We start from the raw sequence: 113,509 nt of genomic DNA, 5'->3' as shown, positions 1-113,509 counted from the left end.
GGGTGCCCTGGCTGGTGGCCCTGGTGCTGGTGGTGCTCGCGCTGGTGACGCTCCGGTGGCTGCTGCTGAGCCTCGGCTGGGGCCGGTTCGGGACGCGGTCCGGTACGGGCACGGCGATGCTCTGCGTGGGCCTCAAGGACGTGGAAGGGCTGTCGCGGGCGGCGGTGCGGGTGCTCGGCGAGCTGGAAGGCGCGGCCCGGCTGCGGATCTCGCTCTCCTGCCCGCCGGGGGCGGACGTGGGCGCGGTGGTGGGCAAGCTGGACCGGGAGATCGTCGGCCGCATCCGGCGTGAGGTCCGCGACGACGAGCTGGGCGCGGTGGTCCGCATCCACGTCCGTCGCTAGACCTCACGCTGCCTGGGATCCGGCCGGCTCCGAAGCGTCTCAGCACTCGATGACGTTCACGGCGAGGCCGCCGCGCGAGGTCTCCTTGTACTTGTCGAGCATGTCCCTGCCGGTGTCGCGCATGGTCTTGATGGCCTTGTCGAGCGACACGTGGTGGCGGCCGTCGCCGCGCAGCGCGATGCGGGCCGCGGTGATGGCCTTGATGGAGGCGACCGCGTTCCGCTCGATGCACGGGATCTGCACCAGGCCGCCGATCGGGTCGCAGGTCAGGCCCAGGTTGTGCTCGATGCCGATCTCGGCGGCGTTCTCCACCTGCTCGGGGGTGCCGCCGAGGACCTCGGTGAGCCCCGCCGAGGCCATCGAGCAGGCCGAGCCGACCTCGCCCTGACAGCCGACCTCGGCGCCGGAGATGGACGCGTTCTCCTTGAACAGCACGCCGATCGCCGCCGCCGTCAGCAGGAAGCGGATCACGCCGTCGTCGTCGGCGTTCGGGGTGAAGCGGGAGTAGTACGTGAGCACGGCGGGGATGATGCCGGCCGCGCCGTTGGTGGGGGCGGTGACGATGCGGCCCCCGGCGGCGTTCTCCTCGTTGACGGCCAGGGCGAACAGCGACACCCAGTCCATCGCCTGCAGGGGATCCTTCTCGGCGGACTCGGCCTGCAGGCGGCGGTGCAGCTGGTGGGCGCGGCGCTTGACCTTGAGCCCGCCGGGCAGCACGCCTTCCTTGGCGATGCCCCGCCGCACGCACTCCGTCATGACCCGCCAGAGGTCGAGCACGCGGGCGCGGATCGCGTCCTCGCCGAGGCCGAACGCCTTCTCGTTCTCCAGCATCAGCCCGGAGATCGACAGGCCGGTGGCCGAGCAGTGCTTGAGCAGCTCCTCGCCGGTGGTGAACGGGTAGGGCAGGACCGTGTCGTCCGGCTTGATGCGGCCGGCGCCGGTGGCGGTCTCGTCGACCACGAAGCCGCCGCCGACGGAGAAGTACACCTTCTCGCGCAGGCTCCCGCCCGCCTCGTCGTAGGCGGTGAAGCGCATGCCGTTCGGGTGCTCCGGCAGCGAGATCTTCCGCTCGAACACCAGGTCCTCGCCGATCACGAACGGGATCTCCCGCTCGCCGAACAGCCGGACCGTGCCGGACTCGCGCATCGCGGCCAGCCGCTCGTCCACGGTGTCGACGTCCACCAGCTCGGGCTTCTCGCCCGACAGGCCCAGCAGGACGGCCTTGTCGCTGCCGTGGCCCTTGCCGGTCAGGCCGAGGGAGCCGTACAGGATGGCCTCGACGCGCGCCGTACGGCCGAGCAGCCCGTCCTGGTGCAGGCCGCGCGCGAACCGGTGGGCGGCGGCCATCGGGCCGCCGGTGTGGGAGCTGGACGGGCCGATCCCGATCTTGAAGAGGTCGAAGACGCTGATCGCCATTGATGGCGCCTTTCACGCGCGGGGCCGGGGCCCGGTGCCGGGCCCCGGCGGGTGGGTCAGGACTCGCCCGAGGTGAGGGCGGCGTACTCCTCGGCGGAGAGCAGGTCGGCGGCGTCGCCGTCGGCGCGCACCTTGAACATCCAGCCCTCGCCGTACGGGTCGCTGTTGGCCAGCGACGGGTCGTCCACCAGGGTCTGGTTGACCTCGACCACCTCGCCGCCGACAGGCGTGTAGATCTCGCTCACGGACTTGGTGGACTCGACCTCGCCGATCGAGTCCCCGGCTTCCACGGTCGAGCCGACCTCCGGGAGCTGCACGTAGACCACGTCACCGAGGGCCTCGGCGGCGAAGGCCGTGATGCCGATCGTGGCGACCAGGCCGTCCTCCAGGCCGGAGATCCACTCGTGCTCCTTGGTGTAGCTCAGGTCGTCAGGGATGTTGCTCACTTGTTCCTCCTGTAGAAGGGCAGCTCGACCACGTCCACGGGTTCTTGCCTGCCCCTGATGTCGACGGCCAGACCTTCGCCGGCGTCGATGCCGGCGTCGACGTAGGCCAGCGCGATGGGCTTGCCCAGCGTCTGCGAGGGCGCGCCGCTGGTGACCTCGCCGACGACGGCACCGTCCTTGGTCACCGGGTATCCGTGGCGGGGCACCCGGCGGCCGCGCGCGACCAGCCCGGTCAGGCGGCGCCGCGGCGGGGTGTCCTTGACCGCCTCCAGCGCCGACCTGCCCACGAAGTCGCCCGGCTTGTCGAATTTCACCACCCTGTCCATCCCCGCGTCGAACGGGGTCAGCTCCGCGCTCAGCTCGTTGCCGTACAACGGCATGCCCGCTTCCAGGCGGAGCGTGTCACGGCTGGACAGCCCGGCCGGCTTCAGCCCGTACGGTTCGCCGGCGGCGGTCAGCGCGTGCCACAGCGGCACCGCGTCCTGGACGGCCACGAACAGCTCGAAGCCGTCCTCGCCGGTGTAGCCGGTGCGGGCGATGAGCGCCTCCCGCCCGTCGACCCTGCCGGGCAGGCCGGTGTAGTACTTGAGCCCGGCCAGGTCGGCGTCGGTGAGGGTGGCGAGGATCTCCTGGGAGCGCGGGCCCTGGACGGCGATGAGGGCGTACTCGTCGGAGCGGTCCTCGACCCGCGCGTCGTAAGCCTTGGCGCGGGTCATCAGCTCGTCCGCGACCTTGCCCGCGTTCGAGGCGTTGGCCACGACCATGAACTCCTCGTCGCCGAGCCGGTAGACGATGAGGTCGTCCAGCACCCCGCCGCGCTCGTCGACGATCATCGTGTAGCGCGCCCGCCCGGTCGCCAGCGCCGACAGGTGTCCCACCAGGGCGTAGTCCAGGGCGTCCGCCGCCTGCGGGCCGGTGAGGAAGATCTCCCCCATGTGCGACAGGTCGAAGAGCCCGGCCGCCTGGCGGACCGCGTTGTGCTCCGCGGACTCGCTGCCGTAGCGCAGCGGCATGAGCCAGCCGGCGAAGTCGGTCAGGGTGGCGCCGAGAGACTCGTGCACGTCTCTCAGCGGCGTCGGTCGTGACATGTCGCACCTCAGGACAGGATCGGATGCCGGGATCCTCCCCCTCTGTCGTCGGTGCCTGAGAGCTTCACCCGGCTTTTTTCCGGACTTTCACCTTCGGCGAGGTCGCGCGGACCTGCTTTCCAGAGGACACCTCGGCCGTACGGTCCTTTGCCTTGAGAGGTTCGCGGGGAGGGCTTGCTCCTTCAGGGGCCCCGACCGGCTGTCAGGGCGCTCTCCCGCACGGCTTCGACGGTGATGTGGCAAGCCTAATGGCCTTCGGGGTGAATTGTCGCGTCCGCGAACTCCGCGGCGTGCGCGACCAGAGCGTTCGCGACTAGGGCTTCGAAGAGGGCACAGTCGTCGGCGGCCTCCGGGTGCCACTGGACGGCGACGGCGAACGGGTGGGAGTCGAGTTCCACGGCCTCGATCGTGCCGTCCCCGGAGGTGGCCGTCACTGTCAGGCCCGTGCCCAGGCGGTCGACGGCCTGGTGGTGGTAGTGGGGCACGGTGACCGGGGCGCCGCCGAGGATCTTGGCGAGCTTGCTGCCGGCGGCGGGGCGCACGGGGAGGGGGCCGAACCGGCCGGGGGCGGGGGAGTGGCCGGTGTGGCCGACGACGTCAGGGAGGTGCTGGTGGAGGGTGCCGCCCAGGGCGATGTTGAGGACCTGGAGACCCCGGCAGACGCCCAGGAAGGGGGTCCGGGCTTCGAGGGCCGCGGTCATCAGGGCGAACTCGGCGGTGTCACGAAATTTCCGGATGTAGTCGGTGTGGGGGTGGGGTGACGCGCCGTACCGGTCCGGGTCGATGTCCCCGCCGCCCGCCAGGATCAGCCCGTCCAGCCGGGTCACCAGCGCCGCCGGATCGCCCGCCGGCGGGATGAGCACCGGCTGCCCGCCCGCCCGCGTCACCTGCTCCACGTACATGTACGGCAGCAGCGCCACGGGCAGGTCCCACACCGTGAACCGGGCGGGTTCGACGTAGGTGCTGACACCGATGACGGGCCGGCTCACAGCGGCGTCACGTACGCGCCGGAGATCCCCCCGTCGACCAGGAACTGCGACGCCGTGATGAACGACGCGTCGTCGCTGGCCAGGAAGGCGGCCGCGGCCGCGATCTCCGACGCCTCGGCGAAGCGGCCGAGCGGCACGTGCACCAGCCGCCGCTGCGCCCGCTCGGGGTCCTTGGCGAACAGCTCCTGGAGCAGCGGCGTGTTGACCGGCCCCGGGCACAGCGCGTTGACCCGGATGCCCTCGCGGGCGAACTGCACCCCCAGCTCGCGCGACATGGCCAGCACCCCGCCCTTGGAAGCGGTGTAGGAGATCTGCGAGGTCGCCGACCCCATGACGGCCACGAACGAGGCGGTGTTGATGATCGAACCCTTGCCCTGGCGGCGCATGTAGCCGATGGCGTGCCTGCAGCACAGGTATACGCTGGTCAGGTTGACCTCCTGGACCCGGCGCCAGGCGTCGATGCCGGTCTCCAGGATGGAGTCGTCGTCGGGCGGCGAGATGCCCGCGTTGTTGAACGCGACGTCCACGCTCCCGTAGGTCTCGAACGCGGTCTCGTACATCCGCGCCACGTCGTCCTCGCTGGTCACGTCGGCCTTGACGAACAGGCCGCCGACCTCGGTGGCGGCCTTGGCGCCCGCCTCCTCGTCGATGTCGACGCAGACGACCTTGGCGCCCTCCTCGGCGAACCGGTGCGCGGTGGCCAGGCCGATGCCGCTGCCCGCTCCGGTGATGACGGCCACGCGGTCCAGCAAACGCTGCATAGGGCTACTCCGTTGAGATGAAGACGTTCTTGGTCTCGGTGAAGGCGGCGAGCGCGTCGGGGCCCAGCTCGCGGCCGAGCCCCGACTCCTTGAAGCCGCCGAACGGGGTCCAGTAGCGGACCGAGGAGTTGGAGTTGACCGAGAGCGCGCCGGACTCGACCGCGCGGGCCACCCGCAGCGCCCGGCCGATGTCGCGGGTCCAGATGGAGCCGGACAGGCCGTAACGGGTGTCGTTGGCGATGCGGACCGCGTCGGCCTCACCGGCGAACGGCACCACGGACACGACAGGCCCGAAGATCTCCTCGGTGAACGCCCGGTCGGTGACGTTCGAGGTCAGCACCGTCGGCGGGAACCAGTAGCCGCGGCCCTGCGGGCACGAACCTTGCAGGTACGGGTCGGCGACGAAGCCGCGGACCCGCTCCAGGTGCTCGGGGCTGATCAGCGGGCCCATCTCGGTGGCGGGGTCGAGCGGGTCGCCGACGCGCAGCCCGCGCACCGCCTCCGACAACCGCTCCAGGAACTCGTCGTACACGCTCTCCTGCACCAGCACGCGCGAGCGGGCGCAGCAGTCTTGACCGCTGTTGTCGAAGACCGCGTACGGGGCGGCGGCGGCGGCCTTGGCGACGTCGGCGTCGGCGAAGACGATGTTGGCCGACTTGCCGCCGAGCTCCAGCGTGAGCCGCTTGACGTGGGCGGCGGCCTTGGCCGCGATCTCCTTGCCCACCTCGGTCGAGCCGGTGAACACGATCTTGGCGACGCCGGGGTGCTCGACCAGCCGGGCGCCCGCGACCTCCCCTGCCCCGGGCAGGACCTGGAGCACCCCCTCGGGCAGGCCCGCCGCCAGGGCCAGCTCGGCCAGCCGCAGCGCGGTCAGCGGGGTCTGCTCGGCGGGCTTGACGATGACCGTGTTGCCCGCCGCGAGGGCAGGCGCGACGCCCCACGACATGATCAGCATCGGGAAGTTCCACGGCACGATCACGCCCACCACGCCCAGCGGCTCCTGGAACGTGACGTCCACGCCGCCGGGCACCGGGATCTGCCTGCCGTGGTTGCGCTCGGGAGCGCCGGAGTAGTAGTGGAGCACGTCGCGGACGGCGGCCGCCTCCCAGCGGGCGTTGCCGACGGGGTGGCCGGCGTTGGCCACCTCAAGCATCGCCAGCTCCTCGGCGTGCGCGTCGACCAGGTCGGCGAAGCCGCGCAGCAGCCGCGCCCGGTCGCCCGGGGCCACCTCGCGCCACTCCCGGTAGGCCTTCGCGGCCCTGGCCACGGCCTCGTCGACCGCGGCGGCCCCGGCCATCTCGACCTCGGCCACGACCTGCTCCGTCGCCGGATTGATGATCTTCACAGGCGCTCGAATCCCCGGAACATCTCCCAGTCGGTCACCGCCGCGTCGAAGGCGGCCAGCTCGACCCGCGCGTTGTTGGCGTAGTGGGCCACCACGTCCTCCCCGAACTCCTCCCCGGCCAGTTTGGAACCCTCGAACAGGGCCAGCGCGTCGCGCAGGGTGTGCGGCACGGTCTCGGCGCCGGAGGTGTAGGCGTTGCCCTCGAACGCCTCCTCCAGCTCCAGCTCCCCGTCGATGCCGTGCAGGCCGGCCGCGACCAGCGCGGCCACCGCGAGGTACGGGTTCACGTCGCCGCCCGGCACCCGGTTCTCCACCCGCAGCGAGGGGCCGTGGCCGACCAGGCGCAGCGCGCAGGTGCGGTTGTCGACGCCCCACTTGACGGCCGTGGGCGCGAAGCTGCCGGGCACGAACCGCTTGTAGGAGTTGATGTTGGGCGCGTACATGAGGGTGAGCTCGCGCAGGCAGGCGAGCTGGCCGGCGATGAACCGCTGACCCAGCGGCGAGAGCCCGTGCGGCCCGTCGCCCGCCATCACCAGCTCGCCGTCCGCCCCGCGCAGCGAGATGTGGATGTGGCAGGAGTTGCCCTCGCGGTCGTTCGGCTTGGCCATGAAGGTGATCGACTTGCCCTCCTGGGCGGCGATCTCCTTGGCGCCGTTCTTGTAGACGGCGTGGTTGTCGCAGGTGACCAGCGCCTCGGCGTAGCGGAAGGTGATCTCGTGCTGGCCCGGGTTGCACTCGCCCTTGGCGGACTCCACGTACAGGCCCGCGCCCTCCATGTCGCGCCGGATGCGGCGCAGCAGCGGCTCGACGCGGGCGGTGCCGAGCAGCGAGTAGTCGACGTTGTAGAGGTTGGCGGGGGTCAGGTCGCGGTAGGCGCGGTTCCAGGCTCCCTCGTACGAGTCCTCGTAGACGACGAACTCCAGCTCGGTGCCGACGCAGGCGCGCAGGCCGCGCTCCTGGAGGCGGGCGAGCTGGCGGCGGAGGATCTGGCGCGGCGAGGCGGTCACCTCGCCGCCGTCCTCCCAGGTGAGGTCGGCCATGACCAGGGCGGTGCCCTCCTGCCAGGGCACCCGCCGCAGCGTCGACAGGTCGGGCCGCATCACGAAGTCCCCGTACCCGCGATCCCAGGACGACATCGCGTATCCGCCGACCGTGTTCATGTCGACGTCGACGGCGAGCAGGTAGTTGCACCCCTCGGAGCCGTGGTGCAGCACCTCGTCGAGGAAGTAGCGCGCGGACAGGCGCTTGCCCTGGAGGCGGCCCTGCATGTCGGCGATGGCCAGCAGCACCGTGTCGACCAGGCCCGCCGCGACCTCCTGCCGTAGCTCGTCGACGGTGAGGAAGCCATGACTGGACCGCTCGCTCACGTGCTGGCTCCGATCTCGCAGGAGGCGGTTTCCCGTTGATTGGGCTAGTCTCAGACCATTGATGTGTATGGCGGGATCGCTTGTCAAGACCTGAGGACACGTTGGACGAGTCGGCGCGTTTGATGACGGTGCTGCGCCCCGTGAGAGCCGGAAACGCCTTCGAGGAGACCGTCGAACGGCTCCTGCAGGCGATCAAGCTGGGCGTGGTGGCGCCGGGAGACAAGCTCCCGCCCGAGCGCGAGCTGGCCGTCCAGCTCGGCATCAGCAGGGTGACGCTGCGCGAGGCCATCCGCGCCCTGCAGGACGCGGGCTACCTCGACGTGCGGCGCGGCCGTTACGGCGGCGCGTTCGTCACCTACGTGCCGCCCCGGCCGGGGCCGGCCGACCTGCGCAAGGCGGTCGCCGACATGGGCACCGACGACCTGGCGGACGCGCTCACCTTCCGCCTGGCCGTCGAGTGCGGCGCCGCCCAGGCGCTGGCCGGGATGGAGCTGACCGGCGGGCAGCGCGACACGCTCAGGCGCAGGCTGGCCGACCTGGACGGCGCCTCGCTGGAGGACTACCGCCGCCTCGACACCGCCTTCCACCTGTCGATCGCCGAGCTGACCGGGTCCGCCCTGCTCGCGTCCGCCTGCGCCGACGCCCGCCTGCGGGTGAGCGACCTGCTCAACGCCATCCCCATGCTCCAGGTCAACCTCGACCACGCGGCCGCGCAGCACCGGGCGATCGTGGCGGCCATCCTGGCGGGCGACCCCGAGGGGGCCGGCCGCGCCATGAGCGAACACCTGGAAGGCACGGCCGCCCTGCTGCGCGGATTCCTCTCCTGACCGCACCACTGCCCACAGGCTCGTAGAGTCGGTTCACGGTCATGGAGAAATGGTTTCACGGAAGCATCATCGCGACGGGACGGCTGCCGCTGTTCTGTTTCTTCGTCGCGCTCATCGTGGCGTTCATCGCCACCCGCATCAACGTACGGCTGATCAGGGCCAAGGTCGGCTGGTTCCGCAACGTCAACGTGGGCGAGATGCACATCCACCACGTGGTGTTCGGGGTCGTGCTCATGCTGGTCGGCGGGGTGGCCGGGATGGTCGTCTCCGGCGCGTCGCAGGTGGGGCACGCGGTCGCGGCGTCGGTGTTCGGGATCGGGTCGGCCCTGGTGCTCGACGAGTTCGCGCTGATCCTCCACCTGCACGACGTCTACTGGGAGGAGGAGGGGCGCACCTCGGTGGACGCGGTGTTCATCGCCGTGGCGGTCACCGGGCTGCTGCTCATCGGGCTGCGGCCGCTCAGCTGGGACTTCGGCCCGCCGCTGGTCGACCCGGCGGCGCTGATCCTGGGCAACCTGGTGCTGGCCGTGATCACCCTGCTCAAGGGGAAGATCTGGACCGGCATGGCAGGGCTGTTCCTCCCCTTCCTGCTGCTGGTGGGCGCGGTGCGGCTGGCCCGGCCGGGGTCGCCGTGGGCCCACTGGTTCTTCGTCGGGCGCTCGCCGCGCAAGATGGCCAAGGCCATCCACCGGGAGGAACGCTGGCGCCGGCCGGCGATCCGGGCCAAGATCGCCTTCCAGGAGTTCCTCTCGGGCCGCCACGACCTGCCTTCCACCCGCCGTCTGCGCCGCCATACTTGAGCCATGGCGCTTCCCTCCAGGTCTGACGGGCTGCTGGCCCAGATCCCCGACTCGCTCACGGACCTGCGCGGACCCGTGGACGGCAAGGTGGCGCTGCCGCCCCACCTGTCATGGTCGGGCCCCCGCGAGTACGACCTGGCCGATCTGCGCCTGAGGCTGTCGATGTACCGCATGGTGATCACGGGCGGCGGGCGCGTGGACGCGGAGAGATACCTCAACGCGCGCCACCTGACCGCCGACTGGCCGCTGCTCAGGAAAGGGCTCGGCCCGGGCCACCGCCGGGCCTGGGAGCACAAGCTGGCCCTCGGCATGCTCCCGTGATCCGCTTCCCGCCGTTCCAGGAACGGGTGCTGGGAATGGTTCTGCCGGCATGCGAGCGCTTCCATCTGCTGCTCGCGGGCGGGCACGCGATGCGGGCGCACGGATTCATGGACCGGCCGAGCACCGACCTGGACTTCGCCACCAGCGCGGACACGCCGCTGCCGGAGGTGGCGGAGGGGATCGCCCAAGCGCTCAGCGCCGCCGGTCTGGAGGTGTCCGTGCTGGAGGTGACACCCCGGTACGGGCGACTGCTCCTCAAGGATCCCTCGACGGAGGAGCACTGTGAGGTGGACCTCCTCAGGGAGGCGCTCCAGCAGCAGCCCAGCGTGTGCGGCGAACTGCGGGTCGTCGCGCTCGACGACGCCGTGGGCCTGAAGATGCGGGCACTGTACGAACGCAGCCTGGCCCGGGATGTCATCGACATCGCCGCCGTGGCCCACCTCTACTCCTTCAGAGATCTGGAGCGTTTGGGCGGCCTGCACGCGGAGGACTTCTCACTTCCCGAGCTCGTCATGCGGCTGGAGTTCGTGGAGTTCATCGCCGACGAGGAGTTCGCGGCCTACGGGGTGACCGCGGACCGGGTGCGAGACATCCGGAGGCTGACCTCGGCGTGGGCGGACGACATCAAGATGCGGCGGGCCGACGACGGTGATGCCGAGTACGACGTCTCCGATCTGCCCGGGGTCGACTGAGGCATCGGGTGGTCACAGCGTCACGGCTGAGCGGAGGGCCAGTCCGGCGCCGAGGAGCACCACCATCACGGCCGTGCCCAGCGGGGCCGCGCCCGACAGGCGGGCGGCGAGCCGGCGGCCCGCCGACGCCCGCGCCTCCAGCCGGTCGACCAGCTTGACCAGCAGCAGGCCGGTGACGGTCAGGGTGGCGGCCATGCCGACCCCGTAGGCGGTCACCAGCGCCACCCCGAACCAGGTCCGGCCCAGCGCGACCGCGCCCAGCAGCACGACCAGCGCCGACGGGCTCGGCACCAGCCCACCGGCCACCCCCAGCCCCACCAGCCCACTCCTCCGATGCCCGTGGCCGTGTCCATGGCCGTGTCCATGGCCGTGTCCATGGCCGTGTCCATGGCCGTGTCCATGGCCGTGTCCATGGCCGTGCCCATGGCCGTGCCCGTGCCCGACGGCCTGGGCGTTCCGGGAGCGGCGGGCGGTGTGGATCAGGCGGAGGCCGATGGCGGCGATCAGCACGCCGCCGGCCACCCCCAGCCAGGCCAGCACCGACTCGCCGGCCAGGGCCGTGAAGACGCTCAGCGCGAGCCCCACCGCCAGCACCCCCACGGTGTGGGTGGCCGTCACCGTGGCGCCCACGACGAGCGCGTCCCTGGGCCGTCCGCGGCGCCCCGCCAGGTAGGCGGCCATGACGGTCTTCCCGTGCCCGGGGATCAGCGCGTGCCCGGCCCCCAGCACCACCGCCAGGCCCAGCGCCAGCAGCCCGAGCGGCACGGTCAGCGAGTCGGCGCCGACGAGCCCGGTGAACGTCCGGTCCAGCGCGTCGAGCGCCTCACCGACGGGTCCGCCGACGGAGAGGCCGGGGGTCCCGGACGTGGGGGTCCCGGTCCCGGCGCCGAGCCGTGAGACGGTGAACGAGGCCGTCCGCTGGTCCAGCGGTGACGTCAGCAGGTCGTCCGGGTACCTGCGCAGTTCCCCGCTCACGCTGGACTCGGGCACGGTGGCGTCGGCGAGCCGGACCCCTGCGCCGGTCGCGGTGATCTCACGCCAGCCGATCCGGTCCTGCTCGAAGCCGTCGGTGAACGTCACCGCGCCGGACACCGCGGTCTCCGCCACCAGGTCGCAGGTCAGGCGGCTGGTCCTGAGCCCGCCCTGGCCCGGCGTGTACGCGTGCCCGGCCCGTACCACCCGCCAAGGGACGGCCGCGCCGCCCACCGTCAGCCGCTGGGCGGCGGCGAGCGCGGCGCAGCGGCGGGAGGCGTAGGTGGCGTCCACCTCCGTCCTGGCCTGCAGCGTGGGCAGCTCCGCCAGGTCCACCACGGCCAGGTTCTCCACCTGCCCGCCGGAGACGGTCAGCCCGTTGTAGTGGTTGACCGTGAAGTTCCCCAGCGGATGCGCGGCGGCGGCCCGCGCCGGCACGCTCAGGAACACCGGCACCAGCCCGAGCAGCAAGACCCCCAACCGCCACCAGATCCTGCGCGAGGCGGCGTGACGGGCGTCTTCCGGGAGGTCGGCCCGTTCTGTGGGGTGGGTCCGGTTCGGTGTGCGGGCGGCGTTACGGACCTGGTCGGGAGTGGCGGCCGATTTCGTGGGGTGGGAGGGGGCTTCGGTGAGGGGGGTGAGCTCGGGGTCGGTCATGAGAACCTCGCCAGGGTGGCCAGCTCCGGGTCGAAGCGGGGGTCGAGGGGGACGTCGCGGCCGAGGGATCTTTCGATCTCGGCGCGGTGGTAGCGGAGGACGGGATGCCGCCAGCCGGTCGAGGTGGCCTGTTTCGCGTACCGCAGAGCCTCGCGCGGCCGGTCGGCCTTGAACAGCGCCCAGCCGAGCGCGTCGGCGGCGATCAGGCCGGGGTTGCGGGCGTACTCGGCACGGGCGTGCCGCACCGCCTCGTCGGGGTCGCCGTGGTCGGCCTCGAACTCGGCCCACGTCAGGTCGTCGCGGACGCCCGTCCTGGCGAGCAGGTCGCGCTGGGCGTCCAGCAGCGTCCAGTCGGCGGGCAGGCCCGCCTTGAGCCGCACCTCGCCCTGCTCGATCAGATACTGGGGCAGCGGCAGCCGCCGGACCACGCCCTCGTACCGGGTGAGCGCCTCGTCCAGCCGGCCGCCGAGCGCGGCGGCCCTGGCCCGGCCGGCGAGGGCGGGCGTGTAGCCGGGGTCGGTCTCCAGCGCCCTGGCGTACCACCGGTCGGCCGTCTCGAAGTCGTGGGCGTGCAGGGCCAGCTCGCCGAGCTGGTGGCGGGCGTAGGCGAGATCGGCGGGGACGCGCGCGTCCTCGTGGGCGTACTGGAGGTAGCGGCGCGCGCCGTCGAGGTCTCCGCGCAGCTCGGCCGCGTACGAGGCGCGCGCGAAGGACGCGACGCCGGGCCGCAGGTCCAGCATCCGCTCGACCGCCTCCCGCGCGCCGCGCAGGTCGCCGAGCTGGACGCGGGCGTCGGCGAGCACCCCGTACGCGGCCGCGCTGTAGGCGTTGGCGTCGAGCGCCCGCTCGGCCAGCCGCTCGGCCTCGGCGAACTCGTGGCGGCCGGCGGCGAGCGTGGCCCGGCCGGTCAGGACGGCGTCGTCGCGCGGGCTGAGCCGGGCGGCGGTGTCGAGCGCGCCTGCCGCCTTGGTGTAGTACGACGGGTCGCCGCTGATCCTGGCCTGGTCGACGTACTGGACGCCGAGCTGGGCCCAGCCTCGGTGGTCGTCCGGCAGCCGCTTGAGCCGGTCCTGCAGGGTTTCCCGCCCGGCCGCGGGCGCCGGCGCGCCGGCCGGTGCGGCGGCGACGCCGAAGACGGTGAAGAGCAGCGCGCCGGTCAGGACGAGACCTGCCAGCAGGAGTAGTGAACGCATCGAAGGGCTCCGGAGTCGTGGGAGGGAACCGGCCGGCCGCCGGAGCGGCCGACCGGTCCTGGGGCGGCGGGGCGGGAGAGGGCCCGCCACCGGGAGAAGGTCGGCCGGGCGGGGGTCAGCGCTGGTTGACCGAGGCGTTGCTGGGGAGCGGGATGTACGGGAACGTGCCGCCGAACGGCTTGTCGTTCATGTCCACCTTGTCGGTCAGGGCGGGGATGAGCTTGCCGGACTGCGCGGCGCCCGCGACGGCCTGCAGTTCGATGTCCACCACGTCGTCGGCGAGCCGGCGGCCGTTGGGGAAGCCCTGCAGGTCACCGCCGAGCACGCCCAGCCTGTTCGGGTCCTTGCTGGGCGGGATCGACATGTTGAGCCTGAGCATCTCGGCCGGGCGGAGCTTGCCCGCGTCCTTGTTCAGCGACTGCGCGTTCAGGTCGGCCGCGATCGGCCCGTTGCCCTTGGCGATCCCGGTCAGGAAGATCTGGACGAGATCCTTGCGCGGAGTGGCGGGCGCCTTGATGCCGTAGATGGACGCGAGCAGCCTGGCCACCTCGGGGTCGGTGACCCGCTTGACCAGGGCGGCCACGTCGGCGTCCTTGGCGGGCGGCAGCGCGTTGAAGGCGTCCTTCAGCCCGGCGGGGGACACCACCTCGTTGACCAGCGGGTTGCCCAGGCGGGAGACCTGGACGAACTTGCCGCCGTTGTGCTTGTCGGTGGTGGACCAGACGCCGACGACCGGGTTGCGCTTGGGGTCGCCCTTGAGCGCGAGGTCCTCCTTCGGCACCTGCAGGCCGAGCGTGTTGACGTTGTAGCCCTTGAGCGTGTCCCGGCCCACCTCGGACAGGTCGCCCCCGTACAGCAGGTCGAAGACGCACAGGTCGAGGAAGAACGCCTCGTCCGACTGGCCCGCGAGGGTCTTGCCGCCGCCCTTCAGGCTGGTGATCGCCTGGGAGCGCAGGGTGCCGTAGTTCGGCATGGACGCGGGGCCGACGTTGCTCGGCGCGACGATGCCGTTGGAGACGAGCGTGCTGCTGCCGTTCTCGGTGATGCGCCTGAGCGTGTAGCGCTGGCGGAAGAGCAGGTTCTGGTCGTCGAGCGAGGTGACCGGTCCGTTGTTGTAGAGGAAGGTGGCGTTGCCGCGCCGGTCCTCGTTGCGGAAGGTCCACTGGTAGGTGATGTCGGGCTTGGCGTCGCCGTCGTTGTCGATCTTGATGTTGTAGCGCGACCTGGTGTCGAACGGGTAGAAGTTCGGCCCGCCCTGCGGCTCCTGGAACGGGATCCAGTTCGACAGCAGGGTCACGGTGTCGGGCTTGTCCGGGCTGACGAACGCGTACACGTCGGTGTTGTCGTTGAGCGGGTCGCCGATGACGGCGGGCGCCTCGCGGTGCGAGGAGGCCGTGCCGGAGTCCGTACGGAACATCGCGAGCGAGGAGGCCGTCAGGGCCACCGCGACGCCGAGTCCGATGAGGGCGCGCCGGTCGATCCGGTGCTCCATGGTCGGTCCTTTCGGAAAGGTGCTGATCGATGACGAGGTTCCGGCCGGGTTCCTCGCGCCCTATTCGCGTGACGGGGGCGGGCGGATGTCGCTCTCATCCTCAAGGAGGAGTCGTCAACCGAAGTTGACATACCAAAGGAGTCAATTTAGGTTGACGGGTGCGGAACGCGCGCGCCCGTTCGTTGAGAGGTCGAACGGCCCCTGGAAGGAGATTCGGTGATCAAGGACTTACTGGCCTACTTGCGCCCGCACCGGTGGATCCTGGTGGCGGGCGGGGCGCTGGGCCTGATCGGCTCGGCGGCGGGCCTCGCCATGCCGCTGCTCGCCAAGTACGTGGTGGACGCGTTCGGCGAGAACGGGTCGATGGCCGGGCCGCTCATCGGCCTCACCGTCGCCGTCCTGGTCGGCGCCGTGGTGTCGGCCGCCGGCTCCTACCTGATGGAGCGCACCGGTGAGAGCGTCGTGCTGGGCGCCCGCCGCCGCCTGGTCGACCGCATCCTGCGGCTGCGGGTGGCCGACGTCGACCGGCTCAAGCCCGGCGACCTGCTCTCCCGCGTCACCGGCGACACGACGCTGCTGCGCGCTGTGCTCACCAACGGCGTCGTCGACTCCGTCAGCGCCGTGTTCATGCTGGTCGGCGCCATCGTCCTGATGGCCGCCATGGACGGCACGCTGCTGCTGGTCACGCTGCTCGTGGTGGTCGTGATCGGCGGGCTGACCGGCCTGGTGATGCCGCGCATCATGCGGGCGCAGAAGGACGCCCAGGAGGCCGTGGGCGAGATGGGCGCGGTGCTCGACCGGGCGCTGCAGGCCTACCGCACGGTCAAGGCCAGCGGCGCCGAGGAACGCGAGATCGCCGTCGTGGGCGGCGCCGCGGAGCGGGCCCGCGACCGGGGCCTCCAGGTGGCCGGGTGGACCTCGCTGGCCGGGGTGTCGACCTGGATGGCCGTGCAGGTCGCCTTCCTCGGCGTGCTCGGCGTCGGCGGGGCCAGGGTCGCCTCCGGCGCGCTGGAGGTCTCCTCGCTGATCGCCTTCCTGCTCTACCTGTTCTACCTGGTGGCGCCGATCGGCCAGCTCGTCGAGGGCGCGGTCCAGCTCCAGCAGGGCCTGGCCGCGATGAAGCGCATCAAGGAGGTCGAGGACCTGCCCGGCGAGCCCGTCGGCGTGCCGGCCGGCACCGGCGACCGCCCGCTCGGCGTGCGCTTCGACGGCGTGGTCTTCCGGTACGGCGACGACCGGCCGATCGTGCACGACGGGGTCAGCTTCGAGGTGCCGCCCGGCGGCCTCACCGCGCTCGTCGGCCCGTCGGGCGCGGGCAAGTCCACCGTCTTCGCCCTGCTCGAACGCTTCTACGAGCACCAGGGCGGGGTCATCTCGCTGGACGGCAGGGACATCCGCGACTGGTCGCTCGGCGAGCTGCGGGCCGCGCTCGGCTATGTCGAGCAGGACGCGCCCGTGCTGGCCGGCACGCTCAAGGAGAACCTGCTGTTCGCCGCCCCTGACGCCACCGAGGACGAGCTGCGCCGCGCGATCGTCCGCACCCGCCTGGACGACCTGGTGGCCAGGCTGCCCGACGGCCTCGACACCGCGGTCGGGCACCGGGGCGTGCTGCTGTCGGGCGGCGAGCGGCAACGCGTCGCCATCGCCAGGGCGCTGCTGCGCAAGCCCAGGCTGCTGCTGCTCGACGAGGCCACCTCGCAGCTCGACGCGGTCAACGAGCTGCGGCTGCGCGAGGTCATCGCCGAGGTTGCCGCCGAGACGACCGTGCTGGTCATCGCCCACCGGCTGTCGACGGTGACCAACGCCGACCGGATCGTCCTCATGGAGAGCGGCGGCGTGCGGGCCATCGGCACCCATGACGAGCTGGTGGGGGCCGACGAGCTCTACCGCGAGCTGGCGGCCACCCAGTTCCTCGTGAGCTAGCGCGTTGTACTCTTCGGGTGACGTTGATGAATGTGTTCATTCAGGAGGTCGCCATGAGCCGCACCGTGCGCGCGCCGCGAGGCACCACGCTCACCGCCAAGGGGTGGCCGCAGGAGGCCGCGCTCCGCATGCTCCGCAACAACCTGGACCCGGAGGTGGCCGAGCATCCCGAGCAGCTCGTCGTCTACGGCGGCTCGGGCCGCGCGGCCCGTGACTGGGCCTCCTACGACGCGCTGGTCAGGACGCTCACCACGCTGGAGGGCGACGAGACGCTGCTGGTGCAGTCGGGGCGGCCCGTCGGCGTCTTCCGCACCCACGAATGGGCGCCCAGGGTGCTGATCGCGAACTCCAACCTGGTGCCCGGCTGGGCCACCTGGGAGGAGTTCCGGCGGCTCGAAGCCGCCGGGCTCACCATGTACGGGCAGATGACCGCGGGCTCCTGGATCTACATCGGCACCCAGGGCATCCTGCAGGGCACGTACGAGACGTTCGCGGCGGTGGCGGCCAAGCGGTTCGGCGGTTCGCTGGCCGGCACCGTCACGCTCACCGCCGGGCTCGGCGGCATGGGCGGCGCGCAGCCGCTCGCCGTCACCATGAACGGCGGCGTGGCCATCTGCCTCGACTGCGACCCCCGCTCCGTCACCCGCCGCATCGAGCACCGCTACCTCGACGTGCGGGCGGAGTCGCTGGACGAGGCGCTGCGGCTGGCGTACGAGGCGCGCGACGCGCGGCGGCCGCTGTCGATCGGCGTGGTGGCCAACGCCGCCGAGGCCGTGCCCGCGCTGCTCGCCCGCGGCGCCGAGATCGACATCGTCACCGACCAGACCTCCGCCCACGACCCGCTCATGTACCTGCCGCTCGGCGTCGCCTTCGACGACATGGCCGCCGAACGCGACAAGGACCCGGCGGGCTTCACCGAGCGCGCCCGCCAGTCCATGGCCGCGCACGTCGAGGCCATGGTCGGCTTCCAGGACGCGGGGGCCGAGGTGTTCGACTACGGCAACTCCATCAGGGGCGAGGCGCAGCTGGCCGGATACGCGCGGGCCTTCGACTTCCCCGGGTTCGTGCCCGCGTACATCAGGCCGTTGTTCTGCGAGGGCAAGGGGCCGTTCAGGTGGGCGGCGCTCAGCGGCGACCCCGCCGACATCGCCGCCACCGACCAGGCGATCCTGGAGCTGTTCCCCGACAACGAGCCGCTCGCCCGCTGGATCCGCCAGGCCGGCGAGAAGGTCCACTTCCAGGGCCTGCCCGCGCGGATCTGCTGGCTGGGCTACGGCGAGCGCAACGTGGCGGGGGAGCGGTTCAACGACATGGTCGCCTCCGGAGAGCTGCGGGCGCCCGTCGTGATCGGCCGCGACCACCTCGACAGCGGCTCCGTCGCCTCCCCCTACCGCGAGACCGAGGCGATGGCCGACGGCTCCGACGCGATCGCCGACTGGCCGCTGCTCAACGCCATGCTCAACACGGCCTCTGGGGCGGCCTGGGTGTCCATCCACCACGGCGGCGGCGTCGGCATCGGCCGCTCCATCCACGCCGGCCAGGTGACGGTCGCCGACGGCACCGCGCTGGCCGGGGAGAAGCTCGACCGGGTGCTCACCAACGACCCGGGCACCGGCGTCATGCGCCACGTCGACGCGGGCTACGAGGAGGCGGCCGCGGTGGCGGCCGCGCGCGGGGTCCGCGTCCCGATGCGTGAGTCCTGAGTGATCCATGTGGGATGAGAATGCCGTGCGCACGGTGTTGGAGCAGGAGTGACTGGCGCATATCACAGCGGGCTGGACCGGCTTCTCGACGGCCACAGGCTCTCGCCGGTGCAGAGGAGGATCGCTCACTACCTGTCGGAGCACCTGGAGGAGGCCATCTTCCTGTCGAGCGTGGAACTGGCCGAGCGGGCGGGGGTGAGCCAGCCGTCCGTGACCAGGTTCGCCATGGTGCTCGGCTTCGCCGGATACCCGGAGCTGCGGCAGGCGCTGCGTCCCCTGGTGCTGGGCGGGCCGCCGGAGGGCGAGCAGGAGAGCCTGATCAAAGGAGCCATCGACCGCGAGATCAGGAACCTGACCGCGGTCCGCGACCGGCTGCCGTCGCTGCCGCTGAAGGAGCTGGGCGCGTTCCTGGCCGCCGCCGAGCCGCTCCCCGTGCTGGGGCTGCGGGTGTCGGCCGGGCTCGCGACCACGTTCGCGTACTACACCCGCCGCATCCACCCCGACGTGCGGCTGCTCACGCACGGCGGGTCGGAGCTCATCGACGGCCTGCACTCCGCCCGCCGTGCCGGCGCGGAGTGGCTGGTCGCCGTGGTGCTCCCGCGCTATCCGGTCGAGGTGATGAACGCGCTGGAGTACGCGGGCAAGCTCGGCTACAGGGTGGCCGCGATCTGCGACCGGCCCGGCTTCCCCGCCGAGGTGGTGCTCGACGCGCCGGTGGGCGACCGGCTGGTGTTCGACTCCCACGCGGCGCCGCTGGCCCTGGCCATGGCCCTGGTGGAGGCCATGGCCGACGCGGCGCCCCTGCGCACCCAGGCGCGGCTGGAGGAGTACGAGCGGATGACGGACGAGACCGGCACGTTCCTCGGCGAACTTCCTTAGCGGGCGGTCAGGAAGTCGTGGTGGGGCTCGTGCGGCACGCCCGCGGGTGTCGACCGCCGGAGCCAGGAAGACGGCGGAGACGACGAAGACGAGCACGACGAGCATGGCGGTGCGCAACCCCCAATGATCGCCGAGGAAGCCGAGGCCGGGCGGGCCGACCAGGAAGGCGATGTAGCCGAGGGTGGCCACCAGGCTGACGCGGCGCTGGCGCGCATGACCACGGTGCGGCCGAAGCGGCGCCGCCGCCCATGCCCACGCCGAACGCGAACAGGCCCGCCATGACCACCGGTACGGACGACAGAAACAGACCGACGCCGATGACGGCCAGGCTTGTGACGATCACCGTCCCGACGCCCATGACGGGCCTGGTGCCGAAGCGCGAGACGAGCCGCCCGGAACACAGGATCCCGATCATGGAGCCGAGCGACAGGCCGAACAGGATCACGCCCATCTGGGCGGTGGACGCCCCGGGTCGTTGATCGGCTGTAGGCGGCGGTTCCTACCCGGTGATCTTCCTTAGGGACCGCACGGACCAGGTCACGGTGAGCGCCGCCAGGCCCAGCATGATGGCGAACGCGAGCGGAATCGACACGTCGGTCAGGTTGCCCGCGAACAGCGCCCGCCCGGCCTCGACCGGGTGGTAGAAGGGCGTGAACCAGGCGACCCGCTCCAGCCAGTCGGGCCCGAGCGCCATCGGCAGCAGCGCACCCGACAGCAGCATCAGCGGCAGCGCGAAGAACTGCATGATCTGCCCCATCGCGTTCTCGTCGCCGAGGCTGAGCGCCAGCCCGTACGCCACGCCCGAGGAGAACAGCCCCGTGACGGCCAGCAGGAGCAGCGTGAGCACCAGCCCGGCCGGGCCGATCCGCAGCCCCATGAGCAGCGCGATGAGGATGACCATGAACGACTGCACCACCAGCACGGCCACATCCCGCAGCATGCGGCCGAGCACGATCGAGGGCCGCCAGGTCGGGGTGACCGCGATGCGTTCCAGCACGCCGCTGCGCATCTCGTAGATGGTCCCGTACGCGACGCCCATGGTGCCGAACAGGGCGGTGATGACGAGCATCCCGGGCGCGAACATGGTCAGCGCCTGACCGAGGTCGCCGCCGTACGCCATGCCGGCGAAGAGCGGCGCGAACAGCAGCAGGTACATGACCGGCTGCATGATGCCGAACAGCGGCCAGATCGGGTTGCGGAAGGTGTTGCGCAGCTCGTGGCCCAGGAAGAGGCCGGTGTCCCTGATCATGCTTCGGCTCCCGTGTCACGAAGGGATCGGCCCGTCTTGGCCAGGAAGACGTCGTCGAGCGTGGCCCTGTCGAGCGAGATGGACGTGAGGGCGAGCCGCTGCTCCTGCAGCTCGCTCAGCAGCTTGGGCAGCGTGTGCTCGCCGTCGTCGACGTAGACGCGCAGCACCTGGTCGTCCACCCTGGCCTCCCTGGCGAGCGGGCCGAGCACGGCGGCGGCCCGCTCCGGCTCGTCGAGGCGGAGCGTCACCACGTCGCCGGAGACCTCGCGCTTGAGCTCGGCGGGGGTGCCCTCGGCGACGACCACGCCGTGGTCGACGATCGCCAGGCGGTCGCAGAGCGCGTCGGCCTCCTCCAGATAGTGGGTGCTGAGCAGGACGCTGGTGCCCTGCTCGCGCAGCTCCCTGATGCGGTCCCACAGGTTGGCCCGGTTCTGCGGGTCGAGGCCGGTGGTCGGCTCGTCGAGGAACAGCAGCGGGGGCGTGTGGACCAGCCCGAGCGCGATGGACACCCGGCGCTTCTGCCCGCCGGACAGGGTGCGGCCCGGCCGGTCGGCGATGTCGGCCAGGTCGAACCTCTTCAGCACCCGGTCGGTCGCCGCCGCGGCGTCCGCGACCCCGTACAGCCTGGCCGCGAACATCACCTGCCTGCGCGGCGAGTTCTGCTCCTCGACCCCGCCGGTCTGGCTGACGTAGCCGAGGGCGCGGCGGATCGCGGCGGGCTCCTTCAGCAGGTCGTGGCCGGCGATCGCGGCGGTGCCCGCGTCGGGCCTGATGAGGGTTGCGAGCATCCGGATCGTGGTCGTCTTGCCCGCGCCGTTGGGGCCGAGCACGCCGTAGACCTGGCCGGTCTCGACCTCCAGGTCGACGCCGCGTACGGCCTCGACGGTCCGCGCGCCCTTGCGGCCGCGCGAGGTGAAGGTCTTCTTCAACCCTTTCGCGTCAATGATCATGCTTCTCCTAAGGAAGCTCGTCGCTCTCGACCTTGTCCAGCGCCTGCCGGCACCAGTCGAGCTGCGCCCGCAGCATGGCCGTGTTGAGCCTGAGCGTCTCGTCGATGTGGCGGGGGGCGCCGAAGCGCTGTTTGGTGCCGTACGACCGGTCGGCGCCGGCGATCGTCAGCTCCAGGAGCTCGCTCCGGCTGCGGAGCGCGCTCATCAGGGTCTCCTTGTCGAGATGGTTCATGAACGTGAGCGCCACCTGGAACGGGTCGACGATCGGCATCAGCTCGTGCCAGACCGTCAGGAGCAGGCGGTGGAACTCGAACCGGCCGTCGTCGGTCATGGCGTAGACGGTGGCGCCGCCCTTGCCGGACTCGACGACCTCCAGCAGCCCTTCGTCGGCCATCTTGCCGAGCCCGTGGTAGATGGAGCCGAACTTCACGCTGGCCCAGCTGTCGGCGCCCCAGGTCTCCAGGTGGCGGCGGACCTGGTAGCCGTTGCGCGGGCCGTCGAGGAGGGTGCCGAGGATCAGAATGCGAGTTGTGGACACGGCTCAAGTTTGTACTCAAATTTGAATGACTGTCAACCGTGAAAAGCTGCTGTCCATGAGTGAACGACCCAGGGCCCTGATCACGGGCGCCTCCCGCGGCGTGGGCGCGGCCGTCGCGCGCGCTCTCGCCCCGACCCACGATGTCCTGCTCGGCGGGCGCGACACCGAGGCGCTGGACGAGGTCGCGGCCGGGTTGCCCGGCGCACGGGCGTGGCCGGTGGAGCTGACCCAGGTCACCGAGGCGGACGTGGCGGACGTCGACCGGCTCGACGTGCTCGTGCACAGCGCGGGCGTCACCCGGCTGGGCCGGATCGGCGAGCTGCCCGCCTCGGTGTGGCGCGACACCATGGAGCTCAACCTGTTCGCGGTGGCCGAGCTGACCCGGCTGCTGCTGCCCGCGCTGCGACGGGCCGGCGGCCACGTGGTGTGCGTCAACTCCGGGGCCGGCCAGCGGGCCAACCCGGGCTGGGGGGCGTACGCGGCCAGCAAGTTCGCGCTGCGGGCGTTCGCCGACGCGCTCCGGCAGGAGGAGCCGGAACTGCGGGTGACCACGGTCTACCCGGGCCGGATCGACACCGACATGCAGCGGAGCGTGCGCGAGCAGGAGGGCGGTGACTACCAGCCCGACCGTTACCTCGCCGCGGACACCGTGGCCCGTGCGGTGCTGGCGGCGGTCACCGCCGGGCCGGACGCGCACCTCACCGAGCTGACCATCCGGCCGAGCGCGGGCCCGGTCACCTGACCCTCCCTCCAGGCCCTTCCCCCGCTATCCACGGAGAACGGTGACCTGGCGGCCGGACGGCGTGGTCGCCTGCGCGAAACTCCCTCGCTCCTTCCACGCCGGGGCTTCGGGGCGCCTGTCGAAGATCACGAGCACGCCGGTGGTGAGGCTGAGCCGGTCGAGGTACCCGTCGAGCTGTACGAGACCGTCGGGCAGCGGGTCGTCCTTGCCGGCCCGCCAGACCTTCAGCTCCATGGCCTCGCGCTGCACCAGGCGTTCGCCGTCCGGGCCGGTGTAGGGCCAGCGGACGAGCACGTCCAGGCGCTTGGTGCCCGCGGCGTACTCCCGGTCGAGCTGGCCGCCGCCGTTGACCAGCCGGTGCAGGAAGGCCATGAGGATGATCTGGCAGGCGGCCTCGTGGTAGCCCTCCTGCCGGATGAGCACCTCGCCGTGCTCGCGCCAGAACACGACGAACTCCCGCAGCAGCCGCTGCAGGTCGAACCGGCCGTCCGGCAGCACGAAGCTACGCGGATCGGCCTTCACGAACCGCTCCGTACGGTCGCCCAGGACCCGTAGCAGAACCTCCCGATAGATCGGGTTGGCGATCTCCAGATCTTGGGTCCCCCGGATGAGGCCCAGATCGTGAACGTAGGAGACGTCGTCGTCGAAAGAGGTGTCCGTGCCGGGCCACGTTCCCGCCACGATCGGTTCGATCACCCGTTCCACCCGCGGTTCGTACAGCCGCGCGACGAGGGCGTCCAGATGGGTGGCACGCGCCCTTATCAACCGTTCCTTGGCGTCTTCCACGTGCCCGGCGGTGACGGTGCCGGTCACCCCCATCTCGAAGGTGATCTCGTGGGCCACGGCGTTGACCAGCCACGGCTGTCCTTGCGTCAGCTCGAATACCCGGTCCACCGCGTCCTTGGTGAACTCCTGTCCGGTCGCCTCGGTGTGCTGGTCGTACAGCTCGCCGATCTGGCCGGCGGTGAAGTCGCCCAGGCGCAGCGACTTGGTGACGATGTTGAACGGGCTGGTGGGATTGCACCGGCCCGGGTCTGCGCCCACGGCGGTCTTGTAGTCACGCACGTCGCGCAGCCCGCACAGGATCACAGAAGAGGGGAACGGGTGCCCGTCCGGGCGGGCGTTGTGACCGTCCCTGAGCTGGCAGAGGAAGCTGACCAGGCTGTTGCCCTGCAGCGCGTCGATCTCGTCGAAGAACAGCACCACCCGGCGCGGACTGCGGCGGCACCACTCGCTCAGGCCCGTACCGAATAGGGTGCCCGGCGTGGCCTCCGGCCAAGGGTCCGGCGGGAGCAGTTTCTTCGGCCAGCCCGACCGCTCGGCGGCCTCACGGATGGATTGCAGCAGGATCGACTCTCCCCAGCCGACGTCGTCACCGGCCACCTTGGCGCGCTCGCAGGAGAACGCCAGGGCCGCGATGTCGCCTTCGGCCGTCAACTCGGACGCCAGGGTGCGCAGACCCGTCGTCTTGCCGGTCTGCCGGGGCGCGTGGACCACGAAGTAGCGGTCCATGTCGATCAGCGCCCGCGCCTGGGGGAGCCGCGGAGTCGGCGGCACCATGTAGTGGAGCTGCGGGTCACACGGACCTGCGGTGTTGAAGGTTTTCGCTCTGGGTGGGCGCATGGCCACATACTGTCATCACTCCTGCGCTGCGTCCGGAGAAGGTTCAAGTGCGGCGGTCCGCCCGTTCAGCGCGATCGCCGAGGAAACGCGCCGTAGGCGAGCGAGGATGACGGATCGTGGTCGGCTTGCCGTGGTTCGTCGCCGCTGGCCGGGAGCCGACGACGGCTTCGCCGTTCTGATTCGTCTGATCCGGCTGGACGAACAGCCCGGGGTGGCGAGGCTGAATGGATCCATTCACTAGAGTGTGTTCATGCTCGACGCACTCGCGCACGTGGGGCGCGACCCCGCCACCGGCGGCTATGTCCGGGACGCCTGGTCCGACGCGGATCTCGAACTGCGCGGCTGGTTCGCCGGCGAGTCGGCGCGCAGGGGGCTGGATCTGAACGAGGACCGCAACGGCAACCTGTGGGCCTGGTGGGGCGACCCGTCCGGGGAGCCGGGCGTGGTCGCCGGGAGCCACCTCGACTCCGTCCGCCAGGGCGGGGCGTACGACGGGCCGCTCGGTGTGGTGTCCGCCTTCGCCGCGCTCGACCTGCTGCGCGAACGGGGGTTCCGGCCGGGGAGGCCGCTCGGGGTCGCCTGTTTCACCGACGAGGAGGGCGCCAGGTTCGGTGTGCCGTGCGTGGGGTCGCGGCTGCTCACCGGGGTGCTGGCGCCGGAGCGGGCGCTCGGGCTGACCGACGACCGCGGCGACACCCTGGCCGACGTGCTCATCAGGGCGGGACGCGACCCGCGCGGGCTCGGGCCCGACCCGGAGACGCTGGCCACCGTGGGGGCGTTCGTCGAGCTCCACGTCGAGCAGGGCAGGGCGCTGGCGGCGCTGGACCGGCCCGTCGGGGCGGGGCTCTCGATCTGGCCGCACGGGCGGTGGCGGTTCGACCTTCGCGGGCGGGCCGACCACGCGGGCACCACCCGGCTGACGGACCGGGACGACCCGATGCTCCTGCTGGCCCGCCTGGTGCTGTCCGCCCGCTCGGCCGCCGCCCGTCACGAGGCGCTGGCCACCGTCGGCAAGGTCCTGGTCACCCCCAACAACGCCAACGCCATCCCGGGCCACGTCGCCGCCTGGCTCGACGCCCGCGGGCCCACCGAGGAGAGCGTCCGCGCCCTCGTCCGAGACCTGTACGACCAGCTCACCGACGACACCCCAACCGGTACCAGCTCCGGGGGAAGAATCGAGGGTCCCTGGGGAGAGATTGCCGGAGAGGGAGAGATCCGTCCCGGACGGGGCGTGAACCCCTCAGGAAGCGGGGGTTTTTCCGAGGGGAGCGCGAGTTCTCGCGCGAACATGACTTTCCCCGAAGGGGGAGGGGGCCTTTCGGGAGGTGCCGACCCCTCAGGAAACGGGGGTTTTCGCGGGGGGAGCGCGAGTCCTCGCGCGAGCGCGAGTTTCCCTGGAGGGGGCGAAGTCTCTACCGGAGAGGGTGCGAACCTCTCTGGAGCGGGCGAAGTCTCTGCCGGAGGGGGCGCGAACCTCTCTGGAGGGGGTGAGGGGTCTCCCGGGCGGGGTGGGAGTTCTTCCGGTGGGCGTGTGGTGGAGGTGCGGGAGGAGTCGTGGACGCCGCTTGTGGAGTTCGAGCGGGGGTTGCGGGAGCGGGTCGCGAGGGCGGCGGGGGAGGTGCCGGTGCTGGCGACCGGGGCCGGGCATGATGCCGGGATCCTCGCCGCCGCGGGGGTGCCGGCGGCGATGCTGTTCGTACGGAACCCCACCGGCGTGTCCCACTCGCCGGAAGAGCATGCCGAGGAGGCAGACTGCCGGGCGGGTGTGATCGCGCTCGCCGACGTGCTGGAGGAGTTGTGCCGCTGAATCACCGGTGGTTCCCGGATGGTCCGGCTGATGACGTGGCGGAGGAGCTGTGTCGCTGATCTACTGGTGTGAGCAGGCGTGGCTGCCCGAAGGCGTGGTCGACGGCGTGCTGGTGGAGGTCGAGGGGGCGAGGATCGCCGGTGTCACCAGGGGCGAGCCCGGCGGGGCACGGCGCCTGGCGGGGCTGACGATTCCCGGGCTGGCCAACGCGCACTCCCACGCCTTCCACCGGGCGTTGCGCGCCGCCACGCAGAAGGGCCGGGGCGACTTCTGGACCTGGCGTGACCGTATGTACGAGGTCGCCGACCGGCTCGATCCCGATGCCTACCTGAGGCTGGCGCGGGCGGTGTACGCCGAGATGGCGCTGGCCGGGGTCACCTGCGTGGGCGAGTTCCACTACCTGCACCATGGCCCCGGCGGGACCCCGTACGAGGACCGCAACGCGATGGGGCACGCGCTGATCACGGCGGCCCGCGAGGCGGGGCTGCGCATCGCGCTGATCGACGCCTGCTACGTGTCCGGCGGTCCCGGCGTCGCGCTGGCGGGCACGCAGCTGCGGTTCGGCGACGGCGACGCCGGCGGGTGGGCGGCGCGGGCGGAGGAGCTGGCCGCCGCGTACGGGGGAGCGCCGGGCGTGCGGATCGGCGCGGCGATCCACTCGGTGCGCGCCGTGCCGCCCGAGCAGATGCCGGTGGTGGTGGAGTTCTCCCACCGGCACGCCGCGCCGCTGCACGCGCACGTCTCCGAGCAGCGGGCCGAGAACGCCGCGTGCGAGGCGGCGTACGCGGCCTCGCCCGCGCGGGTGCTGCACGAGCACGGGGCGCTGGGCCCGCGCTCGACGGCCGTGCACGCCACCCATCTGTCGGAGGCGGACATCGAGCTGCTCGGCAGCTCGCGCACCCATCTGTGCATGTGCCCGACGACCGAGCGGGAGCTGGCCGACGGGATCGGGCCGGCGCGCGAGGTGTTCGACCGCGGGTCGCCGATGACGCTCGGCTCCGACAGCCACGCGGTGATCGACCTGTTCGAGGAGGCGCGCGCCGTCGAGCTGAACGCGCGGCTCGCCACCGAGCGGCGCGGCCACTGGTCCGCCGCCGAGCTGCTGGGCGCCGCCACCGCCGCGGGCCACACCTCGCTCGGCTTCCCGGACGCGGGGCTGCTGGTGCCGGGCGCCTGGGCCGACCTGGTGACGGTACGGATGGACACGGTACGGACGGCGGGCGCGTCCGGGCTGGAGGCGGTGGCGTTCGCGGCGACGGCGGCCGACGTGCGCACGGTGATCTCGGGCGGCCGCCGGATCGTGGACGAGGGCAGGCACGTGCTCGGCGACGCGGGCGCGCTGCTGGCCGAGGCGATGGAGGAGTTGCGGTGACCACGACGCTGATCGACGGGATCGGGCTGCTCTACACGGGCGACCCGGAGCGTGAGGAGATCGAGGGCGCCGCCCTGGTGATCGAGGACGGCCTGGTCGCCTGGACGGGCGAGGCCGGGCAGGCCCCCGACGCCGACGCGCGGGTGGACGTCGCGGGCCGGGGCGTCGTGCCCGGGTTCGTCGACAGCCACGCGCACCTGGTGTTCGCGGGCGACCGGACGGCCGAGTTCCAGGCCCGGATGTCCGGCGAGAGGTACACCGGCGGCGGCATCCGCACCACGGTCGCCGCCACCCGCGCCGCGAGCGACGCCGAGCTGGCCGTCCGCGCCGCCGCGCTGGTGGCCGAGATGAACGCGCAGGGCACCACCACCGTGGAGATCAAGAGCGGCTACGGGCTGACCGTCGAGGACGAGCGCCGCTCGCTGGAGATCGCCACGACGCTCACCGACGAGACCACGTTCCTGGGCGCGCACGTGGTGCCCGCCGGCGCCGATCCCGACGCGTACGTGCGGCTCGTCACCGGCGACATGCTCCGGGCGTGCGCACCGTACGCGAGATGGGTGGACGTGTTCTGCGAGCGCGGCGCGTTCGACGGAGACCAGACCAGGGAGATCCTCACCGCCGGCATGAAGGCGGGGCTGCGCGCCAGGGTGCACGCCGGCCAGCTCGGCGAGGGCCCTGGGGTGCGGATCGCGTGCGAGCTGGGCGCCGCGTCGGCCGACCACTGCACCCACCTGACCAGCGCCGACGTGGACGCGCTCGCCTCGTCGGGCACGGTCGCGACGCTGCTGCCCGGGGCCGAGTTCTCCACCCGCTCCCCGTACCCCGACGCCAGGAGGCTGATCGACGCGGGGGTGAGCGTCGCGCTGGCCACCGACTGCAACCCGGGCTCCTCGTACACCTCGTCGATGCCGTTCTGTGTGGCGCTCGCCGTGCGGGAGATGCGGATGACGCCGCTGGAGGCGATCAGGGCGGCCACCGCGGGCGGGGCGCGCGCACTCGCCAGGACGGACGTAGGCTTGCTGCGGCCGGACAGCCGCGCCGACCTCGTCGTCCTCGACGCTCCCTCCTACGTCCACCTCGCCTACCGGCCCGGCGTTCCCCTCGTTCACCAGGTGTTCCGCGGCGGTCTCCTTCTTGAGTAGGACATCCAGAACCCTCCCGTGGTCGTAGTTCTTTTGGGAATCTTTGCTTCCGTTCGGACGTTGGCCGGGTATAGAACGCAGCTGCGGAACGAGGTGCCTGGGGATGGCAAGGCCTACGGGGAGTCGCGCGCAGGAGCAGCACGTCGCGGACCGAGATCTACTGGGGACCTACCTGGCTGAGATCGGCAGGGTCCCGCTGCTCACCGCGGAGGAAGAGGTGGAGCTCGCCAAACGGATCGAGGCGGGTCTTTTCGCCGAACAGCTGCTCGACAGTGGGGGGTCGGAGCCGCGGATCGGTGACACGGCGGACGAGGAGCTGGAGCGCCTGGCGGTCTCGGGCCAGCGGGCGAAGGACGAGTTCATCCAGGCCAACCTGCGCCTGGTGGTGGCCGTGGCCCGCAAGTACTCGGGGCGCGGGATGCCCCTCATCGACCTGGTCCAGGAGGGCAACCTCGGGCTGGTGCGGGCGGTCGAGAAGTTCGACTACAAGCGTGGATACAAGTTCTCCACCTACGCCACGTGGTGGATCAGGCAGTCGGTGGGGCGGGCCATCCACGAGCAGGCCAGGCCCGTGCGGCTGCCCACGCACGCGGGGGAGCAGATGACCCGGCTGATGCGGGTGCGCCGCGACATGCTGGCGGAGTTCGACGCCGAGCCGACCGACGAGGACCTCGCGCAGATTCTGGAGCTGCCCGTCGAGCGCGTACGGGAGCTGCGCCGTTGGGCGTCCGACCCGGTGTCGCTGCAGCTGGGCGTGGGCGACGAGGACGAGACCGAGCTGGGCGACATGATCGCCGACGAGACCTGGGCCGACCCCGAGCAGCAGGCGATCGACATCCTGGAGCGTGAGCGGCTCGACGAGTGGCTGACCGGGCTGGAGGGCGACACGCGCGACATGTTGCGCTGGCGTTACGGGCTGGTCGACGGGCGCGAGCACACGCTCACCGAGGTGGGCGAGCGTTACGGCATCGGGCGTGACCGCGCCCGACGGATCGAGCGCGACGCGCTGGCGCGGCTGCGCCGCATGGCCGACGCCGCCGCCTGACAAGGCTTCCACGAGGCCGGTTCCCCGACGGGGGCCGGCCTCGCCGCTTGTCCGGCCGCAGGAGGACCGTAGGCTCAGGGTCATGATCGTGAAGACAATCCGTCGTTATCCGGTGAAGTCGCTGCTGGGTGAGGACGTCCCCGGCGTACGGGTGACCGAGCGAGGGCTGGACGGCGACCGGGTCAGGGCCGTGCTCGACGTCGCGACGGGAAAGATCGCCAGCGCCAAGAACCCGCGGCTCTGGCGCGGCCTGCTGGCCCTGCACGGCAGCGCGGTCCCCGGGGACGAGGAGCTGTCGGAGCTGCTGGGCCGGGAGGTCCGCGTGGTGGACGTGCCGCCGGCCGGCGCGGAGCTGGAACGGTCGGTGCCTGAGGAGGTGCTGGGCAAGGGCGTCGAGGCCGACGTGGCGTTCACGGTCAGCCAGGTGGGCGGGATCGCCCCGCCGGGCACGTTCTTCGACTTCGCGCCCGTCCACCTGATGACCACGTCGACGCTGGCCGCGATCGGCGAGCTCAGCCCGCGAGGGACGGTGGAGGCCGTGCGCTACCGGCCCAACCTGGTGATCGGGACGGACGAGCCCGGGTTCGTGGAGAACGGCTGGGTGGGCCGCGAGCTGGAGATCGGCGACGAGCTGGTCCTCCAGATCGTCATCCCCACCCCGCGCTGCGCGGTGCCGACGCTGGCGCACGGCGAGTCGCCGCGCGATCCCGACGCGCTGCGCACGGTGGCCCGGCACAACCGCGTCGACATCCCCGGCCTGGGATCCGAGCCGTGCGCGGGCGTGTACGCGCGGGTGCTGCGCCCCGGCGCCATCGTGACCGGCGACCCGGTACGGCTGCGCCCGGCGGGCTGAGCGCGACACGCCGGGAAGCGACCGGAAAGTTCCCGAATACCGGTCGTGAGGTGACCGAAACTCTCCCGAAACACCCGTGTGGCGAGATTCACGAACGTGAAACACACCAGGTCGAGCCCCGAAACGGGGGCCGAACACGCTGGGGCGATCACGTCACACCAAAGGAGGGTCGCGTCGTGCAGATCGATACCGGCACCACGGCCTGGATGCTCACCGCCACCGCGCTCGTGCTCTTGATGACCCCCGGTCTCGCGCTGTTCTACGGCGGGATGACCAGGGCCAAGAGCGTCCTGAACATGATGATGATGTCGTTCGCCGCGATCATCGTCGTCACCGTACTCTGGCTGTTCTACGGTCACTCCCTCGCCTTCACCGAGAACCCCGTCTCGGCGATCAACAACTTCGTCGGCGGGTTCGACGCGCTCGGTCTGCAGAGCCTCGTCGACACGGCCACGGCTGACGACGGCTCCGGCATGCCGAGCCTCGTCTTCTCGGCCTTCCAGCTGACGTTCGCCATCATCACCGTCGCGCTGATCAGCGGCGCGATCGCGGACCGGGCGAAGTTCGGCGCCTGGGTGCTGTTCGCGGCGGTCTGGGCGACGATCGTCTACTTCCCGGTCGCCCACTGGGTCTGGGGCGGCGGCTGGCTCAACTCGATGGGCATCGAGGACTTCGCCGGCGGCACCGTCGTGCACATCAACGCCGGCGCCGCGGCTCTCGCCCTGGCACTGGTCATCGGCAAGCGGCAGGGCTGGCGCAAGGAGCCGATGCGGCCGCACAACCTCACGCTCGTGCTGCTCGGCGCGGCCATGCTGTGGTTCGGCTGGTTCGGCTTCAACGCCGGCTCCGAGCTCATCGTGGACGGCATCGCCGGTCTGGCCTTCATGAACACCCAGCTCGCCACCGCCATCGCGGCCGGCGCCTGGATCGTGGTGGAGAAGCTCCGCGACGGCCACGCGACCAGCCTCGGCGTCGCCTCCGGCGCGGTCAGCGGCCTGGTCGCCATCACCCCGGCCTGTGGATTCGTCGACCCCTGGGCTGCCGCGCTCATCGGCCTCGTCGCCGGCGCCGTCTGTGCCTTCGCGGTCGGCCTGAAGTACAAGCTCAACTACGACGACTCGCTCGACGTGGTCGGCGTGCACCTGGTCGGCGGCGTGATCGGCGCGGTCGCGCTGGGCTTCGTGGCCGCCTACCCGGCCACCGACGCGCAGGGCCTGGGCCTGTTCTACGGCGGCGGGCTCGGTCAGCTGGGCCTGCAGGTGCTCGGCCCGGTCGCGGTCGGTCTCTACTCGTTCGTGGTCACCTGGGTCATCGGCACGGTCATCCACAAGACGATGGGCTTCCGGATCCCGGTCGAGGACGAGGTCACCGGCATCGACGTCACCACCCACGCCGAGACCGGTTACGACCTCGGCACCGTGCACGCCTCGGGCGTGACCTCCCCCAACGGCCCCGTCACCCCGGCTCCCAAGAAGGTGGAAGCATGAGGCTCATCACAGCCGTCATCAAGCCGTTCAAGCTCGATGACGTGAAGGCCGCCCTGGAGCAGTTCGGCATCAAGGGCATGACCGTCAGCGAGGCGAGCGGCTACGGCCGCCAGCGCGGCCACACCGAGGTCTACCGCGGCGCCGAGTACCAGGTGGACCTGGTGCCCAAGGTCCGCGTGGAGGTCCTGACCGAGGAGGACGACGCCGAGGACGTCATCGACGTCATCGTCAAGGCGGCGCAGACCGGCAAGATCGGCGACGGCAAGGTGTGGTCGGTCCCCGTCGACACCGTGATCCGGGTGCGGACGGGCGAGCGCGGGCCGGAGGCCCTCTGACGACGGCGCCTGGGTGGAGCAGGGGGAACAGTGAGGGATGAGGCGCGCTCGTACGCCGCGGCCCGCAAGGAGCGGACCGCCGACACCGATCGCTGGCTCAAGGATCTCTTCCGCACGGCGAGCGACGGAGAGCACGTCTCCCTGGTCGCGGTCGGCAGCCTCGGGCGGGGCGAACTCGCCCCGGGCAGCGACCTGGACCTCGTCCTGCTCCACAACGGCCGATCGGACGTCGGCCGGATAGCCGACCGCATCTGGTACCCCGTCTGGGACTCCGCCATCGGCCTCGACCACTCCGTCCGGACCGTGGACGAGGCCGTGGCGGTGGCCCGCGAGGATCTCAAGGCCGTGCTGGGCCTCATCCAGGCCCGGCACGTGGCGGGTGACCCGGACCTGACGAGGAGGGCCAGGGAGGCGGTGCTCGCCGAGTGGCGGGCCGACTCCCGGCGCAGGCTGGGCGAGCTGCGCGACGCGGCCGACCAGCGGGCCCAGACCAGCGGAGAGCTGGCCTTCCTCCTCGAACCGGACCTCAAGGACGGCCGCGGCGGGCTCCGCGACGTCCAGGCGATGCAGGCCGTGGCAGCGGCCTGGGTGGCCTCCGCGCCCGGACCCCGGGCGCGTGAGGCCCACGAGTTCGTCCTCGACGTCAGGCACGCCCTCCACGTCGTCACCGCGCGCGGCACCGACAGGCTCGTGCTGCAGGAGCAGGACGCGGTCGCCGGACTCCTCGGCCTGCTCGACGCCGAGGCGGTCATGCGCAGGCTCGCCGAGGCGGGCCGGACGATCTCCCACGCGTTCGACGCGACCTGGCGCACGGTTGACAGGCTGCTGTCAGGGCCGGCCCCCCGTGGCCGCCGCCCGCTCGCCGACGGGGTGGTCGAGCACGGCGGCGAGGTGGTGCTCGCCAGGGGCGTCTCGCCCCGCAAGGACCCGGTGCTGGTGCTGCGCGCCGCCGCCGCGGCGGCCGAGTCCGGCCTGCCGCTGGCTCCCGCCTCCGTGTCCGTTCTCGCAGCTCAATCGGCGCCGATGCCGGTGCCGTGGCCGGAGGAGGCACGGGACGCGCTGGTGTCGATCCTCGGCGCGGGACGCGCGGCCGTGCCCGTGTGGGAGGAGCTGGACCAGGCGGGGATCATTGTCAAACTCCTCCCTGACTGGGAGCGGGTGCGGCACCGTCCGCAGCGCAACCCGATCCACCGCTTCACCGTCGACCGCCACCTGATCGAGGCGGCCGCGAACGCCGCCGGTCACACCCGTGAGGTCTCGCGCCCCGACCTGCTGCTGATCTCGGCGCTGCTGCACGACATCGGCAAGGGCTGGCCCGGCGACCACTCCTCGACCGGCGAGGTCGTGGTGCGCGACATCGGCGTCCGCATCGGCCTGCCGCCCCGGGACGTCGACGTCCTGGCCACGGTGGTCCGCCACCATCTGCTGCTGCCCGAGACCGCCACCCGGCGCGACCTGGACGATCCCGTCACGATCGAGAAGGTCGCCGCCACCGTGGGCTCCCGCGAGGTGCTGGAACTGCTGGCGGCGCTGGCCGTCGCCGACGGCAACGCCACCGGCCCGGCCGCGTGGAACGCCTGGAAGGCCGGCCTCGTCGCCGACCTCGTACGCAGGGTGCGCTCGGTGCTGTCCGGCTCGCCGCCGCCCAAGGCGCCCTCGCTCTCGCCCGAGCAGGCCGCGCTGGCCCGCCACGGCGGCGGTGCGGTGCGGGTCAACGGCGGCGCGGTGACGGTGGTCGCGCCCGACCGGGCCGGCCTGCTGTGGAGCGCCGCCGGGGTGCTGGCCGCGCACCGGCTCGTGGTGCGCTCCGCCTCGGCCGCCTCCGCCGGCGCCACCGCCGTGATCGAGTTCTCCGTCATCCCCGAGTACGGCTCGCCGCCGGATCCTGCGACCCTGGAAGCCGATCTCCGCCTGGTGCTTGCCGGGCGTCTTGACATCGAGCAAAGACTGGCCCGCCGTACGCGGTCGATGAGGCCGGCCCGGGTGCCGGTCGCGCCGCCCAAGGTGACGCTGGTGGACGACGCCTCCGCCACCGCCACCGTGGTCGAGGTCAGGGCACATGACAAGCCCGGACTTCTGTGGCGTATCGGCCGCGCCTTCGGCGACTGTGGTCTTGACGTGAGAGCCGCTCGCGTAGAGACTCTCGGCGCGGAGGCGGTGGACGTGTTCTACGTGGTCGACCGTGCTGGACGCCCCCTCAGCGACAGCACTCAACGCAACCAGGTCCGCGACGCCGTGCTTGCCGCACTGCGATAACCGACAGCACACGACACGCGGTCACATTTGTAACGATTGTGTCCGGTTTGTGCGTTACGTCAGATGCTGCGGATACCTTGTGGACGGCCTGATGACCGCATGGGATCGGGATGATTGAGGGGTAGCAGGAGCAGTGACTACGGGGAACTCCGACGGCGGCTTCGCCGCCAGGCGTGAACGCGCCAAGCGGGCACTGCCTCGGCTCGCGCTGCGCAACTGGCGAGTGAGATGGCGGTTGACCGCACTCGTCCTGGTTCCCACCATCGCCGGCGTCGTGCTCGGGGGAGCGCGCGTGGTGGAGTCCGTCCAGAGTGTCGCCGCCTTCGACCGCACGGCCGTCGCGGCCGAGCAGGCCGGGCGGATCCGCGATCTGGTGCAGGCCCTCGGGCTGGAGCGTGACACCGGCGGCTGGCACAACGCCGCCCGGACCCAGCGCAAGCGGCTGGAGAAGCCGTACGAGGAGCGCAAGGCGGAGGTCGACCGGCTCGTCAGGGCGGTGAAGGCGGACCTCGGCGCGATGGACGAGTCCTACGGCGACCGCGTCACCGACGTCGTCGCCCGCGCCCACATCGACCTGGACAACCTGCCCAGGACCAGGGCCGAGGGCCAGCGCGACACCACCCGGTACGACACGGTGCTCGACACCCTGCTCCGCCTGCACGACGAGCTGAGCCTGCTCAGCGAGGACCCCGAGATCGTCGGCCGGTTCCGCGCCCTGAGCGCCCTGACCAGGGCCAAGGAACAGGTCTCCCGCCAGCGCGTCCAGCTCCTGCGCGGCTACTACAACGCCGAGAGCGTGGACGCCAAGGAAGTCGAGCGGTTCATCGCGGCGAACGCCGCCCAGCGCAACCAGATCCAGGTCGTGACGCAGGAGGCCGGCGCCGTGACCGGCATGGAGCTGCAGCGCGCGCTGACCATCCCCGAGTACTACAACAGTGAGCTGACCAAGTCCCGGGCCGTCACGCTGGCCAGCGGCCGCGCGCCTGGCGTCCGGATCAGGGACAACCTGCTCGCCTCGACGAACCCCGACACGGCGCCGCCGGACCAGTGGTTCGAGGACAACGCCAAGGTCATCGCCGCGCTCGTCTCGGTCGAGAGCTCGCTGGGCGAGCAGGTGGCGCTGCGGTCGCAGGAGCTGCGCGACTCCGAGGTCCGCGACGCGATCATCGTCGGCACGCTGATCGTCGGGCTGCTCCTGATCGTGCTGCTGCTCACCGTCGCCATCGCCCGCTCGATGGTCACGCCGCTGCGCCGCCTGCGCACGGAAGCGCTGGAGATCGCCGGGTTCCGCTTGCCGGACGTGGTCCGCCAGCTGCGGGTCTCCGGCGAGACCACCGCCCCCGATGTACGCCCGATCGACGTCGCGGGCAACGACGAGATCGGCGAGGTGGCCCGCGCCTTCGACCAGGTGCACCGCCAGGCGGTGCGGCTGGCGGGCGAGGAGGCCGAGCTGCGCGGCAACATCAGCGCGATGTTCGTCAACCTCTCGCGCCGCACCCAGACGCTGGTCGAACGGCAGATCTCGCTGATCGACGGCCTGGAGAAGGGCGAGCAGGACGGCGGCCGGCTGGCCGACCTGTTCAAGCTCGACCACCTGGCCACCCGCATGCGCCGCAACTCCGAGAACCTGCTGGTCCTCGCCGGCCACGAGCCCACCCGCCGGCGGAGCCAGCCGGCCAAGCTGGTCGACGTGGTGCGCGCCGCGCTGTCGGAGGTCGAGGGGTACGAGCGCGTGCAGGTCAAGGTGCACCGCGCCACCTCGGTGCTCGGCAGCGTCGCCAACGACCTGGTCCACCTGGTGGCCGAGCTGGTGGAGAACGCGCTGCAGTTCTCGCCCAGCAACTCGCAGGTCACCGTCTCCAGCAGCCTCATCGAGGGCGGCGGGGCCCTGCTGTCGGTCACCGACAGCGGCATCAGCATGACCGAGGAGGAGCTGGCCGAGGCCAACCGCCGCCTGGCCGAGCCCCCGGTCGTGGACGTGTCGGTGTCCCGGCGCATGGGCCTGTTCGTGGTCGGCCGCCTGGCGCTGCGCCACGGCATCCGGGTGCAGCTGCGCAGGGGCGAGGGCATCGGGCTGATCGCCATGGTGCTCATCCCGCCGGCGCTCATCCAGGACGCCACCAGGCAGCCGCTGCCGCAGCGGCCCGCGTTCGGCGGGGGCAGCACGTCCGTGCCGCACCGGCCGCAGGTGCCCGCGCAGAACGGCTACCGCTCGCACGGGAGCCTCGACTCCTACGACTCCGGAGCGGGCCGGCCCGCGCTGGGGCCGTTCGGCGCCGACACCGACGCGCCGCGTCACTCCTACGACTCGGGGACGTTCCCGTCGTACCCGAGCGCGCCCCCCGGCCAGCAGGGGTTCGCGCCCGGCTCGTACCCGCCCGTCCAGCCGCCCGCCCAGGAGCGGCCCGGATCCTTCCCCTCGTTCCCGAGCCAGGAGCTGCCGCGCAGGCAGCCCGGACGCTCCGACTTCCCGAACCCGGACGTCCCGAGTCCGGAGGGTCCGCCGACGGCCCGCCACGCCGCGAACGACGTGCGCAGGCCCGAGCCGCCGCCCTCGACGGACGTCTCGCCGATCGAGGCCGAGCGGGAGGAGTACCTGCCGATCTTCGCCGCGGTGGAGTCGGCCTGGTTCCGCCGGCCGCCGGAGGAGCAGGCGCAGGAGGCAGGCGGGAGTGAGGACAGTTCCGCACAGCCCGTACCCTCTGGGGAGGAAGCGTGGCGGAACGCCGCCGACGCCGGTTGGCAGGCGGCGGCCGCCGCGAGCGACCCGAGCCTGGGCGGCGTCACCTCCGCGGGGCTCCCCAAGCGCAAGCCGAAGGCGAACCTCGTGCCGGGATCGGCCGGTCGCCCGGCGCCTCAGCAGGAGGCTCAGCCGCCCAGGCCGCCCCTGTCGGCCGAGCGGATGCGCAACAGGATGGCCAGCTTCCAGCAGGGAGTGCGGCGGGGTCGTGCGGAAGTACGCGAACAGGAGGAGCAAGAGTGAGCGAGCGTCCTGAGGAGGGCGAGTGACGACCCTCAGTCACGAGGCGCACCGGTTCGACTGGCTGATCACCGACTTCGTGCGGAACACGCCAGGGGTCGCGCACGCGGTCGTCGTATCCGCTGACGGGCTGTGCCTGGCCGCCTCCGAAGGCTTCCCGCCGGACCGGGCCGACCAGCTCGCCGCGGTGTCGGCCGGACTGCTGAGCCTCACCGTGGGAGCCTCGCGGGTGTTCGAAGGCGGGGCCGTCACGCAGACCGTGGTGGAGATGCAGCGCGGGCTGCTCATCGTCATGGCCATCAGCGACGGCTCGGTCCTGACCGTGCTGGCCGGACCGGACTGCGACATGGGGCTGGTGGCGTACCAGATGACGCTGCTCGTCGACCGCGCGGGCCAGGCGCTCACGCCGGCGCTCCGCGCCGAGCTGCAAGCGGCTAGGACGCGGTGATGTGAATGGACATGGAGGGACAGGGCCGTGTACGGGAGTGACGGGCACGGGGACGAAGAGCCCCTGTTCCGTCCTTACGCGGTGACCGGTGGCCGTTCAGAGCCGCGCTACCACCTGGCGATGGAGACGTTGATCTCGTCGATGTCCATACCGGACGACGAGATGGCCATGCTCACTCCTGAGCAGGATGCGATCATGCAACTCTGTCGCTCGTTCCGGTCGGTCGCCGAGATCTCGGCCCTGCTCCGGGTCCCGCTGGGCGTGGCCCGCGTGCTGGTGGCGGACATGTCCGATGAAGGGCTCGTCCGCCTCCACGCGCCACGCCTCGAACAGGGACAGCCAGACCTCAACATGCTCGAAAGGGTGCTCAGTGGACTTCGCAGGCTCTAGCCCCGGCCTCACCTCGACGAAGATCGTGGTCGCGGGCGGGTTCGGCGTCGGCAAGACGACGTTCGTGGGGGCGGTGTCCGAGATCCTCCCGCTGACCACCGAGGCGGTGATGACCGACGCCTCCGCCGGGATCGACGACCTCGCCATGACGCCGAACAAGCAGACCACGACCGTGGCCATGGACTTCGGCCGTGTGTCCCTGGACCGGGACCTCATCCTCTACCTGTTCGGCACGCCCGGACAGCACCGGTTCTGGTTCATGTGGGACGACCTGGTGCGCGGTGCGATCGGGGCCGTGGTGCTGCTCGACACGCGGCGGCTCGCCGACAGCTTCCCGGCCATCGACTACTTCGAAGAGGCCCAGCTGCCCTTCATCGTGGGCATCAACGGCTGGGACGGGCAGTTCCCGCACACCGACACCGAGGTGCGCGAGGCGCTGGCCCTCTCCCCGCACGTGCCCATCGTCCGTACGGACGCGCGCAACCGCGAGTCGGTCAAGTCGACGCTGATCTCGCTGGTGGAGCACGTGGTCAGGCTCCGAGCGGCGCCGGTTTAGGTCACGCGAATTACCGGAAATATGAGGCTTGTCCACACTACGCTGCATATCTCCGGAATTGATGGTGAGGGCGTGCATGGTGTGGATCGCCTTGGCGGGCGGCCTGGCCGTCATCGGTGTGATCGTCTGGTCCTTCGGACGCGACGCCTCCCGCGCTGAGGAGGCGCCTCCCGAGCGGCCCCCGCGGGGCTGGGCGGCCGGGCTGGGTGAGGACGCCCGCGTGGCCTTCTTGGAAGGGCTCCGGGCGTACCAGGACAAGGGGGGCCCGCATCACCTCCGCGAGGACCACGGCCTGCTGGCCGTCCATGACCCGCCGAGGCTCGTCTCCCTGCACCTGCTCGCGGACCGGTTCGCCGCGCGCGGCCCGGAGGGGTTGCACGACCCGGAGGAGACGGTGCGCGCGCTGGTGACCGCGTGCGTGACCACCGAGCAGCCGGGCGTCCTGCACCTGCGCCCCGGCTGGCTGGGCAGCGGCGAGGTCGACGGCATGGACCGGCGCGCCTTCGTCGAGGCCGTACGGGAGATCGTCTGTCCGGACGGCGCCGAGGGCGTCGCCGGTCGGTTCGCGGACGAGAGCGCCGGCAGCCTGGCGGTCACCCTCGCGGCCGAGGGCGGCGACGCGGGCAACACGCTGCTGCTCGACCTGGCCCGTGTCCTCGACCGCTACGAGAAGCTCCGTGCCGAGCGTCCCGGCATGCCCGCCCGCGCGCTGCTGCGTGACGTGCTGTTCCGCCTGCTGGCCGAGGACGGCCCAGGCCTGACCTGGACCGAACCACCGGCCGAGCGTCACCGCGCAGCCCTGCTCGCCGCCGGGCAACCACCCACGGAACGACGCCCGGCAAGCTGAGTCACGGACGCACGCCACCACCGTGGCGGATGTCGCAGGCAAGGCGGACGCTGAGCGCCCCGACTTCGGTGGAGCTGCCGGTCTCGGGGGTGCTGCCAGTGAGCCGGGCGCGTCGCGGGCTTGGCGGACGTGGGTGGGTCTGCAGGTCAGGAGTGGGTTTCGGGTGGTTGAGGGGTGCGGTTGTCGATGAGGGCTTGGATGCCGTCGAGGACGCGCTGGAGGCCGAACTCGAAGGCGTGGTCGGCGCTGTAGGCGGCGCCGAGGGTCTCGCCGGCGGCCTGGCCGACCCGTGCGGCGGTGGGGAAGCGTGACGGGTCGGCGATGCGGCTGAAGAACGGCGCGTGCGCGGCCCACCACTGCTCGTCGGACATGCCGGTCTGGCTCTCCGCCTGGGCGGCCTCCACCGCGCCCCGGGCCGTGCCGTGCACGAAGCCGGTGATCAGCGTGATCACCGAGTCCATCTCCACGTCGGTCAGCCCGATGCCGTCGACCGCGCGCAGCTCGTAGTCGTACTTGGCGGTCACGTTGGGGCCGAGCACCGGGCGGCTCGCGGCCACCTGCAGCAGCCAGGGATGGCGCAGGTAGAGCGCCCAGTTCTCGCGGGCGATCAGCTCCAGCCGGGCCCGCCAGCCGCCGGGCGCCTCCTGCGGCCTGGCCGTCTCGCCGTAGACGGTGTCGAGCATGACGTCGAGCAGCTCCGGCTTGCCCGGCACGTACGTGTAGAGCGACATCGTGCCCACGCCCAGCTTCTCCGCGACCCGGCGCATGGACAAGCCCTGGAGCCCGTCGGCGTCGGCCACCTCGATGGCGGCGCGCACGATCCGGTCGACGCTCAGGTCGGGCTTGCCCTTCCGGCTGACGCGCTCGCTGGTGCGCCAGAGCAGCGCGAGGCTGCGCGCCGGGTCTCCCTTGCCGCTGTACTCCACTGTCACCCTACGTACGGTACACCGTACGGTTGCACTCCTGGACCGGGAGCTGACGGCCGTCCTCAGGACGTGCCAGCGGCTGGGCCGCTGACCTGGTGGCGGTAGAACTCGACCGGTTCCGGCGGCAGCGGGGTGTTGCCCAGGATGAGGTCGGCGGCCTTCTCCGCGAGCATCATCACCGGGGCGTAGATGTTGCCGTTCGTCACGTACGGCATGACCGAGGCGTCGACCACGCGCAGCCCTCGCAGGCCGTGCACGCGCAGCGTCGCGGGGTCCACGACCGCCATCTCGTCCACGCCCATCTTGCAGGTGCACGACGGGTGCAGCGCCGTCTCGGCGTCGCGGGCCACCCACTCCAGGATCTGCTCGTCGGTCTCCACGGACGGGCCGGGGGAGAGCTCGCCGCCGTCCAGGTCCGCCCAGGCCGGCTGGGACAGGATGTCCCTGGCGTGCCTGATCGCCTCCACCCACTCGCGGCGGTCCTGCTCCGTCGACAGGTAGTTGAAGCGCAGGGCCGGCTTGACGCGCGGGTCGGCGGAGGTGATGCGGACCGAGCCGCGGGCGTCGGAGTACATCGGGCCGATGTGCACCTGGTAGCCGTGGCCGCCGGCCGGCGCGGAGCCGTCGTAGCGCACCGCGATCGGCAGGAAGTGGAACATCAGGTTCGGGTACGCGACCTCGTCGTTGGAGCGGATGAAGCCGCCCGCCTCGAAGTGGTTGGTGGCCCCCGGCCCGCCGCGCAGGAACAGCCACTGGGCGCCGATGACCGGCCTGCGCCACTTGGCCAGCGACGGCTGCTGCGACACCGGCTGCCTGCACGCGTGCTGGACGTACACCTCCAGGTGGTCCTGCAGGTTCTCGCCCACGCCCGGCAGATCGTGCACCATCTCGACGCCCAGCGGCTCCAGCAGCGGGGCGGGGCCGACGCCGGACAGCTGCAGCAGCTGCGGCGAGTTGACGGCGCCGCCGCAGACGATGACCTCGCCCGCGGTGATGCGCTCGCCGTCGCAGATGACCCCCACCGCGCGGTCGCCCTCGAAGACGATCCGCTCCACGAAGGCCCTGGTCCTGACGGTCAGGTTGCGGCGGCCGCGCACCGGGTGCAGGTAGGCGCGGGCCGCGCTGAGCCGGCGGCCCCGGTGCAGGTTGCGGTCGAAGGCGGCGAAGCCCTCCTGCCGGTAGCCGTTCACGTCGTCGGTGAGCGGGTGCCCGGCCTGCTGGACGGCCTCGAAGAAGGCCCGGAACAGGGGCCCGTCGGCGGGGCCGCGCTCCAGCTTGAGCGGGCCCTCGCCGCCGCGGAAGTCGGTGCCCGGGTCGGCCAGGCAGCTCTCCATCTTCTTGAAGTACGGCAGGCAGTGCGCGTAGTCCCAGCTCTCCATGCCGGGGTCGGACGCCCAGCGCTCGTAGTCGAGCGGGTTGCCGCGCTGGAAGATCATGCCGTTGATGCTGCTGGAGCCGCCGAGGACCTTGCCGCGCGCGTGGTAGACGCGCCGGCCGTTCATGTGCGGCTCGGGCTCCGACTCGTACTTCCAGTCGTAGAACCGGCTGCCGATGGGGAACATCAGCGCGGCGGGCATGTGGATGAACACGTCCCACCGCCAGTCGGCGCGGCCCGCCTCCAGCACCAGCACCGACACGGACGGATCGGCGCTCAGCCGGTTGGCCAGGGCGCAGCCGGCCGAGCCGCCGCCCACGATGACATAGTCGTAGCTCACCGGGGGATCCAGTCCTTCCACACGATCTCGTTCTCCTCGACCCAGCGCTTCGCGGCCTCGGCGGCCGACAGGTCCTCGTTGATCATGTCGCTGGCGACCTTGTTCTGGTCGTCGTTGGTCCACTGGAAATTGCGGACCAGCTCGTACGCCCTGCCGCCGTTCTCGGCGAACCGCTTGCTGACGATCTTGTCGAGCAGGTACGGCGGATAGTCGCACGCGACCCTGGCCGGGCGGGCGTCACAGCCGATGGCGTGCGCGGGAAGATTGATCTTCACCAGCTTGACCTTGGTGAAAAGCCATTGCGGCTCATAGAAGTAGAGCAGCAGCGGCGTCTTGTTCTTGGTCGCCGACTGGGCGGCCTTGATCAATGCGTCCTCGCTGCCCGAGTAGACGACCTTGTAATTCAGCCGGAGATTCTTGACCAGTGCCTCGTCATTGGTGACGAACGACGGGTCACCGTCGAGCACCTGGCCGAGTTCGCCGGATTTCGGGGTCTTGAAGAGGTGCGCGTAGTCGTTGAGGTTTCTCCAGTCGGTGATGTTCGGGTGTTCCTTGGCCATCCACTCGGGGACGTACCACCCGATCACCCCCTTGTTGCCGGTGAGACCTGCGGAAAGGGCGACCTTCTTCTTCTCGATGTACTCCTCTTTGAGGTCGTTGTGACCCCAGTTCTCGACGATGACGTCGACCTCGCCGGTCTCGAAGCCCTTCCAGGAGTCGGCTTCGGCCATTTCGCGCGTTTCCACCTTGTAGCCGAGCTGAGTTTTGAGCAGGTGGGACAGCACGGCGGCCTGGGCCTCGTACCCGACCCAGCCGTGGATGTCGATCTTGACCGTCTGGTTGGCGTCGGCCTGCGTGCTGGGCTCCTCGCCCGTACAGGCGGTCAGGAGCAGGGCCAGCGCGAGCGGGCCGGCGAGAATCTTGGTTCGCATGAGAGTCTCCGGCGACCGTGACCCCGCCGGGGCGGGGTCACGGGTCTTGAGGGATCGGAGGGGGTTACTTGGGGATCCAGGCCTGCCACTTGTCCGGGTTGGCCTCGATCCACGCCTTGGCGGCCTCCTCACCGGACATGCCGCCGTTGGTCATGTCGTCGGACACCTTGTTCTGGTCCTCGTTGGTCCACTGGAAGTTCTTGACCAGCTCGTACGCCTTGCCGCCGGTGTCGGCGAACTTCTTGCTGACGATCTTGTCGAGGTCCATCTCCGGGTAGTCGCAGGCGACCTTCTTCGGGTCGGCGTCGCAGCCCTCGGTGTACTCCGGCAGGTTCACGCGGACCAGCTCGGTCTGGCTGAACAGCCAGTGCGGGTCCCAGAAGTAGAACAGCAGCGGCTTCTTCTGCGCCTGCGCCTGCTGGGCGCTCTTGATCAGCGCGGCCTCGCTGCCACCGGTGACGATCTTGAAGTCCAGCTTGAGGTTCTTGATGAGCGCGGCCTCGTTGCTGACGTACGACGGGTCGCCGAACAGCAGCTGGCCCTTGCCGCCCGACTCGGACGTCTTGAACAGGTCGGCGTACTTGTTGAGGTTCTTCCAGTCGGTGATGTCGGGGTTCTCGTCGGCCATCCACTTGGGGATGTACCAGCCGATGACGCCCTTGTTGCCGGTCGAGCCCGCCTCGACGGCGACCTTCTTCTCCTCGATGTACTGCTTCTTGAGGTCCGGGTGGCCCCAGTTCTCGATGATGACGTCGACGTCGCCGGTCTCGAAGCCCTCCCAGGCGAGCTGCTCCTTGATCTCCGGCAGCTCCACGGTGTAGCCGAGCTCGTTCTTCAGCAGGTACGCCACCACGTTGGCGCTCGCCTCGTAGCCGACCCACGGGTTGATCGCGATCTTCACCGTGCCGGCCGGGGTGGCGGCGTCGGCCGAGCCCTCGGGGGAGGCGGCGGTGGTCGCCCCGCCGTCGACGGTGGCCCCGCCGCAACCGGCGGCCAGGCCCAGCGCTAAGAGGCCTGCGAACAGGCGAATTTTCATGTGAATTTCCTTTTGTGGGGCAGAGAACGCCTGTCGGCGCCCTGCGTGATGCGGTCCAGCATGACTCCGAGCAGGACGGTCGCGACACCTGCGACGAAGCCCATGCCGAAGTCGGGGCGCTGGGAGAACCCGAGCACGACGTCGTAACCGAGGGCGCCGGCGCCGACCAGCCCGCCGACGACCACCATGGCGAGCGTCAGCACGATCCCCTGGTTGGCGGCGAGCAGGATGGCCCGGCGGGCCATCGGCAGCTGCACCTTCCACAGGATCTGGGCGGAGGTGGAGCCGGTGGAGGCGGCGGCCTCGATCACGGAGGTGGGCACGTGCCTGATGCCGTCCTCGACCAGGCGCACCACGGGCGGCACGGCGTAGATGATCGAGGCGAAGATCGCGGTGAACCGGGTGGTCCCGAACAGGGCCAGCGCCGGAAGCAGGTAGACGAACGCGGGCATGGTCTGCGCGGCGTCCAGCAGCGGGCGCTGCACGGCGGAGAACCGGTCCGAGCGCGCGGCGGCGACGCCCAGCAGCACGCCGATCGCCAGGGTCGCGACGACCGCGACGGCGACCGTGGTCAGCGTCCGCATCGAGTGCTCCCACGTGCCGAGCAGCGCGATCCCGAGCAGGCAGACCAGCGCCGTCAGCGCGGGCCGTACCCCGCTGACCCGCCAGGCGACCAGCAGCACCGCGGCGGCGACCAGCCACCACGGCGCGGTGGTGAACACCGTCTCCAGCGGGTTGAGCAGGTAGATCGTGACGGTGTCCTTGACGAACGTGGTGACGCCGTACCAGCTCGTCTCGGCCCAGAGCACGGCCTCGTTGATCGGGCGGGTGACGCTGACCGTCAGGTCCTCCGGCCACTGCCGGGGCACGAACGCCGCGGCCACCAGCCCGGCGACCGCCAGCACCCCGGCGGCGGCCACGTTGCCGCGGCCGATCCGGCTGTGCGGGTCGCGCCTGGCCACCGAGACCATCATCCGGTCCAGGATCACGGCCATGATCACGATCGCGATGCCCGCCGGCAGCATGATGCCGACCTGGGCCCTGGACAGGCCGCGGATGATGTCGGAACCGAGGCCGGGCGCGGAGATCAGGTTCGCGATGACCACCATGGACAGCGCCATCATGATGGTCTGGTTCACCGCCAGCGCCATGGTGGAGCGCGCCAACGGCAGATACACCTTGAACAGCGTCTGCGCCCGGGTGGCGCCCAGCGAGGCGGACGCCTCGACCGCGGTGGGGGAGACCTGCTCGATGGCCAGCGCCGTGATGCGGATCGCGGGCGGGATCGAGTAGATCATCGTCGCGATCACGCCGGCCGGCGCGCCGATGTGGAAGAACAGCGCGAGCGGCGCCAGGTAGGCGAACGTCGGCATGATCTGCATGACGTCCAGCACCGGCGTGACGGCCTTGCGCACCCGCGCCGACATGCCCGCCCAGATGCCCAGCGGCACGCCGATCGCCAGCGACAGCAGCACCGCCGCGGTGACCAGCGCGAGCGTCTCGACGCTCGACTCCCACAGCCCGAACACCCCGAACGAGCAGAACCCGGCCACCGCCATCAGCGCGACGCGCCAGCCGCCCGCCAGCCAGGCGAGCCCGCCCATGACCCCGATCAGCCCGGGCCAGCCCATCGCCACCAGCACCGAGTGGAAGGAGGTGTAGAGGGCGTCCACGAACAGGCGGATGTAGTTGAGGAAGTACAGGAAGAGCGGATTGTCGTTGCGGTGGTCGTCGATCCACTCGCGCAGCTCGGTGACCGCGGTGAACGGCGCCGCCTCGCTGTTGTGCGGCAGCGTGCCGGTGCCGCGGAAGGCCAGGTACGCGAGCGCGAACAGGGCCGCGATCCCCGCCGGGACCACCCACCTCGGCACGCGCAGCCTGGAGGCAGGCGTGACCACGGTGCTGCTCATGCGCCGACCTGTGCGGCCGCGGGCGTCTCCTGACCGGAGAGGAAGGCGAGCATGTCCACCCGGTCGACCACCCCGGCCAGCTCCTCGCCGTCCATCACCCGGATCGGCCTGGAGGAGGTGGAGACGGCGCCGATGGCGTCCTTGATCAAGGTGTTGGCGGGGAGCTCCGGCCCGTCCAGGTTCTCGCGCTCCTCCGGCGGCCGGGCGATCCAGCGCAGCGTCAGCACGTGGCTTCTGGGCACGTCCCGTACGAAGTCCGCCACGTAGTCGTCGGCCGGCGCGCCCACCAGCTCCTCGGGGGTGCCGAGCTGGACGATCCTGCCGTCTCGCATGATCGCGATGCGCTCGCCGAGCTTGAGCGCCTCGGACAGGTCGTGGGTGATGAACACCATCGTCTTGCCGACCTCGCGGTGCAGGCGGACGACCTCGGCCTGCATGTCACGGCGGATCAGCGGGTCCAGTGCGCTGAACGGCTCGTCGAACAGCATCACCCGCGGGTCCACGGCGAGCGCGCGGGCCAGGCCGACGCGCTGCTGCATGCCGCCGGAGAGCTGGTCGGGGTAGGAGTCGGCGTGGCCGTCCAGGCCCACCAGCGACAGGATCTCCCTGGCCCGCTCGTGCCTGGCGGCCTTGGCGGCGCCCTGGACCTCCAGCCCGTACGCCACGTTGTCGATCACCCTGCGGTGCGGCAGCAGGCCGAAGTGCTGGAAGACCATGCTGACGTGGTGCCGGCGCAGGTCGCGGAGCTTGGCGGGGGAGGCGCCGATCACGTCCTCGCCGCCGATCGTCACGCGGCCGGCCGTGGGCTCGATGAGGCGGGTGAGGCACCGTACGAGGGTGGACTTGCCGCTGCCGGACAGGCCCATGACGACGAAGACCTCGCCGGGGCGGACCTCGAATCCGACGTCCCTGACGGCGGCGGTGCAGCCGGTCTTCTCTCGGAGCGCTGCGGGATCCAGGTGTTTGTCCTCGCTCGCCAGCACTCTCTCGGACTTGGGCCCGAAAATCTTCCAGAGCCCTTCGACCGCGATGGCCGCGTTGTCAGGGGACACCCCGTACTCCTCGCCTTCTCGCCCAGGGGGCTCAACATATGGGGTTAAGAAAGCAAATCTCAACGTTGTGACCGTTAGGAGACCTCTGTGCATCTGCGGTGTTACGTCGTTGGATCGTTCCAAACACCCATTTCTGGACATAGGCGGGCGTAATGCAATATTTCTCGCCATATGGTCTTCATAAGTGGAGCTCCAGGTTCTATGCTCATGCGTCACACTGCTTGACTTATGTCGCGTTATGGTCGCTTGGCTGGCCTGGCGCGGGTGTGTTCCAATTACCCGAGCTTGCATGGATTTCCCCACAGGTCACGAGGCCTTGCATATACGCCGATACTGGGCGAGAGGTTGCGTTCGGTGAGTACAGAGTTAGCAGAGCGGCCGCCGGAGGAAGGCAGGTGGCGGCTGCGTAATTGGCGGGTCCGCGCCAGGCTGGTCGCCCTGATCCTGGTGCCGACGGCTGCCGCCGTGCTCCTGGGCGGGATCCAGGTCTTCGCATCGACGGGAGCGGCCGCCGACTACGCCCGCATCAACCAGCTCGCCCGGCTGAGCGAGCAGGTCGGCGGTCTCATCCACGAGATGTCCGGGGAACGCGCCAGAGTCTCCTGGCACATCGCCCGGAACCGCCCCCAGGCTCAGCTTCCCGACGTACGCGCCCAGATCGGCAGGACCGACGCCGCCATCCGCGAGGTGAGAGACACCGCCGGCCAGCTGCTCGGCGGGGTCAGCGGCCGTACCGCCGACCAGATCGAGAACATGCTCAACCGGTTCGACGACCTGGACGGGCTGCGCGACCAGGCCATCGAGGCCGACCTGCTCCCCGCCCCGGCCGTCGAGCTCTACACCACCGTGATCAACGACCTGCTCTCCATCCACGACGAGCTGGTCAGCGGCAGCCAGGACGACGAGCTGTTCCGGCAGACCCGCATGCTCGACGCGCTGGCCCGCGTCAAGGAGAGCGTCTCCCTCCAGCAGGCCCTGCTCACCACCGCGCTGGTGGAAGGTTCCTTCGGCCAGGAGCAGCTCAAGACCTTCCTCGGCGAGCTGTCCCGCGAGGAGAACCAGCGCGAGGCCTTCTCCGAGGAGGCCACGGCCGGGGAACGGCGCTTCTTCGACGAGACCGTCAACGGCCGCTCCGCCGACGACATGCTGTTCCTGCGCGAGCTGGTGCTCATCCGGGCCACCGCGGGGCAGACGCTGCGCGGCCTCGACCTGGCCAAGCGCGACGACGCCGGGCAGTGGTTCGAGGCGTCCACCGTCGTCATCGACTCCCTGCGCACGGTCGAGCAGCGCCAGGCCGCCGGCATCCTCAGCCGCAGCGAGTCGCTCAGCTCCGGCGAGCAGCAGAGCGCGTACCTGATCGCGGGCGCGGTCATCGCCCTGCTCATCGCCGTCCTGGCGATCACCACCGGGGTGGCGCGCTCCCTTGTCCGCCCGCTGCGCCGGCTGCGCGCCGAGGCCCTGGAGATCGCCGGAAGGCGGCTGCCCGACTTCGTCCAGCACCTGCGGGAGTCCCGTGACGGCGCGGTCGACGCGGAGGTGCCGCCCATCGGCGTCTTCTCCCGCGACGAGGTCGGCGAGGTGGCCAGGGCCTTCGACGAGGTCCACCGGGAGGCCGTGCGGCTGGCCGGCGACGAGGCCCGGCTGCGCGCCAACGTCAACGCGATGTTCGTGAACCTGTCGCGGCGCAGCCAGACGCTGGTCGAGCGGCAGCTCACCCTCATCGAGCGCCTGGAGCGCGGCGAGCGCGACGACGACCGGCTGGCCGACCTGTTCAAGCTCGACCACCTGGCCACCCGCATGCGCCGCAACTCCGAGAACCTGCTGGTCCTCGCCGGCCAGGAGGCCGCGCGCAAGTGGAGCCAGCCGGTCGAGCTCATGGACGTGGTCCGCGCCGCGCTGGGCGAGGTCGAGAGCTACGACCGCGTCAGCATCCAGGTCCAGTCGGACGCGGCCATCGCGGGCCAGGCCGTCAACGACGTCGTGCACCTGCTGGCCGAGCTGATCGAGAACGCCGTGTCGTTCTCCTCGCGCGACACCAAGGTCATCATCTCCAGCAGCCGCATCGACGGCGGCGGGCTCATGGTCGCCGTCACCGACCAGGGCATCGGCATGAGCCCGGAGGAGCTCTCCGAGTCCAACTGGCGGCTGGCCCACCCGCCGGTCGTGGACGTGTCGGTGTCGCGCCGGATGGGCCTGTTCGTGGTCGGCCGGCTGGCGCTGCGGCACAACATCAAGGTCCAGTTGCGCCGCCAGGACGTGGGCGGGCTCACCGCCATGGTCCTGCTCCCGGAGGCGCTGCTCACCCCCGTCCCCGGCGCCTCGGCCACCGCGCCGCCGTTCCCGCAGGCCGCTGCTTCCCAGGACCCGCCGTCGTTCGCGCACGTGCCGATGCAGGCCAGCACCGCGCACCCGGGCATCGGCCACCCGTCCATGCCGGGTACGGCGCATCCGTCGATGGACTCGCTCCCCGAGCCGTCGTCGTGGTTCAACTCGACGCACACGCAGTCCGGTGACGTCTCACGCGACAGCGTCTTCGGCGCCGACGCGCCGCGGGGTTTTCCCTCGGACGGCGCGTTCGCCGACCCGCCGCGCGGCTTCGCCGGGGACGGCGCCTCCGGCGACGGCCCGCGTGACTTCCAGCAGGACGGCGCGTTCGGCGGGGAACTGCCGCGTCGCCTGCCGCCGGACAACGGCACGGGCGGAGAGCTGCCGCGCCGCCTCGCCGCCGACAACGGGGCCTCCGGGGGCCTGCCGCGCCGCCTGCCGCCGGAGCAGCCGGCCTTCCCGCAGCAGGGCGACTACCTGCCCGTCCACGCCTCGATGGAGCCGAGCCCCGAGGTGTCGAGCTGGTTCACCAAGCCCGCCTTCACCGACGAGCGGGACCAGCCAGGCCCCGGCCCCGATCCGGCCTGGTCGTCGGGCGACTCGTGGTCCGCGCAGGGCGACACCGCCGCCATCCCCAAGATCGACATCTCCGCGCCGCCGCCCGAGCCGTCCCACAGCGGCAGCTGGTCCTCGCCCGCCGACAACGGCTGGCAGGCCGCCGGCGCGGCCCGCGAACCGGCGCTCGGCGGCACGACCAGCTCCGGGCTGCCCAAACGGACGCCCAGGGCGAACCTGGTGCCGGGTACCGCGGCGCCGGCCCCGCCGCCGGCGCCCGCGCCCCCGGTGTCCCCCGACCGACTCCGCAGCAGGCTCTCCAGCTACCAGCAGGGCGTCCGCAAGGGACGCGCCGAGCTAGAGGAGGACTGATGAAGGATTTGAGCCAGGCGGCAAGAGACGTCAACTGGCTGGTGTCCAACTTCGTGGAAGAGGTGCCCGGCGCCGCGCACGCCGTGGTGGTCTCGGCCGACGGGCTGCCGATGGCCTTCTCCCGCGGCTTCCCGAAGGACCGGGCAGACCAGCTGTCGGCCATCGCGGCCGGCCTGGTCAGCCTGACCCAGGGCTCGGCCAGGGTCTTCGAGGGCGGCAACGTCGTGCAGACCCTGGTGGAGATGGAACGCGGCCTGCTCCTGGTGATGTCGATCAGCGACGGATCCTGCCTGGCGGTGCTGGCCGCACCCGATTGCGACATGGGCCTGGTGGCCTACCAGATGACGGTCCTGGTGGAGCGTGCGGGGCAGGTGCTGACGCCTGACGTGCGCGCGGAACTGTCGGCCGTGCGACCGTGGTGATGGGAGTAGGACGTTGGCATCGTGGCATGGCGGGGAGCCGGAGCCAGAGCGCAGCTCACTGGTCAGGATGTACGCCGTCACAGGCGGCCGTACACGCAGCACGCTCGCGATGGAGGCGCTCGTCTCGTCGGCGACGTCCATCCAGCTCGGCCATACCTACACGCGTGAGTACCGGCAGATCAGCGAGCTGTGCCGGCAGGTGAGGTCGGTCGCGGAGATCTCCGCGCTGCTGGCCATGCCGCTCGGCGTGGCACGGGTGCTGATCGCCGACATGGAGGCGGAAGGGCTGGTCAGGGTGTACCAGCCGCAGTTGGACGCAGGCAAGCCGGACAGGGGCCTGCTCGAAAGGGTGCTCAGTGGACTTCGCAGGCTCTAACGCCGGGCTCACCTCGACGAAGATCGTGGTGGCCGGCGGGTTCGGGGTGGGCAAGACGACGTTCGTGGGGGCGGTGTCCGAGATCATGCCGCTCACCACGGAGGCGGTGATGACGGACGCCTCGGCCGCGGTGGACGACCTCTCGCTCACCCCGACCAAGACGACCACCACGGTGGCGATGGACTTCGGGCGGGTGTCCCTGGACCGCGACCTGATCCTCTACCTGTTCGGCACGCCCGGGCAGCACCGGTTCTGGTTCATGTGGGACGACCTGGTGAAGGGGGCGATCGGCGCGGTCGTGCTGGTCGACACGCGCCGGCTGGCCGACAGCTTCCCGGCCATCGACTACTTCGAAGAGGCCAAGCTGCCGTTCGTGATCGCGCTCAACGGCTGGGACGGGCAGTTCCCGCACGTGGAGAACGAGGTCAGGGACGCGCTCACCCTCGCCGCGCACATCCCGATCGTCCGCACGGACGCCCGCAGCCGCGAGGCGGTCAAGTCGACCCTCATCACCCTGGTCGAGCACGCGCTGACCGTCCGCTCCTACTGAGGCCGGCCCGACCACCAGTACGCCGCCACGAGCTCCGCCACCAGGGTCTCCGTCAGCAGGCGGACGTCCGGGTCGTCGTCGTGCGCGTACCGCACGACGGCCGCCGCGTCCTTCACCTCGCCGCCGACCGCGACGACCGTGGAGCCGCGCTCGCGTACCCAGTCCATGGCCTGCTCGTCGTAGCGGGAGCCGGGGAACAGCAGCGCCCGGTAGGACAGCGTCTTCGTCAGGTAGACGTCCACGTGCGCCCAGTCGCCCGTCTCGCAGGCGTCGGCCGGCCTGCGGGGCCCCTCGCGCACCATGAGCGCCGACTGCTCCGCGGACGAGAGCCGCTCGGCGGGGGCGATCGCGTAGACGCCGTTCGGCCCGTTCAGCAGCTCCAGCACCATCGGCAGCCAGGCGTCGCGCCGCTCCAGCAGGTCGGCCGTGGCCTCGGCGGCCCGCCGCACCAGCCCGGCCACGTCGCGGCCCGCGCCGGTGAGGCGGGACTCCAGGGCGAGCAGCAGGGCGAGCGTGTGCTGGAACGTCCGGCACGCCACCCCGCCGCGCTCCTCGCCCGCGTGCATGGGCACCACCAGGCCGGCGGCCTGCGCCAGCGCGGAGCCGGGCGCGTTGGTGAGCGCCATCAGGAACGACGCGCCGCCCGCGTACCGTTCGACCGCGTCCAGCGTCTCCCGGCTCCCGCCGGTCGCCGAGATCGGGACGACCAGCGTACGGGGGCCGGGCGGGAAGGTCGCGGCGGCCGAGGCGTACTCGGCCCAGGCGTCCACCCCGGCGGCGCGCAGGCGCAGCGCGGCGACCCCGGCGGCGTACCGCGAGCTGCCCATGCCCAGGAACAGCACCCTCCCGATGCCCTCGGGCAGCCCCGCGAACGGGTCCGCGGCGTCCAGCGCCCCGGCCAGTTCGGTGAGAGCGGCGGGCTTGGCCTCCAGGTCGGCCAGGAAGAGGTCGGGGTTCACGGGTTCTCCATCCAGTTGCGCAGCACGCCCATGGGGGCGTACCTCCAGCGGGGCAGGTGGCGTGCCGCGTAGATGAGCTCGCGGCACTCCTGCTCCACCTCGAAGGGCCGGATCAGGGATTCGTCCAGCAGGTCAGGTCGGCCACCCGCGGCCAGGCGGCCCTCATAGGCGGCGAGCATCAGGGCACGGGCCTCGGCGGCCCAGCGCGCCGCCCGCTCGGCGGGCAGGTCGCGGCGCTTGACCGCGACCTGGGCGACGTGCTCGATGCTGGTGGTCAGCTGGGCGACGTCGCGGGCGGCGGGCTGGTACGGGTCGGCCTCGGAGACGGTCGGGTTGCCGTCGAAGTCGATGACCGCGTAGCCGTCGCGCCACCGCAGGATCTGGCCGACGTGCAGGTCGCCGTGGATGCGGATCAGCGGGGTGCGGCCGGTGGAGGCCAGCGGCGCCAGCTCCGCGCGCAGGCGGCCGGCGACGGTCTCCAGCCAGGCGCCGTCGGGGCCGCCGGTCAGCGCCAGGGCCTCGCCGAGGGCGTCCTCGGCACGCGGGCGGTGGTCGCGCGGGGCCACGCCCCCGCTGTCGCCGGGGAGGGTGGCGAGCGTGAGGTGGAGGTCGGCAGCCAGGGCGCCCAAGATCGGGGCGAAGGCGGTGTCGCCGACCTCGGCGTCGTCCACGCACCAGGTCCAGCCGTCCGTGGCGTCCGGAAGGTAGCCGGTGACGAGTGCCAGGAGACGGGAGCCGGCGAGCAGCGCGGCGTACGGCGGCGCGGTGTGCGGGAAGCCGGTGCGGGCCAGATGGGGGAGTACGTCGAGCGCCGAATGGGGGAGCGGGACCGGCGGTGTGAGCCATTTCACGACGACGCGCTCGCCCACCACTACCGAGTAGTTCGTCTGATCGACATGGGCGCCGAAGTCCCGCTCGGCGGGCACCCCGATGTGACATCCGGGCGTGTCGTACGAGAGGCTTGGCAACGGCGGGAAGCGCCGGACCTCGAAGGGCGGCGGCACCTCGCCGTCCAACAGCCGCAGCACCGCGGCTGTGAGACCGCGCTCTCGGTCGGTGAGCGGCTTCTCACCCAGCGACAGCAGCCGTTCCCAAATTGAATCCGAATTCAACACTTAGATCAAACTTCCAGGTAGCAATGTCTACCAAAGTCTTGCTCATGTTGATTTCTGCTGCAACACTCCTGGTCTGGTCTGCCGTGCCCGGTTGGTCGCGCGACCCCCCGTACATGCACATCTCATAAGGAGTAGCGGCCGTGTTCCGAACCCGGTTCACCCGTCGTCTTCCGGCTGCCGCGGTGGCCGCCGGCCTCGCGCTCGCCGTCGCGGCGTGCGGCGGTGGATCGACTGACAGCGCAGAGACGGCGACGCAGGCGGCAGCCGCCCTGGACCCCAACGCGGACCTGAGCAAGCAGTCGCTCGCGGTGACCGTGTGGGACGGTTACACCCCCAAAGAGCTGCAGGACATGGTCAAGGAGAATCTGAAGATCTCCGAGCTCAACGTCACCCTCCACGACACCAACGAAGTCGCGATGACGAAGCTGACCGCCGGGGGCGACAGCGGCATCGACGTGGCCTTCGTCTCGGGACAGTACGCCCAGGCGCTCAACGAGCAGGGCCTGCTGGAGCCGATCCACGCCGAGCTCATCCCCAACCTGGCCAACCTCTACCCCGAGGCCACCCAGCTCTCCTACGACAAGGGCAACAAGTTCTCGGTCCCCTACACCTGGGGCACGACCGGCATCTGCTACCGCAGTGACCTGGTGAAGCAGGAGCCGACGAGCTGGAACGACATCCTCAAGCCCCCGGCCTGGGCCGAGAAGAAGGTCACCATGATGACCACCGAGCGCTGGCTGGCCCTGCCCGCGATCAAGGCCCTCGGCTACTCGGTCAACACCGACAAGGACGACGAGATCGCCAAGGTCAAGGAGCTGCTCCTTGAGGCCAAGCCGCACCTGCTGGCCTACGACGACCTCACCTTCGGCGACCGGCTGATCAAGGGCGAGGCCATCATGGCCGAGGCGTGGGACGGCTGGTGCCCGACCACGGACGAGAAGCAGAACATCAAGTTCGTGGTTCCGAAGGAGGGCAGCGACCTCTGGGTGGACACCATGGTGATCATGAAGACCTCCAAGAACAAGGAGGCCGCGCACGCCTTCATCAACTACATCCTCAGCCCCGACGTGCACCGCTGGGCGGCCGAGAACATCAACTACATGGTGCCGAACAAGGCCGCCATGGACAAGGTGAAGATCGTCCCCGGCTCGCTGCTCGGCACCAAGCCGGCCGAGCTGCTCAACGGTGAGTCGATCATCGACATCGGCCAGGCCAGCACCAAGTACACCCGCCTGGCGTCCGAGATCAAGGCCGAGTAGGTGTGAAGGACAAGCCAGAAGCCCGGCCGGTGTCCCTCTCCAGAGGGCGCCGGCTGGGCGCGTTCGTGTTCCTGGCGCCGGGGCTGGCCTACCTGGTCGTGCTGCTCCTGGTGCCGCTGGCGCTGGTGCTCAGCTACACGGTCTTCCAGCGTGGCCGGTTCGGCGGCGTCATCTACGAGTTCACCTGGGAGAACTTCGAGCGCCTGTTCGACTCGCTCTATCTGCGGGTGCTCGTCGACTCGCTGGAGATGGCCGGGCTGGCGACGCTGATCGCGCTGCTGCTCGGATACCCGACGGCCTACCTGATCGCGCGCCTGCCGCGTAAGTGGAAGACGATCGCGCTGGTCGCGATCGTGCTGCCGTTCTGGACGAACTTCATCATCCGGGTCTACGCCTGGATCATCCTGCTGAGCCCGGAAGGGCTGATCAACGGCTGGCTGCAGGCGTTCGGGCTGGGCCCGTACGAGCTGCTCTACAACCGGGGCGCGATCGTGCTCGGCCTGCTCTACTCGTACCTGCCGCTGATGGTGCTGCCGCTCTACGCCTCCATCGAGAAGCTCGACCCGCAGCTGCGGGAGGCGTCGGCCAACCTGGGCGCCTCGGCGTTCACCACCTTCCGCAAGGTCACGCTGCCGCTGACGGTGCCGGGCGTGTTCACCGGCTGCCTGTTCGTGTTCGTGCCGAGCTTCGGCAACTTCGTCATCCCCGAGATGCTCGGCGGCGGCAAGTCGGCCATGGTGGGCAACCTGATCCGCACCGAGTTCCTGTCGGCGCGCGACTGGCCGTTCGGCTCCGCCCTGGCGCTGGCGCTCATCGCGGTGCTGCTCGTGCTCCTGGTCGTGCAGGCGTGGGTGACGCGCCGTGCGTAGATCAAGGTGGCTGCACGTCCCGTTCTGGGCGACGTACGTGTTCCTGTACGCGCCGATCGTGGTCCTGGTCGTCATGTCGTTCAACTCCGGCGACTCGGCGTACACCTACGAGGGGTTCAGCCTCGAGTGGTACGGCGAGCTGGCCGGCGACGAGCGGATCATGAGCGGCGTGGTCAACACGCTCATCGTGGCCACCGGCTCGACCGTGATCGCCACCGTGCTCGGCACGATGCTGGCCGTCGGCCTGGCCAGGCACTCCAGGTCCAAGACGCTGGACGCGCTGGCGCTGATGCCCGCCGTGCTGCCGGACCTGGTGCTCGCGATCGGGCTGCTGCTCTTCTACGGCCTGATCCAGCTCACGCTCGGGCTCTACTCGGCGGTGCTGGCGCACGCGCTGTTCTCGATGGCGTTCGTGGCGGCGGTGGTGCGCACCCGGCTCACCGGCGCGGACACCTCACTGGAGGAGGCCTCGCGCGACCTCGGCGCCGGCCCGTTCACCACGTTCATGAAGATCACGCTGCCGCAGCTGGCCCCCGGCATCGTCGCGGGCGCGCTGCTCGCGTTCACGCTGTCGCTGGACGAGTTCGTGATCGCCTACTTCACGATCGGCAACCACGAGCAGACGCTGCCGATCGTCATCTACTCGATGATCCGTTTCGGGGTCACCCCGAAGATCAACGCGCTGGCCGCGATCCTGCTCCTGGTGAGCTTCACGGCGGTGATCGCCGGACAGCGCATGACCAAGATCGGGGAAAGGATGCCGCGTGCTCAAGATTGACGGGATCACCCGCAGGTTCGGCGACGTCACCGCGCTCGACGGCGTCTCGCTGGAGATCGGCCAGGGCGAGTTCTTCGCCCTGCTCGGCCCGTCGGGCTGCGGCAAGACGACGCTGCTGCGCATCATCGCGGGGTTCGAGACGCCCGACGCCGGCACGGTGACGCTCGACGGCGAGAACCTGCTGGACAAGCAGCCGAACCAGCGCCCCATCAGCCTGATGTTCCAGTCGTACGCGCTGTTCCCGCACATGACCGTGCAGAAGAACGTCGCGTACGGACTGGAGCGCGAGAAGCTGCCGCGCGCCGAGATCAAGAAGCGCGTCGGCGAGGTGCTGGAGACGGTGGGCCTGTCGGAGCTGGCCGGCCGCAAGCCGAGCCAGCTCTCCGGCGGCCAGCGGCAGCGCGTCGCGCTGGCACGATCCATCGTCAAGCGCCCGCGCCTGCTCCTGCTGGACGAGCCGCTGTCGGCGCTCGACAAGAAGGTCCGCGCCGACATGCAGCTGGAGCTCAAGCGGCTGCAGAACGAGGTCGGCATCACGTTCGTGGTCGTCACCCACGACCAGGAGGAGGCCATGTCGCTCGCCGACCGCATCGCGGTCTTCGACAGCGGCGCGGTGCGCCAGGTGGACGAGCCGGTCGCGCTCTACGAGCGGCCCCGCACCCCCTTCGTCGCCGACTTCGTCGGCGCCAACAACCTCTTCGAGGGTACGGCCGGCGCCAAGGACGAGCTGGAGACCGAGGACTTCGGGGTGCTGCCCGGCTCCCCGGCGGAGGGCCTGGAGCAGGGCGCCAAGGCGCTGCTGGCCGTCCGGCCGGAGCGGGTCAGGCTGATCGGGGCCACCGAGTCACGCGGCCTGAAGGGCACCGTGGTGGACGTAAGCTTCTACGGAGGCGTCTCCCACGTCTCGGTCGGGGTTCCCGGCCGGGGCAAGCCCGTGCTGGCGGCCGTCCAGGGCGCGAGCGACGTGCGGCCGGGCGCCGAGGTCCGGCTCGACTGGCAGGCCGATGAGGCGGTCATCATCCCGGTGGATCAATGAAGCAGATCGTTGCCCGTGACCGTGCGGGCGTACGAGAGGATCAGCTCCGCGGCCTCGTCGGGGCCGATGAGCGGGTGACGAGCGGTGATGCGGTAGCCGTACGCGTCCTCCAGCGCGACCAGGTTGCGCGAGATCGTCAGCGTGTCGGTGGTGAGCCTGAAGACGCCCAGCGCCGCCCCGGTGTCCAGGATCGATTGATACATCGACACCTGCCGGTCGTACAGCGAGGTGAGCAGCACCCCGTAGACGCGGTTGCGGCCGGCCGCGCCGCCCATCTCGTTGAGCAGCCGCACGTCCGGGTCGAGCGATCCGGTGGGCAGCCCCGACCGGATCGTCAGCACCAGCTTGGCGACCGGGTCGGTGTGCGCGGCGAGCTGCCGCAGCCGCTGCTCGTAGAAGCGCTCCATGCCCGCGTGCTGCGCCTCGACCAGCAGCTCGCTCAGGTCGGGGTAGTGGTAGAGCACCGCGCCGGAGGTCAGCCCGGCCTCCTCGGCCACGTGCGAGAGCTGCACCCGGTCGATGCCATGCCGGATGATGGCCCGCCGCGCCGCCTCGATCAGGTCGATGCGCCGGTCACTGCGGCTCTTGCGCTGGGCCATCTTCGCCTTCGCTTCCCAGAGTTCGCTTTACATTCAGGAATCCGTTGACCATAGTGCCCTGAAGTTGACCTTCGCGCCAGATGCGTAATTGAATTCCCCTTCAAAAGGCTAGATCTCCCCGGAGCGCACATGTCTCTCACCATCCTGTTCATGCCGGAAAGCGCCTACGGCCCGACCAACAACAGCGCCGGCATCGGCGACATCCTCCGCCGCCGCGGCCACCGCGTCGTCTTCGCCGCCGAGGCGTCGTGGAAGGGCAAGCTCGAGGCGCTCGGGTTCGAGGAGGACCTGGTCGACCTCGCGCCTCCGGCCGAGGAGGAGCAGGACGCGGGCCAGTTCTGGAAGGACTTCATCCGCGACACCGCGCCCGAATACCGCAAGAGCACCCGCGAGCAGCTGGAGACCGTCACCGCTCCGATCTGGAAGGAGCTGATCGACGGCGCCAAGTACTGCGAGCCGCAGCTCAAGGAGATCATCGAGCGGGTCCAGCCGGACGTCATCGTCGAGGACAACGTGCTCACCTTCCCGGCGCTGCTGACCGCCGGCAAGAAGTTCGTCCGCATCGTCTCCTGCAACCCGCTGGAGGTCCGCGGCGAGGGCATCCCGCCGGTCTTCTCCGGCCTGCCCGCCGCCGACCGCGCCGAGTGGGACGCCTTCCGTGCCGAGTACGACCGCACCCACCGCGAGATGTGGACCGCCTGGAACGAGTGGTGCGTCGAGCAGGGCACCGAGCCGCTGCCCGAGCTCGACTTCATCCACGAGGGCGACCTGAACCTCTACGTGTACCCGGAGCTGCTCGACTACGTCGACGCCCGCCCGCTGGGCGCCAACTGGCACCGGCTCGACTCCTCGGTGCGCGAGACCGACGAGGACTTCGAGCTGCCCTTCGAGCGCGACGAGGGCGCCTCGCTGGTCTACTTCTCGCTCGGCTCGCTCGGCTCGGCCGACGTGGGTCTCATGCAGCGGGTGATCGACGTGCTGGGGACCACGCCGCACCAGTACGTCGTCTCCATGGGCCCGCTGCACGAGGAGATCAAGCTCGCCGGCAACATGTGGGGCGCCGAGTTCCTGCCCCAGACGAAGATCATCCCGCAGTGTGACCTGGTCATCACGCACGGCGGCAACAACACCACCACCGAGGCGCTCCACTTCGGCAAGCCGATGATCCTGCTGCCGCTCTTCTGGGACCAGTACGACAACGCCCAGCGGGTGCACGAACTCGGCTATGGTGTCAGGCTTTCCACCTACACCTTCACCGACGAGGAGCTGACGGGGGCGCTCGACCGCCTCCTCGGCGACGAAGAGATGCGCGCCAAGCTGGCCGCCGCCGGCGAGGAGATCCGCCGCCGCGACGGCCTGCGCAAGGCCGCCGACCTGATCGAGGAGCTCGGCCGCAGCTAGGCGGCCGGGGCCAGCGAGGAAAGTAAGTTCATGCGTACGTTGATCAACCCAGCCACCGGCACCGCCTGCGCCGAGGTGCCCGACACTCCCGTGGAGGCCGTCGAGGCCGCCGTGCGGCGGGCCCGCACGGCCTCCGCGGAGTGGGGCGAGGCCACGCCGGCCGAGCGGGCCAAGCTGCTGCTCCGGGTGGCGGACCTGGTGGAGGCCGAGGCCGAGGAGCTGACCAGGCTGGAGGTCGAGGAGACCGGCAAGCCCGCGGCCGTCTTCAGGGACGGCGAGCTGCCCTTCCTCGCCGACAACCTGCGGTTCTTCGCCGGGGCCGCCCGCTCGCTCGACGGCACCGGCGCCGGGGTCTTCAGCTCCGGCTACACCTCGGTGCTGCTGCGCCGCCCCGTCGGGGTGGTCGGGTCGATCGCGCCGTGGAACTTCCCGCTGGTCATGGCCGTCTGGAAGGTCGGCCCGGCGGTCGCCGCCGGCAACGCCGTGGTGATCAAGCCGGCTCCCCAGACGCCGCGCACGACGCTGCGGCTGGCCGAGCTGTTCGCCAAGGCGGGCGCGCCCGCCGGGCTCGTGCAGGCGGTCACCGGCGGCGCCGAGGTCGGCCAGGCCCTGGTCACCGACCCGGGGGTCGACATGGTGAGCGTGACCGGCTCCACCGAGACCGGCCGGGCCGTCATGACCGGCGCCGCCGCCACGCTCAAGCGGGTCCACCTGGAGCTCGGCGGCAAGGCTCCGGCGCTGGTCTTCGAGGACGCCGACCTGGCCGAGATGGCCCGCGGCGTGGCCATGGGCGCCACGTACAACACCGGCCAGGACTGCACCGCCGCCACCCGCGTGTACGTGGCCCGGCAGGTCTACGACGAGGTCGTGGAGGCGCTGCGGGCAACTCTTGCCGAAATCCGGGCCGGCGACCCCTGGGACCCGGAGACCGACATCGGCCCGCTGATCTCCGAGACGCACCGGGAGCGCGTGCACGGCTTCGTGGCACGTTCCGGCGGCCGGATCGCGCACGGCGGCGCGCCGGTCGCCGGGCCGGGCTTCTACTACCCGCCCACGCTTGTGACGGATGTCGCACAGGACAGCGAGATCGTCCAGGGCGAGCTGTTCGGGCCGGTGCTCGTGGTCCTGCCCTTCGACGGCGAGGACGAGGCGGTGCGGCTGGCCAACGACACCCGTTACGGTCTGGCCTCGTCGATCTGGTCGCGTGACGTGGCCCGCGCCATGCGCGTCTCACACCGGCTGGACGTGGGTGTGATCTGGGTCAACGACCATCTCCCGATCGCCAGCGAGGCTCCGCACGGCGGGGTCAAGGGCAGCGGGTCCGGCAAGGACATGAGCCAGGAGGCGGTCCTGGAGTACGCGGTGACGCGGCATCTCATGATCAAACACGCGGCGCCCGCTGAGCGGGACTCCTTCAGGCCAGCCTGAAAGCGTGTGCGGCGGAATGTCGCCCAAAATGCCTACTTGGGCGCATTTGATGGGATATGTTCGGTTGGCCGATCTGGTACGGAGTGTGTTCCAATTACCCAGCCCGGCAGATTCCCATGCGCCACACGCGTGTCTGATTTCTTCGAGCACGTAAGGCGAGAGGTAGCGAGAGTCAGTGAGGACGGAAAACCCCAAGCACACGAGGCCGGGGGACAACACAGGCGGACGTTTCCGGCTGGCGAACTGGCGCGTGCGCTCGAGGCTGGTAGCACTGATCCTCATCCCCACGGTCGTGGGTGTGCTGCTCGCCGGTTTGCAGCTCGCGAGCGCGATCAACACGAGCACCGAGTACCGGCGCCTCACCGAGGTGGCCGAGCTGGCGCAGCGCGTCGGAGCGCTCGCCCACGAGCTGGGCAAGGAGCGCACGCTCACCGCCTGGTACATCGCCGACCGCCGTCGTGCGGGGCGTCTCGCCCAGTTGCGTACCCAGCGTGGAACGGTCGATAACGCCAAAAAGCGGGTAATCGAGGCGGCAGGTGCGATCGACGACAGCCACGCCGCCCGCGTGCGCGCCGACGTCGACGGCATCCTGCGCTGGCTGAACGGCCTCGACGGCCTGCGTGACTCGATGACCGCCCAGAACGTCCCGCCCCGCGCGTCCATCAGCACCTTCACCGACATGATCGGCGTGCTCGCCAACCTGCAGAACGACCTCGGTGAGGGCATCGCCGACGACGGGCTCCAGGGTGACGCGGCCGCGCTGACGGCGCTGCAGCGGGCCAAGGAAGAGGTCTCCCGCCAGCAGGGCATCCTGGTCGTCGCCCTGGTCGAGCGGAAGCTGGACTACGACGACCTGTCCGACTTCCTGGGCTCCTGGAACCGGCAGCAGTCGGAGCTCGACAGCTTCACGCAGGAGGCGCGCACCGCCGACCAGGCCGCCTACCGGCAGGCCATGCGCGGCCCGGAGATCGACCGCGCCGACGCGATGCGCCAGCGGGCGCTGGCCCAGCTGCGCGAGTACTCCACCATCAGGGACCTCGACGTCACCACCCGGCGTGACCTCAGCCTCTGGTACGAGAGCACGACGCTGGCGGGCAACGCCATGCGCAAGGTCGAGGACAGCCTGGCCACCAGGGTCGTGACCCAGACCAGGGAGCTGAGCGACGCCGAGCAGCGCAACGCGATCATCTCCGGCGCGACCATCCTGATCCTGCTGCTCCTCGTCCTGGTGATCACCAGCCGGGTGGCCGGTTCGCTGGTCCGCCCGCTGCGCCGGCTGCGCGCCGAGGCGCTCCAGGTGGCCACCACCCGGCTGCCGGAGACGGTCCGCATCCTCCGCGAGGGCGGCGAGGGCGCCCAGATCCCCGAGGTCCCGTCGATCGGCGTCAACACCCGCGACGAGATCGGGGAAGTGGCCCGGGCCTTCGACGAGGTCCACCGCGAGGCGATCCGGCTGGCCGGCGACGAGGCCAAGCTGCGCGCCAACGTCAACGCGATGTTCGTCAACCTCTCCCGCCGCAGCCAGACTCTGGTCGAACGGCAGCTGCAGCTCATCGAGGGCCTGGAGCAGGGCGAGGAGGACGAGCAGCGGCTCGCCAACCTGTTCCGCCTGGACCACCTCGCCACCCGCATGCGCCGCAACAGCGAGAACCTCCTGGTCCTCGCCGGCCAGGAGGCCGCGCGGAAGTGGAGCGAGCCGGTGCCGCTGGTCGACGTGGCCCGCGCCTCGCTGTCCGAGGTCGAGAACTACGAGCGCGTCCAGATCCAGATCCCGTCCGGCATCCAGGTCGCCGGCCCGGCGGTCACCGACACCGTCCACCTGCTGGCCGAGCTGATCGAGAACGCCATCTCGTTCTCCCCGCGCGAGAGCAAGGTGCAGGTCAGCAGCCAGACCGCCGAGGGCGGCGTGCTGGTGACCATCAACGACCAGGGCATCGGCATGAGCCCCGAGGAGCTGGGCGAGGCCAACTGGCGGCTGGCCAACCCGCCGGTCGTGGACGTCGCCGTCTCGCGGCGCATGGGCCTGTTCGTGGTCGGCCGCCTGGCGCTGCGCCACGGCGTCCGTGTCCAGCTCAAGCAGCGCGAGCGCGGCGGCCTGAGCGCGATGGTGCTGCTGCCCGCGACGCTGCTCATCGGCGGGCAGGGCTCGGTGCCGAACCAGCGCTCGCAGTACGACGCGTTCACCAGCTTCGACCCGTCCCAGTTCGACTCCGCCGCCGCGGCGGCCAACGGCTCGGTCTTCCCCGCCCCGTCGTCCCTGTCCATGGAGACGAAGGACGTCCGGGGAAGCGACAGCGCGCCGCTCGACACCCAGTGGCCGGGCACGATCCCGGCGCCCGGTGGAGAGGGCTGGCCGTCGTACCCCGAGCCCGGCAAGCAGGACTGGCCGCCGTTCACCGAGCAGCCCGCCGCCGGCCAGCAGGGCGAGCCCCGCTGGCCGTCCTTCGCCGAGCAGCCGCCGGTCAACCCCGACGACTCCCGCTGGCCGTCGTTCGCCGACCAGCCGCCGTCGGCCAAGGCCGAGGAGCCGCGCTGGCCGTCCTTCGCCGACGAGCCGTCCGCGCAGCAGGACCAGCCGCGCTGGCCCTCGTTCGCCGAGGACCCCGCGGCGCGGCGCGACGAGGCCCAGTGGCCGTCCTTCGCCACCGAGCCGCCGCCGCAGCGGGAGGAGCCGCGCTGGGGATCCTTCGGCGACCCGGCCCCGCAGGCGCCCTTCGGGGCGGAGCCGAGCCAGCCCTTCGGCGCGGAACCGAGCTCGTTCGGCGACCAGCGCTGGCCCTCCTTCGCGGAGACGGTCAAGGCCGCCCAGTCCTACCCGTCGAACGGCAGCGCCGACCCGTTCGGGCCCGGCGAGTACTCCTCTCAGGACCTGACCGGCCCGCTTCCCGCGGTGCGCAACTCGCCGATGGAGGAGCAGGGCGAGGAGTTCCTGCCGATCTTCTCCTCCGTCGGCTCCGACTGGTTCCGCCGGCCCGAGTCCGAGCAGAGCGCGGAGCCTGAGCTCCGGGCCGCCGCTCCGGTGGAGGAGGCGGAGACCGCCCAGCACGCGGCGGTGACCGACCGTCCGGTGCTGCCGCAGCGCACTCCGGGTCAGTCGGGCGCGGGCGCGTCGTGGTCCTCTCCCGCCGACAGCGGCTGGCAGGCCGCGCAGGCCGCCGCCCAGCCCGCGCAGGGCGGCACCACGTCGTCCGGTCTGCCGCGCCGCGTGCCCAAGGCCAACCTGGTCCCCGGTACGGCGAGCCTCGCCGAACCTGCGGTCACCTCGCCCGCTCCGCAGATCTCGCCCGAGCGGCTGCGGAGCCGGCTGTCGAGTTTCCAGCAAGGTGTACGGCAAGGCCGCGCGTTCACCCGCGGAGATGTGAATGAGGAGGAGCAATGAGAGAGTTGAGCCAGGGAGCGCGTGGCATCAACTGGCTGATCACTGATTTCGTCAACAACGTGCCCGGCGTCGCGCACACCGTCGTGGTGTCGGCCGACGGCCTGCCGTTGGCCTACTCCGAGGGCTTTCCCAAGGACCGGGCCGACCAGCTCGCCGCGGTGGCCTCGGGCGTGATCAGCCTGACCCAGGGCGCCGCCCGGGTTTTCGAGGGCGGGATGGTGACCCAGACCGTCATCGAGATGCAACGCGGACTGTTGATGATCATGTCGATCAGCGACGGCTCCTGTTTGGCGGTTCTGGCCGCACCCGACTGTGACATGGGCCTGGTGGCCTATCAGATGACGCTGTTGGTCGAGCGTGCGGGGCAGGTGCTGACGCCTGCCGTACGCGCTGAACTGCAGGCGGCCCGCCCCCGCTAGCCGGGCGGTGACAGGAGATCATGGTGTCAGGTCAGGGTTGGGCTGGTGATAGCAATACTCCGCCGCATCCGTCGGCTCCCCGTCCGCCGAAGTCCAGCTCCCTGGTCCGGCCGTACGCCGTGACCGGGGGGCGAACCGCCCCGCGGATGAAGTTCGCCATGGAGGCGCTGGTGTCCTCCGTGACGTCCGAATACCAAGACATTTCAATGCTGAGTCCGGAATATCAGGCGATCATTCAGCTGACTCGGAACGTCCGGTCAGTTGCCGAGATCTCCGCCCTCTTAAAGCAACCTCTGGGGGTGGTCCGGGTGCTGATCGCCGACATGGCGTCAGAAGGCCTGATCCGCGTGCACCAGCCTGCCCTGGACGCGGGCAAGCCGGACCTCAACCTGCTGGAAAGGGTGCTCAGTGGACTTCGCAGGCTCTAGCGCCGGGCTCACCTCGACGAAGATCGTCGTGGCGGGCGGGTTCGGCGTGGGCAAGACGACGTTCGTGAAAGCGGTGTCCGAAATCCTGCCGCTCACCACGGAGGCGGTGATGACGGACGCGTCGGCCGGTGTGGACGACGTCTCGCTCACCCCCAACAAGACGACCACCACGGTGGCCATGGACTTCGGCCGCGTGTCGCTGGACCGGGAGTTGATCCTCTACCTGTTCGGCACGCCCGGTCAGCACCGGTTCTGGTTCATGTGGGACGACCTCGTACGCGGCGCCATCGGCGCGGTCGTGCTGCTCGACACCCGCCGGCTGGCGGACAGCTTCCCCGCGATCGACTACTTCGAAGAGGCCAAGCTGCCGTTCGTCATCGGCATCAACGGCTGGGACGGGCAGTTCGCCCACTCGGAGGACGAGGTGCGCGAGGCGCTGTCGATCGGCCCGCAGACCCCGATCGTGCGGCTGGACGCCCGCGTCAGGGACTCGGTCAAGGCCACCCTGATCGCGCTGGTCGAGCACGCGCTGTCCCGCCACATGCACGCGCCCGCCTGATCCGGACGGGAGAACGGCCGCCGCCGCGTTCCGGCGGCGGCCGCCGTGTGTCTCCGGCGCGCCCCCGGGAGGTCAGTGGGCCACCGGCTGGCCGCGGACCAGGCGGCCCACCTCGGCGCGCAGGTGGACGAAGTCGGGGTGCTCGCGGGTGTTGATCTGGTCGCGCGGCGACGGCAGGTCCACCTGGAGGTCGGCGACGACGTGCGCGGGCGCCTTGGAGAGCACCACCACGCGGTCGCCCACGTACACGCTCTCGTCGATGTCGTGTGTGATCAGCACGATCGTCATCTTGTGATGCCCGCGTACCTTGAGCACGAGGTCCTCCAGGTCCTCGCGGGTCTGCGCGTCGACCGAGCCGAACGGCTCGTCCATGAGCATCAGCGTGGGCCGGTAGGCCAGCGCGCGGGCGATCGCCACCCGCTGCTGCATGCCGCCGGAGAGCTGGAACGGGTACTTGCGGCCCGCGCCGGAGAGTCCCACCGACTCCAGCGCCTCGGCCGCGGCCTCGCGGCGGCGCTTCTTGTCCATGTTCTTGCGGCGCAGCGGCAGCGCCACGTTGTCGGCCACCGACATCCAGGGGAACAGGGACCGGCTGTAGTCCTGGAACACCACGGCGAGGTTGTCGGGGGTCTGCCTGACCAGCTCTCCGTCGACCTTGATGCGGCCGCCGGTCGGGGTGATCAATCCGGCGATGGACCGCAGGAGGGTGGACTTGCCGCAGCCGGAGGGGCCCACGATGCACAGTAACTCGCCCTCGGCCACGCTCAGGTTGAGCTGGTCGATGGCGTGGTGCGCGCTGGGCCCGCCGCCGCCGTAGATGTGGGTGAGGTTCTCTATCTCAAGCAAGGCGATTGTCCTAAAAGGGGGCGAATCCAGAGATAACACGGCGACTCTACCGAAGGCCACATTGGTTGCACATGGTTACGCCGCACCGGCCGGTTCATGTCAAGTGCCCGCCGTCTCGCGGGCGTGATGCCAGCCGAGCACGCGGCGCTCGACGACCAGGAACACCTCGTTCAGCAGATAGCCCAGGACGCCCAGGAGCACGATCCCGGCCCACATCGCCGGCAGGTTGAACATCGAGTACGCGACCGTCAGCTGGAAGCCGATGCCGTTCGTGGTGCCGGGCAGCAGCTCGGCGAAGACGGTGACGATCAGTGACAGCGACAGGGCCAGCCGCAGCCCGGCGAACACCTTCGGCAGCGCGGCGGGCAGCACGATCCGCAGCACCCGTTCCCGGCGCGACAGCCGGAAGGCCCGCCCGGTCTCCAGGTAGAGCGGCTCCACCGCGCGGGCGCCGTCGGCGGTGTTGAGCAGCACCGGCCAGATGATGCTGAACATGATGAAGGCGAGCTGCATCCGCATCCCGAAGCCGAACACCACGAGGAACACCGTCACCAGCGCCGGCGGCGGGATCGCCCGCAGGAACTGCAGCACGCCGTCGAGGTAGTCGTAGGCCCTGGAGGACAGCCCGAGCGCCAGCCCGAGCAGGATCCCGGCGGTGGCGCCGCCGGCCAGCCCGCCCGCCATCCTGCCCAGGCTCGGCAGGATGTCGGCCACGGCCTGGTCGGTCAGGAACAGCCTGCCGGGCGGCCCGGAGAACCACATGGCGTGCATCCGGGTCACGATCGTGGACGGCGGCGGGAAGAACGCGCTGCCTGCGGCCCTGGTCGCGACCTCCCAGAGGATCACGAGCACGATCAGCAGCGGCCACCGGAGCAGCGCCCCGCCCAGCCTGGTCATGAGCCGCCTCCCACGCGCGTGTGATGCCACCGGAACAGCCGCCGCTCGGCCGCCACCAGCAGGGCGTTGACCACCACGCCGAACAGCCCCACCCAGACGACCCCGGCGAGGATGTCGTCCATCCTGGCCGGCACCGCGATGCCGGCGAAGTAGATGAACACGCCGATGCCCTCGCCCCGTCCGGCCACGATCTCGGTGCTGACGGTCAGGATGAGCGCCACCCCGGTGGCCAGCCGGAAGCCGGTCATGATGAACGGCGCCGCCGAGGGCAGCGACACCCACCACAGCACCGAGAGACGGCCGAAGCCGTAGGAGCGCAGGGACTCCCTGGCCACCGGGTCCACGCCGCGCAGCCCGTACATCGTGTTGTAGAGGATGGGCCAGACGGCGGCGTAGATCACCAGCGTGACGCGCAGCTGCAGGCCGGTCCCGATGAGCAGCGCCACCAGCGGGATGAGCGCCACGGACGGGATGGGCCGCAGGAACTCCACGATCGCCCGCGTCGCCGCGTCGATCACCGGGACGCTGCCGAACAGCACGCCGAGCGGCACCGCGACCAGCGCCGCCACGGCCAGCCCGATCGCCCACGCGAGCACGCTCGTGCCCGCGTGCGCGCGGAAGCCCTCGTCGAACAGCAGGGCTCCGGCGCGCTGGAGGATCTCCGAGGCGGGCGGCAGGAACTCGGCCAGGCCGGCCCGCCCCGCGATCTCCACCAGCGCGGCGAACGCGAGCGCTCCCGTCACGCGGCGCGCCCACCGGGAGGACCGGGGACGCGCCAGAGGCGAGCGGGTGAGTACGGGGGCGTTCACCCCGAGGTGGTGGGCGACATCAGCGACGCGACGTCGATGTCCTTGCCGAGCCATCCGGCCTCGACCATCCAGTCGGCCACCCGCTGCAGCCGCACCGGGTTGTCGGAGCTGGAGAAGTACGGGAACGTGACGGTGGCGGCGGTCGCCTTCTCGATCTGGGTGAAGTTGGGCAGCACGTCGACGACGAGCTCGCGGTTGGACTCCATCATCTTGGCCGCGGCGTGCAGCGCGCGCTGGAAGGCGGCGGCCGTGTTCGGGTTCTTCTCGTACCATTCCTGGGTGCTGACGTAGCCCGAGATGGGGAACTCGGCGGCCGGGCCGGACGCCGGGTCGAGAATCTTACGGGCGCCCATCTGGGAGGTCGCCGCGGTCACCATGGGCTCACCCAGGTAAGCCGCGTCGATCTGGCCCTTCTGCCAGGCCGGCATGATGTTCTGGAACGTCACCTGGACGTATTTGATCTTTTTCGGATCGACATTATTTGCTTTTAGGACCTGGGTCAGCGCGAGCTCCTGGAAATTGTGCAGGACGTTCACGTTGATCGTCTTGCCTTCGAGGTCCTTGGCCGACCTGATCGGCGAATCAGGCAAAGCCATCACACTCAGGGAATCCGGGGCCGCGCGAGAGCCCTCGGCCAGGATCCGCAGCTTCAGCGCGCCCTGGTCGTGGGCCTGGAACATGGACACGTAATTGCCGAACATGGCGTCGATCTCGCCATTCAGGAGCATGGGAATGGCCTCGGGGGACGACTGCACGATCTGCGGCGTGACCTTGAGCCCCTCCTTCTCGAACAGTTTCTGGTCGATGGCCACGTACAGGGCGGCCGTGTCGATGGCCGGCAGGCCGACGACCTTGATCTCGGTCTTCTCCAGGCCGCCGTTGGCGGCAGCGGTTGAGGTCGGCGCGCTGGTCGTGGTGCTGTCACCGCTGCACGCGGTGATTCCCAGCGCCAGGACCAGCCCGATGACGGCGGCCCTGCTAGGACGGCCAAGCCTCATGTCTGGGACTCCCTTCGCACGGTTAGACGGAGCCTGAAGGTAGGGGGGTGGTCTGTTTCTCGCGGGAGGTGCGCCTGGACACGCAACAAGCACTGACGGTAGCACCAGATGGCGCTCCATCATCGCGAAAATAACACTTATGGTTGCATTGCCGGTTTGACGTTCTATCGTGGTGATTGGCTTGAACAATTAACAATCTTCGTGCTTTCGCCTGCCTTGACTGGGGTTGAGGGGCTCGGGTCGGGCGGTGAAGGAGGTGATGGGTGGGTTCCCGATACTGGTGATGCGTTCGATGATCGGCCAATACGAGCTGTGAGTCGGCTGCCCTCATTTCTCATGACGTGATGGGCGGTCTGGTGACCGTGTCGCGATATCGGGGACGATTAGGCGCCCCGTGCTCGAAATGGCCCTCATCTCGATAGTCAATGAGCCCCCACCCGCAATGGTCATCGAGATTCCCCGTCCGGGGCGAGAGGTTGCGAAGGCAGTGAGTAAGCAGGGTGCTGTAGCTTCCGTTGACCGCGAACCGCACGGCCACCAGGACCGACACCGGACCAGACCTTTCCCGAGCAGATTCCGTCTGGGCAACTGGCACGTGCGATCACGCCTGGTCGCGCTCATCGCGGTGCCCACGGCCGTGGGCGTCGCCCTGGGCGGCCTGAACGTGATCACCTCGCTCCAGGACGCGAACACGTACCAGACCCTGCGCGAGGTCGCCGAGCTGAGCGAGTCGCTCGGCGCGGTCTCCCACGCGCTCGCCGCCGAGCGGGACGAGACCGCTCTCTACATCGCCCAGGGCAGGCCCGACGTGCGCGAGCCGCAGCTGCGCGGCATCCACAACGAGGTCGACGACCTCATCGCGGACGTCAGGCAGCGCGCCACCGCCGTGAACGACACCCACGGCGACGCCGTCCGCCCGGTGCTGCGCAGGCTGGAGGAGATCCGGGCGCTGCGCGACACCGCCGTCGAGGGCAAGATCCAGCCGTTGCCGACGATCGTCAAGTACTCCCAGATCAACGCGGGCATCCTGCAGTTCCACGACCAGCTCGGCCAGGTCGCCGTCGACGACGTGGTCGCGCACACCGCGGGCGCCATGGCGGCGATCGCGCGGGCCAAGGAGCAGGCGTCCAGACAGCGCGGCATCCTCGCCAGCGCGCTGGACAAGAAGAGCTTCGACGCCGGCGAGCTGGACTCCCTCACCACGTCCAAGGCGCGAGAGGAGAGCGAGGAGACGCTCTTCGCCACGCTGGCGACGCAGGACCAGCTCGAACTCTTCCGCAACGTGGTCGTGGGCCAGGACATCGACCAGACCGACCTGTTCCGGCTCCGGGCCATCGCGCAGTCGGCGCAGAACCGGCCGCTGAGCATCGGCACCGACCCGGCCAAGGACGTCGCCACCTGGTTCGACGTGAGCTCCGGCAAGATCGAGGCGATGCGGAAGGTGGAGACCTCGCTGTCCTCCTCCCTCATCCTGCGCGCCCGCGCGCTGGAGGACGGCGCCAACAGGGCCGCGCTGATCTCGGCCGGGCTCATCATGATCCTGCTGCTCGTGGTGCTCGCCGTCATCACGCTCATCGCCCGCTCCCTGATCAGGCCGCTGCGGAGGCTGCGCCGAGAGGCGCTGGACGTGGCCAACCACCGCCTGCCGGAGACCGTGCGCACGCTGCGCGACAGCGGTGACGCGACGCCCGCCCCCGTCGCGCCGATCGGGGTCAAGACCGAGGACGAGATCGGCGAGGTGGCGCGGGCGTTCGACGAGGTGCACCGGGAAGCGGTGCGGCTGGCGGGGGAGGAGGCGCGGCTGCGCGCCAACGTCAACGCGATGTTCGTGAACCTGTCGCGGCGCAGCCAGACGCTGGTCGAGCGGCAGATCACCCTGATCGACGGCCTGGAGCAGGGCGAGCAGGACGAGCAGCGGCTGGCCAACCTGTTCAAGCTGGACCACCTGGCCACCCGCATGCGCCGCAACTCCGAGAACCTGCTGGTCCTCGCCGGTCAGGACCCGCCCCGCCGGTGGAGCCAGCCGGTCAAGATGGTCGACGTGGCTCGCGCCTCGCTGTCGGAGGTGGAGGGATACGAGCGGGTGGTGCTCCAGGTCCCCGACGGGGTGTCGATCGCCGGTCAGGCCGTCAACGACGTGATCCACCTGCTGGCCGAGCTGGTGGAGAACGCGCTGTCCTTCTCCCCGCGCGAGACCCGCGTGACGCTCTCGGGCAGCCGGATCGACGGCGGCGGCGTGATGCTGTCGATCACCGACTCGGGCATCGGCATGACCCAGGAAGAGCTCGCCCAGGCCAACGAACGGCTGACGGACACGCCCGGCATGGACGTCGCGGTCTCGCGCCGCATGGGCCTGTACGTGGTGGCCAGGCTGGCGCACCGGCACGGCGTCCGGGTGCAGTTGCGCCCGCACGCCTCGGGCGGGCTGACCGCGATGGTGCTCATCCCCGAGTCGCTGCTCGCCCAGTCGGCCGCCCTCGCGGGCGCGTCCGGCGGCCAGGGCGACGCGTACACCGGGCCCCAGCCCGCGCCGATGCCGCTCAACGTCTTCCCGATGGGCCCCGGACACCCCTCCTTCCCAGGCCCCGACGTCGGAGCGGACGGCGCCGGCTCCGTCTGGCCGGCCCCGCCGTGGCCGCCGGACGGAAGCTGGCCGGAGCCCAGCCGGGGCGGCGGCGGGTCGTACGAGACCAACGACTGGGTGCCCCCGCGCACCCCCGGATGGAACGGCGGCAACCCGCCGATGCCCCGCCGTGGCATGCCCGACCAGCGGCAGCCCATGGGCTACGCGTACGGCGAGCGCATCGACCCGCCGGAGCGGCCGAAGTACGAGTTCCCCGGCAGCGAGCCGTCCACCGGCCCGCTCCCGGCCGTCGGCCCCGGCTCCTCCGGCAGCGGGGACGACTACCTGCCGATCTACGCCGCGGTGGAGTCGGCCTGGTTCGAGCGCGGCGGTTCGAGCTGGAGCTCGTCGAAGGCGGACGAGGGCTGGTCGGCGGCGCAGGCGGCCGTGGAGCCGGTACGCGACGGCTCGACCGCGGCCGGGCTGCCCAAGCGGGTGCCCAGGGCGAACCTGGTGCCCGGCTCGGCCGAGACCGCGTCGGCGCCCAAGGGCGTCATGCCGGTGCCCGCCGTCTCGCCGGATCGGACCCGCTCCCGGCTGTCGAGCTTCCAGCAGGGCTTCCGCGCGGCGCGCGACGACATCAACGGCGGCCGGACACCGGCGAACACGCCCCCGCCCGGCCCGGCCTTCGGCGGGAACGCGTCCGGAGGGAACACCTTCGGCGGCATCAACGGCAGGAACGACGACACAGGCGAGGACCTATGAACGAGCTGAGCCATGCCGCACGTGGCGTGGACTGGTTGATCACCGATTTCGTCAGCACGGTGCCGGGCGTGGCGCACGCCGTGGTGGTCTCCTCCGACGGGCTGCCGCTGGCGGCCTCGTCGGGGTTCCCCGCGGACAGGGCTGATCAGCTCGCGGCCATCGCGTCCGGCCTGGTGTCGCTGACCGCGGGAGCGGCCCGGGTGTTCGAAGGCGGCGGGGTGGCGCAGACCATCGTCGAGATGCAGCGGGGGCTGATGCTCATCATGTCGGTCTCGGACGGCTCCTGCCTGGCGGTGCTGGCCGCCCCCGACTGCGACATGGGCCTGGTGGCGTACCAGATGACCTTGATGGTGGACCGGGCGGGGCAAGTGCTCACGCCCGCGGTGCGTGCGGAACTGCGCGCGGCCCAGACCAGGTGATGCGGGTGACGGATTCGCGGTGGAACAGCGGCGGCTGGGAGCAGGGCCTCCCGCCCCGATCGCAGGCCGACCCGGCGTCGCCGGTGCGGCCTTACGCGGTGACCGGCGGGCGGACGGCGCCGCGGGTCAAGCTGGCGATGGAGGCGCTGGTGTCGTCGGCCACCGCCGAACACCGGGAGTTCTCCCATATAACCCCTGAATATCAAGCGATTTCCCGATTGTGTCGTCAGGTGCGGTCGGTCGCCGAGGTGTCGGCTCTGCTGCACATCCCCCTGGGGGTGGCGCGGGTGCTGATCGCCGACATGGCGGCTGAAGGGCTCGTACGCGTGCACCAGCCGCAGCTGGATGCCGGCCGTCCGGACGTCAACTTGCTGGAAAGGGTGCTCAGTGGACTTCGCAGGCTCTAGCGGGGAATTGACCTCGACCAAAATAGTGGTGGCCGGCGGCTTCGGGGTGGGCAAGACGACGTTCGTCGGCGCCGTGTCGGAGATCATGCCGTTGACGACCGAGGCCGTGATGACCGACGCGTCGGCGGGGATCGACGACCTCGGCATGACGCCGCTGAAGTCGACCACGACCGTGGCCATGGACTTCGGGCGGGTGTCCCTGGACCGTGACCTGATCCTCTACCTGTTCGGCACGCCGGGTCAGCACCGGTTCTGGTTCATGTGGGACGACCTGGTGCGCGGCGCGATCGGGGCGGTGGTGCTGGTCGACACGCGGCGGCTGGCCGACAGCTTCCCGGCGATCGACTACTTCGAGGAGGCCCAGCTGCCCTTCATCGTGGGCGTCAACGGCTGGGACGGGCAGTATCCGCACCCCGACAGCGAGGTGCGCGACGCGCTCTCGCTGGTCCCGCACATCCCGCTCATCCGCCTGGACGCGCGCTCCAAGGAATCGGTGAAGGGCGCGCTCATCCACCTGGTCGAGCACGCCCTGACCGTGCGCACCGCCGTCCCCGGCTGGAACGGCTAGGCGGGAACCGCCTCGATCACGCTGGCGGCGGCCTCCAGGCCGACGACCCTGGTCAGGGTGAGGTCCGCGCGGGCGAGCAGCGCACCGTACTCCGCCCTGCTGCGCTCGGCGCCGCCGTCGAAGACGGCGAGCATCCGCATGTCGAGGTCCTTGCCCAGGTGGGGAGCGTCGTCGTCGGGCAGCACGATCTCCAGGATCAGCACCCGGCCGGTCGGGCTCATCGCCTGACGCACCGTGCGCAGGATCGCCACCGCGTCCTCGTCGTCCCAGTTGTGCAGCACGCTGCCGAGCAGGTAGGCGTCCCGGCCCTCCGGGACCGACCGGAAGAAGTCGCCCGGCACCAGCTCGCAGCGGCCGGCCAGACCGTCGTCCGCGAGCGCCTGCCTGGCCTGCTCGACGACGTGCTCCCGGTCGAGCAGCACTCCGCGCATCTCGGGGTTGGCCCGCAGGATCGCCGACAGGATGTGTCCACGCCCGCCGCCCACGTCCACCAGGCTGTGCACGCCGGTGAAGTCGTAGCCTTTCACCAGGCCCTCGATGAACGGGATCGCCCTGGTCGACATGTATTCGCCGAAGATCCTGCTCGCCTCGGGGTCGGTGGCCAGGCTCTCGTAGAGAGGGCCGTAGCGGGCCGTGAGCGCCGACGATCCCGAGCGGACGGTGGCGGGCAGGTTGCCCATCGCATACCAGAGCCTCTCGTCGCCAAGCATCCGGATCGACGAGCGCAGCGAGCCGGGGACGTCCGAGCGCAGCGCGGTGCCCCGTTCGGAGAGGTCGTAACGGTCGTCTCCGGCACGCCGCACCAGGCCCATGGCCGCCAGCTCGCGCAGCACCCTGCGGAGCGCGCGCGGATCCGCCTCGCACCGCCTGGCCAGCTCGGCCGGCTCGAGCGGGCCGTGGGCCAGCTCGTCGGCCACGCCCAGCTCGGCCATGGTCAGCAGGGCCGCGAAGCGGGAAAGATCCGCCATCGCGTCCCAGATGAGGTCGTCGGAGTGACGCATGGATTCCTTTCTCGATCTCGTATCGTCATGGTCTGCGGGTGGCCTGGCGGTGCCAGACCAGGACCCGCCGTTCGGCCAGCACGAACAGCGCGTTCACCAGATAGCCGAGCACGCCGAGCAGCGCGATCGCCGACCAGACGCCGGCCGCGTCGAAGCTCCGCTGCGCCTGCAGCATCTGGTAGCCGATGCCGTCGGTGCCGCCGAAGATCTCCGAGAGCACCATGAGGATCAGCGCCAGCGACAGGCTCAGCCGCAGCCCGGCGAAGATCTTCGGTGACGCCGCGGGGATGACGACCACCCGCAGGTGCTGGGCCTTCGACAGCCCGAACACGGTGGCGGTCTCGGTGTAGGTGCGGTCCACCGACCGGGCGCCGTCGATGCTGTTGAGCAGCACCGGCCAGATGACGCCGAACACGATCGTGGCCAGCTGCGTCGCCAGGCCCGACTGGAACAGCACGAGGAACAGCGGCAGCAGCATCGGCGGCGGCACCGCCCGGCCGAACTCGATCAGCCCGTCCACGTACCCGGAGATGGTACGCGAGCGCCCCAGGATCACCCCCACCACCACGCCGATCAGCGAGGCGAGGACCCAGCCGCCGAACATGCGGCCGAGGCTGGGCATGATGTTGGCGAACGCGTCATCGGTGAGGAACAGCCGGGAGGCCGGTCCCGAGAACCACAGCTCGTACATCCGCACGACGATCTCGCTGGGAGGCGGGAAGTCGTCGTCCACGTAGACGAAACGGGTGACCAGCTCCCAGGCGACTATCACCAGGGGTACGAACCAGAGCCGGTTGAGCACCTTCACGTCCGCGCCCCTCCCGTCCGCAGCCAGTGCCAGCGGAACAGGCGCCGCTCGGCCGTCTGCAACGCCAGGTTCGCCACCACGCCGAAGATCCCGGCCCACAGCGTGGCCGCCATGATCAGGTCCATCCGGTTGCCCGAGCCGGCCGCGACCGCGAACACGCCGATGCCGTTGACGCCGCCGGCCAGCAGCTCCGCGCTCACGGCCAGCACCAGCGCGATCCCGGCGGCGATCCGCACGCCGGTCGCCATGAACGGCGCGGCGCTGGGCAGGCTGACCCGGGCCAGCACCGCCAGCGGGCCGAACCCGAAGGTCCGCATCGACTCCTTGGCCAGCGGGTCGACGTCGTGCATGCCGTACAGGGTGTTGATGAGGATCGGCCACAGCGACGCGTAGACGATGACCGAGACCTTCATCAGCGAGTCTTCGGGGATGAGCAGGATCGCCAGCGGGATGATCGCCACCGACGGGATCGGCCGCATGAACTCCAGCAGCGGCCGGACCGCCTGCTCCGCCCGGGGCAGCGCGCCGAGCAGCACGCCCAGCGGCACCCCGACGCCGATCGCGACCAGCAGGCCGAGCGCCCAGTTGCCGATCGTAACCAGCATTCCTTCGAGGAACTCGGGGTCCGCCAGGAGGAGGGCGGCTTCGTACAGGATCACCGACGGAGCCGGGAAGTCGAACGTCCGGGACACCCAGAGTCTGACGACCAGCTCGCCGAGAATGAGGAAGCCCGCGACGCCGATGGCGCCGCGGGTCAGTTGGGCACTTCTCATCCTGCTGCTGGGGGAGCCACGATGATCGACTTCACGTCGATCGGCTTCTCGAGGTACTTGTACTCGAGCATCAGGTCGGCGACCTTCTGCAGCCGGTCGGCGTTCAGCTCGCTCGGGTAGGTGCCGAGCGTGATCACCGACGCGACCTCCGGCGTGATCTTCGTGTACGTCGGGATCATCGCCTCGATCTCCTTGCGGTCGCTGGAGGCGAGGGTCTGGGCCTTGGAGATCGCGCGCTGGAAGGCGGCCAGCGTCTTCGGGTGCTTCTGCGCCCACTCCTCGGTGGCCATCCAGCCGGCGATGGGCAGGTTCTCGGTCTCACCGGTCATCGTGTCGGCGAGCTTGCGGAAGCCGAGCTGGCTCTGCGTCGCGGTGATGAACGGCTCGGTGATCCAGCCGGCGTCGGCCTGGCCGCTCGCGATGGCGTTGCCCATCTCGGGGAACGGCTTCTCCGCGAATTTGACGTCGTTTTCAGTAAGACCGGCGACCTTCAGCTGCGTCGTCACGGCAAGCGTGGCGACGTTGCGCAGGTTGTTGACCAGGATGGTCTTGCCCTTGAGGTCCGCCACCGCGTTAATCGGCGAGTCCTTCGGGACCATGATGTTGAAGTTGTTTTCAGCGGCCTGGTACATGTCCGCGACGAGCTTCAGCTTCTTGCCGGCCTCGACCGCGGAGAAGGTCGAGACGTAGTTCGTCATGGAGATGTCGAGTGAGCCGTTCTCCACTTGCGGGATCGCGGCCGCGCCACCGGTAATGATGACCGGCTCGACCGTGAGGCCCTCCTCCTTGAAGTAGCCCTTGGCGTTCGCGATATAGAGCGACACGGGGTCGGGAATGGGGAGGGCCCCCACCTTGATGGTGGTCTTTTCCAGACCGTCGGCGTTGGCCGTCGTGTCGGGGGACTCGCCGCCGCTGCCACAGGCGGTAAGGGCGAGTGCGACTGCGGCGCCGACGGCAATGGCGCGACAGCGCAGGTTGCGTGTCATGGGGAAGGTCTCCTACCAGGGGGGAAGCTATTGGAGCGCGGCATTCGATCGCCGGGCGTGAAGCGTACCGGAGGGGAGATCAGAGCTGAAGCCGATCCGTCTCGAATCCCCTAGTTTTCTGCTTAACACGACTTCTCGCTTTATAGTCGCATATATTACTTTCTGTCATCTAACGGGTCATATGTCCGAATCGGAAGATCGTAGCTCTCCGTAAACGGAAGCTAGCGGCCCGAACAAAGCGGCCCTCTGGACGATGGAAAACTCGTGAGGCGTTGGCTCAACTATGAGGTTTGTGCTCAAATTGGGCACCGAACTTGCCTGCGATCACGCGTCGGCGTGCCAAATGCGCGTGATCCCCACTAAGCAGCAGGCTATGGCGAGAGGTTGCCACAGTGAGGACACCAGCGACCGATTCCGGTCGTAGCAGGGCGCAAGACCTGCCGGGACCGCCCGTTTCCACGCTGGCGCCGGCGGACCGGCCGCTGCCCAAGCCGGGCAGCTCGTTCGCTCTGCGTAACTGGCGAGTACGGACCCGCCTCATCGCCCTCATCGCCATCCCGACGATCGTCGGCGTCCTCCTCGGCGCGCTGCGCGTCGGCACCTCCATCGGCAGCGCCCAGCAGTACGCGCAGGTCGGTGAGGTCAACACGCTGATGAGCAGTGTCGGGGAGCTCGCGCACAACCTGGCGGTCGAGCGCGACCGGGCCGCCCGCTACGTCGCCTCCAACCGCAGACAGGGCGAACTGCAGCCGCTGACCACGCAGCAGGATATCGTCGACGCCAGCGCCAAGCGCTTACTCGGGATTTCGGGCTCCGCCCAGGGCCTGCTGTCGGATCTGGGCCAGAGGCGTCTGGAACTCACCCGCTTCCGGCTCGGGCAGCTGCCCACGATGCGCAAGACGATCCAGGGAAGCCAGCTCCCGCCGCTGCCGACCATCGAGAAGTACAGCGAGGTCATCAGCGATCTGCTGCAGCTCTTCGACGAGGTCGGCCAGGGGGCGGCCGACGAGCAGATCACCTCGACCAGCACGGCCATGCGCGCCGTGGCCCGGGCCGAGGAGGAGACCTCCAAGCAGCGCGCGCTGCTGTCCGCCGCGCTGCTGAAGAACGAGTTCACCGGACCAGAGTTCAACGCCTTCGTCGACGCCCGCGCCCGCCGCGAGAGCGAGCGGGCGACCTTCCGCAGCGCCGCCACGCCGGCCCAGCGCCAGCACTTCGACAACACGGTCACCAGCGTCGAGGTCGGCCGGGCCGAGTTCTACGCCAACCGCGCGATCTTCCTGCACAACGCGGGGACGGCGCTGCAGCGCCTGGACACCACGACCACCAAGGACGTCGACAAGTGGTACGACTCCATCACGCGGACGGTCGACAAGCAGAACGAGGTGCAGAAGGCCCTCTCGCAGCAGATCGCCACCCGCAGCGCCGACCTGCAGGGCGCCGACCGGCAGGCGGCCGCCTTCAGCATCGGCCTGGTCATCCTGCTGCTGGCGCTGGTCCTCGTGGTCACCGCCGTCATGGCGCGCTCGCTCGTACGGCCGCTGAGGCGACTGCGCGGGGACGCGCTCAAGGTCGCCGGCAAGACGCTGCCCGGCCTGGTGCGTCAGCTGCGCGAGGGCGAGGCGGATCCGGAGTCGCTGCACGTGCCGCCCATCCAGATCTCCTCCAAGGACGAGATCGGTGAAGTCGCGCGGGCGTTCGACGAGGTGCACCGGGAAGCGGTGCGGCTGGCGGGCGAGGAGTCCCGCCTGCGGGCCAACGTCAACGCGATGTTCGTGAACCTGTCGCGGCGCAGCCAGACGCTGGTCGAGCGGCAGATCACCCTGATCGACGGCCTGGAGCAGGGCGAGCAGGACGAGCAGCGGCTGGCCAACCTGTTCAAGCTGGACCACCTGGCCACCCGCATGCGCCGCAACTCCGAGAACCTGCTGGTCCTCGCCGGCCAGGAGCCGCCACGCCGCTGGAGCCAGCCCGTCAAGATGGTCGACGTGGCCCGCGCCTCGCTCTCCGAGGTCGAGAACTACGAGCGGGTCGTGCTCCAGGTCCCCGACGGCGTCTCCGTCGCCGGCCAGGCCGTCAACGACGTCATCCACCTGATCGCCGAGCTGGTGGAGAACGCGCTGTCGTTCTCCCCGCGCGAGACCCGGGTGACGGTGTCCGGCAGCCGGATCGACGGCGGCGGCGTGATGCTGTCCATCAGCGACTCCGGCATCGGCATGACCCAGGAAGAACTCGTCCAGGCCAACGAGCGGCTCGCCCAGACCGTGGCCGTGGACGTCTCGGTCTCGCGCCGCATGGGCCTGTTCGTGGTCTCCCGGCTGGCGCAGCGGCACGGCATCCGCGTACAGCTCAGGACGCAGAGCGGCGGCGGGCTCACCGCGATGGTGCTGGTGCCCGAGAGCCTGCTGGGCGCGCAGACGCAGGGCTTCGACGGCGCGGCCGGCGCCGCCGGGGCGCTGGCCGGCATGCAGCGCGCCAGGGCCGAGGCCTTCACCTCGCCGCCGCCCGTGCCCCAGTGGGGCGACAACGGCTTCCAGATGAGCCCGGCGCACCCCTCGTACCCGGGGAGCGCGGAACCCAGCGGCTCCTGGCCCGCCACCAACGTGCAGTGGCCGTCCAACGGCGGCGGCTCGGGCGCGTGGCCGTCCGATCCGCGCGGCGGCGGCGGGTTCGACACCGACGACGTGTGGATCCCCTCGCGCGTCCCCGGCAGCTGGACGAACGAGCAGGCGCCGCCGATCGAGCGCCCCGCCGACCCGCTGCCGACCAGGAACCCGGCCAACCGCGGTAAGCAGGCGTACGACTTCCCGGAGACGGCCGAGTCGGGGGCCACCGGCCCCATGCCCGCGGTCAACGCCTCCTCGGGAGGGGACGACTACCTGCCGATCTTCGCCTCGGTGGAGTCGGCCTGGTTCGAGCGCGGTGGCAGCAGCGGCGCGTGGGGGTCGGCCAAGGCGGACGCGGGATGGACCGCCGCGCAGGCGGCGGCCGAACCCGTACGGGACGGCGCGACGGCCTCAGGGTTGCCCAAGCGGGTGCCGAAGGCGAACCTGGTGCCGGGCTCGGCCGACACGGCCGCGGCGCCCAAGGGGGTCGCCCCGATGCCCGCGATCTCACCGGACCGGGTGCGCAGCCGGCTGGCGAGCTTCCAGAAGGGCTTCCGTGCGGCACGCGACGACATCAGCGAGGGCAGGGCGAACGTCTCTGACCCGAGGGAGAACAGGGAGGAGGGCGCGTGAACGACCTGAGCCAGGCGGCGCGGGGAGTGGACTGGTTGGTCACGGACTTCGTCAACAGTGTTCCCGGTGTCGCGCATGCGGTGGTGGTGTCGTCCGACGGACTGCCCCTGGCCACGTCGGCCGGGTTTCCGGTGGACCGGGCCGACCAGCTGGCGGCGATCGCCTCCGGGCTGGTGAGCCTGACCCAGGGCGCGGCCCGGGTGTTCGAGGGCGGCGCCGTGAACCAGACGATCGTGGAGATGCAACGGGGGCTCATGCTGATCATGTCCATTAGCGACGGTTCCTGTCTGGGAGTGCTCGCCGCTCCGGACTGTGACATGGGGCTGGTCGCGTACCAGATGACGTTGATGGTGGATCGCGCCGGCAAGGTGCTGACCCCGGCGGTGCGTGCCGAGCTGCGCGCCAGCCAGACCAGGTGATGTAGGTGACGGACCCCAGATGGAACAGCGGCGGCTGGACTCCCCAGCCGCCTCCGCCGTCGAGCAACGACCCGGCCTCGCCGGTCCGTCCCTACGCGGTGACCGGCGGGCGGACCGCGCCCAGGGTCAAGCTCGCGATGGAGGCCCTGGTGTCGTCGGCGACGGCCGAGCACCGGGAGTTCTCCCACATCACTCCCGAATACCAGGCGATCAGCCATCTCTGCCGTCAGGTGCGGTCGGTCGCGGAGGTGTCGGCGCTGTTACGGATGCCCTTGGGCGTGGCGCGGGTGCTGATCGCCGACATGGCCGCTGAGGGCCTGGTCCGGGTGCACCAGCCGCAGCTGGACGAGGGCAGGCCGGATGTCAACCTGCTGGAAAGGGTGCTCAGTGGACTTCGCAGGCTCTAGCCCCGGGCTCACCTCGGCGAAGATCGTGGTGGCCGGCGGCTTCGGGGTGGGCAAGACGACGTTCGTCGGCGCCGTGTCCGAGATCATGCCGCTGACGACCGAGGCTGTGATGACCGACGCGTCGGCGGGGATCGACGACCTCGGCATGACCCCGCTCAAGACGACCACCACGGTGGCCATGGACTTCGGGCGGGTGTCCCTGGACCGCGACCTGATCCTCTACCTGTTCGGCACGCCCGGGCAGCACCGGTTCTGGTTCATGTGGGACGACCTGGTGAAGGGGGCGATCGGCGCGGTCGTGCTGGTCGACACGCGCCGGCTGGCCGACAGCTTCCCGGCCATCGACTACTTCGAAGAGGCCAAGCTGCCCTTCATCGTGGGCATCAACGGCTGGGACGGACGGTACCCGCACGGCGACAACGAGGTCCGTGAGGCGCTCACGCTCGCGCCGCACATCCCGCTCCTCCGTCTCGACGCGCGTACGAAGGACTCGGTCAAGGGCGCTCTGATCAACCTCGTGGAGCACGCGTTGTCGGTCCGGATGGCCGTGCCAGGCTGGAACGGCTAGCGAAGCGGATAGGCTGAGAGCAGACCCACATTCGCTTCGAGGACTGGCCAACCACGTGTTCGAGACGCTTTCCGACCGGCTGACATCGGTCTTCTCCTCCCTCCGATCCAAGGGTCGGCTGTCCGACGCCGACATCGACGCGACCACCCGCGAGATCCGCATCGCGCTGCTCGAGGCCGATGTCGCGCTCCCGGTGGTCAAGGCGTTCGTCGCCCGGGTCAAGGAGCGCGCCCGCGGTGCGGAGGTCTCGCAGGCGCTCAACCCGGCGCAGCAGGTCGTCAAGATCGTCAACGACGAGCTGATCGAGATCCTGGGCGGCGAGACGCGCAGGCTGCGTTACGCCAAGACGCCGCCGACCGTGATCATGCTCGCCGGTCTCCAGGGCTCCGGCAAGACCACGCTGGCGGGCAAGCTCGCCAAGTGGCTGCGCGAGCAGGGCCACGTGCCGCTGATGGTCGCCGCCGACCTCCAGCGCCCCAACGCGGTGCAGCAGCTCCAGGTGATGGGTGAGCGCGCGCAGGTCGCGGTCTACGCTCCGGAGCCCGGCAACGGGGTCGGCGACCCGGTCGACGTCGCCCGCCGCTCGATCGACGAGGCCAGGCGCCAGCAGCACGACATCGTCATCATCGACACCGCCGGCCGCCTCGGCATCGACCAGGAGCTCATGCGGCAGGCCGCCGACATCCGCGACGCGGTCCAGCCCGACGAGATCATGTTCGTGGTCGACGCCATGATCGGCCAGGACGCCGTCACCACGGCCCAGGCGTTCATGGACGGCGTCGGCTTCGACGGCGTGGTGCTCACCAAGCTCGACGGCGACGCCCGGGGCGGCGCTGCCCTGTCGGTGCGCCACATCACCGGCCGCCCGATCATGTTCGCCTCCACCGGCGAGAAGCTGGAAGACTTCGACGCCTTCCACCCCGACCGGATGGCCTCCAGGATCCTCGACATGGGTGACATCCTCACCCTGATCGAGCAGGCCCAGAAGACGTTCGACGAGGAGCAGGCCGCCAAGATGGCGGGCAAGCTCACCTCGGGCGAGAACTTCACGCTGGAGGACTTCCTCGAGCAGATGATGATGGTCCAGAAGATGGGCCCCATCAAGAACCTGCTCGGCATGATGCCCGGCATGGGGCAGATGCGCGACCAGATCAACTCGATCGACGACCGCGACCTCGACCGCATCGCCGCCATCATCCGTTCGATGACCCCGGCCGAGCGGCAGGACCCGAAGATCATCAACGGCTCCCGGCGGGCCCGCATCGCGAACGGCTCCGGCACCACGGTCAGCGCCGTCAACAACCTGGTCACCCGCTTCTTCGAGGCCCAGAAGATGATGAAGCGGATGGCCGGCGGCATGGGCATCCCCGGCATGCCGGGCGGCAAGGGCAAGGCGGCCAAGTCCTCCAAGAAGGCCAAGAAGGGGCGGCGCGTGAGCGGCGACCCGCGCAAGGCCGCGCTCGGCAAGGCGACCGCGGCCGACGAGGCCCCCGCCGCGCCCAAGAAGGGCGGCGCGCTGGGCAACCTCGGCGGCAAGCTGCCTCCGGGCGTCGAGCTGCCCCCCGGCTTCGACCCGTCGAAGCTGCGGCTGCCCGGCCAGAAGTAATCTTCGTGGCGGCGGGCGTGTGGGTCCCGGGCAGTGTCCGGCGTCTGGCACAATGACATGTTGGAACACCGTGACCAGGCGGGTGCCCTCTCACCTCCCGCAGGTCACGTTTGTCCCTTGAGCGGGCTCGCATCGTGCCCCACTCGATGAGAAGCCGCTCACTCGTGTCTGTGAACGCAGGAGAGACCACACCCGTGGCAGTCAAGATCAAGCTCAAGCGGCTCGGCATGATCCGCAACGCTCAGTACCGCATCATCGTCGCCGACAGCCGCACCAAGCGTGACGGCCGTGCGATCGAGGAGATCGGTCTGTACCACCCGAAGGAACACCCTTCGCGCATCGAGATCAATGGTGAGCGTGCCGCTTACTGGCTGGGTGTCGGCGCGCAGCCGACCGAGCCGGTGCTCAAGCTACTCAAGCTCACCGGCGACTGGCAGAAGTTCAAGGGCGAGCCCGCCCCGGCGCCTCTCAAGGTGGCCGAGCCGGCGCCCGACAGGCACGCCGTCTACGAGGCCGCCGCCAAGGAGGCCCTGGCCGGTGGCGAGACCGCCACCACCGCCACGACGCCGAAGAGGTCCAAGAAGAAGGACGAGGCCGAGGCCCCCGCCGAGACCCCGTCCGAGGGCGAGGGCTGACGTGCTCGAGGAGGCACTCGAGCACCTCGTGAAGGGCATCGTCGAACATCCCGACGATGTCCGGGTCCGCGCACGCCGCATCCGCAGCGGGCGCGTCCTGGAGGTCCGAGTGCACCCTGACGACCTGGGCAAGGTCATCGGCCGCGGCGGGCGCACCGCCAAGGCTCTGCGCACGGTCGTGAACGCCCTGGCCGACGGCAAGTACGTCCGGGTCGACCTGCTCGACCTGCACGAAGCGGTCCGTTGACGTCAGGTTTCGCGCGCCCTCATCGGTAAGCCCGGTGGGGGCGCTCGTGGTTGTGGAGAGGGAAGGTTCACGTGCAGCTGGTCGTCGGCCGGATAAGCCGTGCCCATGGAGTGCGCGGTGACGTCACCGTGGAGGTGCGCACCGACGATCCGGGGCTGCGCTTCGCCGTCGGCAACGCGCTCACGACCGACCCGCCCGAGCGCGGGCCGCTGGTGATCGAGAGCAGCCGCTGGCACAAGGGCGCGCTGCTGCTTTCGCTCGCCGGCGTCACCGACCGCGACAGCGCCGAGGAGCTCCGCGGCACCCTGCTCGTCATCGACTCCTCGGACGTCGAGCCGTCCGACGACCCCGACGAGTTCCACGACCACCAGCTCATCGGGCTCACGGTCGAGACCACCGGCGGCGAGACCGTCGGCGAGGTGGCCGACGTCCTCCACCACGGCCAGGACCTGCTCGTGGTGCGGCGCGGCGGCGGCCGCGAGGAGGCGCTCGTCCCGTTCGTGAAGGCGCTGGTCCCCGTCGTGGATCTGGAGGGCGGCAAGCTCGTCGTCGATCCGCCGGAAGGCCTGCTGTGAGGCTCGACATCATCTCGATCTTCCCTGAATACTTCGCGCCGCTCGGCGTCTCGCTGATCGGCAAGGCCCGCGAGCGCGGCACCCTCGACGTCCGCGTCCACCAGCTCCGCGACTGGGCGCACGACGTCCACAAGACCGTCGACGACACCCCTTACGGCGGCGGCCCCGGCATGGTGATGAAGCCGGAGGTGTGGGGCGAGGCCATTGACGACGTCATCGGCGACGGCGGGCCCCGGATGATCGTGCCGACGCCGAGCGGGCGGCCGTTCACCCAGGAGCTGGCCCAGGAGCTGGCGGGGGAGGAATGGCTGCTGTTCGCGTGCGGCCGCTACGAGGGCATCGACTCCCGGGTGATGGCCGAGTACGGCTCGCGGCTGCGCGTCGACGAGGTGAGCATCGGCGACTACGTGCTGGCGGGCGGCGAGGTGGCGGTGCTGGTGATGGTGGAGGCCATCGGCCGGCTGCTGCCCGGCGTGCTCGGCAACGTCCGCTCCGCCGTCGACGACTCCTTCGCGCCCGGGGCCATGCGCAACCTGCTTGAAGGCCCGGTCTACACCAAGCCGCCCGTCTGGCGGGGTCACGAGGTGCCGGACGTGCTGCTGTCCGGGCATCACGGCAAGGTCGCCAGATGGCGCCGTGACCAGGCGCTCCGCCGTACGGTCGCGACCCGGCCCGAGCTGCTCGCGGAGATCGACGCCGAGACGCTCGACAAGCACGACCGGCGGCTCCTCGACGAGCTGGCGTTTCGCGTCCCTCCGGAAGATGTGGCAAACTGAAGCGTCGCCAACTGCCATGTGGTTGGTCAGCATGCCCGGGAAGCTTCCCGGGTTCACCGAATCAGCAGGCGCGTCCGCCATGAGCTCAGGCCGGGTGGACCTCCGCGTGCTCGCGAGACTTGAGGAAGCATCTCTCATGCACACGAAGATCCAGGAGCTTGAGAAGGCCAACCTGCGCAGCGACGTCCCGGACTTCCGTCCCGGTGACACGCTCGAGGTCCACGTACGCGTCGTCGAGGGCAACCGCTCCCGCGTCCAGGTCTTCAAGGGGTTCGTGCTCCGCCGTCAGGGCGGCGGCGCCCGCGAGACCTTCACCGTCCGCAAGGTCAGCTACGGCGTCGGCGTCGAGCGCACCTTCCCGGTGCACAGCCCGGTGATCGAGAAGATCGTCGTGGCCAGCCGGGGCGACGTGCGCCGCGCCAAGCTCTACTACATGCGCGACCTGCGCGGCAAGGCGGCCCGCATCCGCGAGAAGCGTGAGACGCCCGTCAAGTGAGCCCGGCGTCCGAACGGCCCGCCCTGTGGGGCGGGCCGTTCCGCCTTTGCGGGGGCCTTCCCTTTATGTGGAGCGACTCGTGCCCGGTGTAACGTCGGTCGAGGCTTGCCGAGCCGACACATCATCTAGGCTCATCACCGATGACTAGCGAGAGCCAGGAGTACGGCGCGTCGCGCCGCCCTGTCGAGGACGAGGTGGACGTGGTCGCCGAAGAGACTCACCAACCGGCAAAAGGCGGGAAGCCCGACGAAGACCAGAAGAAGGAAAAGAAGGGCTCCTTCTGGAAGGAGCTCCCCGTCCTGGTCGTCGTGGCACTGGCCCTCGCGCTGATCATCAAGACCTTCGTGATCCAGGCGTTCTACATCCCGTCCGAGTCGATGGAGAACACCCTCCTCACCAACGACCGGGTCCTCGTCAACAAGCTCGTCTACCACACCCGCGACATCGAGCGCGGCGACGTCGTGGTCTTCTCCGGCGTCAACTCCTGGGACGGCGAGTTCCAGATGGAGGAGCCGAGCAACCCCGTCGAGGGCTTCTTCCGGTGGGTCGGCACCGCGTTCGGCATCGTGCCCGGTGAGAAGGACTACATCAAGCGGGTCATCGGCGTCGGCGGCGACCACGTCGAGTGCTGCGACAAGCAGCAGCGCATCACCGTCAACGGCGTGCCGCTCGACGAGAGCTCGTACCTCTACCCGGGCAACCTGCCCTCGCGTGAGGAGTTCGAGACCGACGTGCCGCCCGGCCACCTGTGGGTGATGGGCGACCACCGGCAGGTCTCCATGGACTCGCGCTCCCACACCGGCGATCCCGGCGGCGGGTCCATCCCCGAGAGCCAGGTCATCGGGCGGGCCTTCGTCATCGTCTGGCCGTTCTCCCGGGCCACCACGATCCCCATCCCCGAAACGTTCGCACAGCCCGCGCTCCAGGCGCTCAGCGGCGCGACACCGCTGGTCGCCGGGTTCGCGCTGGCCGTCCCCCTGGTTCTGGTCCGTAGGCGCTGGCTGCGGAGTAAGCGCTGATGGCCGCCACCGAGAAGGCGGAGTCCTTGGAGAAGAAGAAAAAGGGCGGCTTCCGGGAGACCGTCCTCCTGCTGATCACGGGGATCGGCATCGCCCTGTTGCTGCAGGCCTTCGTGGTCGGATCGTTCTACATCCCCTCGGAGTCGATGGAGAACACCCTCAAGATCAACGACCGGGTGTTCGTCAACAAGCTCGCCGGGCCGCCCGGGCGCGGCGACATCGTGGTGTTCAAGGGCTGGAACGGCGAAGACACCATCAAGCGGGTGATCGGCGTCGGCGGCGACCAGGTCAAGTGCTGCGACTCCAAGCGGCGCATCACCATCAACGGCAAGCCGCTCGACGAGTCGTCCTACCTCTACCCCGACGACTACCCCTCGGGCGACGAGTTCGACGTCAAGGTGCCCGAGGGCAAGCTCTGGCTGATGGGCGACCACCGCAGCGCCTCCGCCGACGCGCGCAGCCACATGGAGGAGCCCGGGGGCGGCTTCATCTCGGTCGACGACGTCATCGGCACGGCGGTCGTCCGCTACTGGCCGCTCGGACGCGGCACGATCTTCACGAAGCCTGACAGCTTCGCACGGGTCGAGTAGTCGCGGTTTGCGCCGGATGGGGCGTACGCTTCCAGTGTCATGACAGTAGCGTTCCGCCCTCGACCGAGCGTGGTCCGGCGTGATTCCGGGCTCTACGCCTACGAGCGGGCGCTGGCCCGCCGCGGCCTCACTCCCATCGCCGGAGTCGATGAGGCCGGACGTGGCGCGTGCGCCGGCCCGCTGGTCGTCGCCGCCGTCATCCTGCGCAAGCCGATCGAGGGGCTGGGCGACTCCAAGCTGCTCACACCCGCCGTGCGGGAGCGGCTGCACGACCTCATCCTCGCCACCGCGCACGTCGGCGTCGTCGTCATCCCTCCGGAGGTCATCGACGCCAGGGGGCTCCACAAGTGCAACGTGGCGGGAATGCGGCGGGCGGTCGCGCGGTTGGCCTGCGATCCGGGATACATCCTCACCGATGGCTTCCCGGTTCCGGGTCTGCCGGCGCCTTCGCTGGCGGTCTGGAAGGGGGACCAGGTGGCCGCCTGCGTGGCGGCCGCGTCGATAGTGGCGAAGGTGACGAGGGACCGGCTGATGGCCGCGCTCGACGAGGAGTTCCCGCTTTACGGCTTCGCCGAGCACAAGGGGTACGTCACGCCACAGCATCGCCTCGCACTCGAAACGCACGGCCCGTGCCCGCACCACCGTTACTCCTTCGTCACGGTGGCTAGGGGGATGGGCGAGAATGAAATGGGGGCCGGGGTTGCCTGATCAGGCACGCCGGGGGACCGGTACGACAGGAGGACCGCGATGAGCGCAGAGGATCTCGAAAAGTACGAGACCGAGATGGAGCTGCAGCTTTACCGCGAATACCGCGATGTCGTCGGATTGTTTACCTACGTGGTGGAAACGGAGCGGCGGTTCTACCTGACGAACTCGGTCGATCTGGACGTACGCACGGCGGAGAACGGCGATGTGTTCTTCGACGTGAAGATGCAGGACGCGTGGGTGTGGGACATGTACCGGCCCGCGCGGTTCGTGAAGAACGTCCGTGTGGTCACGTTCAAGGATGTCAACGTCGAAGAGCTGGCCAAGGCCGACCTGGAGATGCCCAAGGAGGGCTTCTCCGGTTAGCGGCGTGACAGATTGACGAAGGGGCGCGAGCTGTTCGCGCCCCTTCGTCGTATCTACGGGTCTTCTGGTTGTCCACAGGGCGCCCGCGCTCACCCCCGCTGTCCCCAGAGCCACGTTCGGGGCCGGACGCGGCGGCCCCCGTGCGCGAAGGTCAGTGCCCGGAGGTGGCACACATGGCCGCGAAGAACGAACTCGGCAGGCACGGCGAGCAACTCGCCGCCGACTACCTGCGTGCCGAGGGCATGACCATCATCGAGCGCAACTGGCGCTGCCGCCACGGCGAGATCGACATCATCGCCGAGGACGGCCCCACCCTCGTGGTGGTCGAGGTCAAGACCCGATCGAGCATGTCGCACGGCACGGCGCTGGAGTCCGTGCGCCCCGCCAAGCTGGCCCGCCTGCGCGCACTCGCCGCCAAATGGCTGGCCGCGGAGTCGCGCACGTACGCCACGGTCAGGATCGACGTGATCGCCCTGGACCGCTTCGCGGGCGACTACTCCCTGCGCCACGTGCGGGGGGCGTCGTAGATGGCGGTCGCACGCACCCGCAGCGTCGCCCTGGTCGGCGTCACGGGCAGCTCGGTGGAGGTGGAGGCCGACGTCGGCAACGGCCTGGCGGGCATCCACCTCATCGGGCTGCCCGACGCGGCGCTGAGCGAGGCCAGAGAGCGGGTCCGCTCGGCCATGGTCAACAGTCATTTCCCGTGGCCCGACGCCCGCATCACGGTCAGCCTGTTCCCCGCCAGCGTCCCCAAGCGCGGCAGCCAGTTCGACCTGTCCATAGCGGTGGCCATCCTGGGCGCCGCCGGAGTGGTCCCGGCGAGCCGCATTGCGGGCCCGTTCTTCCTCGGCGAGCTCGGCCTCGACGGACGCCTCCGCCCGGTGCGCGGCGTGCTCCCGTCCGTGCTGAGCGCGGCCAAGGAGGGCGACGACATCACCGTCGTGGTCCCGGCGGCCAACGCCGCGGAGGCCGCCCTGGTCCCGGGCGTGCGGGTGATCCCGGTGCCCGACCTGCGCCGCCTCGTGGAGTGGCTCCGCGCGGACGACTTCCCGTCGTCGATCGAGACGCCCGCCCACCCTCCGACGCCGGGCGGGACGCCCGATCGCTTCGGGGCGCCCGCCCACCCTCCGACGTCGGCCGCAACGCCCGACCGCTTCGGGGCGCACGGCCACCCCCTGACGCCGGCCGGGACGCCCGACCGCTTCGGGGCGTCCGGGCACTCGCGGCCGTCCCCGCCCGTCCAGCCGCACGTCGACCTGTCCGACGTGGTCGGCCAGCCCATGGCCAGGCGCGCCCTGGAGGTCTGCGCCGCGGGCAACCACAACCTGTGGATGCTCGGCCCGCCCGGCACCGGCAAGACCCTCCTGGCCGAGCGCCTGCCCACGCTGCTCCCCGACCTGGAGCTCGATCACGCCCTGGAGGTCACGGCCATCCACTCCGTCGCCGGCGCGCTCCCGCCCAACAGCCCCATGGTCTTCCGTCCGCCGTACATCAGCCCGCACCACACCGCCACGGCGGCGGCGATCGTCGGCGGCGGCAGCTCGGTCGTCCGTCCCGGCGCGGTCTCCCTGGCGCACCGGGGCATCCTGTTCATGGACGAGGCGCCCGAGTTTCCCTCCCACGTGCTCGACTCGTTGCGGCAGCCGCTGGAGTCCGGGCAGGTGACCGTGTCCAGGTCGATCGGCTCCGTCACCTTCCCCGCGCGTTTCATCCTCGTGCTGGCGGCCAACCCCTGCCCGTGCGCCCAACCGCAGGACAAGGGCGGAGAGTGCCAGTGCTCGCCCACCACCCGGCGCCGCTACCTGAGCAGGCTCTCCGGCCCGCTCCTCGACCGCGTCGACATGAAGGTCACCGTGGCGCGCTCGTCCAGACGCGAGCTGATGGCCGACCGGCAGTTCGTCGAGACCAGCGAGACCGTGGCAGGGCGCGTTCTCGCGGCCCGCGCCCGCGCCGCCGAACGCCTCATCGGCACGCCATGGCGGACCAACGCCGAAGTCCCCTCCGCGGCCCTGCACTCCCGGTTCCGGCCGTCAGACGCCGCCATGAAGCCCATGACGAGCTGCCTCGACTCCGGCTCCCTGAGCGCCCGCGGCCTCGACCGTGTCGTCCGCGTCGCCTGGACGCTCGCTGACCTGGCGGGCAAGCCCCGCCCCGACGAGGACGAGACCTCGGCCGCGCTGGCCCTCTGGCTCGGCCTCAATCCATGACAGCCATCCGCCACCGGAGGATCACCATGAGCACCCCCGATCACGAGGCGAGAGCCGCCCTCATGCGCGCCGCCGACGCCGGCGACACCGTCATGGGCGCCCTCGTGTCCCACCTGGGCGCCGTCCAAGCGCTCCAAGCCGTACGGGAGAGGGCCGCGCCACCCGGGTTCGCCCTCGCCGAAGAGCTGGCCGGCCGCTTCCAGAGCTGGCACGCCCGCCTGGCGGCCTGCGACCCCGCGGCCGACCTGGAGGCGGGCGAGCGGGCAGGCGCCAGGCTCGTCATCCCCGGCGACGCCGAATGGCCCACCCAGCTGGACGCGCTCGGCTCCGGCCGCCCGCTCGGCCTCTGGCTTCACGGCACGGCCGACCTGCGCTTCTCCTGCCTGCGTTCGGTCGCGGTGGTCGGCGCGCGAGCCGCCACCTCCTACGGCGTCCACGTCGCCGCCCAGTTCGGCATCGGGCTGAGCGAGGCCGGATGGACTGTGGTGTCCGGCGGCGCATTCGGCATCGACGGCGCCGCCCACAGGGGAGCGCTGGCCGCCGGAGGCCCCACGGTGGTGGTCCTGGCCTGCGGCGTCGACTACTGCTACCCGGCGGAGCACCGTTCCCTGTTCGCCGGAGCCCGCGACCGGGGCGTGCTGGTCAGCGAATGCCCGCCGGGCGTCCGGCCGACCCGGTCCCGCTTCCTGATCAGAAACCGCGTCATCGCCGCCCTGTCCAGAGGCACCCTGGTTGTGGAGGCAGCCCTGCGCAGCGGCGCGCTCAACACGGCCGGCCACGCCCTCACGCTCGACAGGCATCTCGGCGCCGTCCCCGGCCCCATCACCTCCGCCCTGTCCGACGGCTGCCACCGTCTCCTGCGCGAACGCAAGGCCGTCTGCGTGACGACCCCGGAGGAGATGATCGAACTCGTCGGCGTCATGGGCGACGACCTCGCCCCCGCGTTGCGGGCCCCCGCCCTTCCCCGGGACTCTCTGCCGGAGCAGACCAAACGCGTCCTGGACGCGGTCCCGGCCCGGATCAGCGCGGGCCCCGCCACCATCGCCGTGACCGCCGGCGTGGACCTCAACACGGCCCTCAGCGCTCTGGGCTCCCTGGCGGCCACCGGCTACATCGAACGCACCGCCGGCGGCTGGCGCGCCCGCCGCCCGGTCTCACCGATCTACCCGAAGGCCGAACCCGCCCTTCCGCGGTCCACCCCGGCGGCAGCCGCCGACGACCTCGGCGTCGTACCGAATCCGCCCAGGGAAGCGTCCTTGGGGAGCAACTCCGGCGTACGTGATGAGCTCCCAGAGGTGGTGTCGTCCGTCCCCGTCGACCGCGACCCTGGCGGCGTGCCGACGGAACCGGCGGGATCGGAGCCGTCGTCCCGCTCGGCGGCGGTAGGTGCACCGGCTCTATCGGCCCCCACGGAGGGACCTTCCTTCCACGGTCCGGGATCACCCGCCAGCACGGGGAAATTCGCGGCTGGGACATCGGTTCACGCGAAGGAGTCTCTTGTGCAGGGTTCCGCGACGCCGGTCAGCTCGGCGGAGCCTGGGACTGGGGCGTCTGCCCGTGCGGGGGAGTGTCCTGTGCGGGCTTCGGCTTCGCCGGTCAGTTCGGCGGAGCCTGGGACTGGGGCATCGGTCCGTGCGGAGGAGTGTCTTGTGCATGCCTCCGCGACGCCGGTCAGCTCGGGGGCGTTTCCGGCTGGGGCCTCGTCGTCAGCGCATATGGGTAGGGCTCCCTCCCGTGTTTCGGCATTGCCGGTCGGTTCGGCGGAGTTTGGGGCTGGGGCGTCGGTCCGTGTGGGGGAGTGTCCTGTGCAGGCTCCGGCGTCGCAGGACTGGGCGGGACAGCCCTCGGCCAGGGGATGCGCGTCCTCGGTTGGTCTGGGGGCGGCTGCGGGCGGGGCGTCGGAATCCTCCGATTGGGTGGGTGGGCTTCTGGATCGGGGTTCGCGGTCGGAGTCCTCGGTATGCCCGGAAGAGATCGCAGGCGCTGTTCCGGAGACGCTGGCCTGTCCGAGTGCGTTGGCCGGGCCTTCCGCTTCGTCGGAGGAGTGCGCTGATCCCGGAGGCCTGATCCCGCGACCACGACCGGCTCGCGAATGAGCGCACGCGGTCACGCGGGGGTCAGGATCGCTGCTCATGTTCGCCTTGGGCGTCGCCTCCTGTGACGGCCACGGCACCGCCTGAGGCGACTCGATGACCACTGCGCCGCCGAGCAGGCGATCGCTGAGGTTCTCCCTATCGGGACGGGGGACTGGGAGATCGCTGGAATGCGGGAGCCGGCGGCGTGCCAACGATGCGTGGGATCGAACTCTCGTTGAACGGTGCTGGGCGGTGAGCCCGGATGGGCCAGTCGGCCAGGGGTCAACACCAGGTCTCAGGGTTTGCGTTCGCGACATCACGGGAGCGATCGAGCGAGAAGCGCTCTCTTCGGAAGGAGGGGAGTAATCGCCATGGGGAAAGATTGAGGGGTGGCTGACGGTGGAGGCGCTGTGGACGTCAACGACGTGATCGGGGAGTTCGAGTCGTACCTGCGGTTCGAGCGGGACCTCTCGCCGCATACGGTCCGGGCCTATGCCGGTGACGTGACCTCGTTGCTCGAACACCTCGGCGGCACGATCGACGGCCTGGACGTGAGCGCGCTGCGGGGATGGCTGGCGACGCAACATGACGAGGGCAAGGCCCGCGCCACGCTCGCCCGGCGGACGGCGTGCCTGCGGACGTTCACCGCCTTCTGCCATCGGCGCGGGTGGCTCCCCGACGATCCCGGACTGCTACTGGGCACGGCCAAGGCCCCACGCGCGCTGCCCGCCGTACTCGATCAGGAACAGGCGCGGCAGGCGCTCGACACGTCACCCACCGGGGAGCCGAAGGATCTGCGCGATCAGGCCATGCTGGAGTTGCTGTACGCGACGGGGATCCGGGTGAGCGAGCTGTGCGGGCTGGACGTCGACGACGTGGACCGGGATCGGCGGGTCGTGCGGGTGCTGGGCAAGGGGCGCAAGGAGCGGGCGGTGCCGTTCGGCGCTCCGGCGCTGCAGGCGCTGGACAGGTGGTGCGTGCACGGCAGGCCCCTGCTGATGCGTGAGGGGAGCGGGCCGGCGCTTTTCCTGGGGGTGCGCGGCGGGCGGATCGACGCGGGCACGGTCAGGCGGGTGGTCCACGCCCGGGTGCGGCAGGTGGAAGGTGCTCCTGACATGGGGCCGCACGGGCTGCGGCACAGCGCCGCGACCCACCTGCTCGAAGGCGGGGCCGACCTGCGCAGCGTCCAGGAGCTCCTCGGTCACGCCTCGCTCAGCAGCACCCAGGTCTACACGCACGTCTCGATCGACCGCCTCCGCCGCGCCTACAACCAGGCCCACCCCCGAGCCTGACCACCGGGCACCGCACCGCCACGCGGTCTCCGCTCTGGTTCCTGCCCCCGAGCGTTCGCGTCGCCGCTCGTGTCACAGGTGCCGGCTCTGGTTTTGAGTACTGGTGTTTGCCGATGGAAAGTCCTCGGCAGGTGGTTCGTCTTGACCGACCGCCTACCGGAGATCTCATCAGTTCTCTTTGAAAACGCCGTCTTCATGTGGGGGAGGAAGCGGACCTCTGCGCGGCAGGGCAGGGGCAGACGATTTGCCGCTAAGAAGTCCAAACAAAATGATCTAGGAATACTGGTGATCGCTCTCAGGTTGATCACCGGTATGAGGAAGGGCGAGCAGCCACCGTGGATCATCTCGGATGAGCTGTGGGCTCGAATCGAACCGTTGCTGCCGGTCGTGCCGCGCCGTACTGATCATCCGGGCCGCAAGCGCCTGGATGACCGGAGGGTCCTGTCGGGCATCTTGTTCGTGCTCTACACCGGTATCCCTGGGAGTTCCTGCCTCAAGAGCTGGGCTTCGGTTCGGGGATGACCTGCTGGCGGAGACTGCGGGACTGGCATCAGGCCGGGGTGTGGCAGAAGCTGCACGAACTCCTGCTGGCTGAACTGCATACCGTGGGCAAGCTGGACTGGTCCAAGGCGGTGATCGACAGCTCCCACATCCGGGCGCTGAAGGGTGGCCCGAAACGGGTCCGAGCCCGGTCGACCGTGCCAAGCCGGGCTCCAAGCACCACGTCATCGCCGACGGCAACGGCATCCCGCTCGCCCTCAGCCTGACCGGCGGCAACCGCAACGACGTCACCCAGGTCATGCCGCTGCTCCGGTCGATCCCGCCGGTACGTAACCGGCGCGGCCGGTCACGTCAACGCCCGAAGGCGTTGTACGCCGACCGGGGCTACGACCATGACAAGTACCGCCGGATGTGGTGGGCCACAGGCGTCAAGCCGGTCATCGTCCGCCGGGGTACCGGGCACGGCTCCGGCCTGGGTGCACATCGTTGGGTAATCGAGCAGACGATCGCCCTGCTGCACTGGTTCCGCCGCCTGCGCATCCGCTGGGCGATCCGCGACGACATCCACGAAGCCTTCATGACCCTCGCCGCTGCGATCATCTGCTGGCGACGGCTCACGAGCAGCTGATAACAAGTCAGCGATCGGATCCAACCGCCGATAGGTCCCCCACGGCGTCGGCGTAGTACGCCGAGCCTGCCAGGTGGAACGCTATCTGTCGGAATGTCCAGCCCGCGCCGGGCGATCGGTCGAGCTGGTCTAGGGTGAGCGCGCTCAATCGGTTGGTCCAGATCTGGCTGAGCCGGGTGAGCCGGCTCTTGGCCTCGTCCAGGTCCTGGTCAGTGAAGGGCGCCAGATCGCCAGGAGTTGTGCTCGCTGACGCATGCCAGCGATCAGGAATCGTGGGGTTGCCAGCCAGCCGTGCGTCCACCTCGGCGAGATGATCGATGAGGTGATCGGCGACTCGGCGGATTGCCTTGTGCGGGGTGTAGATCCGATCACCGGCGCGCACCGGGTGACCGTCCCACGTTGTCCACGTCGCTGCCAGGTCGAGTACGTAATCGATCATCAACGACACGACCAGCGCCGGTTCACGATCATCAGTGGTCGGAATCTCATCGGACATCTACGGCCTCCAGCTCAACGCGTCTCACGGCCGGACGGGACACACTCACTGACCCCGACCCGGCGCAAACCGACAACGGCTTAGGAACGGAACCTAGGCTCCAGACATCTCGATCGGCATCGAAGTATGGATGCACAGCCGGTCAAGACTCATTCCGTTAGGACCTCTAAGCGGGCCGCCGTTGAAACGCGGCACGACAACGCACGGTTCGGTGGTGTGCTGGTTCGGTGGCGACAACCAAGACACTGAACCAGCGATCAGAACCAACCCTGGCCAACTGCGACCATCCCAACCACACCGTGCGGACCCGCGCACTGTACGCCTACCTGCGCTGGCGCAACGCTTACGCTCGTCATCCCGACGTGCTGGCCACGCAACGACGCGAACGCGCCCGTATCCGCGGCGAGAAAGGCATCCGCGGGGGTGGCCGAACGCTGGCATCCGCCGCATACCACCCGCTCGGTACTCTCGCCACGCTGAAGGAAAGGACCGTTCGCACCTCATGCAGATCCTGCAGACGAATCCCGCGCTGCTGAGCCGACTACTGCCGGCGGCCCAACCGGAGGATCTCACCGTCCGCCAAGGACAATTCCACCAGGTAGTGATCGGCGCGGACCGTGTCGTGTGCCTGCCTCGCACCGAGGCTGCGGCCACCCGGCTGCCGCGCAGGGCCGCTGTCTTGCGCCTGCTTGCCGGATTCGATCTCGGCTTCCGCACGCCTCGGCCACTGCCGGAGAGCAACACTCAGGGCACAGACCAGCCGCAGTTCCTGGTCCTCAGCCGCGTTCCCGGAGCCCCGCTGGAGGTCGAAGCACTCAAAGACCCCCCGGTGGCCGAGGCCGCGGCGGCGCAGTACGTCACGCTGCTTACCGAGTTGGCCAGGATCGGCACTGAGGAGAACGTGCGAGCGGCCCTGCCGGCACCGCAAGATCGATGGCGGCAGTTCGCAGCCGACGTCCGCGCCGAACTGTTCGGGCTCATGTCCGATGGCGGGCGTCGACGAGCCGAGCGAGAGCTCGCGGCGCTCGACGGCCTTCCCCACATCACCGATGCGGTGGTCCACGGTGATCTCGGTGCGGAGAACGTCCTATGGGAGTGCCATGACGGATTGCCCGTGCTCAGCGGGGTGATCGATTGGGATGAGGTCACGATCGGTGATCCCGCGGAGGACCTTGCGGCCGTTGAGGCCGGCTACGGCACGCATTTCTTGAATCGGGTACTGACGCTGGGCGGCTGGACGGACAGCACGATGGCCACCCGCATCGCCATCATTCGCACAACCTTCGCCCTGCAGCAGGCTCTATCCGCGCACCGGGACGGCGACGAAGAACAACTAGCGGACGGCCTGATCGGCTACCGCTGAATCCGTCCCCCGGCGCCACCGTGATCGTCGTCTACTCCCCTCACTGGTGTTGACGGACAGCACCCGATCCCCGAAGACGCGGACGAGCCTCTGCAAAGGAGCTCATGCCTGCAATAACCCGGTGATCGTTTCCGGTCACAGCACTAGCTGTGAAGGGGGAGCCTTCACGGTCGGCCGGTTGTGAAGGGGGAGCCTTCACGGGCGACCGGTTGTGAGGCGGGAACCTTCACGGTCGGCCGGTTGTGAAAGGGGAACCCTCGCGGGCGTCCGTGGGATCCCGGTCCTTCCGGGACGGGAGGATGTCTGCGATCGGCCCGAGGGCCTCGGGCCGATCGCACACCTCGTGGCGGGCTTGGACGTGGGGTCCTAGGACGGCTCGTCCGGGAACCAGGTGCCGTGGAAGCCTGTCGGCACGCCGCGTGGCAGGTGGACGGTCGCCACCGGTCCGGCGGCGACGTCGGAGGCGTCGAGCACGAGGAGGCGGGACGCGTTCCCGTCGAGGGTGGTGGTGATAGTGATCAGCCAGCCGTCGTCCTCACGGCGGGGCCCGGAGGTCGCGGGCACGAAGACAGCCTCGCCGGTGCTCGTCCACTCGGGCAGGGCGTGGCCGGTGACCTCGCCGCCCGACAGGTCGTACTTGACGATCTCGGGGCCGGCGACGGCGTAGAGATAGCGCGCGCCCCGGCCGACCCGTTCGTCGTCGAGTGTCGGGAACTCCACCGAGCGGTCGTCGAGCGTCTCCTCCTTGGCCACGCCGGTCACCGGGTCGAGCGTCCAGCGGTGCAGCAGGGCCGAGGCGGAGGAGGCGGCGGCAGCGGCGGCGGGCCCCGCCGGGTCGTCCGTGATGTCGGGGGTGCTCCAAAGGGCGGTGAAGTCGGCGCGGGCGTAGCGGACGGCGTTGAGGACGATACGGCCCGACGCGTCCTCGTGAGCGTCGCCGACGTGGAAGACGTAGCAGGGATCGACGTCGAACCAGCGCACCGGGGCGTCGGGCCGGTCGTGGCGCATGACGCCGAGGCGGGCGCCGTATCCGTCGTCCCACTGGTAGGGCATGGTCTTGCCGACCAGTTCCGGCCGGAAGGTGAGCGGAAGGTCGAGCCAGACCACATGGTGCTCGGTGATGGCGAAGTCGTGCATCATCGTGCCCCCGGGGACGGTGATCTCACGACTGTGAACGAGCTCGCCTGACGCGTCGAGCCGGTGGTAGGTCAGGTAGGGCGGGACCATGCCGTACCCGAAGAAGTGCAGTTCGCCCGTCGCTGGGTCCTGCTTCGGGTGCGCGGTCATGGCGGTGGTGAGCCGCCCGCCGAAGTCGTGCGCGCCGACCGTGTCGAGCTCCGGCGTGACCTCGTACGGCAGGCCGCCCTCCTCCAGTGCGAGGATGCGGCCCGCGTGGCCGATGACGTGCGTGTTCGCGGCCGAGATGGACAGGTCGGGGGTGCCGTCCGGCCTGAGCTCCGGCCGGCCGGCGAGATACGCCGTGCGGACCCACCGGTTGCGGTACCACTCGGCGCGGCCGTCGCGCAGCCGTACGCCGTGCAGCATGCCGTGTCCGAGGAACCAGTGGTCGGACGGCTCTCCCGGTAGCGGGTTGGGGCCGTTGCGGATGTAGCGGCCGTTGAGCTCGGGCGGCAGCGTGCCGGTCACGGGCAGGTCCGCGGCGTCGATCTCGTCGGGGACCGGGGCCAGGTGGCCGGTCATGTGGGCGGGTGTCTGTGGCATGTGGGTTCCTCTCGATGCTGCTGACCAGTCTTTACATATCCAATTGGACATGTCAATACTGACATGTCCAATTGGAGTGATAAGGTCGGCGGCATGGCGCTGCAATACGCACTGCTCGGCCTGCTGGCGGAGCAGCCGGCGAGCGGGTACGAACTGGCGAAGGCGTTCGAGGGCGACCTCGGCCGGTACGCCTGGCAGGCCGGTCACAACCGGATCTATCCAGAGCTGGCCCGTCTCGTCGACGAAGGCCTGGTCGAGCGTGCCGAGGAAGGCGCGCGGGGCCGCCGCGTCCACACCCTCACCGCCGCGGGGCTCGAGGAGTTGCGTGCGTGGCTGCGCCAACCGTGGGAGGGCAGCACGGTGCGCAACGAGGGAGTGCTGAGGCTCTTCCTGCTGTCCGCGCTCGATCCCGGCGACGCCCGGAAGATCCTCCATGAGGTCGCCGCGCGGTGTGAGGAGGAGCTCGCCCCGCTCAGGGACATCGTGTCCGGCGAGACGCCGATCTCCCCGGAGGGGCGTCTGGAGCTCGGCTGGCTTGCCGCCGGCTATGGCCTGCGCCAGTACGAGGCCTCCCGGGACTGGGCCGTCTGGGCTCTCGGCGAGCTCGACAAGGTTGACCACGGGGGCATGAAAGCCTCGGGGTGACTCTCGCCGGCGATCATCCGGTCGGTGATGAGGATGGCCAGGGCCTGTTGGTGTCCTGCCGGGGTCTCTCTGCCTGTGATCACGTGCGGGTCCCGGGTGATGGTGGCTGTTGGGTGAGGGTTGCCGTGGTCATCGCTTGTTCGCTCAGTTGTCGCCCTTCGCTGCCGGGGCTGGGCGATCCGGCTCTTTTCTGTGCTGGCCTCTGGTGGCCGGAGGGCGGACTGCGTGCTTCCCCCGTGATCGGCGCCTGCGGGCTCTCGTACGGAGCAGGCGGAGGACGAGGCCGAGCAGGAGGAGGGCGGCGAGGGCCGTCAGGGCGAGAGGGCCTGGTGGCGGGGTGGCGGCGGATCGGGGGAGGAAGGCCGGGAGCCGGTTCGGGGATCCGGTGGGCAGAGCTGACGAGGTGGCGGCCGGTGTCGGCACCTGGGCTGAGATCGCGGTGACCTGTGGCGGGAGTTGTGCCGAGGCCGCGGTGGCGGGTGGTGGCAGTCGGGCCGAGGTCGCGGTGGCCGGTGGCGGCAGTTGTGCCGAGGCCGCGGTGACTGGTGGCGGCATTTGGGCCGGGATCGCGGTGGCAGGTTCGGACTCCCAATAGGGCAGGAGGCGGATGCGGGTACCGGTCAGCAGGAGGAGGGGATCGAGGTACGTCAGGCCGTCGCGGAGCCCCCAGTGGAGGCAGGACTCCAAGCAGTGCGGCGGGGCCGGGGCGAGGGCGCCCAGGAGATCGCCTGCTGACACCGGGTCGCCCGGGCGGACTGCCGGGGTCACCGGGAGGTATGTAGTCCGCAGGCCGCCCGCGTGGTTGACGGTGACGACGCCTCGGCCTGCTACTGAGCCCGCGAAGCCGACCGAACCTGCACCCGCGGCGAGGACCGGGGCGGCAGGTGGTGCAGCGAGGTCGACGCCTCTGTGACCGGCCAGCCAACGGGCCGGCGGCGGGGAGAAACGGCGCAGGATCTCGGGAATGCCGTCCAGGGGCCATCGCCAGGCGTTGCCAGCAGGTGCGGCGAACAGCGCCCCGGTGCCACGGGCCGCGGATGGTGTGCGGAACGGGATCCCGGTGCGGTGGGTTGCGGATGGTTCGGTGAGGGGACGCGCGGTACGGGTCGCCGCGGGCGGTGGTGCGAGGAGGGTCCCGGCGCGGATGGGCGCGGGGAGGGGAGGGCGGGCGCCGCGGGGCATGGACGCTGCGGCGGGTACGTGTGGGTCGGCGTTCGCCGAGACAAGGGGTGCGGCGGCGGAAAAGGCGACAACCAGGAGGGGGATGGCCAGGGCGATGCGGGGAGGCATGCACGTGAGTGTGCGGCTCAGCGGGGCGGCGGTCCTGGGGCGAACGCGGTTCTGTGGACAAGGGCGGCGGGCGGTGGCAGGGCTGTGGACGAGGAGAGGGCGCCGTACGTGGAAGGGAGTTCTGTCTTGCCTCAGAACGGTCCGTCCTTGATGAACCTCCTGTCTTGCCTAAGACGGTCCTTCCTTGACCTCCTGTCCGCCTAAGACGGTCCGTCTTCGACGTCCTGTCTCGCCTAGGACGGTCGTCCTTGACCCCCTCTCTCGCCCAAGACGATCCGTCCTCGATATGTCTCGCCCGGAACAGACCGTCCTCTGACGAACCTCATGGACGGGCGGCAGGCCTCTAGACCAAGGGCTGGCGCTTGGTGACCTGGCGTTCCTGGTGCGTTGAGGAGTTCAACGGCACGGAGTCGGGCTGCCGGTAGGACGGGGGGCGCGAGGACGGGGAGCGGAGGGGAGAGGCCCAGATCCAGAGGATGGCGGTCGCGATCCCGACCGCGCACACCAGGATCACCGGACGCAGGCCGAGCACCTCGGCCAGGGCCCCGCCCGCGAGCCCGCCCAGCGCCATCACGCCCTGGACGGCGAAGGTCATGGTCGCGTTGACCCTGCCGCGCAGTTCCTCGGCCGTGTCGCGCAGGATGATCCCGCTCATGCACGAGGCGAACGCCACCACGATGCCGCCCGTCGCCGTCCCGGTCAGGGCGAGCACGGTGACCTTCCACCACAGCGGCCCGTCCAGCAGGCCGACGGCCAGGATCTCCAGAGGGAAGAACAGCACCGAACCCAGCAGCACCTTGTTCTCGCCGTACCGTTCGGCCAGGCGGGTGACCGCCCAGGCGCCCAGGAGACCCCCGACGCCGCCGAGCGCGGTGAGCAGGCCGATCAGGCCCTTCGGGATTCCGAGGGTGTGCAGCATGTACAGCATCGACACGGCCACGTACGCCATCGCGAAGAAGTTGATCGTCACCCCGGCCCCCAGCAGGGCGCGGAGCACAGGCTGGGTCACGCTCACCCGCAGGCCCGCGACCACGTCACGCCACAGGCCGCGCGAGGGGGCGGGCTGCCGGTTCTCGGGCGTCCTGATCGTCCGCAGGAGCAGCGCCGACACCAGGAAGGAGATGCCTTCGACCAGCACGGCCAGCGGCGCGGTCAGCACCTGCACCAGCACGCCCGCCAGCCCGGGCCCGGCCACGGACGCCACCGAGTAGGAGGCGTTGAACCCGGCCATCGCGGCGGTCCTCTGGTCAGGAGGGACGAGCGCGGCCACGTACGGGAAGTTGGCGGACCTGAAGAGCACCGCCGCCGTGCCGATCACGAGGGCGACGGCGATCAGCCACGGGATCGTGAGCACCCCGAGGAACCACGCCAGCGGCACGGTGAGGGCGGCGGCGCAGGACACCAGCTCACAACCGATCATGAGCGGCCGGTGGCGGCGCAGGCGGTCGGCGATCGCGCCCGAGTGCAGGCCGAACAGCAGGGCGGGCACCGAGGCGGCGGCCGTCAGCACGCCCATCTGGAAGGGCGAGGCGGCCAGCAAGGTGATCGCGGTCAGCGGCACGGCGAGCTTGGAGACCTCCGAGCCGGTGATCGAGATGGTGCGCGCCGACCAGAGCAGCCGGTAGTCGCGCTGCCGGCGCAGCGGTACGGACGGGTTCATGCGTCGAACTCCAAGATGTGAAAGAAACCCTTTAGGACTATGAAAGTAATCCTTCAGAGTTCTGAAGGCAATCTTTCAGATCTGATCGCGGTACCTTGGGCGCATGGACACGGAAGGGCTCAGCGACCCGAAGGCGATGCGGGCCCTGGCTCATCCGGCCAGGCTGGCGATCCTGAGCCGGCTCCGCATAGAGGGCAGCGCCACCGCGACCGAGGTGGCCGAGAGCGCCGGCATCACGCCCAGCGCCGCCAGCTACCACCTGCGGATGCTGGCCAAGTACGGCTTCGTCGAGGACGCGCCGCCGCGCGGCGACGGCCGGGAGCGCCTGTGGCGGTCGATCGGCACGGCCCTGCAGGTCGGCGTAGTGCCCGAAGACCGGCCGGACGTCCGCGAGGCCAAGAACGTCCTGATCCGCGCGCTCCGCCGCGACGCCCACGACGAGGTGGAGCGGGCGCTGAGCGCCGTCGAGCAGGAGCCCGAGGAGTGGCGCGACGCCACCCTCTTCTCCCGGACGACGCTCAGGCTCGACGCCTCCGAGATGGCGCGCCTGGCCGGGGAGATCGGCAAACTGCTGGAGCCGTACGTGGCGAGCAGCCGGAGCCAGGAGGACGCGCCGGAAGGCGCGCGGATCGCCGAGGCCCAGATCAACCTGTTCGTACGCTCCAGCAGGCCGGTTCCTGGCCTGCCCACCGAAGACCACGACAGGGCGGCGCCGGGTCCGGACGGGCCGCGTTGACCTGATCGGTCAGGCGGGTGCGGCGCGGGAGGTAGACTTTTCGGTGGCCTGGGACCCAGGCCGACTTCGCATGCCTCGCCAAGGATCGCGCCATCGGTCCGGGTTCTGCCCGGCTGGAGCGGTTCGGGGCATCAGGGCGGTGCCGACCGGTCACCGCGACACAACCGAGAACGCGCCCGGCCCCGGCAGGGCGCCCAACCTGGAGGACCAGCTCATGGCCCCCGTCGTCACCATGCGACAGCTGCTTGAGAGCGGCGTTCACTTCGGACACCAGACCCGCCGCTGGAACCCGAAGATGAAGCGCTTCATCTTCACCGAGCGCAACGGCATCTACATCATCGACCTGCAGAAGTCGCTGTCCTACATCGACCGCGCCTTCGACTTCGTCAAGGAGACCGTCGCCCACGGCGGCACGATCCTGTTCATCGGCACGAAGAAGCAGGCCCAGGAGGCCATCGCCGAGCAGGCCGCCCGGGTCGGCATGCCGTATGTCAACCAGCGCTGGCTCGGTGGCATGCTCACCAACTTCTCCACCGTGCACAAGAGGCTTCAGCGCCTGAAGGAGCTCGAGGAGCTCGACTTCGACAACGTCGCCGCCTCGGGGCTCACCAAGAAGGAGCTCCTCATGCGCCGGCGTGAGAAGGACAAGCTGGAGCGCACGCTCGGCGGCATCCGCGACATGGGCCGCGTGCCCAGCGCGGTGTGGGTCGTCGACACCAAGAAGGAGCACATCGCGATCAGCGAGGCCAAGAAGCTCGGCATCCCCGTGGTCGCGATCCTCGACACCAACTGCGACCCCGACGAGGTCGACTACCCGATCCCGGGCAACGACGACGCCATCCGCGCCGTCGGCCTGCTGACCCGCGTGGTCGCCGACGGCGTGGCCGCCGGGCTCATGGCCCGCTCGGGCGCCTCCCGCGGTGACGAGAAGCCGGCCGCCGCCGAGCCGCTGGCCGAGTGGGAGCGCGAGCTCATCGAGCAGGGTGGTGGCGAGCAGGGCGAGGCCCAGCCGCAGGAGACCGCCGAGGCGGCCGCTCCGGCCGCTCCCGCTGAGGAGGCTCCCGCCGCCGAGGCCGAGGCCGAGGCGCCGGCCGTCGAGGCCGAGGCCAAGCCCGAGGGCGAGCAGCAGGCCTGACCTGCCCGCGCCGCACCCGGATCCACCCGCCGCCGGCCGTGCCCGTTTCCCGGGCACGGCCGGTGAGCGGCGGACGGTCCCTCTCGGGCTGATCGGCCCGGGGGGTTCGCGGACGGACCGGTGCCGGGGCTGGTCAGGGGGCAGGCGAGCAGGACGTTCCGGGTCCGAAATGACGGGCACGGGACGCGTACCGGCTTCTGCGCGGCACGCGGTGCCGTGACGACAGCCGAGCGGCGGCGCCCGCTCGACGCACGACGACATCCACCGACATCTCACAAGGAAAAGCAATGGCTTCCGTGAACATGGCCGACGTCAAGCGGCTTCGCGAGATCACCGCCGCCGGCATGATGGACTGCAAGAAGGCTCTGGAGGAGGCCGAGGGCGACTTCGACCGCGCCATCGAGCTGCTCCGCCTCAAGGGCGCCAAGGACGTCGGCAAGCGCGAGGCGCGCACCGCCTCCAACGGCCTGGTCGCGCTCAAGCAGGACGGCGACTCCGTCGCGGCGCTGCTGGAGCTCAACTGCGAGACCGACTTCGTGGCCAAGGGCGACCGCTTCCAGGAGCTCGCGGCCCAGGTGGTGGCGCACGTCCTGGCCACCAGGCCGGCCGACGTGGCGTCGCTGCTGGAGTCCTCCTTCGACGGCCAGACCGTCAAGGAGCACCTCGACGCCGCCAACGCCACGCTCGGCGAGAAGATCGAGGTCCGCCGCTTCGCCGTGATCGAGGGCGGCTACGTCGGCGCCTACATGCACAAGACCGACCCGGCGCTGCCGCCGGCCGTCGGCGTGCTCGTCCAGCTCGACAAGCCGAACGCCGAGGTGGCCAAGGACATCGCGCAGCACGCCGCTGCCATGGCCCCGCAGTACCTCAAGCCCGACTCCGTCCCCGCCGACGTCGTCGACAAGGAGCGCAAGCTCTTCGAGGAGATGACCCGCGAGGAGGGCAAGCCCGAGGCCGCCATCGGCAAGATCGTCGACGGTCGCGTCAAGGGCTGGTACAAGGACTTCACGCTGCTGGAGCAGGCCTTCGTCAAGGACAACAAGAAGTCCGTGGGCAAGTACGCCGAGGAGAACGGCGTTCAGGTCCAGGCCTTCGTCCGCTTCAAGGTCGGCCAGGCATAGGCTGGAGCGAGTCGTCCAGTCCGAAGAACCGCCGAGAGAGGGAGGCCGCCGCCGTGCAGGACAATCAGGAGCCAGCCACGACGGCGGCTGCTCCGCCCCGAAGCCAGCTCCGCTGGAAGCGGGTGATGCTGAAGCTGTCCGGTGAGGCGTTCGCCGGCGGCGAGCCCCTGGGGATCGACCCCGTGGTCGTCGACCACCTGGCCGACTCGATCACCGAGGCGGTGCGCGAGGGCGTCCAGGTGGCGATCGTGGTCGGCGGGGGCAACATGTTCCGCGGCGCCACCCTGTCCGAGGGCGGCATCGACCGCGCCAGGGCCGACTACATGGGCATGCTGGGCACCGTCATCAACTGCCTGGCCCTGCAGGACTTCCTGGAGAGGCGCGGCGTGGAGACGCGGGTGCAGACCGCGATCACCATGCAGCAGGTCGCCGAGCCGTTCCTGCCGCGCCGCGCCATCCGCCACCTGGAGAAGGGGCGTGTGGTCATCTTCGGCGCGGGGCTCGGCTCGCCCTACTTCTCCACCGACACCGCCGCCTCCCAGCGGGCTCTGGAGATCGGCGCGGAGGCGTTGCTCAAGGGCACCCAGGTCGACGGCATCTACGACTCCGATCCACGGAAGAATCCCGACGCGGTGCGGTTCGACCAACTGGACTACGGAGAGGTGCTTCTCCGTGACCTCGCGGTCATGGACGCCACCGCGATCAGCCTGTGCAAGGACAACGACCTGCCGATCGTGGTCTTCGACCTGATGGGCGAGGGCAACATCCTGCGAGCGGTCCGCGGTGAGAAGATCGGCACGCTGGTGAGTCCCGCAGGCAAATAGGTGTGAGCCCGACACCGCCAGCTAGAAGACAGGGAGCCGCTGTGATCGACGAAACCCTCCTCGAAGCCGAGGACAAGATGGACAAGGCCGTCTCGGTCGCGAAGGAGGACTTCGCGACCATCCGGACGGGCCGGATCACCCCCTCGATGTTCAACAAGATCACCGCCGAGTACTACGGCACGCCGACGCCGATCCAGCAGCTGGCGTCGTTCCACGTGCCCGAGGCTCGCATGGTGCTCATCCAGCCGTACGACAAGAGCTCGATGGCCGCGATCGAGAGGGCCATCCGCGACTCCGACCTCGGCGTCAACCCGACCGACGACGGCCAGGTGATCCGCGTGACCTTCCCCGAGCTGTCGGAGGAGCGTCGCAAGGAGTACATCAAGGTCGCCAGGAACAAGGGCGAGCACGCCAAGGTGTCCATCCGCAACATCCGGCGCTCCGCCAAGGAGACGCTCGACAAGATGATCAAGGATGGCGACGCGGGCGAGGACGAGGTCAGGCGGGCCGAGAAGGAGCTCGACGACCTCACCCAGAAGCACGTCGCCAAGGTTGACGAGCTGCTGAAGCACAAGGAAGCCGAGCTGCTCGAAGTCTGAGCGGCCCGCTGCCGGCGGACCGCGGTCAGCGGACCGCCGCAGGTAGCGCATCTACGGCCCTCGCCTGACGGCGAGGGCCGTGGCCTATGGAGAAGTCTTGGAAGAACGCACGGCCGGCCCCAGCCCGAGCGGCGGCAGCCGCACCGGCCGCAATCTCCCCGCCGCGATCGGTGTCGGCCTCGGACTCGCCGCCCTGGTCCTGATCTCCCTCTACACCGTCAAAGAGCTCTTCCTGGTAGTGGTCACCGCGGCGGTCGGCGTCGGCGTGGTGGAGCTGGTGCGGGCGTTCGCCACCCGCGGCATCCGGGTGCCGGCCGCGCCGGTCCTGGCCGGGCTGGCCGCGATGCAGGCCGCCGCCTACTGGGGCGGCGGGGTGTGGCTGCTCGGCACGTTCGTGGTGTTCGCGCTGGCGCTGCTGGTGTGGCGGATGTTCGCCGACGGCACCGACGGCTACGTGCGCGACGCGACGGCGTCGGTGTTCATCCTGTTCTACCCGGCGTTGCTGGCGGGGTTCGTGGCGCTGCTCCTGGCGCCTGACGACGGCAGCCACCGGGTGGTGGTCTTCATCGCGGTCACGGTGGCCAGCGACACCGGCGGTTACGCCGCGGGGGTGCTGTTCGGCAGGCATCCGATGTCGGCGATCAGCCCGAAGAAGACCTGGGAGGGCTTCGCCGGTTCGGTCCTGGCCTGCACGGTCGTGGGCGCGTGGCTGGTGACGTGGCTGCTCGGCGGCGAGTGGTGGCAGGGCGCGCTGCTCGGCGCGCTGGCCGCGGCGCTGGCCACCATGGGCGACCTGATCGAGTCGATGATCAAGCGGGATCTCGGCATCAAGGACCTGGGCTCGATCCTGCCCGGCCACGGCGGGCTGATGGACCGGCTCGACTCGCTGGTGGCCACGCTGGTGCCGGTCTGGCTGCTGCTCTCGCTCTTCGTCTAGCCGGTCAGGGCCTCGGCGGTGATCGGCGTGAGCCAGAGCCACCGTACGGCCTCCCCGCCAAATGCAAACCCCGACATATCCGGCATGTCAGGGGGGTCGGCCTGCATGAGCACCCCGGAGTACTGCGGCCCCAGCGGGAACGTCTCCGGCTCGTGATACCACTTGGCGGTGTGGCCGTGGCCGAGCCAGGTCACCGAGTGCCACGGATACTGCGCCAGCCACACCAGCAGCAGCGCCGCGTCGCGCGGGTTCGCGCGGGTGGCCACCGCAAGCTCGATCCTGGCGTACGCGCCGGGCTGGTCGATCCACTGCTCCACCGTCGGCATCCGCTGGCAGCTCATCCCCACCGTCGACAGCACGCTGAACACCCGGTCGCCGTGAGCCGGGCGCTCGGTGATGCCGACGGTCGGCAACCGGTCACCGGCGGCGTCCCAGTAGCGGCCCGACGGGCCCAGCACCCGGTCCAGATGGCCCATCACGAACTGCTGGAACGACGGCCACGACCCCTCGGAGTAACGCCAGCGCCAGTAGGACCCGGCGTTGGCGATGCGCGGGCTCAGCCCTTCGAGCGCCTCCGACAGCGCCCACGCGAACGGTGACTCGCCCACCGCGTCCCGGGCGTAACCCGGCATGCCCCGATGCATGTCGGCCCAGCCCGGGATGACCGCCAGCAGATCTTCCTCCTCGTACAGCGCCACCCCGTCACCCTCCTCGAACCAGAGCGGGGTGAGCTGGCCCAGCGGCCGGCGCCCCCCGGGGTGGAGGGTGTTGGCCCGCGGCATCAGCGGAGGCAGGCCCGCGTTGATCCGCGCCAGGTCGACCACGTCGGGGGCGGCCCGATGGTTGGCCAGCCAGCAGGCGCCGTGCACGGTGCCGTCAGGAGAGCACAGGTAGGCGACCGAGGCGTCCTCGTCGCGCTCGACCACGAGCGTCCGGCTCCCGTACGGGTTGCCGGCGGTGAGGACGACCTCGGTGTGCCCCTCGCCCGACGCAGACCGGAAAATCGCCATACGGGGAAACTGTAGATCCGCGAGTCGCTCTCGTGCGAGCCTTACCCCGATCGGGAGCGCCGGGTGACGGCCATGGAATTCGCCCCGCCGGGCAAGCGTTCACTACCCTGGTCGGCAATCCCCGTGACAAGCAGAGGCAGGATCGTGTCCCAGCAGCCAGGCCAGCTCACCTTCGTCGCCCCGCGCAGGGCCAAGCCGGCTCGCCACCTCGCGGACCTGTCCATGGCCGACCGCCGCGCGGCCGTCACCGAGCTGGGGGAGAAGGCGTTCCGCGCCGACCAGCTCTCCCGCCACTACTTCGAGCGGCTGACCACCGACGTGCAGGCGATGACCGACCTGCCCGCGGCCTCCCGCGACAAGCTGTCGGCGCTGCTGCCGCCGCTGCTCACCTCGGTACGCGAGCAGACCACCGACCGCGGCACGACCCGCAAGACGCTGTGGCGGCTGTTCGACGGCGCGCTGGTCGAGTCGGTGCTGATGCGCTACCCCGACCGCGTGACGATGTGCGTGTCGTCGCAGGCCGGCTGCGGCATGAACTGCCCGTTCTGCGCCACCGGCCAGGCCGGGCTGACCCGCAACATGTCCACCGCCGAGATCGTCGAGCAGGTGGTCGCGGGCGCCCGCGCGCTCGCGGCGGGCGAGGTGCCGGGCGGCCCCGGCCGGGTGAACAACGTGGTGTTCATGGGCATGGGCGAGCCGCTGGCCAACTACAAGCAGGTGATCCAGGCGGTCCGCCGCCTGGTCGAGCCCGCCCCCCACGGGCTGGGCATCTCCGCCCGCGGCGTCACCGTCTCCACGGTCGGGCTGGTGCCCGCGATCGGCAAGCTCGCCGACGAGGGCCTGCCGGTCACGCTCGCGCTGTCGCTGCACGCCCCCGACGACGAGCTGCGCGACACGCTGGTGCCGATCAACACCCGGTGGAAGGTGGCCGAGGTGCTCGACGCCGCCTGGGCGTACGCGGCGAAGACCAAGCGGCGGGTGTCCATCGAGTACGCGCTGATCAAGGACATCAACGACCAGGAGTGGCGGGCCGACCTGCTCGGCAAGCTGGTCAAGAACAAACTCGTGCACGTCAACCTGATCCCGCTCAACCCGACCCCCGGCTCGAAGTGGACGGCGTCCCGGCCGGAGGACGAGCGCGCGTTCGTCAGGCGGCTGGAGCTCCACGGCGTCCCGGTGACGGTCCGCGACACCCGCGGGCGCGAGATCGACGGCGCCTGCGGCCAGCTCGCCGCCGCCGAGTGATCTACGGCCTGGTACGGCGGAGCCACGCGTACGCCGCCAGGCCGAGCAGACACCAGACCAGCGAGACGGCGGCCAGCTCGGGGAGCTGGGCGACCAGCCGTTCGGCGCTCGCGGCGCGCATCCACACCGTGAGCGGGACCGTGAGCCAGTGCAGCGGCGACGCGCTGATGAGCAGCATCGCGACGAACCCGGACACCAGCGCCATGATCGACAACGCCGGCGACGGCAGCAGGGCGCGGCTGGTGAGCGCCCCGAGCGTGAGGCCGGCCAGCGCGCTCAGCGCGTGCAGCACGATCCCGGCGGCGAGCACCGGCCCCGGGGGCGTGGCGCTCATCCCGAGCAGCACTCCCCACACCAGGGCCAGGGCGGCGAACGCGGCGCACGCGGTCAGCGCGGCCAGCAGCCCGGCCGCCAGCTCCCTGCCGCGACCGCCCGCCAGGGCCGCGGACATCTCCCGCTGCCGGTCCGGCTCGGTGTCGAGCAGGCTCCGGGCGGCCCAGGCCAGGAGCGGGAGGATCAGCACGGCCGAGTCCGCCAGGACGGCCGCCTCGTGGCCCGCGGGCGCCCGGGTGGCGTAGACGACGGCCAGCGCGGCCAGCAACGCCAGCAGCGCCTGATGGACCCGGTGCGACCGGACGTAGGCGGCCAGCCGGAACGCGCTCAGGGCGATCACCGGGACTCCTCCCCGCTCACCGGGCGGGCAGGGTATCCCTCACCGCGCATCCGCTCCAGAAAGGCCCCCAGATCCCCGACCGGCACGGTCACCTCCACAGCGACCCCACCTCCGTCCACACCCACTCCGACATCAGCAGAACCTCCTGCGGCCCTTCCGCCGGCCTCACCGGCGGGACTACCGACAGTCGTCGCGGTCGTGTCGGGCGTGACCGCGGGTTCTCCGGCGATGCCCCCGACGGCGTCTTCGGCGGGTCCTTGAGGGGTGGTTCCGGCGAGCTTTCCCGCGAGTATGGGGGTGCGTGCCGGGGTCGTCTCCACGAGGCGTCCGTCCGTGATCGTCCAGTGGCGCAGGGACGGGAGGTCGCGCAGGCCGCCCTGGTGGTCGGCGGCCACCACGATGGCGCCGCGCGCCGACAGTTCGGCCACGATGGGCGGGAGTTCGTCGCGGGTGCCGGAGTCCAGCCCGGCGAACGGTTCGTCGAGGAGCAGCAGCCCCGGCTCCGCCATCAGCGCCTGTGCCAGACCGACCTTGTGCGCGCTGCCCTTGGACAGCTCGCGCAGCCGCACGCCCAGCAACTGCTCCATGTTCAGCCGCTCCGCCCACGGACGCCACCGCCCGCCGCACACGCGCGCCATGTGGTCGAGGTAGCCGGACACGGTGAACGGCTGCTCGCCGGGGAACCGGTCGGGGGCCAGCCCGACGGCGGCCGGGCGGCCGGTGATGGCGCCGCCGGTGGGCCTGAGCAGCCCGGCGAGCAGGCGCAGCAGCGTGGACTTGCCCGCGCCGTTGGCCCCGGTGAGCTCGACCACGTCGCCGGGGGACAGCTCGGCGGCGGCCTCACGGATGACGGATGGATCACGTCTTCGATAGCGGAAAGACACGTCGGTCAGGCGCATGGTGGTCTTTACCATAGACACCGGCCCGCAGGGCCGGGATAAAAGGACCCCAGAGGGCGACCCCCCGTCAGGACCCAGAAGGAGTGGGCTTGAACCGCTTTCCGCGCGTCATGGGTATGCGTTCAGGCTATGACCCCGCCGAGGTCGACGCTCTGATCGAGCGGATCGAGGCCACGCTGGGCAGAGGCTCACTCGACGCCGAGCCCGTGACCGCCGACGAGGTGCGCGCGGCCACCTTCCGCTCCAGGCGCCGCGGCTACCAGGAGACGGCGGTCGACTTCGCGCTGGAGGCGTTCGTGGTGGCGCTGGAGACCATGACCCAGCGGCCCGTGCGGCTGGCCCTCGCCGAACCCACGGGCGAGCTGCTGCGCGAGGAGTGGTTCGAGAGCCAGGCGGCCCGCGTGGAGAAGGTGATGTTCCGGTCGGCCCGCATGGCCACCGGCTATCACGAGGACGAGGTCGACGCCTTCCTCGACCGGATCGTGGCCACGCTGCGCGGCACCACCCAGTATCCGGTGACGGCCAAGGAGGTGCGCGAGGTGAAGTTCGGCACCGTCGTGCTGCGGCCCGGCTACCTGATCGCCGACGTCGACGCGTTCCTGGCGGGCATCGCCGACGTGCTGGAGCAGCGCGCCTGACCCCGGCGGTACGCGCCCGCCGGCGTGCACGGACGCCTGGCTCGGGCGGATGGTGCGGTGTCGCCGGCGTTCACAGGCGCAGCCCAG

The 113,509-nt window shown here is 70.6% G+C and carries 108 protein-coding genes, 2 pseudogenes and 2 riboswitches (2 of these 112 only partly in view); of the genes and pseudogenes, 70 read left to right on the top strand and 40 right to left on the bottom strand.

The window, feature by feature from the left end; translation table 11 throughout:
• Positions 1 to 344 carry the 3' portion of a hypothetical protein gene (locus tag ABD999_RS07420; protein WP_271279074.1) on the top strand. It extends 166 nt beyond the left edge of the window, so 344 of the gene's 510 nt are visible here — the last part of the coding sequence; its start codon lies beyond the left edge, outside the window; it ends in the stop codon at positions 342 to 344.
• Between the two features lie 39 nt (positions 345 to 383).
• On the opposite strand, the gene ABD999_RS07415 is transcribed toward ABD999_RS07420, so the two are convergent.
• The 7 genes from ABD999_RS07415 to ABD999_RS07385 form a co-directional block, all read right to left on the bottom strand.
• A complete protein-coding gene (locus ABD999_RS07415) occupies positions 384 to 1,760 on the bottom strand; it encodes an L-serine ammonia-lyase (protein WP_271279073.1) in 1,377 nt (458 codons plus the stop codon).
• 56 nt (positions 1,761 to 1,816) lie between these two features.
• Positions 1,817 to 2,206: a glycine cleavage system protein GcvH gene (gcvH, locus tag ABD999_RS07410; RefSeq protein ID WP_148033847.1), complete on the bottom strand. Its 390-nt coding sequence runs from the start codon at positions 2,204 to 2,206 to the stop codon at positions 1,817 to 1,819.
• Positions 2,203 to 3,294, bottom strand: a complete 1,092-nt coding sequence (gcvT, locus tag ABD999_RS07405) for a glycine cleavage system aminomethyltransferase GcvT (protein ID WP_271275893.1) — start codon at positions 3,292 to 3,294, stop codon at positions 2,203 to 2,205. Before gcvT ends, gcvH begins: the two co-directional genes overlap by 4 nt.
• Before the next feature lie 32 nt (positions 3,295 to 3,326).
• Positions 3,327 to 3,424, bottom strand: a riboswitch (glycine riboswitch).
• Positions 3,425 to 3,522: riboswitch (glycine riboswitch) on the bottom strand. It abuts the riboswitch before it with no gap.
• Between the two features lie 17 nt (positions 3,523 to 3,539).
• Positions 3,540 to 4,283 (bottom strand): gamma-glutamyl-gamma-aminobutyrate hydrolase family protein, encoded by a 744-nt coding sequence (locus tag ABD999_RS07400; protein WP_271275892.1) that lies wholly within the window; start codon positions 4,281 to 4,283, stop codon positions 3,540 to 3,542.
• Positions 4,280 to 5,044 carry a 3-oxoacyl-ACP reductase gene (locus tag ABD999_RS07395; protein WP_148033844.1) on the bottom strand — a complete coding sequence of 255 codons (765 nt, stop codon included), beginning with the start codon at positions 5,042 to 5,044 and terminating at the stop codon, positions 4,280 to 4,282. Before ABD999_RS07395 ends, ABD999_RS07400 begins: the two co-directional genes overlap by 4 nt.
• Before the next feature lie 4 nt (positions 5,045 to 5,048).
• Positions 5,049 to 6,341, bottom strand: coding sequence for an aldehyde dehydrogenase family protein (locus ABD999_RS07390; RefSeq protein ID WP_271275896.1), 1,293 nt, complete (start codon positions 6,339 to 6,341; stop codon positions 5,049 to 5,051).
• A gap of 44 nt (positions 6,342 to 6,385) precedes the next feature.
• Positions 6,386 to 7,756, bottom strand: coding sequence for a glutamine synthetase family protein (locus ABD999_RS07385; protein ID WP_271275891.1), 1,371 nt, complete (start codon positions 7,754 to 7,756; stop codon positions 6,386 to 6,388).
• 122 nt (positions 7,757 to 7,878) lie between these two features.
• On the opposite strand from ABD999_RS07385, the gene ABD999_RS07380 reads away from it, so the two are divergent.
• Genes ABD999_RS07380 through ABD999_RS07365 form a run of 4 tightly spaced genes read left to right on the top strand, consistent with a single transcriptional unit; the run spans position 7,879 to position 10,396 of the window.
• Positions 7,879 to 8,583 carry a FadR/GntR family transcriptional regulator gene (locus ABD999_RS07380; protein WP_219546595.1) on the top strand — a complete coding sequence of 235 codons (705 nt, stop codon included), beginning with the start codon at positions 7,879 to 7,881 and terminating at the stop codon, positions 8,581 to 8,583.
• Between the two features lie 41 nt (positions 8,584 to 8,624).
• Positions 8,625 to 9,383, top strand: a complete 759-nt coding sequence (locus ABD999_RS07375; RefSeq protein ID WP_148033840.1) for a hypothetical protein — start codon at positions 8,625 to 8,627, stop codon at positions 9,381 to 9,383.
• Positions 9,384 to 9,386: 3 nt separating this feature from the next.
• Positions 9,387 to 9,704, top strand: coding sequence for a hypothetical protein (locus ABD999_RS07370; protein WP_148033839.1), 318 nt, complete (start codon positions 9,387 to 9,389; stop codon positions 9,702 to 9,704).
• Positions 9,705 to 9,739: 35 nt separating this feature from the next.
• Positions 9,740 to 10,396, top strand: coding sequence for a nucleotidyl transferase AbiEii/AbiGii toxin family protein (locus tag ABD999_RS07365; protein ID WP_271275890.1), 657 nt, complete (start codon positions 9,740 to 9,742; stop codon positions 10,394 to 10,396).
• A gap of 12 nt (positions 10,397 to 10,408) precedes the next feature.
• Here the strand turns inward: ABD999_RS07365 and ABD999_RS07360 are convergent, their stop codons facing one another.
• The 3 genes from ABD999_RS07360 to ABD999_RS07350 all read right to left on the bottom strand — a co-directional run bounded on the left by ABD999_RS07360 (position 10,409) and on the right by ABD999_RS07350 (position 14,710).
• Positions 10,409 to 12,025, bottom strand: a complete 1,617-nt coding sequence (locus ABD999_RS07360) for a High-affinity nickel-transporter (protein ID WP_271275889.1) — start codon at positions 12,023 to 12,025, stop codon at positions 10,409 to 10,411.
• Entirely contained in the window at positions 12,022 to 13,218 is a 1,197-nt protein-coding gene (locus tag ABD999_RS07355; RefSeq protein ID WP_271275888.1) for a tetratricopeptide repeat protein, read from the bottom strand. The genes ABD999_RS07360 and ABD999_RS07355 overlap by 4 nt, the downstream gene beginning before the upstream one ends.
• A 115-nt stretch (positions 13,219 to 13,333) precedes the next feature.
• A complete protein-coding gene (locus ABD999_RS07350; protein ID WP_271275887.1) occupies positions 13,334 to 14,710 on the bottom strand; it encodes a DUF4331 domain-containing protein in 1,377 nt (458 codons plus the stop codon).
• Between the two features lie 216 nt (positions 14,711 to 14,926).
• Between ABD999_RS07350 and ABD999_RS07345 the strand changes: the two genes are divergently transcribed.
• The 3 genes from ABD999_RS07345 to ABD999_RS07335 are packed head-to-tail and all read left to right on the top strand — an operon-like array spanning position 14,927 to position 19,215.
• Positions 14,927 to 16,633, top strand: a complete 1,707-nt coding sequence (locus tag ABD999_RS07345) for an ABC transporter ATP-binding protein (protein WP_271275886.1) — start codon at positions 14,927 to 14,929, stop codon at positions 16,631 to 16,633.
• Between the two features lie 53 nt (positions 16,634 to 16,686).
• Positions 16,687 to 18,336 carry a urocanate hydratase gene (gene hutU, locus ABD999_RS07340; RefSeq protein WP_187281347.1) on the top strand — a complete coding sequence of 550 codons (1,650 nt, stop codon included), beginning with the start codon at positions 16,687 to 16,689 and terminating at the stop codon, positions 18,334 to 18,336.
• Between the two features lie 48 nt (positions 18,337 to 18,384).
• Positions 18,385 to 19,215 carry a MurR/RpiR family transcriptional regulator gene (locus ABD999_RS07335; RefSeq protein ID WP_271275885.1) on the top strand — a complete coding sequence of 277 codons (831 nt, stop codon included), beginning with the start codon at positions 18,385 to 18,387 and terminating at the stop codon, positions 19,213 to 19,215.
• A gap of 7 nt (positions 19,216 to 19,222) precedes the next feature.
• Here the strand turns inward: ABD999_RS07335 and ABD999_RS07330 are convergent, their stop codons facing one another.
• The 4 genes from ABD999_RS07330 to ABD999_RS07315 form a co-directional block, all read right to left on the bottom strand.
• Complete coding sequence (locus ABD999_RS07330) at positions 19,223 to 19,630, bottom strand: hypothetical protein (protein ID WP_271275895.1); 408 nt, start codon at positions 19,628 to 19,630, stop codon at positions 19,223 to 19,225.
• 84 nt (positions 19,631 to 19,714) lie between these two features.
• A complete protein-coding gene (locus ABD999_RS07325; RefSeq protein WP_148033832.1) occupies positions 19,715 to 20,464 on the bottom strand; it encodes an ABC transporter permease in 750 nt (249 codons plus the stop codon).
• The gene (locus ABD999_RS07320) at positions 20,461 to 21,414 is read right to left on the bottom strand and encodes an ATP-binding cassette domain-containing protein (RefSeq protein ID WP_271275884.1); all 954 of its coding nucleotides are present in this window, start codon (positions 21,412 to 21,414) and stop codon (positions 20,461 to 20,463) included. The genes ABD999_RS07325 and ABD999_RS07320 overlap by 4 nt, the downstream gene beginning before the upstream one ends.
• A gap of 7 nt (positions 21,415 to 21,421) precedes the next feature.
• Positions 21,422 to 21,952: a PadR family transcriptional regulator gene (locus tag ABD999_RS07315; RefSeq protein WP_148033831.1), complete on the bottom strand. Its 531-nt coding sequence runs from the start codon at positions 21,950 to 21,952 to the stop codon at positions 21,422 to 21,424.
• 55 nt (positions 21,953 to 22,007) lie between these two features.
• On the opposite strand from ABD999_RS07315, the gene ABD999_RS07310 reads away from it, so the two are divergent.
• Positions 22,008 to 22,694, top strand: a complete 687-nt coding sequence (locus tag ABD999_RS07310; protein ID WP_148033830.1) for an SDR family oxidoreductase — start codon at positions 22,008 to 22,010, stop codon at positions 22,692 to 22,694.
• A gap of 24 nt (positions 22,695 to 22,718) precedes the next feature.
• On the opposite strand, the gene ABD999_RS07305 is transcribed toward ABD999_RS07310, so the two are convergent.
• Positions 22,719 to 24,317 carry a hypothetical protein gene (locus ABD999_RS07305; RefSeq protein WP_271275883.1) on the bottom strand — a complete coding sequence of 533 codons (1,599 nt, stop codon included), beginning with the start codon at positions 24,315 to 24,317 and terminating at the stop codon, positions 22,719 to 22,721.
• Between the two features lie 250 nt (positions 24,318 to 24,567).
• Between ABD999_RS07305 and ABD999_RS07300 the strand changes: the two genes are divergently transcribed.
• The 13 genes from ABD999_RS07300 (at position 24,568) to ABD999_RS07240 (ending at position 39,838) form a co-directional block, all read left to right on the top strand.
• Entirely contained in the window at positions 24,568 to 26,124 is a 1,557-nt protein-coding gene (locus ABD999_RS07300) for an allantoate amidohydrolase (RefSeq protein WP_271275882.1), read from the top strand.
• Between the two features lie 49 nt (positions 26,125 to 26,173).
• Positions 26,174 to 27,496 carry a formimidoylglutamate deiminase gene (locus tag ABD999_RS07295; protein ID WP_271275881.1) on the top strand — a complete coding sequence of 441 codons (1,323 nt, stop codon included), beginning with the start codon at positions 26,174 to 26,176 and terminating at the stop codon, positions 27,494 to 27,496.
• Positions 27,493 to 28,641 carry an imidazolonepropionase gene (gene hutI, locus ABD999_RS07290; RefSeq protein ID WP_271275880.1) on the top strand — a complete coding sequence of 383 codons (1,149 nt, stop codon included), beginning with the start codon at positions 27,493 to 27,495 and terminating at the stop codon, positions 28,639 to 28,641. Before ABD999_RS07295 ends, hutI begins: the two co-directional genes overlap by 4 nt.
• 103 nt (positions 28,642 to 28,744) lie before the next feature.
• On the top strand, positions 28,745 to 29,686 hold the full coding sequence (locus ABD999_RS07285; RefSeq protein ID WP_148033826.1) for a sigma-70 family RNA polymerase sigma factor: 942 nt from the start codon (positions 28,745 to 28,747) through the stop codon (positions 29,684 to 29,686).
• 82 nt (positions 29,687 to 29,768) lie between these two features.
• On the top strand, positions 29,769 to 30,539 hold the full coding sequence (locus ABD999_RS07280; protein ID WP_271275879.1) for an MOSC domain-containing protein: 771 nt from the start codon (positions 29,769 to 29,771) through the stop codon (positions 30,537 to 30,539).
• Positions 30,540 to 30,715: 176 nt separating this feature from the next.
• Entirely contained in the window at positions 30,716 to 32,026 is a 1,311-nt protein-coding gene (locus ABD999_RS07275) for an ammonium transporter (RefSeq protein WP_148033824.1), read from the top strand.
• On the top strand, positions 32,023 to 32,361 hold the full coding sequence (locus tag ABD999_RS07270; protein ID WP_148033823.1) for a P-II family nitrogen regulator: 339 nt from the start codon (positions 32,023 to 32,025) through the stop codon (positions 32,359 to 32,361). Before ABD999_RS07275 ends, ABD999_RS07270 begins: the two co-directional genes overlap by 4 nt.
• Before the next feature lie 30 nt (positions 32,362 to 32,391).
• Positions 32,392 to 34,617, top strand: a complete 2,226-nt coding sequence (locus ABD999_RS07265; protein ID WP_271275878.1) for a [protein-PII] uridylyltransferase — start codon at positions 32,392 to 32,394, stop codon at positions 34,615 to 34,617.
• 133 nt (positions 34,618 to 34,750) lie between these two features.
• A complete protein-coding gene (locus ABD999_RS07260; RefSeq protein ID WP_271275877.1) occupies positions 34,751 to 37,600 on the top strand; it encodes a sensor histidine kinase in 2,850 nt (949 codons plus the stop codon).
• A 22-nt stretch (positions 37,601 to 37,622) separates the two neighbouring features.
• Positions 37,623 to 38,045, top strand: a complete 423-nt coding sequence (locus ABD999_RS07255) for a roadblock/LC7 domain-containing protein (protein ID WP_148033820.1) — start codon at positions 37,623 to 37,625, stop codon at positions 38,043 to 38,045.
• Between the two features lie 27 nt (positions 38,046 to 38,072).
• Complete coding sequence (locus ABD999_RS07250; protein WP_148033819.1) at positions 38,073 to 38,435, top strand: DUF742 domain-containing protein; 363 nt, start codon at positions 38,073 to 38,075, stop codon at positions 38,433 to 38,435.
• On the top strand, positions 38,416 to 38,991 hold the full coding sequence (locus ABD999_RS07245; RefSeq protein ID WP_148033818.1) for a GTP-binding protein: 576 nt from the start codon (positions 38,416 to 38,418) through the stop codon (positions 38,989 to 38,991). The genes ABD999_RS07250 and ABD999_RS07245 overlap by 20 nt, the downstream gene beginning before the upstream one ends.
• 76 nt (positions 38,992 to 39,067) lie before the next feature.
• The gene (locus ABD999_RS07240; protein ID WP_271275876.1) at positions 39,068 to 39,838 is read left to right on the top strand and encodes a hypothetical protein; all 771 of its coding nucleotides are present in this window, start codon (positions 39,068 to 39,070) and stop codon (positions 39,836 to 39,838) included.
• A 146-nt stretch (positions 39,839 to 39,984) separates the two neighbouring features.
• Here ABD999_RS07240 and ABD999_RS07235 read toward each other — a convergent pair whose 3' ends face one another.
• The 6 genes from ABD999_RS07235 to ABD999_RS07210 all read right to left on the bottom strand — a co-directional run bounded on the left by ABD999_RS07235 (position 39,985) and on the right by ABD999_RS07210 (position 47,409).
• Positions 39,985 to 40,770 (bottom strand): TetR/AcrR family transcriptional regulator C-terminal domain-containing protein, encoded by a 786-nt coding sequence (locus tag ABD999_RS07235; protein WP_271275875.1) that lies wholly within the window; start codon positions 40,768 to 40,770, stop codon positions 39,985 to 39,987.
• A gap of 56 nt (positions 40,771 to 40,826) precedes the next feature.
• Positions 40,827 to 42,479 carry a choline dehydrogenase gene (gene betA, locus ABD999_RS07230; protein WP_148033815.1) on the bottom strand — a complete coding sequence of 551 codons (1,653 nt, stop codon included), beginning with the start codon at positions 42,477 to 42,479 and terminating at the stop codon, positions 40,827 to 40,829.
• Complete coding sequence (locus tag ABD999_RS07225; protein ID WP_148033814.1) at positions 42,476 to 43,411, bottom strand: ABC transporter substrate-binding protein; 936 nt, start codon at positions 43,409 to 43,411, stop codon at positions 42,476 to 42,478. The genes betA and ABD999_RS07225 overlap by 4 nt, the downstream gene beginning before the upstream one ends.
• Before the next feature lie 64 nt (positions 43,412 to 43,475).
• Positions 43,476 to 44,447, bottom strand: coding sequence for an ABC transporter substrate-binding protein (locus ABD999_RS07220; protein ID WP_148033813.1), 972 nt, complete (start codon positions 44,445 to 44,447; stop codon positions 43,476 to 43,478).
• On the bottom strand, positions 44,444 to 46,357 hold the full coding sequence (locus ABD999_RS07215) for an ABC transporter permease (RefSeq protein ID WP_271275874.1): 1,914 nt from the start codon (positions 46,355 to 46,357) through the stop codon (positions 44,444 to 44,446). Before ABD999_RS07215 ends, ABD999_RS07220 begins: the two co-directional genes overlap by 4 nt.
• Positions 46,354 to 47,409: a quaternary amine ABC transporter ATP-binding protein gene (locus ABD999_RS07210; RefSeq protein ID WP_271275873.1), complete on the bottom strand. Its 1,056-nt coding sequence runs from the start codon at positions 47,407 to 47,409 to the stop codon at positions 46,354 to 46,356. The genes ABD999_RS07215 and ABD999_RS07210 overlap by 4 nt, the downstream gene beginning before the upstream one ends.
• A gap of 354 nt (positions 47,410 to 47,763) precedes the next feature.
• On the opposite strand from ABD999_RS07210, the gene ABD999_RS07205 reads away from it, so the two are divergent.
• The 4 genes from ABD999_RS07205 to ABD999_RS07190 all read left to right on the top strand — a co-directional run bounded on the left by ABD999_RS07205 (position 47,764) and on the right by ABD999_RS07190 (position 52,009).
• Positions 47,764 to 50,661: a sensor histidine kinase gene (locus ABD999_RS07205; RefSeq protein ID WP_271275872.1), complete on the top strand. Its 2,898-nt coding sequence runs from the start codon at positions 47,764 to 47,766 to the stop codon at positions 50,659 to 50,661.
• Complete coding sequence (locus tag ABD999_RS07200) at positions 50,661 to 51,083, top strand: roadblock/LC7 domain-containing protein (protein ID WP_148033809.1); 423 nt, start codon at positions 50,661 to 50,663, stop codon at positions 51,081 to 51,083. The genes ABD999_RS07205 and ABD999_RS07200 overlap by 1 nt, the downstream gene beginning before the upstream one ends.
• Positions 51,084 to 51,150: 67 nt before the next feature.
• On the top strand, positions 51,151 to 51,459 hold the full coding sequence (locus tag ABD999_RS07195; protein ID WP_246640374.1) for a DUF742 domain-containing protein: 309 nt from the start codon (positions 51,151 to 51,153) through the stop codon (positions 51,457 to 51,459).
• Positions 51,440 to 52,009 (top strand): GTP-binding protein, encoded by a 570-nt coding sequence (locus tag ABD999_RS07190; protein WP_148033807.1) that lies wholly within the window; start codon positions 51,440 to 51,442, stop codon positions 52,007 to 52,009. The genes ABD999_RS07195 and ABD999_RS07190 overlap by 20 nt, the downstream gene beginning before the upstream one ends.
• On the opposite strand, the gene ABD999_RS07185 is transcribed toward ABD999_RS07190, so the two are convergent.
• Together ABD999_RS07185 and ABD999_RS07180 are read right to left on the bottom strand one after the other, a co-directional pair.
• Complete coding sequence (locus tag ABD999_RS07185; protein ID WP_148033806.1) at positions 52,003 to 52,968, bottom strand: SIS domain-containing protein; 966 nt, start codon at positions 52,966 to 52,968, stop codon at positions 52,003 to 52,005. The two genes, ABD999_RS07190 and ABD999_RS07185, sit on opposite strands and share 7 nt — an antisense overlap.
• Positions 52,965 to 54,080: a hypothetical protein gene (locus tag ABD999_RS07180; RefSeq protein WP_271275871.1), complete on the bottom strand. Its 1,116-nt coding sequence runs from the start codon at positions 54,078 to 54,080 to the stop codon at positions 52,965 to 52,967. The genes ABD999_RS07185 and ABD999_RS07180 overlap by 4 nt, the downstream gene beginning before the upstream one ends.
• A gap of 143 nt (positions 54,081 to 54,223) precedes the next feature.
• Here ABD999_RS07180 and ABD999_RS07175 point away from each other — a divergent pair, with 143 nt between their 5' ends.
• The 4 genes from ABD999_RS07175 to ABD999_RS07160 are packed head-to-tail and all read left to right on the top strand — an operon-like array spanning position 54,224 to position 58,025.
• Positions 54,224 to 55,342: a polyamine ABC transporter substrate-binding protein gene (locus tag ABD999_RS07175; RefSeq protein ID WP_271275870.1), complete on the top strand. Its 1,119-nt coding sequence runs from the start codon at positions 54,224 to 54,226 to the stop codon at positions 55,340 to 55,342.
• 29 nt (positions 55,343 to 55,371) lie between these two features.
• On the top strand, positions 55,372 to 56,211 hold the full coding sequence (locus tag ABD999_RS07170; RefSeq protein WP_271275869.1) for an ABC transporter permease: 840 nt from the start codon (positions 55,372 to 55,374) through the stop codon (positions 56,209 to 56,211).
• The gene (locus ABD999_RS07165; protein WP_271275868.1) at positions 56,204 to 56,989 is read left to right on the top strand and encodes an ABC transporter permease; all 786 of its coding nucleotides are present in this window, start codon (positions 56,204 to 56,206) and stop codon (positions 56,987 to 56,989) included. The genes ABD999_RS07170 and ABD999_RS07165 overlap by 8 nt, the downstream gene beginning before the upstream one ends.
• On the top strand, positions 56,976 to 58,025 hold the full coding sequence (locus tag ABD999_RS07160) for an ABC transporter ATP-binding protein (protein ID WP_271275867.1): 1,050 nt from the start codon (positions 56,976 to 56,978) through the stop codon (positions 58,023 to 58,025). The genes ABD999_RS07165 and ABD999_RS07160 overlap by 14 nt, the downstream gene beginning before the upstream one ends.
• On the opposite strand, the gene ABD999_RS07155 is transcribed toward ABD999_RS07160, so the two are convergent.
• Complete coding sequence (locus ABD999_RS07155; RefSeq protein WP_148033800.1) at positions 58,019 to 58,624, bottom strand: TetR/AcrR family transcriptional regulator; 606 nt, start codon at positions 58,622 to 58,624, stop codon at positions 58,019 to 58,021. The two genes, ABD999_RS07160 and ABD999_RS07155, sit on opposite strands and share 7 nt — an antisense overlap.
• Before the next feature lie 129 nt (positions 58,625 to 58,753).
• Here ABD999_RS07155 and ABD999_RS07150 point away from each other — a divergent pair, with 129 nt between their 5' ends.
• The 6 genes from ABD999_RS07150 to ABD999_RS07125 all read left to right on the top strand — a co-directional run bounded on the left by ABD999_RS07150 (position 58,754) and on the right by ABD999_RS07125 (position 66,238).
• Entirely contained in the window at positions 58,754 to 60,025 is a 1,272-nt protein-coding gene (locus ABD999_RS07150) for a glycosyltransferase (RefSeq protein WP_271275866.1), read from the top strand.
• Between the two features lie 30 nt (positions 60,026 to 60,055).
• A complete protein-coding gene (locus ABD999_RS07145) occupies positions 60,056 to 61,453 on the top strand; it encodes an aminobutyraldehyde dehydrogenase (protein WP_271275865.1) in 1,398 nt (465 codons plus the stop codon).
• A gap of 250 nt (positions 61,454 to 61,703) precedes the next feature.
• Positions 61,704 to 64,832 carry a sensor histidine kinase gene (locus tag ABD999_RS07140; RefSeq protein WP_345482633.1) on the top strand — a complete coding sequence of 1,043 codons (3,129 nt, stop codon included), beginning with the start codon at positions 61,704 to 61,706 and terminating at the stop codon, positions 64,830 to 64,832.
• Positions 64,829 to 65,251: a roadblock/LC7 domain-containing protein gene (locus tag ABD999_RS07135; RefSeq protein ID WP_148033796.1), complete on the top strand. Its 423-nt coding sequence runs from the start codon at positions 64,829 to 64,831 to the stop codon at positions 65,249 to 65,251. Before ABD999_RS07140 ends, ABD999_RS07135 begins: the two co-directional genes overlap by 4 nt.
• Positions 65,252 to 65,271: 20 nt before the next feature.
• The gene (locus ABD999_RS07130; protein WP_246640375.1) at positions 65,272 to 65,679 is read left to right on the top strand and encodes a DUF742 domain-containing protein; all 408 of its coding nucleotides are present in this window, start codon (positions 65,272 to 65,274) and stop codon (positions 65,677 to 65,679) included.
• Positions 65,660 to 66,238: a GTP-binding protein gene (locus ABD999_RS07125; RefSeq protein ID WP_148033795.1), complete on the top strand. Its 579-nt coding sequence runs from the start codon at positions 65,660 to 65,662 to the stop codon at positions 66,236 to 66,238. The genes ABD999_RS07130 and ABD999_RS07125 overlap by 20 nt, the downstream gene beginning before the upstream one ends.
• A 72-nt stretch (positions 66,239 to 66,310) precedes the next feature.
• On the opposite strand, the gene ABD999_RS07120 is transcribed toward ABD999_RS07125, so the two are convergent.
• The 4 genes from ABD999_RS07120 to ABD999_RS07105 all read right to left on the bottom strand — a co-directional run bounded on the left by ABD999_RS07120 (position 66,311) and on the right by ABD999_RS07105 (position 69,788).
• Positions 66,311 to 67,084: an ABC transporter ATP-binding protein gene (locus ABD999_RS07120; RefSeq protein WP_187281345.1), complete on the bottom strand. Its 774-nt coding sequence runs from the start codon at positions 67,082 to 67,084 to the stop codon at positions 66,311 to 66,313.
• Positions 67,085 to 67,183: 99 nt separating this feature from the next.
• The gene (locus ABD999_RS07115) at positions 67,184 to 67,981 is read right to left on the bottom strand and encodes an ABC transporter permease (protein WP_148033794.1); all 798 of its coding nucleotides are present in this window, start codon (positions 67,979 to 67,981) and stop codon (positions 67,184 to 67,186) included.
• On the bottom strand, positions 67,978 to 68,724 hold the full coding sequence (locus tag ABD999_RS07110; protein WP_271275863.1) for an ABC transporter permease: 747 nt from the start codon (positions 68,722 to 68,724) through the stop codon (positions 67,978 to 67,980). The genes ABD999_RS07115 and ABD999_RS07110 overlap by 4 nt, the downstream gene beginning before the upstream one ends.
• 62 nt (positions 68,725 to 68,786) lie before the next feature.
• Positions 68,787 to 69,788, bottom strand: a complete 1,002-nt coding sequence (locus ABD999_RS07105; protein WP_187281344.1) for an ABC transporter substrate-binding protein — start codon at positions 69,786 to 69,788, stop codon at positions 68,787 to 68,789.
• A 595-nt stretch (positions 69,789 to 70,383) separates the two neighbouring features.
• On the opposite strand from ABD999_RS07105, the gene ABD999_RS07100 reads away from it, so the two are divergent.
• From ABD999_RS07100 to ABD999_RS07085, 4 genes are all read left to right on the top strand, one after another.
• A complete protein-coding gene (locus tag ABD999_RS07100) occupies positions 70,384 to 73,116 on the top strand; it encodes a sensor histidine kinase (protein WP_187281343.1) in 2,733 nt (910 codons plus the stop codon).
• A complete protein-coding gene (locus ABD999_RS07095; RefSeq protein WP_148033790.1) occupies positions 73,113 to 73,535 on the top strand; it encodes a roadblock/LC7 domain-containing protein in 423 nt (140 codons plus the stop codon). The genes ABD999_RS07100 and ABD999_RS07095 overlap by 4 nt, the downstream gene beginning before the upstream one ends.
• Before the next feature lie 83 nt (positions 73,536 to 73,618).
• On the top strand, positions 73,619 to 73,942 hold the full coding sequence (locus ABD999_RS07090; protein WP_148034881.1) for a DUF742 domain-containing protein: 324 nt from the start codon (positions 73,619 to 73,621) through the stop codon (positions 73,940 to 73,942).
• 7 nt (positions 73,943 to 73,949) lie between these two features.
• Positions 73,950 to 74,510, top strand: a complete 561-nt coding sequence (locus ABD999_RS07085) for a GTP-binding protein (RefSeq protein WP_148033789.1) — start codon at positions 73,950 to 73,952, stop codon at positions 74,508 to 74,510.
• On the opposite strand, the gene ABD999_RS07080 is transcribed toward ABD999_RS07085, so the two are convergent.
• Genes ABD999_RS07080 through ABD999_RS07065 form a run of 4 tightly spaced genes read right to left on the bottom strand, consistent with a single transcriptional unit; the run spans position 74,507 to position 78,078 of the window.
• Positions 74,507 to 75,511: a methyltransferase gene (locus ABD999_RS07080; RefSeq protein WP_148033788.1), complete on the bottom strand. Its 1,005-nt coding sequence runs from the start codon at positions 75,509 to 75,511 to the stop codon at positions 74,507 to 74,509. The genes ABD999_RS07085 and ABD999_RS07080 overlap by 4 nt on opposite strands.
• Positions 75,512 to 75,536: 25 nt before the next feature.
• On the bottom strand, positions 75,537 to 76,319 hold the full coding sequence (locus ABD999_RS07075) for an ABC transporter permease (RefSeq protein WP_148033787.1): 783 nt from the start codon (positions 76,317 to 76,319) through the stop codon (positions 75,537 to 75,539).
• Positions 76,316 to 77,092: an ABC transporter permease gene (locus tag ABD999_RS07070; protein ID WP_148033786.1), complete on the bottom strand. Its 777-nt coding sequence runs from the start codon at positions 77,090 to 77,092 to the stop codon at positions 76,316 to 76,318. Before ABD999_RS07070 ends, ABD999_RS07075 begins: the two co-directional genes overlap by 4 nt.
• The gene (locus ABD999_RS07065; protein WP_261808793.1) at positions 77,089 to 78,078 is read right to left on the bottom strand and encodes an ABC transporter substrate-binding protein; all 990 of its coding nucleotides are present in this window, start codon (positions 78,076 to 78,078) and stop codon (positions 77,089 to 77,091) included. The genes ABD999_RS07070 and ABD999_RS07065 overlap by 4 nt, the downstream gene beginning before the upstream one ends.
• A 392-nt stretch (positions 78,079 to 78,470) precedes the next feature.
• On the opposite strand from ABD999_RS07065, the gene ABD999_RS07060 reads away from it, so the two are divergent.
• The 19 genes and pseudogenes from ABD999_RS07060 (at position 78,471) to ABD999_RS06970 (ending at position 96,429) form a co-directional block, all read left to right on the top strand.
• Positions 78,471 to 81,317, top strand: a complete 2,847-nt coding sequence (locus ABD999_RS07060; protein ID WP_219546584.1) for a sensor histidine kinase — start codon at positions 78,471 to 78,473, stop codon at positions 81,315 to 81,317.
• Entirely contained in the window at positions 81,314 to 81,736 is a 423-nt protein-coding gene (locus ABD999_RS07055) for a roadblock/LC7 domain-containing protein (RefSeq protein ID WP_148033784.1), read from the top strand. Before ABD999_RS07060 ends, ABD999_RS07055 begins: the two co-directional genes overlap by 4 nt.
• Positions 81,737 to 81,741: 5 nt before the next feature.
• Positions 81,742 to 82,143 (top strand): DUF742 domain-containing protein, encoded by a 402-nt coding sequence (locus ABD999_RS07050; RefSeq protein WP_148033783.1) that lies wholly within the window; start codon positions 81,742 to 81,744, stop codon positions 82,141 to 82,143.
• Positions 82,097 to 82,711, top strand: coding sequence for a GTP-binding protein (locus tag ABD999_RS07045; RefSeq protein ID WP_148033782.1), 615 nt, complete (start codon positions 82,097 to 82,099; stop codon positions 82,709 to 82,711). Before ABD999_RS07050 ends, ABD999_RS07045 begins: the two co-directional genes overlap by 47 nt.
• A gap of 55 nt (positions 82,712 to 82,766) precedes the next feature.
• Positions 82,767 to 84,317 carry a signal recognition particle protein gene (gene ffh, locus ABD999_RS07040; RefSeq protein WP_271275861.1) on the top strand — a complete coding sequence of 517 codons (1,551 nt, stop codon included), beginning with the start codon at positions 82,767 to 82,769 and terminating at the stop codon, positions 84,315 to 84,317.
• A 194-nt stretch (positions 84,318 to 84,511) separates the two neighbouring features.
• Entirely contained in the window at positions 84,512 to 84,952 is a 441-nt protein-coding gene (rpsP, locus tag ABD999_RS07035) for a 30S ribosomal protein S16 (protein WP_148033780.1), read from the top strand.
• 1 nt (position 84,953) lies between these two features.
• Positions 84,954 to 85,199, top strand: coding sequence for an RNA-binding protein (locus tag ABD999_RS07030; protein WP_148033779.1), 246 nt, complete (start codon positions 84,954 to 84,956; stop codon positions 85,197 to 85,199).
• Between the two features lie 71 nt (positions 85,200 to 85,270).
• Entirely contained in the window at positions 85,271 to 85,774 is a 504-nt protein-coding gene (gene rimM, locus ABD999_RS07025; protein WP_148033778.1) for a ribosome maturation factor RimM, read from the top strand.
• Positions 85,771 to 86,550: a tRNA (guanosine(37)-N1)-methyltransferase TrmD gene (gene trmD / locus ABD999_RS07020; protein ID WP_271275860.1), complete on the top strand. Its 780-nt coding sequence runs from the start codon at positions 85,771 to 85,773 to the stop codon at positions 86,548 to 86,550. The genes rimM and trmD overlap by 4 nt, the downstream gene beginning before the upstream one ends.
• Positions 86,551 to 86,686: 136 nt before the next feature.
• A complete protein-coding gene (gene rplS, locus ABD999_RS07015) occupies positions 86,687 to 87,046 on the top strand; it encodes a 50S ribosomal protein L19 (RefSeq protein WP_148033776.1) in 360 nt (119 codons plus the stop codon).
• A gap of 140 nt (positions 87,047 to 87,186) precedes the next feature.
• The gene (lepB, locus tag ABD999_RS07010) at positions 87,187 to 88,065 is read left to right on the top strand and encodes a signal peptidase I (RefSeq protein ID WP_219546585.1); all 879 of its coding nucleotides are present in this window, start codon (positions 87,187 to 87,189) and stop codon (positions 88,063 to 88,065) included.
• Entirely contained in the window at positions 88,065 to 88,655 is a 591-nt protein-coding gene (gene lepB / locus ABD999_RS07005) for a signal peptidase I (protein ID WP_148033774.1), read from the top strand. Before lepB (ABD999_RS07010) ends, lepB (ABD999_RS07005) begins: the two co-directional genes overlap by 1 nt.
• A 39-nt stretch (positions 88,656 to 88,694) precedes the next feature.
• Positions 88,695 to 89,363 (top strand): ribonuclease HII, encoded by a 669-nt coding sequence (locus ABD999_RS07000; protein ID WP_345482631.1) that lies wholly within the window; start codon positions 88,695 to 88,697, stop codon positions 89,361 to 89,363.
• A 39-nt stretch (positions 89,364 to 89,402) separates the two neighbouring features.
• Entirely contained in the window at positions 89,403 to 89,726 is a 324-nt protein-coding gene (locus ABD999_RS06995) for a DUF2469 domain-containing protein (RefSeq protein ID WP_026215037.1), read from the top strand.
• Positions 89,727 to 89,899: 173 nt separating this feature from the next.
• Positions 89,900 to 90,253: a YraN family protein gene (locus tag ABD999_RS06990; protein ID WP_148033772.1), complete on the top strand. Its 354-nt coding sequence runs from the start codon at positions 89,900 to 89,902 to the stop codon at positions 90,251 to 90,253.
• Complete coding sequence (locus tag ABD999_RS06985) at positions 90,254 to 91,933, top strand: YifB family Mg chelatase-like AAA ATPase (protein WP_271275858.1); 1,680 nt, start codon at positions 90,254 to 90,256, stop codon at positions 91,931 to 91,933.
• 26 nt (positions 91,934 to 91,959) lie between these two features.
• The gene (gene dprA / locus ABD999_RS06980; protein ID WP_333485694.1) at positions 91,960 to 94,029 is read left to right on the top strand and encodes a DNA-processing protein DprA; all 2,070 of its coding nucleotides are present in this window, start codon (positions 91,960 to 91,962) and stop codon (positions 94,027 to 94,029) included.
• 389 nt (positions 94,030 to 94,418) lie between these two features.
• Positions 94,419 to 95,300, top strand: coding sequence for a tyrosine recombinase XerC (locus tag ABD999_RS06975; RefSeq protein ID WP_261808791.1), 882 nt, complete (start codon positions 94,419 to 94,421; stop codon positions 95,298 to 95,300).
• Between the two features lie 312 nt (positions 95,301 to 95,612).
• Positions 95,613 to 96,429 (top strand): annotated as a pseudogene (locus tag ABD999_RS06970) (IS5 family transposase).
• Between the two features lie 7 nt (positions 96,430 to 96,436).
• On the opposite strand, the gene ABD999_RS06965 reads toward ABD999_RS06970, so the two are convergent.
• Positions 96,437 to 96,925 (bottom strand): hypothetical protein, encoded by a 489-nt coding sequence (locus tag ABD999_RS06965; protein WP_271275857.1) that lies wholly within the window; start codon positions 96,923 to 96,925, stop codon positions 96,437 to 96,439.
• A gap of 266 nt (positions 96,926 to 97,191) precedes the next feature.
• Between ABD999_RS06965 and ABD999_RS06960 the strand changes: the two are divergent.
• Positions 97,192 to 97,374: pseudogene (locus ABD999_RS06960) on the top strand (IS630 family transposase); the annotation flags it as partial.
• A 53-nt stretch (positions 97,375 to 97,427) separates the two neighbouring features.
• Positions 97,428 to 98,288 (top strand): viomycin phosphotransferase, encoded by an 861-nt coding sequence (gene vph / locus ABD999_RS06955; RefSeq protein WP_271275856.1) that lies wholly within the window; start codon positions 97,428 to 97,430, stop codon positions 98,286 to 98,288.
• Positions 98,289 to 98,654: 366 nt separating this feature from the next.
• Here vph and ABD999_RS06950 read toward each other — a convergent pair whose 3' ends face one another.
• Positions 98,655 to 100,010, bottom strand: coding sequence for a carotenoid oxygenase family protein (locus ABD999_RS06950; RefSeq protein WP_271275855.1), 1,356 nt, complete (start codon positions 100,008 to 100,010; stop codon positions 98,655 to 98,657).
• A 93-nt stretch (positions 100,011 to 100,103) separates the two neighbouring features.
• Between ABD999_RS06950 and ABD999_RS06945 the strand changes: the two genes are divergently transcribed.
• Positions 100,104 to 100,655 (top strand): PadR family transcriptional regulator, encoded by a 552-nt coding sequence (locus tag ABD999_RS06945; RefSeq protein ID WP_271275854.1) that lies wholly within the window; start codon positions 100,104 to 100,106, stop codon positions 100,653 to 100,655.
• Between the two features lie 144 nt (positions 100,656 to 100,799).
• On the opposite strand, the gene ABD999_RS06940 is transcribed toward ABD999_RS06945, so the two are convergent.
• Together ABD999_RS06940 and ABD999_RS06935 are read right to left on the bottom strand one after the other, a co-directional pair.
• On the bottom strand, positions 100,800 to 101,837 hold the full coding sequence (locus ABD999_RS06940; protein WP_271275894.1) for a peptidoglycan DD-metalloendopeptidase family protein: 1,038 nt from the start codon (positions 101,835 to 101,837) through the stop codon (positions 100,800 to 100,802).
• Positions 101,838 to 102,288: 451 nt separating this feature from the next.
• On the bottom strand, positions 102,289 to 103,605 hold the full coding sequence (locus tag ABD999_RS06935) for an MFS transporter (protein ID WP_271275853.1): 1,317 nt from the start codon (positions 103,603 to 103,605) through the stop codon (positions 102,289 to 102,291).
• A 103-nt stretch (positions 103,606 to 103,708) separates the two neighbouring features.
• On the opposite strand from ABD999_RS06935, the gene ABD999_RS06930 reads away from it, so the two are divergent.
• The 6 genes from ABD999_RS06930 (at position 103,709) to ABD999_RS06905 (ending at position 108,957) form a co-directional block, all read left to right on the top strand.
• A complete protein-coding gene (locus ABD999_RS06930) occupies positions 103,709 to 104,341 on the top strand; it encodes an ArsR/SmtB family transcription factor (RefSeq protein WP_271275852.1) in 633 nt (210 codons plus the stop codon).
• A gap of 214 nt (positions 104,342 to 104,555) precedes the next feature.
• Complete coding sequence (rpsB, locus tag ABD999_RS06925) at positions 104,556 to 105,476, top strand: 30S ribosomal protein S2 (RefSeq protein WP_219549363.1); 921 nt, start codon at positions 104,556 to 104,558, stop codon at positions 105,474 to 105,476.
• Between the two features lie 287 nt (positions 105,477 to 105,763).
• Positions 105,764 to 106,597: a translation elongation factor Ts gene (gene tsf, locus ABD999_RS06920; RefSeq protein ID WP_148033763.1), complete on the top strand. Its 834-nt coding sequence runs from the start codon at positions 105,764 to 105,766 to the stop codon at positions 106,595 to 106,597.
• 125 nt (positions 106,598 to 106,722) lie between these two features.
• Positions 106,723 to 107,421: a UMP kinase gene (pyrH, locus tag ABD999_RS06915; protein ID WP_246640903.1), complete on the top strand. Its 699-nt coding sequence runs from the start codon at positions 106,723 to 106,725 to the stop codon at positions 107,419 to 107,421.
• A gap of 41 nt (positions 107,422 to 107,462) precedes the next feature.
• Positions 107,463 to 108,020 carry a ribosome recycling factor gene (gene frr, locus ABD999_RS06910; RefSeq protein WP_219549335.1) on the top strand — a complete coding sequence of 186 codons (558 nt, stop codon included), beginning with the start codon at positions 107,463 to 107,465 and terminating at the stop codon, positions 108,018 to 108,020.
• A 97-nt stretch (positions 108,021 to 108,117) separates the two neighbouring features.
• On the top strand, positions 108,118 to 108,957 hold the full coding sequence (locus ABD999_RS06905) for a phosphatidate cytidylyltransferase (protein WP_271274954.1): 840 nt from the start codon (positions 108,118 to 108,120) through the stop codon (positions 108,955 to 108,957).
• On the opposite strand, the gene ABD999_RS06900 is transcribed toward ABD999_RS06905, so the two are convergent.
• Entirely contained in the window at positions 108,954 to 109,967 is a 1,014-nt protein-coding gene (locus ABD999_RS06900; RefSeq protein WP_271274955.1) for a suppressor of fused domain protein, read from the bottom strand. The two genes, ABD999_RS06905 and ABD999_RS06900, sit on opposite strands and share 4 nt — an antisense overlap.
• Before the next feature lie 144 nt (positions 109,968 to 110,111).
• On the opposite strand from ABD999_RS06900, the gene rlmN reads away from it, so the two are divergent.
• The gene (gene rlmN / locus ABD999_RS06895; RefSeq protein ID WP_271274956.1) at positions 110,112 to 111,212 is read left to right on the top strand and encodes a dual-specificity RNA methyltransferase RlmN; all 1,101 of its coding nucleotides are present in this window, start codon (positions 110,112 to 110,114) and stop codon (positions 111,210 to 111,212) included.
• A 1-nt stretch (position 111,213) separates the two neighbouring features.
• On the opposite strand, the gene ABD999_RS06890 is transcribed toward rlmN, so the two are convergent.
• Both ABD999_RS06890 and ABD999_RS06885 read right to left on the bottom strand, forming a co-directional pair.
• On the bottom strand, positions 111,214 to 111,885 hold the full coding sequence (locus tag ABD999_RS06890; protein WP_271274957.1) for a hypothetical protein: 672 nt from the start codon (positions 111,883 to 111,885) through the stop codon (positions 111,214 to 111,216).
• The gene (locus ABD999_RS06885; RefSeq protein WP_271274958.1) at positions 111,882 to 112,784 is read right to left on the bottom strand and encodes an ABC transporter ATP-binding protein; all 903 of its coding nucleotides are present in this window, start codon (positions 112,782 to 112,784) and stop codon (positions 111,882 to 111,884) included. Before ABD999_RS06885 ends, ABD999_RS06890 begins: the two co-directional genes overlap by 4 nt.
• An 83-nt stretch (positions 112,785 to 112,867) precedes the next feature.
• Here ABD999_RS06885 and ABD999_RS06880 point away from each other — a divergent pair, with 83 nt between their 5' ends.
• Entirely contained in the window at positions 112,868 to 113,422 is a 555-nt protein-coding gene (locus ABD999_RS06880) for a DivIVA domain-containing protein (protein WP_261808790.1), read from the top strand.
• A gap of 70 nt (positions 113,423 to 113,492) precedes the next feature.
• Here ABD999_RS06880 and ABD999_RS06875 read toward each other — a convergent pair whose 3' ends face one another.
• Positions 113,493 to 113,509, bottom strand: partial view of a TetR family transcriptional regulator gene (locus ABD999_RS06875; RefSeq protein ID WP_271274959.1) — the 3' end only. The gene runs 562 nt beyond the window's last position; the window shows 17 of its 579 coding nt (coding positions 563-579); its start codon lies beyond the right edge, outside the window; the stop codon is at positions 113,493 to 113,495.

It is taken from the genome of Nonomuraea ferruginea, assembly GCF_039540635.1.
Taxonomy (GTDB): Bacteria; Actinomycetota; Actinomycetes; order Streptosporangiales; family Streptosporangiaceae; genus Nonomuraea; species Nonomuraea ferruginea.
Note: the sequence above shows the minus strand (reverse complement) of the source record. Positions and strands in the feature narration are given on the sequence as shown.

Coding starts and splice junctions, on each gene's coding strand:
- ABD999_RS07415 (WP_271279073.1), bottom strand. CDS start 1,760: ATGGCGATCAGCGTCTTCGACCTCTTCAAGATCGGGATCGGCCCGTCC.
- gcvT (WP_271275893.1), bottom strand. CDS start 3,294: ATGTCACGACCGACGCCGCTGAGAGACGTGCACGAGTCTCTCGGCGCC.
- ABD999_RS07395 (WP_148033844.1), bottom strand. CDS start 5,044: ATGCAGCGTTTGCTGGACCGCGTGGCCGTCATCACCGGAGCGGGCAGC.
- ABD999_RS07390 (WP_271275896.1), bottom strand. CDS start 6,341: ATGGCCGGGGCCGCCGCGGTCGACGAGGCCGTGGCCAGGGCCGCGAAG.
- ABD999_RS07380 (WP_219546595.1), top strand. CDS start 7,879: ATGACGGTGCTGCGCCCCGTGAGAGCCGGAAACGCCTTCGAGGAGACC.
- ABD999_RS07375 (WP_148033840.1), top strand. CDS start 8,625: ATGGAGAAATGGTTTCACGGAAGCATCATCGCGACGGGACGGCTGCCG.
- ABD999_RS07370 (WP_148033839.1), top strand. CDS start 9,387: ATGGCGCTTCCCTCCAGGTCTGACGGGCTGCTGGCCCAGATCCCCGAC.
- ABD999_RS07365 (WP_271275890.1), top strand. CDS start 9,740: ATGGTTCTGCCGGCATGCGAGCGCTTCCATCTGCTGCTCGCGGGCGGG.
- ABD999_RS07360 (WP_271275889.1), bottom strand. CDS start 12,025: ATGACCGACCCCGAGCTCACCCCCCTCACCGAAGCCCCCTCCCACCCC.
- ABD999_RS07355 (WP_271275888.1), bottom strand. CDS start 13,218: ATGCGTTCACTACTCCTGCTGGCAGGTCTCGTCCTGACCGGCGCGCTG.
- ABD999_RS07350 (WP_271275887.1), bottom strand. CDS start 14,710: ATGGAGCACCGGATCGACCGGCGCGCCCTCATCGGACTCGGCGTCGCG.
- hutU (WP_187281347.1), top strand. CDS start 16,687: ATGAGCCGCACCGTGCGCGCGCCGCGAGGCACCACGCTCACCGCCAAG.
- ABD999_RS07330 (WP_271275895.1), bottom strand. CDS start 19,630: ATGATCGGGATCCTGTGTTCCGGGCGGCTCGTCTCGCGCTTCGGCACC.
- ABD999_RS07325 (WP_148033832.1), bottom strand. CDS start 20,464: ATGATCAGGGACACCGGCCTCTTCCTGGGCCACGAGCTGCGCAACACC.
- ABD999_RS07320 (WP_271275884.1), bottom strand. CDS start 21,414: ATGATCATTGACGCGAAAGGGTTGAAGAAGACCTTCACCTCGCGCGGC.
- ABD999_RS07310 (WP_148033830.1), top strand. CDS start 22,008: ATGAGTGAACGACCCAGGGCCCTGATCACGGGCGCCTCCCGCGGCGTG.
- ABD999_RS07305 (WP_271275883.1), bottom strand. CDS start 24,317: ATGCGCCCACCCAGAGCGAAAACCTTCAACACCGCAGGTCCGTGTGAC.
- ABD999_RS07300 (WP_271275882.1), top strand. CDS start 24,568: ATGCTCGACGCACTCGCGCACGTGGGGCGCGACCCCGCCACCGGCGGC.
- ABD999_RS07285 (WP_148033826.1), top strand. CDS start 28,745: ATGGCAAGGCCTACGGGGAGTCGCGCGCAGGAGCAGCACGTCGCGGAC.
- ABD999_RS07280 (WP_271275879.1), top strand. CDS start 29,769: ATGATCGTGAAGACAATCCGTCGTTATCCGGTGAAGTCGCTGCTGGGT.
- ABD999_RS07270 (WP_148033823.1), top strand. CDS start 32,023: ATGAGGCTCATCACAGCCGTCATCAAGCCGTTCAAGCTCGATGACGTG.
- ABD999_RS07240 (WP_271275876.1), top strand. CDS start 39,068: ATGGTGTGGATCGCCTTGGCGGGCGGCCTGGCCGTCATCGGTGTGATC.
- ABD999_RS07225 (WP_148033814.1), bottom strand. CDS start 43,411: ATGCGAACCAAGATTCTCGCCGGCCCGCTCGCGCTGGCCCTGCTCCTG.
- ABD999_RS07220 (WP_148033813.1), bottom strand. CDS start 44,447: ATGAAAATTCGCCTGTTCGCAGGCCTCTTAGCGCTGGGCCTGGCCGCC.
- ABD999_RS07215 (WP_271275874.1), bottom strand. CDS start 46,357: ATGAGCAGCACCGTGGTCACGCCTGCCTCCAGGCTGCGCGTGCCGAGG.
- ABD999_RS07200 (WP_148033809.1), top strand. CDS start 50,661: ATGAAGGATTTGAGCCAGGCGGCAAGAGACGTCAACTGGCTGGTGTCC.
- ABD999_RS07195 (WP_246640374.1), top strand. CDS start 51,151: ATGTACGCCGTCACAGGCGGCCGTACACGCAGCACGCTCGCGATGGAG.
- ABD999_RS07155 (WP_148033800.1), bottom strand. CDS start 58,624: ATGGCCCAGCGCAAGAGCCGCAGTGACCGGCGCATCGACCTGATCGAG.
- ABD999_RS07150 (WP_271275866.1), top strand. CDS start 58,754: ATGTCTCTCACCATCCTGTTCATGCCGGAAAGCGCCTACGGCCCGACC.
- ABD999_RS07145 (WP_271275865.1), top strand. CDS start 60,056: ATGCGTACGTTGATCAACCCAGCCACCGGCACCGCCTGCGCCGAGGTG.
- ABD999_RS07135 (WP_148033796.1), top strand. CDS start 64,829: ATGAGAGAGTTGAGCCAGGGAGCGCGTGGCATCAACTGGCTGATCACT.
- ABD999_RS07130 (WP_246640375.1), top strand. CDS start 65,272: ATGGTGTCAGGTCAGGGTTGGGCTGGTGATAGCAATACTCCGCCGCAT.
- ABD999_RS07115 (WP_148033794.1), bottom strand. CDS start 67,981: ATGACCAGGCTGGGCGGGGCGCTGCTCCGGTGGCCGCTGCTGATCGTG.
- ABD999_RS07105 (WP_187281344.1), bottom strand. CDS start 69,788: ATGAGGCTTGGCCGTCCTAGCAGGGCCGCCGTCATCGGGCTGGTCCTG.
- ABD999_RS07095 (WP_148033790.1), top strand. CDS start 73,113: ATGAACGAGCTGAGCCATGCCGCACGTGGCGTGGACTGGTTGATCACC.
- ABD999_RS07080 (WP_148033788.1), bottom strand. CDS start 75,511: ATGCGTCACTCCGACGACCTCATCTGGGACGCGATGGCGGATCTTTCC.
- ABD999_RS07070 (WP_148033786.1), bottom strand. CDS start 77,092: ATGAGAAGTGCCCAACTGACCCGCGGCGCCATCGGCGTCGCGGGCTTC.
- ABD999_RS07065 (WP_261808793.1), bottom strand. CDS start 78,078: ATGACACGCAACCTGCGCTGTCGCGCCATTGCCGTCGGCGCCGCAGTC.
- ABD999_RS07045 (WP_148033782.1), top strand. CDS start 82,097: ATGTCAACCTGCTGGAAAGGGTGCTCAGTGGACTTCGCAGGCTCTAGC.
- rplS (WP_148033776.1), top strand. CDS start 86,687: ATGCACACGAAGATCCAGGAGCTTGAGAAGGCCAACCTGCGCAGCGAC.
- lepB (WP_219546585.1), top strand. CDS start 87,187: ATGACTAGCGAGAGCCAGGAGTACGGCGCGTCGCGCCGCCCTGTCGAG.
- lepB (WP_148033774.1), top strand. CDS start 88,065: ATGGCCGCCACCGAGAAGGCGGAGTCCTTGGAGAAGAAGAAAAAGGGC.
- ABD999_RS07000 (WP_345482631.1), top strand. CDS start 88,695: ATGACAGTAGCGTTCCGCCCTCGACCGAGCGTGGTCCGGCGTGATTCC.
- ABD999_RS06995 (WP_026215037.1), top strand. CDS start 89,403: ATGAGCGCAGAGGATCTCGAAAAGTACGAGACCGAGATGGAGCTGCAG.
- ABD999_RS06990 (WP_148033772.1), top strand. CDS start 89,900: ATGGCCGCGAAGAACGAACTCGGCAGGCACGGCGAGCAACTCGCCGCC.
- ABD999_RS06985 (WP_271275858.1), top strand. CDS start 90,254: ATGGCGGTCGCACGCACCCGCAGCGTCGCCCTGGTCGGCGTCACGGGC.
- dprA (WP_333485694.1), top strand. CDS start 91,960: ATGAGCACCCCCGATCACGAGGCGAGAGCCGCCCTCATGCGCGCCGCC.
- ABD999_RS06965 (WP_271275857.1), bottom strand. CDS start 96,925: ATGTCCGATGAGATTCCGACCACTGATGATCGTGAACCGGCGCTGGTC.
- vph (WP_271275856.1), top strand. CDS start 97,428: ATGCAGATCCTGCAGACGAATCCCGCGCTGCTGAGCCGACTACTGCCG.
- ABD999_RS06950 (WP_271275855.1), bottom strand. CDS start 100,010: ATGCCACAGACACCCGCCCACATGACCGGCCACCTGGCCCCGGTCCCC.
- ABD999_RS06945 (WP_271275854.1), top strand. CDS start 100,104: ATGGCGCTGCAATACGCACTGCTCGGCCTGCTGGCGGAGCAGCCGGCG.
- ABD999_RS06940 (WP_271275894.1), bottom strand. CDS start 101,837: ATGCCCCGCGGCGCCCGCCCTCCCCTCCCCGCGCCCATCCGCGCCGGG.
- ABD999_RS06935 (WP_271275853.1), bottom strand. CDS start 103,605: ATGAACCCGTCCGTACCGCTGCGCCGGCAGCGCGACTACCGGCTGCTC.
- ABD999_RS06930 (WP_271275852.1), top strand. CDS start 103,709: ATGGACACGGAAGGGCTCAGCGACCCGAAGGCGATGCGGGCCCTGGCT.
- rpsB (WP_219549363.1), top strand. CDS start 104,556: ATGGCCCCCGTCGTCACCATGCGACAGCTGCTTGAGAGCGGCGTTCAC.
- tsf (WP_148033763.1), top strand. CDS start 105,764: ATGGCTTCCGTGAACATGGCCGACGTCAAGCGGCTTCGCGAGATCACC.
- pyrH (WP_246640903.1), top strand. CDS start 106,723: ATGCTGAAGCTGTCCGGTGAGGCGTTCGCCGGCGGCGAGCCCCTGGGG.
- ABD999_RS06900 (WP_271274955.1), bottom strand. CDS start 109,967: ATGGCGATTTTCCGGTCTGCGTCGGGCGAGGGGCACACCGAGGTCGTC.
- ABD999_RS06885 (WP_271274958.1), bottom strand. CDS start 112,784: ATGCGCCTGACCGACGTGTCTTTCCGCTATCGAAGACGTGATCCATCC.